The sequence below is a fragment of the Kitasatospora sp. GP30 genome, assembly GCF_029892145.1.
GTDB lineage: Bacteria > Actinomycetota > Actinomycetes > Streptomycetales > Streptomycetaceae > Kitasatospora > Kitasatospora acidiphila.
The window spans coordinates 1-86773 of sequence record NZ_JARZAH010000033.1; the positions used below are offsets into that span (position 1 = coordinate 1).

Sequence of the window (86773 nt, forward strand, 5' to 3'; positions counted from 1 at the left end):
GGGGGACCCTGTGGGAGAGTAGGACGCCGCCGAACAATTCTTCAGAAGAAGCCCCGACGGGCAACCGTCGGGGCTTCTTCGCGTTTCGGCCTCGCACGTTTCCGGTACCGCCCGGGTGGTATCAGGGCAGCGGCTCGAACTGCGGCTCGTCGCTCGGAAGGTCGTCGGGCAGGATGCGGGAGCGGATCTCGCCGGTGAGCAGGCCGAGCAGGATGCTGGTCGAGTCGCCCGGCAGCAGCTCCTGGTCGAGCTGGCCGGCCGCGACCAGCACGGTCGGCCACTGGTCCGGGGTGCCTATGGGGATCCAGAAGAACCGGTCCGCGTTGTGGGTGTGCGCCCAGCGGATGAGCTCCTCGGGCCGGCTGCCGTAGGCGGCCAACAGCTCTCGCAGCTCGGGGAGTTCGCGACCGGCCAGGCCCGCCGCCGACTCTGCGGCGCGGTGGCCGAGGTCGAGGTACTCGGGGGACCAGTTCGGTGCGTAGAGGACGATGAACTCGTCGAAGACGCCGGCCCCGTAACGGGCGATCAGCGCCTGGTGGTTGGGCGGCATCACTGGCGTGGGGCGCGCCGGGCGCTCAGTGGCAGGCACCCCGGCCGGCGGGGGCGGGCACCGGGCGACGAGTTGTTCGAGCGGGGTCATGGTCCTTCCGCTATCCGTTGGGGACCAGGGAGACCAGGAACATCAGGCAGACCAGAAAGCGCAGGGAGACCAGGAACCCCAGGCAGACCAGAAAGCGCGTCGATCCGGGCGAGCACATCCTCGGAGGCGGAGAACGTGACCAGCCGCTGGTCCGGCGAGTCCGCGAGTTGCAGGACGACGTGGGTCAGCGTGATCTCGCCCAGCGCGGGATGCCGCAGCCGCTTCACACCCGACGACAGCGGCACGACGTCGTGGCGCGGCCACCACGCCCGCACCTCGGGGCTCTCGGCCTGCAACCGGGTCAGCAGGGCGGCGAACGCTTCGTCGCCCGGATACCGCGCCCAGGTGCCGCGGAACCGGCCGAGCAGCGCAGCGGCCTCGCTCTCCCAGTCGACCAGGACATCGCGCGCCGCAGGGTCGGTGAACATCCACACCAGCATGTTGCGGTCCTCGGCCGGCCGGGCATGCCAGTCGGTCCACAGTGCGCGTGCGGCACGGTTCGCGGCCAGCACGTCCCAGTGACGGCCGGTCACATAGGTCGGGCAGGGGTGGAGTCGGTCGACCAGTGCGGTGACGGCGGGGCTCAGGGTCTCAGCGGCCGGGTCGGCTGCCGGTGCCGCCGGGATGCCGTGGACCAGCTCGTGCACATGGGTGCGTTCGGTCTCGTCGAGCCGCAGGGCCGTGCACAGCGCGTCGAGCACCTGGCGCGACGGCTGCACCTCGCGGCCCTGCTCCAGGAACGTGTAGTAGGTCGGTGAGATGGCCGCGAGCAGCGCGACCTCCTCCCGGCGCAGGCCCCGAGTGCGCCGACGGGCGCCCTCGGGAAGGCCGACGTCGGCGGGCCGCAGCCGTTCGCGGCGCGACCGCAGAAGATCGCCCAGTTCCTTGGCCCGAACGGCCGCTTCCGACATGGTTCCTGGTACTCCGCTTACTAGCAACAGCGAGCTGTGGTTACCACCTTAGACACTGCGTACGGTCAGGGGCATGAGCACAGGACTTCCGATCGCCCACCCCGTCCGCACCGAGCGCGTCGAGATTCCGGTGGGCGGTGACGGGGCGACCATGGGCGGATATCTCGCCCGTCCCGCCGTGGCCGGGGCGTTCCCCGGCGTCGTGGTGGGGATGGAGCTGTTCGGCGTCGACCAGCATGTGCGGGACGTGTGCGACCGCCTGGCCGGGCTGGGATTCGTCGCGCTCGCCCCGGACTTCCACCACCGCACCGCCCCCTGGGCCGAGCTGCCGCGCGACGATGCGGGCCGCACCCGGGGCTTCGAGCTGCTGCACCTCATGACACGTGACCAGGTCCTGGCCGACGTGGGCGCCGCCATCGGCCACCTGCGGGCCCAGGGCAGCGGACAGGTCGGGATGGTGGGCCTGAGCATGGGCGGCCACATCGCCTACCTCGCCGCGACCGCGTATGACCTCGACGCCGTGGTGGTGTTCTACGGGGGCTGGCTGACGACGACCGAAGTCCCGCTCAGCCGGCCGGAACCCACCCTGTCCCGCACCTCCGGCATCACCGCACGAGTGCTGTTCCTCGTCGGCGAGGACGACCACATCATCCCGCCGGAGGTGCGGCAGGAGATCCGCGACGCCCTGCACGAGGCGGGCGTGCCACACAAGTTGGTCGCCTACCCGGGCGTCGGGCACCGCTTCCTCGGCACCGACACCGCCGCCGACCGTGCCGCCGCCGCGGACGCTTGGCAGCGCGTGCCCGCCTTCCTCAACGGACGCTGACCACGCTGCGGGGCGGGTAAGAAACGGGGCGGCGCGCGCTCATGGCGGCTACCCCGCGTCAGCCGCCCCGGCCGCCGCGCTGCCGAACACCTCCTTGACGAGGCGCTGCGTCGCCTGCTGGAACGCCGCTGCCATGGAGAGCGTGGCGCCGTCGACATAGTTCAGCGCGGCGGTCAGGGTCCTGCTGCCGTCGGGCGTGCTGTACATCAGTGCCGCGTGGCCCGCCATGCCGCCGTTGTGGGTGATGACAGTGCCGCCGTTCTCGCCCGCGTCCTGCACGAACACCCCCAGGCCGTAGCCGACCTTGGGATGCGGCGTGCACATTTCGGCCAGCAGCGGGGCCGGCAGGAGCTTGCCGCTCATCAGGGCGGAGATGAAGGTGTGGAGGTCCTGGGTCGTCGAGATCATGTCTCCGCCGGTGGAGATCCAGGAGGGGTTCTGGCGGGTGACGTCGACCGTCTTCTGCCGGCCGGCCTCCTCGTACCGGTAGTAGGCGTGGGCGTGCGGCTCGGGGACCCCCGGACTGGTCTCGGGCACCACGGTGCCCGACAGTCCGAGCGGCCCCAGGATCAGCCGCTGCATCTCCTCGGGGAGCGAGTGGCCGGTGACCTTCTCGACCAGCAGCCTGGCCAGCACGTAGTTGGTGTTGGAGTAGCTCCAGTCCGTCCCCGGCTCAAAACGCGCCGGCTTGGACACCGCCAGCCGTACCAGCTCTTCCGGCCGGTAGGTCTTGAACCGGTTGTCCACCCACTCCTGGCCCGCGGTCGTGGCGGGGATCCCCGGCGCGAACGTCCCGTCGTCGTAGTACTCGCCGGTGAAGTTGAACACCCCGCTGGTGTGCTGCAGCAGCATCCGCACCGTGATCCTCGGGTCCAGCCCGAACTCGGGCAGGTAGTCGGCCACCGGGGCGTCCAGCCCGATCGTGCCCTCGGCCACCAGCTGCAGCACCACGGTCGCGGTGAAGGTCTTGGTGTTGCTGCCTATCCGGACGTGCCCGTTCGCCGGCGGCTTCGCGGGTTCGCCCAGCTTGCGCGCCCCGGCGCTGCCGACCCACTCGCCGCGCTCGTCGTTCACCCGCATCGTCACCCCGGTGAAGCCGGACTCGACCATCTCCTCGATGGCCTTCTGCAGCTCCGGGCGGTCCTGGTCGGTGAGAGTGACGGACATGGTGGTGTGCCCCCTTGAGAGGTGTGACGGAATCAATGGAGTCGACTGAACGGACGGGGCGGCCGCGCCTCAGGGCTGCCCCCTCCTGCCAGCCGCGGGTGTCTCACAGGCTGCGGGCGGTGATGTCGCCGTAGGCGGTGGTGGCGTGGAAGTTCAGGCCGGCGCTGCCGTTGGTGTTCTTGAGCGCGTTGTGGACCCGGCCGTAGGTGGTGCCGGCATCCAGCGAGGCGGAGACTCCGCGGGCGGCGCCGACCGAGATGTCGCCGGACTCGGTGCGCAGCGTGACCGTGCCGCGCACGGCCTCGGTGATGCGGAGGTCGCCCTTCTGGGTGCTGATCTGCGCGGGGCCGCCCAGGCGGCCGACCGAGATGTCGCCGGCCTGCAGGGTGAGGCGGGCGCCCGTGGTCTCGTCGAGCTTGATCGTGGCCTGCGCGCCCTCGATGGCGACGTCGCCGAGCCGTCCGACGCCCCGGAACTCGGCGAGGGCCGCCGTCGCCTCGACCCGGGAGCCGGCGGGCAGTTGGACGGTCACCTCGACGGATCCGGAAGGCCCGAAGACCCGGTTCTTCGCCTCCGGGGCGTCGATCCGCAGGACGCCGTCGCTGTAGGCGACCCGAGTCTGCTCCGCAGCCTTCACGTCACGGCTCTTGGACGCGTCGGCGGGCAAAATCTCGACGGTGGTGTCGGCTCGGTCGGCGGCGATGAACCGGATGCATCCGGCGGGGATGTCGAGGACGGCCGAGACCGGGGCGGGGGTGTCGAAGATGTGCATCGTGCGCTCCTTCATCTGCATCGCGGGCCCCTCCGGCCCGTCGTTTCTGACAACGGAAACGCTACGTTGCATTTGTAAGTTGGGCAACGAGTCTGTTGCGCACATGGGCCATAAGTGCAGGTAGAAGCAGGGATTTCATTGCAATGGTTCTGATTTCAATGCAACAGACTCAGCCTTGTTCGTTGCAACTGATCGAGAGTGAACGCTATGGTGGAGGCACTGCGGACCACGAAGGAGGCCAACGATGCCGGGAGGCAGACTCACCCAGCAGGAACGCCAGCAGATCGCGCTGGGACTGGCTGACAGCCTCGCCTACGCGGAGATCGCCAGGCGCCTCGACCGCCCGACCTCGACCGTCACGCGCGAGGTGATGCGCAACGGCGGCCCGACCGCCTACCGCGCCGACCTCGCCCACCGCGCCACCGAACGCCGCACCCACCGCCGCAGAAAGGCCGCGCCCGGGGACGCCAACACGCTCCCGCAGGCCCACGGCCGCGATGACGAAGCCGTCCGCGAGTACGAGGAGACGTTCACCAGCGTCTTCATGCAGTCGGGCCTGCCCAGGATGACGGCCAGGGTGTTGGCCGGCCTGTACGTCACCGACACCGCCAGCCTCACCGCCTCAGAACTCGCCGGGCGCCTCCAGGTCAGCCCGGCATCCGTCTCCAAGGCGGTCACGTTCCTCGAAAGCCAGGGCCTCATCCGCCGGGAGCGCGACGAACGCCGCCGCGAACGCTACGTCGTCGATGACGACGTCATGTATCAATCCACGATGGCCAGCGCCCGAGCAACTGCTCACCTCGGCGAGGTCGCCCGGCAGGGCGTGGGCATCCTCGGCCCCGACACCCCGGCCGCCGCCCGCCTGGAGAACATCGCCCGCTTCGTCGACTTCGTCTCCGAGAGCATCGCCCGCGCCGCGGACCAGGCCCGCGAGGTCCTCCACACGAAGCCCGAAGGGATGTCGGGAAGCGCTTCCTGAGCCACCTTGAACACCGCACCTCCGGGTGTGGTCCCGGACGAGTCCTCGTGCATCGTGGATCCGGGTGGCCGGGGGCCTCAGCGGTCCCCGGCCACCCGGCTGCGGTCACGGTCAGGCCCGGGCCACCGGTGCCTGGAGCTCCGTCACCCAATCGTCGCGGTTCTCCGGGCACTCCAGGGTGATCTCCCGGGGGTATCCGCCCGACTGGTAGCCGTTGCCGTCGATCCAGCGGGCCAGGGTCTGGGCCGTGGGCAGGACGGTGTCCATTGAGCCGCGATGCACGATGGTCGCCGCTTGGTCGACGGGCGGCAGGTCGAGCACCTGGAAGGCGCCGTCCTGGAGGGCGGCGGAGACCTGGACGGCGGCATGGACGCTGATCCGTCCGGCGCCCTCCGGGGCGTCCTCGTAGTAGGCGATACCGGGGCCCGTCGGAGTGATCCCGGCCGCCGCCAGTAGCTGGAACAGCTCCTCGTAGAGAGGCCCGATGACGGGGCTGATGTCGCCGGGCTCGAAGCTCGCGGCCGTCGCGGTCAGCTCCGCCACCCGCACGGCCGGGAGGCTCTTGATGATGACGTCGTTCGTGGGCATGCACCCCTCGCTCTCGATCGCTCGGAGTCTTGCCTCGACCTGCACCAGCCGCATGGCCGCCGCGGCCATGGCGGTCTCCAGCTCGGCCCGCCGCAGCCGCAGCATGCCACGCATCTCGTCCGTGGCGACCTTCTCCTCGACGATGTCCTGCACCTGCTGGAGAGTGAAGCCGAGATCCTTGAGCGCGATGACGCGGTTGAGCCGGGCGAGTTGGGCGGCGGCGTAGTAGCGGTAGCCGGTGGCAGGGTCGACATGGGCAGGGCGCAGCAGGCCGATCGCGTCATAGTGACGCAGCATCCGGACCGAGACACGGCCGTGCCGGGCGAAGTCTCCGATGGTGAACATGGTGGCTCCGAGTCCAGCGCCTGACACAGTGTGAGGGTCAAGAAGCTACTCGGCCGGCGGCGGTCTGGGCGAGGGTGTCGTGCTTGCGCGGGTACACCAGCGCGACCAGGGCTTGCTGCGTGGGCCTCAGCTTGCGGCACCGGTCATGCTCGCGGGTGACGATGAGCAGCGTGACCCACTCCGCCGACGCGTTCGGAGAGGGGCCTTCTCGCGGACGTGACAGCCTTGTGGCGAGGGCGGCCGGCGCCGCGCTCTGCGCACGCCTCTTGCTGGAGGATGACGGCGATCTCGTCGACGTCGTCGTTGACGTCGAAGAACCCCTGGATGTTCGGTGCCGCCGCGCCGTTGACGCCGACGAAGAAGGTGTAGAGGTGGCCGTCGTCCGCCTCGAGGTAGCCCGCGTAGGTCTGCGCGTTGATTGCGAACTGCTGGTTGAGCTGGTCGAAGCCGATGATGGTGCCGGGCTTGGCGAAGACCTTGCCCTTGGCCGGGCAGTTGGTGGTGCAGAAGAGGGCTCCCGTGCCGGACACACCGAGGATCGGCAGTGAGGTGCGGAACGCCTCCGCGTCGGGAGTGCGCAGCCAGTATGCGAGCAGCTGGTTGAGCCCGGTGGGCGTGACACGGTCGACCGGAACATCGCCGCGTCCGTCCGCCATCTGGAACTGAGTCGGGTCGACGTTCGCCGTCTGGGTGAGGAAGTCGTGGATGACCGGGAACCCGTCGAAGCAGTTCTTGCTGCCGCGGCTCACGGCCATGTTGCACAGGGCCAGGTTGGCGCCGAGGTTGTGGCTGACATTCAGGATCAACTTGGCGTACTCGTGGTACGGCGGCGAGACGAAGGCGGCCACCTGGGGAGTGCCGGTGTACGAGGCGGGCAGCGTGCCGTCCGGGTTGGGCCCGGTCGGCGGGGCGGTGACGGTGACGCCGGCGCGGCCCAGGGCCTCGATCAGGGCTGTGCGCCCGAATGCGTTGGGGTCCTGGATCTGGGAGATCTTCAGGGTGGGCTTGGCGTCGGCGGCGATCGTGCCGGAGAGCGTGATCCTCGTGCCGTCGGGGGACGCGGTGACCTGGATGTCGGTGGTGCCACCGGCCTCCACCGTCCGGACGTTGGAGGTGACCTGGTACGGCGCGACCTGCGGGCGCCAGCTCAGCTGGGCGGGCTGCCCGGGGGAGGCCGGCGTGGTCAGCAGGTCGATGACGTTGTCGTTGATGATGAGGGGTGTCGGCTGGGGGGCGAGCGCCGGGGGCGTGAACAGCCGCGGGTCGATGACGACATCGCCGTCGACCGTGGTGATGCCCGAGTCGCGGACCTGGTGGGCGATCTCGTCCAGGCCGGCGAGCGGGTCCTCCGGCGTGAGGGTGGCGCCCGGGATGTCGTTGGCGTAGGTGTGGTCGATGGGGGTGAAGTCGACCGACCCGTCCGGCTTTGTCCGGCCGCCCATGGTGAGGTCGCCCTGGGCGACGAGTGCCAGGTTCCCGGTGAGGGTCGATCCATTGCGGTGGCCGACCTCGTGCACCGGCGTGGTGAAGCGGTGATCCGGGTCGAGGGCGTGCCAGGCACTGGAGATGGTGATCAGCTTGATGGTCGAACCCGGCATGAAGAACTGGTCGGGGTACCTGGAGTGGATGACCCGCCCGCTCTCGGGATCGATCTCCAGCAGACCCCACTGCGCGTGCTCGTACGCGGGCTTGTTCATGATCGCCGTGATGTCGGGCCCGAGGTCGCGCTGAGAGTCCACCTCAGGTGCGGCGGCAGCTGTACCGGCCACGACCGCGAGCGTGACGCCGACGGTGGCCCAGGCCCTAAGCCGACCACGGATCTTTGATCTCATTCGCCCAGCCGTTTCTGGAGTCGGAAGCCCTGTTTGGCAGGGTGCTCACGGCGCATCACGGTAGGTGCGCGGATTCCCGAGGCGGGGCTGCGGCGCGGTGCGCTGACGACGTGTGGTGTGAAAATCATTCGATCGGTCGAAGGTGGGCGCCCCTCTGGGGTTCGGGGCGTCATGGCCGCCGCCCTACCCTGGAGGGGTGACCGAGCAGCCCACCACCCCCGACCAGTCGGCCGACGACAACGAGCAGGCCGCGGCCGAGAAGCCCGAGCCCGCTGCGGCGAAGATCGTTTTCGCGGACCCGTTCGACCGGCAGACCAGTGATGACACCGACGCCGCCTGGGGCGAGTCCTCCGGCGCGCGGGGCCTGGACTGGTACCAGAGCCAGCGCCCGCCGCACCACGGCGGCTGAGCGCGCCGCACAGCGCAGGGGTCACGGGGGTCGCGCGGGGCAGTCGGTGCGGACCGAGAAGTACTGCAGCTGGCGGGGTGCCAGCGCGCTCAGGGGCAGGGAGCCGGTGGCCAGGGCGGCCGTCGTGCAGACGACCAGGCCGGTGAGCATCGCGCCGGGGCGGTAGCAGGCAGTCTGGCGGAGGCGGTGGCGCCCGCCGCCGCCTCGGCGGATCGGGCGGAAGTCGGGCACCGGGCGGCGCGGCGGCAGCGGGGCGGGCTCGGGTGCGGGCGGCCGGTGGGTGCGGCGGTGGCGGGGAGTGGTCGATCCAGTCATGGGACCAGGGTTGCCGCGCACGGAGTCAGCCGGTAGCGCCACCCGGAAACCTGTGGATAACCCCGGGTCTGTGGACAACCACGACACCACCCGGGCTCACCCAGAGCACAACCCAGGCCCACCCGGAGCATGAAGAAGGCCTCCCGGGCAGTCCCGGGAGGCCTTCGGAAGCAGCGGCGTCAGCTCGCGGCGGAGGAGGTCGAAGAGGTCGACGTCGAGGACGAGCTGCTGGAGCTCGACGAGGACGCGGACGAGCTCGACGAGCCCGAGGAGCCGTTCGACGCCGACGAGCCGTTCGCCGACGAGCCCGACGACACCGAGCCGCTCGACGAGGACCGGCTGTCCGTCCGGTAGAAGCCCGAGCCCTTGAAGACCACGCCCACCGCCGAGAAGACCTTGCGCAGGCGGCCCTGGCAGTTCGGGCAGACGGTCAGAGCCTCGTCGGTGAACTTCTGCACCACCTCAAGGCCGTTGCCGCACTCGGTGCACTGGTACTGGTACGTGGGCACTGTGTCTTCCTCCTGGCACTCTCGCCTGATGAGTGCTAACGACGGTCCATGATGCGGCATTCCGCAGGATCAGTCCAGTGTGGCCGGCCCGGCGCGGCCTGCCACGTGCGTTCGAGCGCGGTCACCCGGCCGCCGGCTCCGCCACCGCGGGAGCCGCGTCCCCACCCCTGGCAACGGTACGGCTCGCTGCGCCCGGACCCGCCAGGAGTCGGCGCAACGTGACCAGCGCCACCAGCCCGGCGCCGGCCCCGGCCACCGGGACCAGGAAGCCCAGCGACGGCCCGCTCATGTCGATCAGCTGGCCGGCCACCGTGGAGCCGACCGCCAGGCCCAGGCCGATCGCCCCGGTCAGCCAGGTGAACGCCTCCGTCTTGGCACCGTCCGCGACCAGCGACTCCACCAGGGTGTAGCCGGTGATCAGGGTCGGCGCGATCGCCAGACCGCAGACCAGCCCGGCGATCGCCAGCGCGGTCAGGTCAGGCATCGCCCAGAGCGTGGAGCAGCCCAGCACCAGCAGGCCGTAGCTGGCCAGCATCCGCTGCTGCGGGGAGCGCCGCCAGGCGATCAGGCCGTAGAGCACCCCGGCCAGCATCGAGCCGCCGGCGAAGACGCCGTAGACGACGCCGCTGAGGTCGCCCTGCCCGGCGTGCTCGGCGAACGCGGTGACCGAGACCTGCATCGCGCCGAAGACCGAGCCGACGCCCAGGAAGGCGCCGACCAGCAGCCGCACGCCCGGCGAGGCCAGCGCGGAGGCCCGCTTCGCCCCGGGCTCGGGCAGGTGCCGGGCCGGCGCGGTGGCCCGCCGGCCGGCGAACAGCAGCCCGCCGAGCACGGTCAGCACGGCCTCCGTGATCAGCGCGGCGGCCGGGGCGACGGTGGTGGCGATGGCGCCGGCCAGCACCGGGCCGACCACGAACGTGAACTCGTCGGTCACCGACTCGAAGGCGAAGGCGGTGGTCAGGTGGGCCGGACGGTCGGCCAGTTTGGTCACCCAGCGGGCCCGGACCATCGCGCCGATCTGCGGCACCGAGGCACCGGCCGGCGCGGCGGCCAGGAAGAGCGTCCAGACCGGCGCGTGCCCCAGCGCCAGGGCGATCAGCGCACCGACGGAGACGGCGTGCACCAGCACCACCGGCACCAGTACGGCGGCCTGGCCGAGGCGGTCGGCGAGCCGGCCGGTCTGCGGGCCGACCAGCGCCTGCGCGGTGGCGGCGGTGGCCGCGACGGCGCCGGCGATGCCGTAGGAGCCGTTGGTGTCGAGCACCAGCAGCACGATGCCCAGGCTGAGCATCGCGTAGGGGAGCCGCGCGACGAACGCGGGGAGCAGGAACGTCAAGGCACCAGGGGTGCGCAGCAGTGCGGTGTAGCCCACGCGGGTGGGGGCTTCAGTGGGGTTGTCGACCGTTGGGCGGGCCGCCACGGTCGGTCCTTCCTGCTGCCTGGTAGCGACCGCCGGGGCAACGGAAAACCCCGACGGCGCCGAGAGTCGTCCTCTCGTGCGTCGACCGGGGTTGATACCGGGTCCGAGTCGCCGCCCCTGTCAACAGGGACCGTTGCCCCCTGTCAACAGGGGGAGCGCTGCCCCTGAGAAAGGGGGCCGCCGGACCGCGGCCGCCGAGCGGTCGCGCCAACTCTGCATCAGGCAGAAAGTTGCGGGTTGGATCTAGTACTACGTCTGGGCAATGGTACGGGAACGCGAAGAACTCCAGGTGTCAAGAGATCCAACAGTTCACTTGCCGTACAGCCACCCCGCCAGCTTGCCGCCCCGGTCCACGGCCCGCAGCCGCCGCTCGGTGGCCTCGCCCACCGCGTCGGTGGTGACCACCAGCAGCTCGTCACCGGAGCGCAGCACCGTGGTCCGGTCGGGCACGAAGCTCTTGTCGTCGCGGACCACCAGGGTGACCGCGGCGCCGGGCGGCAGCCGCAGTTCGCCGACCTCGACGCCGGATATTCGGGAGTCCGGCGCCAGCGCGACCGAGAGCAGCTGTCCGCGCAGCCGCTCCAGCGGTGCCGACTCGATCTCCAGGTCGTGGCCGAGCGCGCCGGCGGAGATCCGCAGCCGGCGGGCCAGCCAGGGCAGCGTGGGGCCCTGCACCAGGGTGAAGACCACCACCAGGACGAAGACGATGTTGAAGGCCTCCCGGGCGTCCGGCACCCCGCCCACCAGCGGGATGGTGGCCAGCACGATGGGCACCGCCCCGCGCAGCCCGGCCCAGCTGAGCAGCGCCTGCTCGCGCCAGGGGAGCCGGAACGGGGTGAGGGTGAGCAGCACCGAGAGCGGCCGGGCGAGCAGCACCAGCACCGCGCCGATGACCAGTGCGGGCAGCACCGCCGAGCCCATGGTGGCGGGCGTGCAGAGCAGGCCGAGCAGCACGAACATGCCGATCTGCCCGATCCAGGCCAGGCCGTCGGCGAAGCCGCGCACCGCCGGGCCGTGCGGCAGCTTGGCGTTGCCGAGCAGCACCGCGCTGACGTAGACGGCGAGGAAGCCGGAGCCGTGCAGCAGCGCGCCGGCCGCGTAGGCGAGCGAGGTGAGGGCGAGCACGGCGATGGGGTAGAGGCCGGAGGCGGGCAGGGCGATCTGCCGCAGCGCGTAGGCGCCGAGCTTGCCGACGGCCAGGCCGACGACGGCGCCGATCGCCAGCTCCATGAGGATGGTGCCGAGCAGCACGTACCAGGAGTCGAGCGGGCCGGTGGTGGCGAAGGCGACCACCAGGATGACCACGGGGGCGTCGTTGAAGCCGGACTCGGCCTCCAGCAGGCCGCTGAGCCGGGCCGGCAGTGGCACGGTGCGCAGCACCGAGAAGACGGCGGCGGCGTCGGTGGAGGAGACCACCGCGCCGAGCAGCAGCGACAGCCGCCAGTCGAGGCCGACCAGCAGGTGGGCGTCGGCGGCGGTGACGAAGACGCTGATCCCGACGCCGACGGTGGCCAGTGCGGTGGCCGCCGGCAGTACCGGTCTGATCTCGCGCCAGCTGGTCTTCAGGCCGCCCTCGGCCAGGATGACCACCAGGGCGGCGTAGCCCAGCACCTGGGTGAGTTCGGCGTTGTCAAAGGTGACGCCCAGTCCGTTCTGGCCGATGGCCATGCCGATGCCCAGGTAGAGCAGCAGGCTGGGTAGTCCGGATCTGCTGGCCAGGCGTACGGCGACTACGGCGATCAGCAGGATCGCGGAGCCTTCGAGCAGCAACTTGTTCAGATGGTCAACGGTCACGCAGGGGCACCTCGACGTCTCGGGCGTCCGTCAGGGGAGCTGCGGGCGGCAGCCGTGACGGACGGGGGCGGGGAGGGTCACTGTGGTGGGCGACGGGGTGAACGAGCCCGGTGGGGCTGTGGAGGGGCAGGGTGACACATGGTCAGCCGTGGGATCGTTACCCTGGCTAACATTTTACCCGATCTTTGCACTGGCTCTGACGGGGGGTCGGCGCGCGGCGGCGCACGGGCCAGCCCGGGCAGAGCGGCTCACCCACGCCGGGTAGGGTCCCTGTGGTTACGTTGCCCCGCTCCCTGCACCTAGGACCGAGATGCCCCGCTCGCGACGCTCCAAGAAGTTTCGGCGCGCCCGACTGCTAGTGCTATTGCTCGTCGTGCTGCTGGTGGCCGGTGTGTCGGCCGGCGGATGGTACGCGGTGGATACCGTGCGGGCCTCGTTCCCGCAGGTCAGCGGCACGGTCCAGGTGCCCGGTCTGAGCAGCTCGGTCCAGGTCAAGCGGGACGCCCAGGGGATCCCGCAGATCTACGCCGACACGTCCGAGGACCTGTTCAAGGCCCAGGGCTACGTCCAGGCCCAGGACCGGTTCTGGGAGATGGACGTGCGCCGGCACATCACGGCCGGTCGGCTCTCCGAGATGTTCGGCTCCAGCCAGGTCGACACCGACGCGTTCGTCCGCACCATGGGCTGGCGCGAGGTGGCGCAGAAGGAGTACGACACCGTCCTCACCCCGGACACCAAGAAGTACCTGCAGGCCTACTCGGACGGTGTGAACGACTGGCTGTCCAAGCACCCCGGCGGGGCCAGCGCCTCGCTGGAGTACGCGCTGCTCGGCACCGTCAACAGCGGCTACAAGCCGGAGCAGTGGACCCCGGTGGACTCGGTCTCCTGGCTGAAGGCGATGGCCTGGAACCTCTCGGGCAACGTGCAGGACGAGATCGACCGCTCGCTGCTGAGCCAGACCTTCACCCCGGACCAGATCAACCAGCTCTACCCGGACTACCCGTACGACCGGAACCCCACCATCACGCAGGGCGGCACGGTCAGCGCGGACGGCACCTACAAGCCGGCGACGGCCGCCGGCACCACCGGCGCGGTCCAGCAGAGCTCGGCGGTCACCAAGGGCCTGCAGGACGTCTCCGGCAAGATGGGCAAGCTGCCGCAGCTGCTCGGCCCGCAGGGGCAGGGCATCGGCTCCAACTCCTGGGTGATCTCCGGCAGCCACACCGTCAGCGGCAAGCCGCTGCTGGCCAACGACCCGCACCTGGGCCCCGGCCTGCCGAACGTCTGGTACCAGATGGGCCTGCACTGCCGGACCGTCAGCCCGAGCTGCCAGTACGACACGACGGGCTTCACGTTCGCCGGCATGCCGGGCGTGATCATCGGGCACAACCAGTCGATCAGCTGGGGCTTCACCAACATGGGCGCCGATGTGGCCGACCTCTACCTGGAGAAGATCACCGGTCCCGACACCTACCTGAAGGACAACCAGGACCAGAAGTTCGCCACCCGCCAGGAGACCATCAAGGTCGCCGGCGGGGCGGACCGCACCATCACCGTGCGCTCCACCAGCAACGGACTCGGCCAGTGCCCGCTGATCTCCGACCAGAGCACGGAGGAGCAGAACGTCGGCACCTACGCGCCGGTGGGCAACTCGGCGCCGGACCGCGGCACCACGGGCTACGGCGTGTCGCTGTGTTGGACGGCGCTGACGCCGGGCAAGACCATGGACGCGGTCTTCGAGTTCGACAAGGCCACCGACTTCACCTCGTTCCGCGCCGCGGCCAAGGACTTCGCCGTCCCCGCGCAGAACCTGATCTACGCCGACACCCAGAACCACATCGGCTACCAGGCGCCGGGCGTGATCCCGGTCCGCGGCAAGGGCGACGGCCGCTACCCGGCCCCGGGCTGGGACTCCAGCTACGACTGGAAGGGCTACCTGGACTTCAAGAGCCTGCCCTGGGTGGAGGACCCGCCGTCCGGCTACATCGTCACCGCCAACCAGCCGGTGGCCGACCAGAGCTACAAGCCGCTGATCACCAACGACTGGGAGTACGGCACCCGGGCCAAGGAGATCACCGACCAGATCCAGGCCCGGCTGGCCAACGGCGGCAAGATCTCGCCGGACGACATGCAGTCGATCCAGCTGGACAACGCCAGCGTGATGGCCAAGACCCTGGTCCCGCTGCTGCTCAAGGAGCAGATCACCGACCCGTACGTGCGCCAGGCCCAGGACCTGCTGAAGGACTGGAACTACAACCAGGACGCCGACTCGGCCGCCGCCGCCTACTACAACGGCGTCTGGCGCCAGCTGCTCACCCTGTCCTTCGGGCAGAAGTTCCCGGCCTCGGTGCGCGCCCAGGGCGACTGCCTGCTGGTCGCGCAGAAGGTGGACGCCAACCAGCCGGCCGGCTCGCTCGGCGGTGAAACCAAGATCGTCACCCAGTGCGGCACCCGCAAGCCCAGCCAGGCCCAGCCCGACGGCGGCGACCGCTGGATGGAGGTCGTCCGGCAGCAGCTGGCCAACCCCAACAGCCCGTGGTGGGACTACGTCGACTCCAACCACGTGCAGCAGCACGGCCTGGACAACCTGCTGAAGGAGGCGATGAAGGACGCCCGCCAGGACCTCACCGCCCACCTCGGCAAGGACATCTCCACATGGAGCTGGGGCCGGCTGCACCAGCTGAGCCTCAACGAGCAGACCCTGGGCACCGACAACTCCTCGATCGCCTCGGGCCTGGTGCACCGGCTGCTCAACCGCGGGCCGTTCCAGATGTCCGGCGGCTCGGCGGCGGTCGACGCCACCGGCTGGACCGCCGCGGCCGGCTACGACGTGGACTGGATCCCGTCGATGCGGATGGTGGTCGACCTGAACGACTTCAACGCCTCGCGCTGGATCAACGTGGGCGGCGAGTCGGGGCACGCCTTCAACGACAACTACGACGACCAGACCGGCCTGTGGGCCCAGGGCAAGATGCTGACTTGGGCGTACTCCGGCCAAGCGGTGGACCAGGCGACCAAGAACACCCTGACCCTGCAACCCTGATCGCCGGACCCCGGGCCCGCCCTGACGCACCGTCAGGGCGGGCCTTCGCTTTTGGGACCTTCGCTTTCAGAACCGGTGCACGCCCTCCGGGGTCACCACCGCGTGCACCGGCCGGTCGTGCGGCTCGGCGGGCACCCGGTCCAGCAACTCGTCCGGATAGAGCAGGGTGGCCAGCAGCGGGGTGGCGCCGGCGGCGGCCAGCCGGGCCAGCACCCGGTCGTAGGAGCCGCCGCCACGGCCCAGCCGCAGCCCGCGCCGGTCCACCGCCAGGCCGGGCAGCAGCACCACGCCGGCCCCGGTGACCGCGTCCTGGCCCAGCCGCTCGCCGGTCGGTTCCAGCAGGCCGCGCGCCGCCGGGGCGAGCCGGTCCGGGCCCTGGTAGGCGGCCCAGTCCAGGTCGTTGTCCGGCAGCAGCACCGGCAGCAGCACCCGGGTGCCGCGCTCGTGCAGCAGGTCGAGCAGCGGGCGGGTGCCGGGCTCCGCGCCCACCGAGACGTAGGCGGCCACCACGGCGTCCGCCGGCAGCAGGGTCAGCGCCCGCTCGGCGAGCGCCGCGGCGGCCGTCGACCGCCGTTCGGGGGGCAGAGCGCGCCGGGCGGCGAGCAGCCGTGACCGCAGCGCGGCCTTGTCGTTGTACAAGAGATCGTCGGACACGGCTCCGATCCTCCCCCAGCCCGCCCCCATGGAGTCCCATGTCCCCCATGTCCCTCCTGATGCCTGCGCTCGCCCTGCTCAGCGTGGTGTCCGCCGGGATCGGCGGGGTGCTGTGGGCCCGGCTGCGGCGGCTGCGGCAGGCCGCCGCCGGCGAGGCCTCGGGGCTGCGCCGGCGGTTGGCCGAACTCCAGGAGCGCTGCGACGAGCTGGCCCGGCTGGCGGCCCGCGACCCGGTCACCGGGGTGTGGAACCACCGCCATCTGCAGCAGACCCTGGAGCGCGAGGTGGAGCGCCGCGCCCGCCGCCAGAAGCCGGGGGAGCGGGTGCCGGAGCTGGCCGTGGTGCTGCTGGAGGTCGACGGGTTCGAGGCGGTCACCGCCGAGCACGGCCGGGACCGGGCCCGGGCGGTGCTGCGCGACCTGGCCCAGCGGCTCACCGTCGAGGTGCGGCGCTCCGATGTGCTCGGGCTGGTCGGCGGCACCGAGTTCCTGGTGGTGCTGCCGGACACCGGTGCGGCGGGGGCGGCCAAGGTGGCCGAGCGGCTCTGCTGGGCGGTGCGCCGGCACCGGCTGCTGGACTTCACGGTCGACCCGGTGGACCCCCAGGAGCGGCCGCGGCCCACCGCCAACGGGCTGCTGGCCACGGCCGGCATCGCGGTGCTGCCGGACGACGGCGGACATCCGGTGCCGCTGCTGCGAGCCGCCGACCGGGCGCTGGCGGCGGCCAAGCAGCAGGGGGCCGTGCAGAGGCGCGGAACGGGTTCAGGACGGCACGGTAGTGTGTCGCCCTGTGCCGCCCCGGGCCCCAGCGCCCAGTCCGGCCCTGCCCGCAGTGTCGCGGCCGTGGTCGTCCCCGGCGAGGTTCGTCGTTCATAGCCGACCGATCTCGCCGGCGGTCAGTACGGTCCTCCGCCTCAGTAAGGTCAACGCATGACGACGAACTCCCGTATGCCCGTCACCAAGGCGGTTGTGCCCGCAGCCGGCCTCGGAACCCGGTTCCTGCCGGCGACCAAGGCCACGCCGAAGGAGATGCTGCCGGTCGTCGACAAGCCCGCGATCCAGTACGTCGTCGAGGAGGCCGCCGCGGCCGGCCTCTCGGACATACTCATGGTCACCGGCCGCAACAAGCGCGCCCTGGAGGACCACTTCGACCGGGCCTACGAGCTGGAGGAGCTGCTCGCCCGCAAGGGCGACGAGGACAAGCTGCGCCGGGTCCAGGAGTCGGTCTCGCTGGCCAACATGCACTACGTCCGGCAGGGCGACCCCAAGGGCCTGGGCCACGCGGTGCTGGTGGCCGAGCAGCACGTGGCCGGCCAGCCGTTCGCGGTGCTGCTCGGTGACGACCTGATCGACCCGCGCGACCCGCTGCTCGCCCGCATGATCGAGGTCCAGCAGCAGCTGGGCGGCTCGGTGGTGGCGCTGATGGAGGTCGACCCGAAGCAGATCCACCTCTACGGCTGCGCGGCGGTCGAGACCAACGGCCTCGGCGACGACGTCTTCCACGTCACCGACCTGATCGAGAAGCCGGAGCCGGCCGACGCACCGTCGAACTACGCCGTGATCGGCCGCTACGTGCTCGACCCCGCCGTCTTCGAGGTGCTGAAGAAGACCGAGCCGGGCCGCGGCGGCGAGATCCAGCTCACCGACGCGCTGCGCACGCTGGCTACGCTGAGCGCCGAGGAGGGCGGCCAGGTGCACGGCGTGCTCTTCTCCGGCCGCCGCTACGACACCGGTGACCGGGCCGACTACCTGCGCGCGATCGTCCGGCTGGCCTGCGAGCGCGAGGACCTCGGGCCGGAGTTCCGCGGCTGGCTGAAGCAGTTCGTGGGGAGCGAGATGCAGGCCTGAGCGCCTGCCTCCAGCAACGTGCGGGCCTGAGCGCCCGCCGGAAGGCGGTAGCGGGATGACGACCGATCGGCACGGCCACCACCAGGACCACCAGGCGGACGCCTGCGCCACCGAGGCCCCGGGCCAGCGGTACTGGACGGTCGACGAGCACCTGGCGGACGTGCTGGCCGCCGTCACCCCGCTGCCGCCGATCGAGCTGCAGCTGCTGGACGCCCAGGGCTGCCGGCTGGCCGAGGACGTGCCGGCCGGCAGCGACCTGCCGCCGTTCGACAACAGCTCGATGGACGGCTACGCGGTGCGCACCGCCGACACTGTCAACGCCACCGAGCGGTACCCCTCGGTGCTGGCCGTGGTCGGCGAGGTGGCCGCCGGTGCCGGCGAGCTGCCCGCGGTCGGCCCCGGCCAGGCCGTGCGGATCATGACCGGCGCCCCGGTGCCGCCCGGCGCCGAGGCGGTGGTCCCGGTGGAGTGGACCGACGGCGGCACCGGCACCGGCGAGGCCGCCCGGGCCATGGCCCCGGCCCGGCCCGGCGAGGAGGTCCGGGTGCGCCAGGAGGCCCGCGAGGGCGCGCACATCCGCCGCCGGGGCAGCGACATCGCCGCCGGCAGCACGGTGCTCCCGGCCGGCACCCTGCTCGGCCCCACCCAGCTGGGCCTGCTGGCGGCGATCGGCCGCGCCAGCGTGACGGTGCGGCCGCGACCCCGGGTGGTGGTGCTCTCCACCGGCAGCGAGCTGGTGCCGCCCGGCGAGCCGGTCGGCCCCGGGCAGATCTGGGACTCCAACAGCTTCACCCTGACCGCCGCCGCCCAGCAGGCCGGCGCGATCGCCTACCGGGTCGGCGGGGTGCCGGACGACGCCGAGCGGCTGCGCGCGGTGCTGGACGACCAACTGGGCCGGGCCGATCTGATCGTCACCTCGGGCGGGGTCAGCGTCGGCGCCTACGACGTGGTCAAGGACGTCTTCGAGGACTACGCCGGGATGGACTTCCGCACCCTGCGGATGCAGCCCGGCAAGCCGCAGGGCTTCGGCCGGCTCGGCGGCCCGGGCGGCGTGCCGCTGCTGGCCCTGCCCGGCAACCCGGTGAGCGCCTACATCTCGTTCGAGCTGTTCGTCCGGCCGGTGATCCGCACCATGCTGGGCGCCGCGGACGTGCACCGGCCCCGGGTGCGGGCGGTCAGCACGGCCGCGCTGCGCTCCCCGGCCGGGCGGCGGCAGTTCCTGCGCGGCCGCTACCTGGCCGACCAGGGCGCGGTGGAGCCGGTCGGCGGCGCCTCCTCGCACCTGGTCGGGGCGCTGGCCCGGGCCGACTGCCTGATCGTGGTGCCGGAGCGGACCGAGGCGGTGGCGGCCGGCGAGGTGGTCGACGTGGTGCTGCTGCGCGACTGACGGCGCCCCGAGCGACCGGCGGCGCCCGCCGCGGCTGACGGCGCCTCAGCCCATCGGGTGGCGCCGAGCGCGGTGCGGTGAGCGGGGAGCGATACGGTAGCGCCCGGAATTCGCCCCGTCCTGCTGGAGAACTGACGTGACCACACCCCCCGGCGATCGCCTGACGCATGTGGACGAGACCGGCGCCGCCCGGATGGTCGACGTCTCCGAGAAGGAGACCACCGTGCGCACCGCGGTGGCGGCCGGCCGGGTGACCGTCTCGCCCCAGGTGGTCGAGCTGCTGCGCGGCGAGGGCCTGCCCAAGGGCGACGCACTGGCCACCGCCCGGATCGCCGGGATCATGGGCGCCAAGAAGACCCCCGAGCTGATCCCGCTCTGCCACCCGATCGCCATCTCCGGCGTCAAGGTCGACCTGGCGGTGACCGACGAGGCGGTGGAGATCACCGCGACGGTGCGCACAGCCGACCGGACCGGCGTGGAGATGGAGGCGCTGACCGCGGTGGCGGTGGCCGGGCTGACCCTGATCGACATGGTCAAGGCGGTGGACAAGGCCGCCGCCGTCCAGGACGTCCGGGTGCTCAGCAAGTCCGGTGGCAAGAGCGGCGAGTGGGTCCGCGGCGGTGCCGCATGAGAGCGCTGGCGATCACCGTCTCCAACCGCGCCTCGGCCGGGGTGTACCAGGACAAGGGCGGGCCGCTGCTGGTCGAGGGCCTGCGCGCGATGGGCTTCGAGGCGGACGGCCCGCAGCTGGTGCCGGACGGCGAGCCGGTGCTGGCGGCGCTGCGGGCGGCCGTCGCGGCCGGCTACGACGTGGTGCTGACCACCGGCGGCACCGGGATCTCCCCGATGGACCTGACGCCGGAGATGACCGCCCAGGTGATCGACCGTCAGATCCCGGGCATCGCCGAGGCGATCCGGGCGTACGGCCGGGAGAAGGTGCCCACCTCGGCGCTCTCCCGGGGGCTGGCCGGCCTGGCGGGCCGGACCGTGATCGTCAACCTGCCCGGCTCCACCGGCGGGGTCAAGGACGGCCTGGCGGTGCTGGCGCCGCTGCTGCCGCACGCCGTGGACCAACTGGCCGGCGGGGACCATCCGCGCCCGGCGGCCGGTGCCGAGGGGAGCACCAGCTGAGCGGCGGCTGGCCGGTGGAGCTGCGCGAGGGCGAGGTGGTGCTGCGGCCGATCCGGCTGCGGGACCAGCGGGCCTGGCAGGAGGCGAGCCGGCGGAACCGGGACTGGCTGCGGCGCTGGGAGGCCACCGTGCCGCCCACGCCGGCCGGGCGCACCACCGGGCCGCGGCCGACCTACCGCCAGATGGTGCGCTACCTGCGCAGCGAGGCGGCGGCGGGACGGATGCTGCCCTTCGTGCTGACCTACCAGGGGCGCCTGGTCGGCCAGTTGACGGTGGGCGGGATCACCTGGGGCTCGATGTGCTCGGCCAACATCGGCTACTGGATCGACGAGGCGGTGGCCGGGCGGGGCATCATGCCGACCGCCGTGGCGATGGCCGTCGACCACTGCTTCCAGGCGCTGGGTCTGCACCGGATCGAGGTGTGCATCCGGCCGGAGAACCGGCCCAGCCGCCGGGTGGTGGAGAAACTCGACTTCCGCTCCGAGGGAATGCGGCCGCGCTATCTGCACATCGACGGGGACTGGCGCGACCATCTGGTGTACGCGCTGACGGCGGAGGAGATCCCCGAAGGGCTGCTCCGGCGTTGGCGTTTGGGGTAATTGAATAAGTGTTCGAAATTGATATCGATATGGCATCGGCACGCGGTCAAGCGGTCACAAATACCGGCAAAATAGTCAGAGAATCAGTTTGGCAGGGCGACACGCCGCGCCAAATTGCTGACCGCCCTTACCCAACGCCCGTACGGTGTGAAACGTGAGCAGTAGCGGCCTCATCTACGCGGTCATCGTAGGGGCCTGGGCTGCCTATCTGGTGCCCATGTGGCTCCGCAGGCAGGACGAGCTCAACGAATCGCGCCCGACAGAACGTTTCAGCACCGCCATCCGCCTGCTGGCCGGGCGATCGGCACTGGAGCGGCGGGCGTCCCGGATCCTGGGCGACGACGACCCCACCGACTCCGCCGCCGACGGCGCGTCCGACGGCGGTGCCACCGGCGTGCCCGCCGAGCCCTCGTCGACGCTGCCCGGGGCCGAGCCGGTCCGGGCCGGACAGCCCGACCGCCGGGCCCGGCTGCTGGCCCGGCGGCGCCGGATGGTCACCCTGCTCTTCGGCGCCTTCGCGCTCGGCGCGGTGATCGCGGCGGTGGCCGGGGTCGCCTTCCTCTGGGTGCCGGCGCTGCCCGCGGTGCTGCTCACCCTCTACATCGGCCACCTGCGCCGACTGGAGCGCCAACGCTGCGAGGTCAAGCTCGACCGGGCCCGCGCCGCGGCCGCCGCCGTGGGAGTGCGCGAGCGCGAGCGCGCCAGGGCCGCCCGGCTCGCCGAGACGGCCCCGCTAGCGGTGCCCGAGGAGGCCACCGAGCCGATCGAGTCGGCGCAGGCGATCGCCGCCGCCGCGGCCGTCGCCGAGGCGGAGCGGCCCGAGCCGGCCGCCCGGCAGGACTTGGTGGAGGCGACCGACCACGAGGAGTGGGTCGACGGGCTGCGCGAGCGGGCCGCCGCCGGCCCTGACTCCTGGGAGCCGGTCCCGGTGCCGCTGCCCACCTATGTGACCGCCCCCGTGGCCCCCCGGGTCAACCGCGGCCTGGACCTCGCGGCCCCCGGCGCCTGGGCGGCACAGGCGGGCGGCCCCCGCACCGCGGAGGGCCCCCGCACCCCGCTGTTCGACCAGTACCAGGATCCGGCCGCGCACAGCCGCCCCCGCGCCGCCAACGAGTAGCGCGGAGGCGGCACCCGCCCCCAGCCTTCGGCCGGGGGACCCCCACCCCACCAGGGGGGTGGTCACGAGCCCCCTCGAAAAGGTGCTAAAGTTTCTTCTCGTTGGGGCTGTGGCGCAGTCCGGTAGCGCACCTCGTTCGCATCGAGGGGGTCAGGGGTTCGAATCCCCTCAGCTCCACCCAACGACTGCTGAAAAGCAGTCAAGAAGCCCCGCCTGATCCTGGATCAGGCGGGGCTTCCGCATTCCCCGGAGTCCTTGCCGGTGGTGCCCTGAAGGGGATCAGGGCACCATGGCGTGGATCACACGATGTTGGACTGGTAGGCGGTGGCGCCCTGCACGCTGGCGGCGATGGCCGTGTAGGCCTGGATGTTCGCCGCCCGCTCCAGCTCCGCGGCCCCCGGGACCAGCGACTGGTAGCGGCGGGCCTGGGCGTGGCCGGCCGCCAGGGCGGGCAGGGCGGCGGCGGCCCCGGAGTGCGGGACGCCGAGGGCGTCGGCGATCGCGTCGCCGTGGAAGTGGCGGGCCACGGCGTGCAGCAGGTCCCGCGCCGACTCCTTGGTGAAGGTCGACCGGGGAGCGTCGGCGAGGAAGTCGGCCGTGGCGTCGTAGAGGGCCTTGTTGAGCACCCGGCTGTTGTGGTCGGGCGCCTCGATCGTGGAGTCCAGCAGGTCCGCCAGCGCGGACGCTTCGGCGTGACTGCGCATGCCGAGGAAGAAACCCTCGTCCAGGCCCAGGAGATGGGCGACGTGCCACCAGTACTCGTAGAGGCTCCGCTGCTCCTCGTCGGTCAGCACGAAGCCCACGGCCGCCAGGAAGGAGTACGGCACCACGGTGAAGTCGAGCCAAGTGCGGGCGACGTCCACCTGGTTGATGGGCAGGCCCCAACGCTCGGTCTCCCAGCCGTGCTTGAGCGCCGTCGCCCGGACTCGGGCGTGCAGCAGCCGTACTTGGGCGGTCTGGAGGTAGCCGGCCGCACCACGGTGGAGTCCGCCGGGGAGGATGGCACTGATCTTCCACAGGCCGGTCTCGGCCAGCCGCCGGGCCGCCATCGTGTCCAACTTCCCCGTCTGGACGAGGAGTCGGGCGATGCTCGGCGAGCTGTAGGTGTGGGACAGCGAGCCGGCCGAGAAGGCGAGCGTGTTCCACAGCGGCGGCACCAGGTGCGCGACCCGGTCGCCGGCCGCCAGGGCGTCCGGGTCGGCCCAGTCGGGCAGCGTTTCGAGCCGGCGCAGCAGCGCCGCGATCGCCGGCGGCGGATCGCCCAGGCTGTCCAGGCCGTCGGCGAGCCCCTGGTTGAGGAGTCGGCGGCCGTCCTTGCCCAGGCTGTCCAGCTCGGCTATCACGGCGTCGGCGAGCGGGTCGCCCACGGCGAGCATGCGGACCATGTGCTCGGCCCGCTCACCGTGCTCGGCCTTCGCCGCCTCGAAGTTGACCAGCCGGCCGGGGAACGGGGCTGAACTGGGGGTCGTCGTCATCGTTGTCGTCCGGTTCGGTGAGTGTGTGTCAGGTTGGCCTGTCTGAGAGGCTACGGGCATGCGCTTCGATGCCGTTCCGATGCCACCCGCCGTCGCCGCCCGGCCGCGGGACGGGCGGGGCTATCCGGTGCCCGCCATCACGCCCTGGGTCGACGGGGAGCCGCAGTTCGCGCTCAGCGACTACGAGCGCACCGCCCGGTGCGCACGGCAGCGGGAGTGCTCGGTCTGCGGGGTGCTGATGGAGCGCGGGCCGGTGTGGCGGGTGGTCGGCGCCGCCGAGGCCGGGGCGATCGAGCAGGCGCTGGCCGCCGGTGCGCCCTACCGGAACCTGGCCCCGACGCTGGAGGCGCCGGGGCACCGCGCCTGCATGCTGTACGCGGCGATGGTCTGCCCGTACCTGGCCCGCCCCAACGCCCGGCGCTCACGGGACGTCGAGGGGGCGGACGAGGTGGTCGGGCAGCTGGAGCGCGGGACGGCCCGGGGTGCCACGGGGGCGGTGGTGGGCTTCGCCGACTACGAGTTCGCGATCACCGCCACCCAGGTGCTGTTCCGGTTCCTGGACGTGGTGGAGTTCCTGCCCCACCGGGAGGCGGCCGGCCAGCTGGCGGAGCTCCAGGCCGAGCTTCAGGGGCGGTAGGCGGGCAGGCCCGGCACGGTGTAGCCACCCGGGTGCGGGGTCAGCGAGCCGTCGGCGGGCATGGCGGCCGTGCCGTTCGGCGTGCGGACGGTGACCTCCTTGCCGTCCGGCGAGAATGCGGGCTCGGTGTAGTCGGTGGTCGCCTTCGGGGTGAGGTCCTGGGGGGTGATCGTGTTCTGGCCCAACTGCACCTCGAACAGGTGGTCGTGGCCGCCGACCGAGCGGACGAAGACCACCTCGTTGCCGTCCGGCGACAGCGCCGGCTCGGAGCCCTCGGTGAGCTTGTAGCCCTGCTGGCGCGTGTAGTCGTCGCGGATGTAGACCGAGCCGTCGGCGGTGTTCTCGTAGGCGATGCTGCCGTGGCTGCCACCCGCGTCCGCCCAGGTGTTGGCGGTCTGCGGCAGGGTGACGGGTCCGTTGTCGCCGGGGGCGCCGGCGCTGAGCGGCAGCGCGGCCGGGGTGCCGTTGGTGGTGTCGCCCCGCACCTGCATCAGCCTGGTGGTGCCGCCCTGGTCGGCGGTGAAGATGATGGTGTTCCGGTGCGGGAGGCCGACCTGGGGATCGGGCATGGTCATCACCCAGGTGGGGTGCGACCAGGTCTGGCCGCCCGGGTTCCTGGCGACCACGATCTGGCCGGTGCCGTCCGGCTTCGCGGTCACCAGGTCGCCGTTGCCGTTGATGAACACCGCCGCGCTGCCGTCCGGGGCCCAGGCGAGGTCGCGCACCTGGGTGTGGAAGTCGACGACGGCGTCGGGCATCTGCACCAGGTCGGTGCCGTTGCTGATGGTCAGGTGCGGGACGCCGGTGCCGCGGGTCGGGGCGGCGGGTCCGCTCGGGGTGGCGCTGCCGCCGGGGGCCGGGGTGCCCGAGCGGGCGGCGGACGGGCTGGGCGCGGTGCCCTTGCCGGTGGGCGCCGATGAGGCGGTGAGCGTCGCGGCGGGCGAGGAGGCGGCCGACGACGCGGTGTCGTCCGGCCCGCAGGCCGTCAGCAGCAGGGCGGAGCCGACGCTCAGGGCGGCGGTGAGGGCCAGGGCGGCGGTGGAACCGCGGCGACGGCGGACGGCCATGGGTGCTTCCCCCCGGAAGGTGCGTTGTTCAGCTGGTGAGGACACCAGCGTGGCGGCCGTAGGTACGGATCCGGTCGGACGCGTGTCACGGCCCTGCTACAGCAGCGACGAACCCGGCAGCTACAAACCCAGCGAACGGGCCCGCAGCGCCGCCTGCTCCAGCAGCCGGTGGATGTCGGCCTGCCGGGTGGTGGGCCGATCGTTGTACTCGTCCGGGGAGGTGACGGGGCGTCCGGTGGCGTGCAGCACCTCCATCACCTGCACCCGGGCGGTCTGCACGGTGGCGGGGCGGCCGTAGCCGTGCGCCAGCACGGCCGCCTGGGCGCCGAGCAGGCAGACCCGCCCGGTGGCGTCCCACAGGGCGCCCTGCAGCCAGCCGGCGGCCGTGAGGTAGCGGGAGGTCAGCTCCAGGTGCTGGGCGGCGCTGACCGGCACCGGCCGGGCCGGGCGGCGGGCCAGCCGGTCCAGCGGGGTGCGGCGGGGGAGCGGGTGGCCGGCGTACCAGGGCTGCACGGTGCGGCCCAGCGGGCAGACGTACGGCACCGGATGCCGGGCCGGGGTCGGCAGTGAGGCGAGATAGGCCTCGATCTCGGCGATGAGGCCGGAGGCGTCGACGGCGAGTTCGACGACGGGCGGGGCGGGCGGCAGCAGGGTCGGACGCACGGCAGGTCTCCTCTTGTCCGGATTTGTGCCGTTTCATCCTGCGGGCCCGGGGCCGTGCACGCACGCAAGCCCCGGGCCCGTGTCGCCCCGAGTGACCTCAGACGGCGGCGAAGGCCGCCAGTGCGGCGCGCAGCTCCGCAGCCGGGTCGCCCGCGTGGTAGCGGTACTCGCTCGGCTCGATGGCGTCCAGGAACTCCTGGTAGCGCACCGCATAGCCGAGGTGGCTGAACGGCGCGGCCAGCCGCAGCGCCCGCTCCGGGTCGCTGCCCGGCGCCACGGTCCGCCAGGCCTCGCACCAGGTGGCCGCCGCCTGGGCCCAGCGCTCCCCGGAGCAGAAGTCCTTCGGCCGCAGCCCGTCGAGCGCCGGGTGGCCGAAGCAGGCGTCGGCGAAGTCCACCAGCACCGCGGTCCCTCCCCCAGACCCCGGCCGGGCGGACCCCCCTGTCGAGCGCCAGTTGCCGGGGTGGAAGTCGCCGTGCAGCACCACATCGGGCAGTCCGCAGGAGGCCAACTGCTCCACCAGCTCCGGAAGCCGGTCGACCATGGCGCGGGCGCCGGCCAGCTCGTCGGCGGTCAGCTCGGCGGCGGCCGGGCCGTCGAGGAGCGCCTTGACGGCCGGGACCAGGGCGGCGGGGGTGCGGTCCCGCAGCCCGCCCGGGGCGCCGCCCGGGTAGCTGGCGGCCAGCGCGGCCTGGGCCCGGACCAGGCGCGGCACCGCGTCGGCGACCACCTCGGCGGACGGGCCCCAGCAGTCCTCGCCGGGCACGTGGTCGAGCAGCAGCAGCCGGTGGTCGGGATCGGCGGCCAGCACGGTCGGGGCCGACTCCGGGGCGACCGAGCGGAACAGGGCGATCACCGCGGCCTCGTCCACCGCGAAGTGCCGCCCGGTCTTCAGCCAGACCGGCCCGGCGGCGGTGGGCAGCCGGAACAGGCCGGCCAGGTTCCAGGTCTTCACCTGCTCCACCGGACCGGTGGTCGGGCGGCCGGCCGCCGCCAGCGCCTGCTCCGCCCAGTCCAGCGCGGCCCGCACCCCGTCGGCGGTGGCGTACTCGGCGCGGTGCGCCTGCGGACGCAGCGCGTCCGACTCGGCCGGAGTGGCGGGCCGCAGCGCCAGGCCGGCGGGCGGCTCGGCCAGCAGCTCGGCGTGGTAGCTCACCAGGCCGCCGAGCCCGCCGCCACCGCCCTGCACGTCCAGCAGCCGCAGCACCACGGCGGGCACGCCCAGCAGTTCGAGGAGGTGCTCGGTCACCGGCGTCACGTCATGCCACCGCGGCCGGTCCACCGGGAAGGGTCCGACCACCCCCAACTGCCGTTCGCGATAAGTCAGCAGGACGTTCACCGTACGATCGGTAGCACTGTTCACCGGGGCAGTCTGCTGGCTGACCCGCCGGCTGGCGACCGATTTTCGAACGGGGGCGCGGCGAGTGTCCGAGGTGCGGATCGCGGGAGTGGGCAAGCGCTACCAGCGCGGCGGGCCATGGGTGCTGCGCGATCTGGAGCTGGTGCTGCCGGCCGGTGCGCTGGTGCGGATCGACGGCACCAACGGCAGCGGCAAGTCCACCCTGCTCAAGCTGGTCGGCGGGATCGAGCCGCCGAGCCGGGGCCGGATCGAGCTGTCCGGGCGGCGGGCCTACGTGCCCGAACGGTTCCCGCCCGCGCTGCCGTTCGACGCCGCCGGCTACCTCTGCCGGGTGGGGCGGATCCACGGGCTGAGCGCCCGGGCGGCGGCCGAGCGGGCCGCCCACTGGCTGGAGCGGTTCGGGATCGCCGACCGGTCCGGCACCCCGCTCAACCGGCTCTCCAAGGGCAGCTGCCAGAAGGTGGCCGTCGCCCAGGCGCTGCTCGCCGAGGCCGACGTGCTGCTGCTGGACGAGGCCTGGACCGGGCTCGACCAGGGCGCCCGGACGGTGCTCGACGAGGCGGCGGCCGAACGCGCGGGGCAGGGCGGCACGGTGCTCTTCGTGGACCACGATCCGAACCGCCTCGCCGGGCTGACCACCGCCGCCTACCTGGTCCACGACGCGCGGGTGACGGAGCGTCAGGCCGCTGCCGCGCCAAGCACCGGCCCGGGAGTCCGCCCCCAGCCTGGCGGCCGGGAGGTGCCCCCACCGGCCGAAGGCCGGGGGAGGATGCAGCTGCTGGTCGCCGCCGCCGAACTGCCCGAACTGCTGCCTGGCGCCCCGGAGCGCAAGCCGCAGGCAGACGGCACGGTGCGGCTGCTGGTGGCCGCCGAGCACTCGGACGCGCTGCTGCGCCGGCTGCTCGGCGGATCCGCGCCGGCGCACATCCTGGAGGTCAAGCAGGTGGCGGCGCAGGCGAGTTCGACGATCCAGCAGCTGGAGGGGCGGGCATGACGGCGCTGACCCGCTATCAACTGGAGCTGCTGCTGCGCTCGCAGCGCTGGCTGCCGCCGTTCCTCGGCTATGCGCTGCTGCTGGCCGTCGGGGTGCAGACGGGCAGCCCGCTGCTGGACAGCCTGGGCGTGAACGCCGCCCTGCTGGTGCCCGTGACCGCCTGGTACGCCCGCAGCACGCTCACCGCCGACCCCCCGCCGGCCCGGGCGGTACTGGTGGCCGCGCGGGGCGCGGCCCGCGTCCAAGTGGCCGCGCTGCTCGCCGCGCTGCTGGCCGGCCTGCTGCTCGCGGTGCTCGGGACGGCGGCGGTCTGGGCACTCAGCGGGCCCACCGCCATCCCCCAGCCTTCGGCCGCGGGGACCCCGACGCCGGGCCACGAAGTGCCCGTGCCGGGGGCGCTGCTGGCGGGCCTGCTCGCCGCGGTGACCTGCGTGCTCACCGGGCTGGCGGTCGGGGCGCTGTGCCACCGGCCGGTGCTGCTGCGCACCGGCTACGGGATGCTGGGCGCGCTCGGGCTCTCGGTGCTGGTGCTGGTGCTGCCGGGCTCGCCGGCCAACCGGGCGATGCGGGCCCTGGTCACCGGCTCCCGGCTGGCCCGGCTGGAGCTGCCGCTGCTCGGGCTGGTCGCCGCCGCGGTGCTGGCCGCTCTGGTCGGGGCCGGCTCGGCGTGGCTGGCCGGGCGGCGGACCGAGTGATGTTTATCGTGACGTCATCCTGACCCGCCCCAGTCGACCCACCGCCGGAGGCCCGCATGGCCCTCCCCGCCGCCGTCGCGGCCGACCGGCCCGAACCGGCCGGACTGCGCCCGCACAGCGGCCGGAACGTCGAACTGGTCCTGGTGCTGGGCGCGGTGGCGATCGCGGTGTTCGGATACGTCGAGGTCGGCTCCAACCTGGACGGCCGTCCGCCCGCCGACGCGCTCCGCTACGGCGCGGCCCTGGGCGGCCTGGCCCTGCTGGCCCACCTGCTGGTGCGCTGGAGGGCGCGGTACGCCGACCCCCTGCTGCTGCCGATCGGGGTGCTGCTCAACGGGATCGGACTGGTCGTCATCTACCGGCTGGACCGGGTCACCCCGCACAGCTCGGCGGCGCCCACCCAACTGCTCTGGTCCACCCTCGGGGTGGGGCTCTTCGGGCTGGTGCTGGTGCTGCTGCGGGACCACCGGTGGCTGCGCCGCTACGCCTACAGCGGTGCGCTGGTCGCCCTGGTGCTGCTGATCCTGCCGATCTTCTTCCCCGCGGTCTACGGCTCGCGGATCTGGATCACCATCGGCTCGTTCTCCATCCAGCCGGGGGAGTTCGCCAAGATCCTGCTGGTGATCTTCTTCGCCGCCTACCTGGCGGTGCACCAGGACACCCTGGCACTGACCGGCCGCCAGGTCTGGCGGCTGCGGCTGCCGCCCGGGCGGGTGCTCGGGCCGGTGCTGCTGGTCTGGGCGGTGTTCATCGGGGTGCTGGTGCTGGAGACCGACCTCGGGATGTCGCTGCTCTACTTCGGCATCTTCGTGGTGATGCTCTACGTCGCCACCGCCCGGATCGGCTGGATCGTCATCGGCCTGGTGCTGGCCGCCGCCGGAGTGACGATGGTCGGCTGGCTCTCCCCGCACGTGCACGCCCGGGTCGAGCAGTGGCTGCACCCGCTGGCCTCGATCCAGGCCGGGCAGGGCGCCAACCAGATCGCCCAGTCGCTGTTCGCCTTCGCCTGGGGCGGGCTGCTCGGCACCGGCCTCGGCAAGGGGCACTCGATCCTGATCGGCTTCGCGGCCAAGTCCGACTTCATCCTGGCCACCATCGGCGAGGAGCTCGGACTGACCGGCCTGCTGGCGCTCTTCCTGCTCTACGCGCTGCTGGTTTCCCGGGGCTTCAGGACCGGGATCGAGCTGACCGATCCGTTCGGCCGGCTGCTGGCGATCGGGCTGGCCACCATCATCGGACTGCAGCTCTTCGTGGTGGCCGGCGGGGTGCTGGCGCTGATCCCGCTGACCGGGGCCACCCTGCCGTTCATCGCGCAGGGCGGGTCGTCGGTGGTGACCAACTGGATCATCGTGGCCCTGCTGGTGCGCCTCAGCGACCAGGCCCGCCGCACCCTGATCGAGGACGCATGACCATCGGCCCCACCGGACAGCGCCCCGGCATCCGGATCACCGCCCGCCGGGCCGGCACCTTCTGCCTGCTGCTGGTGCTGCTGCTCGCGGCCCAGGCCACCCGGGTGCAGTTCTTCCAGGCCAAGGGCTACAACGACAACGCGGCCAACCAGCGCAAGGCGATCCTGCGCTACGGCCAGCCGCGCGGCGCCATCCTGGTGGGCGGGCAGCCGATCACCGGCTCGGCGGCCACCGGCGGCCGCTACAACTACAAGCGCACCTACACCGACGGCCCCACATATGCCGCCGTCACCGGCTTCTCCTCGCAGATCTACGGCAACACCCAGCTGGAGGGCACCGAGGACGCGCTGCTCAGCGGCACCGACGACCGGCTGGACGGCTGGGCGGTCTGGGACGCCATCTCCCGTCAGCAGAACCCCGGCGGCTCCGTCCACACCACCATCGACGCCGCCGCCCAGCAGGCCGCGATGAGCGGGCTGGACGGCCAGAAGGGCGCGGTGGCCGCGATCGAGCCGGCCACCGGCCGGATCCTGGCGCTGGCCAGCACGCCCTCGTACGACCCGGGCAGCTTCGCCGGCTCGTCCAGCGCCGACCAGCAGGTCTGGACCAGGCTGCAGAGCGACAGCGACCAGCCGATGCTCAACCGGGCGCTGCGCGAGACCTACCCGCCCGGCTCGACCTTCAAGGTGGTCACCGCGGCCGCCGCCCTGACGGCCGGCGTGGTCACCGACATCAACGCCCCCACCGCCGCGCCCTACCCGTACATCCTGCCGGGCACCACCACCCCGCTGGTCAACGACACCACCTCCTGCAACACGGCCGGCCTCGACCTGGACACCGCGATGACGCTGTCCTGCAACAGCGTGCTCGGCTACCTCGGGGTGCAGACCGGACTGGACAAGATGGTCGCGATGGCGGAGAACTTCGGCTTCAACGACCCGAAGCTGGACATCCCGGTGCGGGCGGCCCGCAGCAACTTCGACACCACGATGGACCAGTCGCAGCTCGCGCTCTCCTCGATCGGCCAGTTCGACACCGCGGCCACCCCACTGGTGATGGCCATGGTCGCGGCCGGGGTCGCCGACAACGGCACCGTGATGTATCCCCAGCTTGTGGACAAGCTCACCAAGTCGGACGGCAGCACCGTGCAACTGATGCGGCCGCGCTCCTACAAGCAGGCGATGAGCCCGGCGGTGGCCGGGCAGGTCCAGCAGCTGATGACCGACGTGGTGGCCAACGGCACCGGCGGCCGGGCCGCGATCCCCGGCGCCACGGTCGGCGGCAAGACCGGCACCGCGCAGCACGGTGTGGCGAACAGCGGCGTGCCGTACGCCTGGTTCATCTCCTGGGCCAAGCCGGCCGGCTCCTCGGACGTCCCGCCGGTGGCCGTGGCGGTGGTGATCGCGGACAGCAGCGCCACCGATGTCACCGGCGGCTCGCTCGCCGCTCCGATCGCCAAGTCGGTGATGCAGGCGGTGCTGGCCCCGTAGGGCCCCGACCTCGGAGGACTTCGTGGGACTTATTCAGGCATGGGGTATATTTATACGGAAGTCGTCATAATTAAGATCCAGAAAGCGCAGCAACCGTGCCCAGTACCTCCCCCAGCCTCGGCCACAGCCTGCTGCGCCGTAAGCCCGTCGCCACCCTGATCGCCGAGAGCGCCGGCAAGGGCGGTGACGGACAGCTGCGCCGGTCGATCGGCCTCTGGCAGCTCTCCGCGATCGGCATCGGCGCCACCGTCGGCACCGGCATCTTCTTCGTGCTGAGCTCCGCCGTCCCCGAGGCCGGCCCGGCCGTGCTGCTCTCCTTCGTCCTCGCGGCGATCACCGCCGGCCTGACCGCGCTCTGCTACGCCGAGCTGGCCTCGGCGATCCCGGTCTCCGGCTCCTCCTACTCGTACGCCTACGCCACCCTCGGCGAGGCCACCGCCTACGGCGTCGGGATCTGCCTGCTGCTGGAGTACGGGGTGTCCGCCTCGGCCATCGCGGTCAGCTGGGGGCAGTACCTGAACAAGTTCTCCGAACTGGCCTTCGGCTTCCGGATCCCGGACTGGCTGGCCGCCCCGCCCGGCGACGGCGGCTACTTCAACCTGCCCGCCGTGGTGCTGGTCGCGATGGTCACCTTCCTGCTGGTGCGCGGGGTGAGCGAGTCCGCCCGGGTCAACGCGATCATGGTCGGCATCAAGATCGTGGTGCTGCTGGCCTTCGTCGCCATCGGCCTGACCGGCTACCACTCCGGCAACATGCACGACTTCATGCCGTTCGGCTGGTCCGGCGTCGGGGTCGCCGCCTCCAGCATCTTCTTCTCCTTCATCGGCCTGGACGCGGTCTCCACCGCCGGCGAGGAGGTGCGCAACCCGCGCCGCAACCTGCCGCTGGCCATCGTGATCTCGCTGGTCGTGGTCACCCTGCTGTACGTCGCGGTGGCGCTCGCCGCGATCGGCGCCCAGCCCTGGAAGAAGTTCGACGGGCAGGAAGCCGGCCTGGCGCAGATCCTGCAGGACATCACCGGGCAGAGCTGGCCGGCCCTGATGTTCGCGCTCGGCGCGATCGTCTCGATCTTCAGCGTCACCCTGGTGGTGATCTACGGCCAGACCCGGATCCTCTACTCGATGGGCCGCGACGGGCTGCTGCCGGCCAAGTTCGCCAAGGTCTCGCCGCGCACCGGCACCCCGGTCTGGAACACCCTCGTGGTCGGCACCGGCGTGGCCCTGCTGGCCGCCTTCGTGCCGCTGGACATCCTCACCGACCTGACCTCGATGGGCACCCTGGTCGCCTTCGCGGTGGTCAGCATCGGCGTCATCATCCTGCGGCGCACCAACCCCGGCCTGGAGCGCGGCTTCAAGGTGCCGGGCTACCCGGTGGTCCCGGTGCTCAGCGTCGGCTTCTGCGCCTACCTGGTCAAGGGGCTGCACCCGATCACCTTCGTGTTCTTCGGGGGCGCGCTGCTGGTCGCCGCCGCCGGCTACTTCGGCTACGGCATCCGGCACTCCCGGCTGGGCGCGGTCGCCGCCGAGCCGGAGCCGGTGGCGGTCGGCGCGGCCGAGTAGCGATCCCGGGGTGACGCGGCGTCCGGATGACGACGCGTCACCCGAGTGGCCGACGACGCCCGGCGGTGCGCCGCCCTACCCTGCCAACCATGGTGAGCGCCCGTTCCGCCGGAGCACCCGTCCTGCCGCACCCGAACCAGGGCCGGCGAAACCCCCGCCCGGCCCCCTGGCGGGGCCGGGCGGCCGCCACGGCCATCCGACTGGGCCGCCGCCGCTGGGTGCGACTGCTGCTCTGCCTGGTCGCGGCCGGCTGGGCGGCGACCTTCCCGCTGGTCTCCCGGCTGGCCAACCAGCGGCTCTGGGGCACCCTCGCCGCGCCCGCCTACCTGCTGGCCGGCGCGGCCGTGCTGCTGCTGCCGCGCCGGATCGCCGCCCGGGCGGCCGCCGCCGTGGCGCTGCTCGGCGCGGTGCTGCTGCCGCTGGCGGTGCTGGCGGTGCGCAGCCGGGCGCAGTCGGAGGTCGGGGTGGTCGAGCGCTCAGCCCGACTGCTGCTGCATACCGGCACCCCCTATCTGCCGCATCCGGCGGCCGTCACCGAGTTCGACCCCTACCTGCCCGGGATGGCGCTGTTCGGGCTGCCCCGGGCGCTGCTCGGGCGCAGCGGCCCGGCGGCCCTGCTGATCGGCGACGCCCGGGTCTGGTTCGCGCTCGCCTTCCTCGGCGGCCTGGCCGGCAGCTGGCGGCTGCTCGGGCACGGCCCGTGGCGCTCCGCCCTGCTACCGCTGCTGCTGCTCACCGGCTCTCCGGTGATCGCGCTCAGCCTGGCGGTGGGCGGGGTGGACCTGCCGCTGATCGGCGTCTGCTGCCTCGGCCTGGCGCTGGCCGCCCGGGGCCGGGCCACCGCGGCCGGCGTGGTGCTGGCGCTGGCCTGCGCCCTCAAGTGGACGGTCTGGCCGGCGTTACCCGTCGCCGTGCTGCTGCTGCGGCAGCGCGGCGGGTGGCGGCCGGCCGTGCGGGCGGCGGTGATCGCGGTGGCGGCCGTGCTGGCGGTGCTGCTGCCGTTCGCGCTGACCAGGCCGCAGGACCTGTGGCTGCAGGTGGTCCGCTACCCGCTGGGGCTGACGACCGTGCACACCCCGGCCGGCAGTCCGCTGCCCGGCAAGCTGCTCGCCGATCTGGGGCCGGCCGGGCGGATCGCCGCGCTGGTGCTGCTGCTGGCGGGCGGCCTGGCGGTGGCGGGCTGGGTGCTGCTGCGGCCGCCGACCGGCGCGGTGGCCGCGGCCGACCGGCTGGCGGCGGGGCTGACGGTGGCCTTCCTGATGGCGCCGGCCGCCCGGTTCGGCTATCTGGCGCTGCCGGCGGTGCTGGTCGGCTGGCCCCGGCTGGCCGGCCTCGGCCGGAACGGGCGGGGTGCGCGGCGGGCCCTTACGGTGGACCGGGAGAGCGGCACCGTCGGCGGCTGAACCGGGCTGACGGTCCGTTGCGCGATCACGGGGAACGGCGTCCGGCGGCCAGGCGTTCCCCGTGGTGTCGACCCGGCGTCAGCCCGCCCCAGCCCGAGGAGGACCCGCATGCCCGAGCAGCGTCCGGACGAGCAGCAGCCCGCCGGGCAGCGGCCGGCGCGGGAGCGCCCGCGGCCCGGGCGGCGGCGGTTCCTGGGGCTGGCCGGGGCAGCGGCGGCGGGGGCCGGGCTGGCGGCCTGCGGGTCGGGCGGGGCGGCCGGCTCCAAGGCCGGCCATGCGGCTCGGCCGGCCGCCGACGCACCGTCCGCCACCGCCGCCGCCCCGCGCAGCGCCGCCACCCCGCCCCAGCGGGAGAACGACCGGCCCGGCAACCCCGATTGGCGGATCGGCAACGCCGGTCCCGACCGGGCGATCGAGGGCTGGGCGGACCGGGTGAGCGTGCTGCCTGGAGAAACGTTTGGCCTGCACGTCTCGACCACCGCGCCCGGCTACCGGGTGACGGCCTATCGGATGGGCTACTACGGCGGTGCCCGCGGCCGCCAGGTCTGGCAGTCCGACCGGCTGCCCGGCAGCCGGCAGTCCGCCGCCTCGCCGGACCAGGCGACCCGGATGGTCGCCACCGACTGGGCGCGCAGCACCCAGGTCGACACCACCGGCTGGCCGGAGGGCAGCTACCTGCTGCGGCTGGACGCGGACGGCGGCGCCGGCCAGCGCTATGTGCCGATCACCGTCCGCTCCGCGAGCACCGCGGGCAAGCTGGTGGTGGTGAACGCGGTGGCCACCTGGCAGGCCTACAACGAGTGGGGCGGCTACAACCTCTACAACGGGTCGAATGGCGCCTACGCGACCCGCTCCCTGGTGGTCTCCTTCGACCGCCCGTACCAGTACGACAACGGGGCCGGGCTCTTCCTGGTGTACGAGGCGCCGCTGATCGCGCTGGCCGAGAAGCTCGGGCTGCCGCTCGCCTACACCACCTCCACCGACCTGGCCGGCACCCCCGACCTGCTCAAGGGCGCCCTGGCGGTGCTCTCGCTCGGACACGACGAGTACTGGTCGCCGGAGCAGCGCGCCCATGTCACCGCGGCCCGCGACGCCGGGACCAACGTGGCCGTACTGGGCGCCAACTGCTGCTTCCGGCGGGTCCGTTACGAGCCCTCGCCGACCGGCCCGGACCGGCAGGTGGTCTGCTACAAGACGGCCTACCAGGAGGACCCTGGCTTCACGGCGGGCAAGCCGCCGACCAACGACTACCGGGCGGAGCCCGGGGCCGACCCGGAGAGCTCGCTGCTCGGGGTGATCTACGACGGCTACCCGGTGGACGCGCCCTACGTGGTGACCAACCCCGGGCACTGGCTGCTGGAGGGCACCGGCACCAAGGACGGGGACAGCTTCGCCCACCTCGTCGGCGTGGAGTACGACCGGGTCAACCCGACCTTCACCACGCCCCGGCCGATCGAGATCCTGGCGCACTCACCGGTCGTCTGCGAGGGCCGCCACAGCTACAGCGACACCGCGTTCTACGCCGCGCCGGGCGGCGCCGGGGTCTTCGCCAGCGGGACCATGCGCTGGGTGGAGGCGCTGGACGCCACCGGTGACGGCAGTTCGGGGGCCGACCACTCGATGGACGCCAGGGCGGGGGCCTTCACCCAGCAGGTGACCACCAACCTGCTGAAGGCGTTCGCGGCCGGCCCGGCGGGCCAGGCCCATCCGCCGCAGGACAACGTGGCGGCGGTCTACGGCCCCAAGCACTGAGAAGCGCCGAGACGCGCGGGGAAGCGCCGGGAAGCACTGACGGCCGGTCGGCAGACCGGCCGTCAGTGCTTCCCAGTTCGGTTCGCCTTCGGTCAGCCGTTGTTGCCGACCTTGAGCACCTCGGCCACCGCCGGGGCCGCCGCGTCGGCGCCGAAGTTGCCCTGCAGCACCTCGGCGCTGACCGCCAGGTTGTCCCGGTAGCCGGTGAACCAGCTGTTCGGGGTGACGTTCGGCTGGGTCTCGGCGGTGCCGGTCTTGCCGCCGATCAGATTGCCGGTGATCCCCTGGAACGCCTGGACGCCGGTGCCCGACGGGTCGGTGACCACGCTCTTCATCAGCGCTCGCAGCTTGTTCAGCACGTCCGGCGGGAGCTGCTTGTTGGCCGGCTGCTGCTGCATGCCGTCCACCAGGATCGGCTGCTTGAAGGTTCCGCTCTCCACGGTGGCGGCGATCGAGGCCAGCGCCAGCGGGTTCATGGTGATCTTGCCCTGGCCCATGAACTCGCCGGCCGTCTCGTCCTTGCTCTGGCCCGGGCCCGGGATCTTGCCGTCGGCGTCGGTGATGCCGGTCTTCCAGTCCTGGCCGATGCCGTAGTAGTCCAGCGCCGTCTGGGCCAGGTCACCGGACTTCAGGGTGGCCAGGCCCTGCTTGATGAAGGCGGTGTTGCAGGAGACCGTGAAGTCCTGGGTGAAGGTGTACTCGTTGTGCGCGTCCGAGAAGTCGTTCTTGTACGTCTGCCCGGTGGTGATGCTCGACGGGCAGGGCATGTTGGCATTCGGGTCGATCCCGGCCTGCAGCAGCGCGGTGGCCGTGACGATCTTCATGGTGGAGCCCGGCGCGGTGACGCCCATGAAGGCCAGGTTCAGGCCGGTGGCCGGGGCGTTGGCCATTGCCAGCACATGGCCGGTGCTCGGCTCGATGGCCACCATGCCGGCGTTCGGGACCTTGCCCTGGCCCTTGGCGTACTGCTCGTCCACCGCCTTCTGGGCGGCAGCCTCCAGGCCGGCGTCGATGGTCAGCTTGATCGGCTTGCCCGGCTTGGGGTCGATGATGGTGAAGAGCGGCTCCGGCTTGTTCTTGCCGGCGTCGTCGGTGATCACCACACCGGTGCCGGCGTCGGCCGGGTCGCCCGTGGTGGTGCCGGACTGGAACTTCTGCACGACCTGGTTCAGCGACGGGAACTGGGCCAGCGACTGGCCGTTGCGGTCGGTCACCTTGGTCGGCGGGTTGAAGACCTGCTGGGTGGTGATCGTTTCACCCGAACCCAGGTGCGGGTGAATGACGGTGGGCGCCCAGTGCACGGCGGCCTTGCCGTCGCTCATCTTCACCATGCCGACGTAGCCGGTGTAGTCCCAGACGTTGGTGGTGTTGGCGAACTCCACCTTGGACTTGAAGTTCATCAGCACCTGGCTGGCGGGCGCGCCCGACGGGGAGGCCGAGGCGCCCGGCGAGCCCGCGGCGGAGGGCTTCGCGGACGGCGTGGCGTTGACCGAACCGGGCGGCGGCGCGGTCGCGGAGGCGAAGGCCGACGGCGTGGTCTGGGCGCCCGGCGTCAGGGTCAGCGCACTCGGCTTCAGGTTGTTCTGGAACGCCGTCATCGCGGTCAACGCGGTGGCCGGATCGTCGGTCAGCTTGCTGGCCGCGTCCAGGTTGCCGGAGGCCCAGGCGGTCAGGAAGTCCTTCTCGCCGCTCGCGGCGAGCTCGGGCGACGGCGGCTCGGCGACCACATGGCGGGGCGGCGCGGCCCCGCTGCCCTTGCTGCTGCCGGACCCGACCAGCGAGTACGCTCCATAGCCGCCGGCGGCCACGATGACGACCGCGACGGCGCTGATGACGGCGGCCTTGGCGCCCTGACGCATGGTGCTGCTCCCGGAGGACGAGTGATGGGACAGCACAGCCTAAGCACAGGATTTCGGTGCTTCCGCCGGAGGTGGTGGCTCGTGACACAGCTGGTACACACCTCTGACACTCCGTCGGTTTGAGAACGCGGACCGTTGCTAGATCCAGCTGGTGAACCACATCCGGGCCCGCCAGTCGTCCAGCGGGATCACCTGTCCGGTGTACAGCGGGTAGAAGTAGAGGAAGTTCCAGACGATCAGCAGCACCAGCACACCCGCCGCCGCGCCGCCCACCAGCCGCCGTTCGGGTGTCGCGCCGGCCGGTCCGATCAGCGCGCCGACCAGCATGGTCACCGCCAGCACGAGGAACGGCACGAAGGCCACCGCGTAGAACAGGAAGATGGTCCGGCTCTGGTACTCGAACCACGGCAGGTAGCCTGCGCCGAGCCCGCAGAGCACCGCTCCGGCCCGCCAGTCCCGGCGCAGCGCCCACCGGTACAGGCAGTAGGCCAGCGCCGCCACCCCCGCCCACCAGAGCAGCGGGGTGCCGATCGCCAGCACCTCGGAGGCGCACTTGCTCGCCGAGCAGCCGCTCTGCCCGGACGCGGGCGACTCGTAGTAGAAGGAGACCGGGCGGCCGAGCACCAGCCAGCTCCACGGGTTGGACTGGTACAGGTGCGGGCTGTGCAGGTTGACGTTGAAGTCGTACATCTGCGAGTGGTAGTGCCACAGCGACCGCAGGCTCTCCGGCACCCAGGTCATGTCCACCCGGAACGGCATCTTCACCTTGCCGGCCAGCGGCAGCGTGACGTACTCGGTGGACAGGCCGCGCCGGCCCACCGCCCAGTCCCGCCCGTAGCCGCCCTTGCCCGGAACCGGGCTGCTGGCCAGCCAGCCCGACCAGGAGGCCAGGTAGACGCCGGCCGAGACCACCACGATCGACACGAAGGCGGGCAGGCCGTCCCGGATCAGAGTGGTCCAGTACGGCCGCCGGGCACCGGCCAGCCTGCGCGCGCCCAGGTCCCAGAAGACGGTCAGCAGCCCGAAGAAGGCCGCCACGTACATCCCGCTCCACTTGGTCGAGCAGGCCAGCCCGACGCACACCCCGGCCGCCAGCCGGTACGGGCGCAAGCCCAGCCGCATCCGGTGGGCCAGCGCGGCATCCGGGCCCTCGCCCAGGCGGCGGGCGATCCTGGCCCGGGTGCGGTCCCGGTCCAGCAGCAGGAACCCGAAGGCCGCCAGGATCCAGAACATGACGATCAGGTCGAGCAGCGCGGTGCGGCTCATCACGAAGTGCAGCCCGTCCACCGAGAGCAGCAGCCCGGCCACGCAGCCCAGCAGGGTGGAGCGGAACAGCCGGCGGGCGATCCGGGCGATCATCAGGATCGACGCGGTGCCCAGCAGCGCCACCATGAACCGCCAGCCGAACGGATGCATCCCGAAGAAGTGCTCGCCCAGGCCGATGATCCACTTGCCGACCGGCGGATGGACGATGAACGCCGGGTCGGACTTGAACGGGATCACCTGCGGGTGGCCGACGATCTGGGCGTTGGCGTTGTCGGGCCAGTTGGTCTCGAAGCCGCCGTGCCAGAGCGCGTACGCGTCCTTGGCGTAGTAGGTCTCGTCGAAGATGACCCCGCCGGGGCTGCCCAGGTGCCAGAACCGCAGCAGGCCGCCGAACAGCGCCACCAGCAGCGGGCCCAGCCAGCCCGACCAGCGGCAGAGCCAGGACCACAGGCCGTCCGGCAGTCGGATCCCGGCCCGCAGCAGCAGCGGCGAGGGCGCCACCACCGCCGGGGTCACCCCGGGCCCGTCCGGCATCGGCGGCACCAGGCGCTCCGCCGGCGGGGCCGGCACGGGCGCCCGGTAGCCGAAGGCGGCCAGCCGGCGCACCCAGGGGGCGTGCGGCCCGCCCATCGCCGTCCGGGCTATAGCCGCGTCGCCGAGGTCCTGCTCGTCCACCGGGCCGGTCCCCGCAGCGGTCTCGACCACCGTCGCCTCGGCCCCCGTCTCGCCAGTCACCCGCCATATCGTAGGGGCGGGACCTGAAAGCCGAGGCCCCTTGCCGTCCGGCTGCCCGGAACGTCCCGATACGCGTTGGGCCGGCCGCGCCGGGCCTGACAGGATGGCCCTGTGACAGGAGTACTCGTTCTCGCAGGCACCCCCATCGGCGACGTCTCGGACGCCCCGCCCCGGCTGCTCACCGAGCTGGCCGAGGCCGACGTGATCGCCGCCGAGGACACCCGCCGCCTGCGCCGGCTCACCCAGGCGCTCGGGGTCGCCCCAGCCGGGCGGGTGCTCTCCTACTTCGAGGGCAACGAAGTCGGCCGCACCCCCGAGCTGGTCGAGGCGCTCACCGGCGGGGCCCGGGTGCTGCTGGTCACCGACGCCGGCATGCCCTCGGTCTCCGACCCCGGCTACCGACTGGTCGCCGCGGCGGTCGAGGCGGGCATCCGGGTGACCGCGGTGCCCGGGCCGTCCGCGGTGCTCACCGCCCTGGCGCTCTCCGCGCTGCCGGTGGACCGCTTCACCTTCGAGGGCTTCCTGCCGCGCAAGACCGGCGACCGGGCCCGGGCGCTGGCCGAGGTCGCGGCCGAACCGCGCACCATGGTCTTCTTCGAGGCCCCGCACCGGATCGCCGAGACCCTGGCCGCGATGGCCGAGGCGTTCGGCGCCGACCGCCCGGCCGCCGTCTGCCGGGAGCTGACCAAGACCTATGAGGAGGTCAAGCGCGGCCCGATCGGCGAGCTGGCCGCCTGGGCCGCCGACGGGGTGCGCGGCGAGATCACCGTGGTGGTCGGGGGCGCCCCGCCGGCCGCCCCGGCGCAGCTCACCGCCGCCGAGCTGGCCGACCGGGTGGCCGACCGGGAGGCGGCGGGGGAGCGCCGCAAGGAGGCGATCGCGGCGGTCGCCGCCGAGCTCGGGCTGCCCAAGCGGGAGGTCTTCGACGCCGTGGTGGCGGCCAAGCACAGCGGCTGAACACCGTCGGAACCGCTCGACGATCGCCCTCGCCCCACCCGGAACAGGCGCGTACGGTGGAGTGATGGATGTCTAAGGCGCCGGCACAAACCCGGCGCCAGGTAAAGCGGAGGCCTAAGAAACCCCGGCTGAGCTGCGGTTTCGTCGGCCATTCGTACAGGAATCCCCAACTCCCCGCCAATTCTCGGCAAGTCGGGCATCGCGACGGGCCGGTGGGGCATTCCATCGGTTGGAAAGACCCGTCCGGGCGACCGTCCGGCGGGCGCAGGGAGACCGCGATGAGCGACACAATCGGCAGCCCGCAGGGCGGCGGCACCCCGGCAACCGGCCCCACCACGCTGCAGGCCGACGCGGCCCGGGGACCCGTCCCCACCGTCCGTGAGGCGTACGCCTTCGTCTGCCTGAGCTGCGGATACGGCTGGGAGCAGGCGTACCAGATCGAGCACCACCAGGACCGCGACGGCCACCAGAAGGTCGTGTACCGCGCCAACGGGGTCCGGGTGCCCTCGCCGCTGCTCCAGCCGGTCTGCCCGGGCTGCGGCGGCCACACCGTGCGGATCATGCGGGAGGGGCGGGTGGCCAGCACCCGACGCTCCTCGAGGTACGCGGCGCCGGGGTACGCGTTCTACGCCGAGCCGCCGGACGCGCTCGTGTCCAACCCGTACGGGCAGTACGCCGGGCTGGCCGGACCCGCCGAGCCCGCCGTGCCCGAGCCCCGCCGGCTGCGGCAGCACTGGTACCAGTTCTGGCTGCCGCGCTCGTAGCGCCGCCCGTCGCCGAGCCGATCGGGCCCCGCCGCCGCGCGGGGCCCGACTAGGCTCTTGGACCATGGCTGCCAAGGACGACCGCTCCACCCCGCCCCCGCTGCCCGCCCCGCTCGCGGTGCCGGTGGCCGACTCCCACACCCACCTGGACATGCAGTCCGGGACTCCGGCCGAGGGGCTGGCCAAGGCGGCCTCGGTGGGCGTCACCACGGTGGTGCAGGTCGGCTGCGACCTGCCCGGCTCGCGCTGGGCCGCCGAGCTGGCCGCCGAGTTCGAGCAGGTGCACGCGGCCGTCGCGCTGCACCCCAACGAGGCACCGCGGATCGTGCTCGGGGACCCCGACGGCTGGTCCGGGCAGAAGCGCGAGCCGGGTGGTTCCACCGCGCTGGACGAGGCGCTGGCCGAGATCGACCGGCTCGCCGCCCTGCCGCAGGTGCGCGCGGTCGGCGAGACCGGCCTCGACTACTTCCGCACCGGCCCCGAGGGCGTGGAGATCCAGAAGGAGTCCTTCCGCCGCCACATCGAGATCGCCAAGCGGCACGGCAAGGCCCTGGTGATCCACGACCGGGACGCCCACGAGGACGTGATCGAGGTGCTGCTCGCCGAGGGCGCCCCCGAGCGGACCGTCTTCCACTGCTACTCCGGCGACGCCGCGATGGCCGAGCTCTGCGCCGAGCACCGCTGGTACCTGTCGTTCGCCGGCCCGGTCACCTTCAAGGCCAACCAGCCGCTGCGCGACGCCCTGGCCGCCACGCCGCTGGACCGGATCCTGGTCGAGACCGACGCCCCGTTCCTCACCCCGCACCCCTACCGCGGTCGGCCCAACGCGCCCTACCTGATCCCGGTCACGGTCCGCTCGATGGCCGAGACGCTGGGGCTCGGCGAGGACGAGCTGTGCACCGCGATCGCCGCCAACACCGCCCGTGCCTTCGGCTACTGAGCTCGTGCACCCACACGGCCGGTAGCCTTACCCGGTGAGCACCACTGATCCCTCCTCCTCCGACAGTCACCTGCTGGGCGCCGCCGACATCCGCGAACTGGCCGCCGCGTTCGGGGTCCGCCCCACCAAGCAGCGCGGCCAGAACTTCGTGATCGACGCCAACACCGTGCGCCGGATCGTCCGCGCCGCCGAGGTGACCCCCGAGGACGCCGTGGTCGAGGTCGGCCCCGGCCTCGGCTCGCTCACCCTGGCGCTGCTCGAGGTCGCCGCCCACGTCACCGCGGTCGAGATCGACCCGCTGCTGGCCCAGCACCTGCCGACCACCGTCGGCGCCCGGATGCCGGCCAAGGCCGACCACTTCGACCTGGTGCTCAGCGACGCCATGGAGGTCACCGAGCTCCCCGGGCCGCCCCCCACCGCGCTGGTCGCCAACCTGCCGTACAACGTCGCCGTCCCGGTGCTGCTGCACATGCTGGCCACCTTCCCCAGCATCGAGCGCACCCTGGTGATGGTGCAGTCCGAGGTGGCCGACCGCCTCGCCGCCAAGCCCGGCAACAAGGTCTACGGGGTGCCCTCGGTCAAGGCCAACTGGTACGCCGAGGTCAAGCGGGCCGGCGCGATCGGCCGCAACGTCTTCTGGCCCGCCCCCAACGTGGACTCCGGCCTGGTCTCGCTGGTCCGCCGGCAGCCGCCCGTCACCACCGCCAGCCGGACCGAGGTCTTCGCGGTGGTCGACGCCGCCTTCGCGCAGCGCCGCAAGACGCTGCGCGCCGCCCTGGCCGGCTGGGCCGGTTCGCCCGCCGCCGCCGAGCAGGCCATCGCCGCCGCCGGGATCGACCACACCCTGCGCGGTGAGATGCTGACCGTCGAGCAGTTCGCCGCCATCGCCGAGCACAAGCCTGAGGGATCGTCCAAGTGATCGCTGTCCGGGTGCCCGCCAAGGTCAACGTCCAGCTGGGAGTCGGGGGCCTGCGCGCCGACGGCTTCCACGACCTGGCCAACGTCTTCTTCGCGGTCGCACTCGGCGACGAGGTCACCGCCACCCTGGGCCGGGGCGTCACGCTCAGCTGCGCCGGACCGGACGCCGACCACGTGCCGCTCGACGACACCAACCTGGCCGCCCGCGCCGCCCGCCTGCTCGCCGCCCGCCACGGCATCGAGCCCGACGTGCACCTGCACATCGCCAAGGCCATCCCGGTGGCCGGCGGGATGGCCGGCGGCAGCGCCGACGGAGCCGCCGCCCTGGTCGCCTGCGACGCGCTCTGGCAGCTGGACACCCCGCTGCCGGTGCTGCTGGAGCTCGCCGCCGAACTCGGCTCCGACGTGCCGTTCGCGCTGCTCGGCGGTGTGGCCCTGGGCCGCGGCCGGGGCGAACTGCTGGAGGAGCTGCCGGTCGCCGGCACCTTCCACTGGGTCTTCGCGGTCGCCGACGGCGGCCTGTCCACCCCCGCGGTGTTCCGCGAGTGCGACCGGCTGCGGGAGGCGGCCGGCACCGGCTCCAGCGCCGCCGAGGTGCCCACCCCCGACCCGTCCGCCGAACTGCTCGCCGCCCTCGCCGCCGGCGACCCGGCCGCCCTGGCCGCCGCCCTCGGCAACGACCTGGAGGCTGCCGCCCTGTCGCTGCGCCCCGGCCTCGCCGACTGCCTGAAGGCCGGCCTGGACGCCGGCGCGCTCGCCGCCCTTGTCTCCGGCTCCGGCCCCACCTGCGCCTTCCTGGCCAAGGACGCCGCCGACGCGCAGGCCGTCGCCGACGCCCTGACCGCCTCCGGCACCTGCCGCGCCGCCCACGCCACCCACGGTCCGGTGCCGGGCGCCCGGGTGATCGCGGGGTAGTCAGGCCGGGCCGACTAGGCTGGGTAGCTCCATTGGTTTAACCCCAGGAGCGCACACACGTGGCCGTCAACCTCGCCACCATCGAGTCCGTCACGAAGGTCTACGGCACCCGAGCCCTTCTGGACGGGGTCACCCTCGGCGTCAGCGAGGGCGACCGGATCGGTGTGGTCGGCCGCAACGGCGACGGCAAGACCACCCTGATCCGGATGCTCGCCAAGCTGGAGGAGCCGGACAGCGGCCGGATCACCTGGAACGGCGGCCTGCGCCTGGCCGTCCTCACCCAGCACGACTCGCTCGACCCCGAGGCCACCATCCGGCACGAGGTGATCGCCGACCGCGCCGACCACGAGTGGCTCGGCGACGCCCGGATCCGCGACATCATCGAGGGCCTCTTCGGCGGCCTCGACCTGCCCGGCTTCAGCAACGGCCTGGACACCGTGATCGGTCCGCTCTCCGGTGGCGAGCGCCGCCGGATCGCCCTCGCCAAGCTGCTGCTCGGCGAGCCCGACCTGATCGTGCTCGACGAGCCCACCAACCACCTGGACGTCGAAGGCATCGCCTGGCTCGCCCGGCACCTGCAGAACCGCCGCTCCGCGCTGGTCTGCGTCACCCACGACCGCTGGTTCCTGGACCAGGTCTGCACCCGGATGTGGGACGTGCAGCGCGGCGAGGTCCGCGAGTACGAGGGCGGCTACTCCGACTACGTCTTCGCCCGCGCCGAGCGCACCCGGATCGAGGCCACCGAGGAGCAGAAGCGCCAGAACCTGGCCCGCAAGGAGCTCGCCTGGCTGCGCCGCGGCGCCCCCGCCCGCACCTCCAAGCCGCGCTACCGGATCGAGGCCGCCAACGCGCTGATCGCCGACGTCCCCGAGCCGCGCGACAAGAGCGAGCTGATGAAGTTCGCCAACGCCCGACTCGGCCGCACCGTCTTCGAGTTGGAGGACGTCACGGTGCGGGCAGGGGACAAGCTGCTGCTGGAGCGGCTCACCTGGAACCTCGGCCCCGGCGACCGGATCGGCCTGCTCGGCGTCAACGGCGCCGGCAAGACCTCGCTGCTGCGCGCCCTGCAGACCGCCTACGCCTCACAGGGTGACACGCAGCCCGCGTCCGGCGTCATCAAGGTCGGCAAGACCGTCCGACTCGCCTACCTCTCCCAGGAGATCGCCGAACTCGACCCCGCCACCCGAGTGCTGCAGGCCGTCGAGCAGATCCGCGGCCGGGTCGACCTGGGCAAGGGCCGCGAGATGACGGCCGGTCAGCTCTGCGAGCAGTTCGGCTTCAGCAAGGACAAGCAGTGGACGCCGGTCGGCGACCTGTCCGGTGGCGAGCGCCGCCGCCTCCAGCTGCTCCGACTGCTGATGGACGAGCCCAACGTGCTCTTCCTCGACGAGCCCACCAACGACCTCGACATCGAGACCCTCAACCAGCTGGAGGACCTGCTCGACGGCTGGCCCGGCTCGATGATCGTGATCAGCCACGACCGGTTCTTCATCGAGCGCACCACGGACGTGACCTACGCGCTGCTGGGTGACCGGCGGATGCGGATGCTGCCCGGCGGCGTCGACGAGTACCTGGAGCGGCGGGCCGCCGTCGCCGCCGCGGCGCCCGCCGCGGTTGCCGCGCCGGCGCCGACCGACGCCGCGCCCGCCAAGTCGGGGGCGGAGAGCCGGGCCGCGAAGAAGGAACTGCAGCGCATCGAGCGCCAGTTGGCCAAGCTGGAGCAGCAGGAGAGCAAGCTGCACGACCAACTGGCCCAGCATGCCGCCGACTTCTCCAAGGTCGCCGAGCTGGACGCGCAACTGCGCAAGGTGCGGGAGGAGAAGGAGGAGCTGGAGCTCAACTGGCTGGAGCTGGCGGATTCCTGACGTCTCCTTGTAGGAGTTGCTCCAGTTCGGCGGCGGCCTGGGCGAGGGCGCTGCGCTGCGGATTGTGCGGGCCCGGCGGGCGGGTGGCCACCCCTGCCGGCGGGCGGTGCCGGCGGGCCGCCGTCGCCAGCTGGTCCAGCGCGGCGAGCACCCGCGCCACCTCCGCCGGTTCGCTGAGCCGGCCGCCGTAGCGCAGCTGCGCCGCGTAGGCGGCCACCGCGCCGCTCAGCCGCTCCAGGGCTGCCGTGGCCGGCAGCCAGGCCTCGGCCCGCTGCCCGGCCGGCGGCGGCTCGGTCAGCCCGTGCTGCACCTCCTGCCGAGCGTCCGCCAGCGCCCGGTAGGCGGTGCGGCGTAGCCAGACCTGGGCGCGGGCATCCTCGGCGGGCGGCTCGGTGACCGAGGTGAGATAGGCGCGCAGCGTCTCGGTCGCCGTCACCAGGCGCGGCTCGATCCGGTGCGGAGCCCGCTCCGGCCACAGCAGATAGCCGAAGACCAGCACGATCACGCTGGCCAGCACGGTGTCCAGCACCCGCGGCCCGACCTCCGCCGACCCGCTGCCCCCGCCCAACTGCACCAGCACCAGGGCCAGCGGCGTCATCACCATCGTGTTCAGCCCGTAGTGGGCAGCCGCCGACCACGGCAGCAGCGCGACGCAGAGCGCCACCACGCCGACCAGCGCCCAGCGTTCGGTGGTCAGCGAGAGCAGCGCCGCCGTCAGCACCACCCCCAGCACCGTGCCCACCGCGCGACTGACCGCCCGCAGGAAGACCGAGCCCAGGTCCGGCTTGAGCACGAAGGCCACCGTCATCGGCACCCAGTAGCTGCGGTTCAGCGGCAGCGCGGCGGTCAGCACCTCGGCCACCCCGATGCACAGCGCCACCCGGGCGCCGTACCGCGCGGCACCCCGCGACAGCAGCCGCCCCCGCAGCCGCCACGGGTCAGGCGGCGGCACCGGAGCCGTCCGGACCACGGTCGCCGGGTCCGCCGGGCGGCCGGCCACGGCGTCGGCCGCCGTGCGCAGGGCGTCCGCGAGGGCCCGGCGAGCGGGGGTGTCGGGGTGCCAGGCGGGGAGCGGGGGCGGTGGTGCGTCCGCCGCCAGCGTCCGGGCCAGCTGTTCCGGGAGTGCGGCCACCTCCGGGGGCACCGGCCGGCGGGCCCAGAGCAGCCCGCTGGCCGCCTCGGTCGCGGCCAGCGCCCCCTCGTAGGCGCGGCGCAGGGCGGACAGCCGGGCGCTCTCGCGGGCACCGGGGCGCGGCGGCGGCAACTGGTCCTGCAACTGGTTCAGACGCCCAGTCAGCACCCGGCGGGCCGCCGGTCCCTGACTTGTGCCCAGCTCTTTCAGCAGCGTGCCGAGCGCCCGGTAGACCTCGGCCAGCTGCAACCGGCGCGGATCGCTGTGCGCGTGCGGCCGGTAGGGCAGCCCCAGCAGCACCACCAGGCCCGCCCCCGCCAGCATCATCGGCCCCGCCACCCACCACGGATGCGGCGGCGCCATCCCGTCGCCCAGCGCCGTCGACACCAGCAGCAGCAACCCCGCCGCCGAGCCGCGCGGTCCCGTCGCACTCAGCGCACCCGAGACGAAGGCCACCGCGGTCAGCACCAGCACCGCGACCGCGGTGGGCAGCTGCCAGTGCAGCACCGCCCCGCCGATCAGCATCCCGGTCGCCGATGCCGCCAGGGCGCCGCCGATCCGCAGCAGCCGCAGCCCGGCCGGCTCCACCCGGTCGTTCAGCGTCGCGTGCATCGCTCCGAGCCCCGCGAACACCCCGAGATCCAGCCGCCCCGCCGCCAACCCCGCGCACAGCGGCACCGCCATCCCCGCCGCCGCCCGGGGCGCCAGCACCCACGCCACCACCGGCCGGGCCGGCCGCACGGCCCGGGCCCACCAGGAGCGGGGGCGGGCGGGGGCGGGGGCCTCGTGGGTGGGGTTGCTGCTGGTCACGTTGATCAACGCTGCCACACGGTCGGGTTGCTTGTGGTTTCCGGACTTTGACGGCTCCGTTCCAGCCGCGATTCCTCGGAGGCCTGCCCCCGGGCCGTTGGTGGATCGTGACAACTCCGTACCGATAACGCCCGTGCGCCCCAATGGGTCTGCCGGACTGACATCGCCCCTCGCTAAGATGTGAAACAGCCGCTACAGCCTGTTCGTAAACGGGTGAGGCCGGCTCGATACGGGACTTCGAAGCTTGACGACGTGGTGCAGCACGGCGGCCGTGAGCCGGTCCGTGCACGGGGGAGGTGCAGTTCAGTGAACGCAGTGCCCGGTGAGTGGGCGGCTCTGGGGGCGAAGAACGCTTACCTGGACACAGCGCGCCAGCTGGAGGCGAGCGGTGTCTCGGCCGCGGACCTCAAGGTCGAGGTGGAGACGCTCAGCGAGTTCAAGAAGAAGGTCGACGCGATGCTCCAGTCGCTCGACGAGTCGGACGCGGCCGAGCCGAAGATCAGTCAGCAGAGCCTCGACCAGGGGCACGTGGGCACCGGCTTTCCGGATGCGACCAACCTGCTGCAGGCGTATAACGTGGTTCACCAGAACCTGCAGACGCTCTCGACGACGCTGTCCGACCAGATCCAGGCGATGAGCATCGCGCTCAACATCAACATGGTCGGCTACACGAACGTCGAAGACTCGCAGCGGCAGGCGCTCTGGAAGATCTACAACCAGACGGACGAGCAGTACAACTCCGGTGTCAGCCCGACGGGGATCGTGAAGCCGCTGGACCCGGACGCGCCGTCGACAGCGACCAGCACGGATTCGAGCCCTGCGACGCCGGCATCTTCCACTAACTCGACGCAGCCTACGACGGTGCTCTCGTGATGTGGATGGCTGGTCGTGAGCCCGGTACGGGGCAGCAGAGTGACACGGGGAGTATGTGATGCCTAATCCGCAGACTGATGATCTGTACAGCTACTTCCACAGCATGACGCATGAGCAGCTGGTAGCTATGGTGAGTAGTGCCCAGCCCAGCACGCTGTCGACGCGCAGCGGGAAGCTCTCCAGCGCGGCCGGCACGCTCAATGACATCGCCGGGCAGCTCTCGTACAACTCCCAGCACTTGGAGTGGCAGGGCAGCGCCGCCGACAGTTTCCGGGCCTGGGTCACGCAGGTCTCGACCGCTACCGAGCAGCTGAGCACCTATGCGAGCACCACCTCCGATCAGCTCTCGGCGGCTGGTACCGCTCTCGGCACCGCAAAGGCCATGCCGCCCGTGCCGGTGACCGAGACCAACACCATGAACCGGTACAAGGCGCAGAACTCCCAGTTCATCAGCGAGCAAGCGGACCAGGCGAAAGCCACGGCTGACCCCAACTGGGTCACCCGGCTCCAGGCAGGCCAGGCCCAGGACGCCCTCAACAAGGCGCACGACGACGCCGTGAGCCACATGGTTAGCCTGTCCCAGGCGTACCAGGCGTCGACGTCGGCCATCCAGCAGCAGACGCCGCCGCTGTTTCCGCCGAGCCCGAAGTCGGTGATGGGGCCGCCGCCCCAGAGCGTCTCCGATGGCGGCGACCAGTACTTCGGTGGTTCGGGTGGTTCGGGCGGCTCGTCAAGCCATGGTGGCGGCCGTCGCACGGGCACGGTGCCACCGCCTACGCGCACGGCACCGGTTAGCCCGACGCCGCCCCCGCCCGTACTGCAGCCGACTCCCCGCCCGGGGCCCCCGGCCCCGCACCCCGGACCGGGACCGGGGCCCACCCCGATCCCGCAGCCCCCGAGTAACCCGACTCCGCCTACGACCCCGACTCCGCCCACAGCCCCGACCCCGCCGCCCGGCACGGGCCTCGACAGTGCCCCGCCGCCCGCGCCGCCGCTGCCTGTCACCAACGGGCCGACCAGCACGCTGCCGGGTGGCCCGGGTAACCCCGGTCCGAATGGCACCGGTCCGGGCGGTCTTCCCGGCGGGTACCCGGGGGGATTCCCTGGGCCGATGGGTGGCAGCAGCCTCGGGAACCCGTCTGGTGGGAGTTCCTACGGGAATCCCTACGGCAAGTTGCCTGGCGGCGGCCGCCTCGGCGGCAGCCCGCCTCCCTTCGAGGAGGGCATCAGCGGCGGCGCCAGCCGTCCTGGCGCGGCGTCAGGCCGTGGCCAGATCGGTACCAACGCGATCGGTGCCCAGGAAGGGGAAGCCGGAGCAGCCGGCGGCCGGGCAGGTGGCGGCTACATGCCGGGCGGCGGCGGTGGCGGTATCGGCGCCGGTGGCCGTGGCATCGGTGGTGGCGCCGGCCGTGGCCGGGGTCTCGTGTCGACGCCCGGCGGCGAGGTCGGCGGCCGCCGTGGTCCCACGGCCGAGGGTGAGTTCACGCCCGGCGGCTCCGGGCTCGGCAAGGCCAGCAGCGAAGCCCGTGGCGCAGCAACCGAGGGCGAGGGTGGCTTCATGCCTGGTGGCGGCGCCGCCGGTGCGAGGAAGCGCAAGAAGGACCGCGGCCACCGCGCGGACTACCTCGTCGAGGACGAGGAGAGCTGGACCGGTGGAACCCCGGACAGCAATCCGGACGTGATTGAGTAGGACCGGATCTCCTGCCCGGTCACTGGGCCAGCCCCAGTGACCGGGCAGCTCTTTGTTCGGTCCGGCCGGTGACCCGGCAGAGATGGTGATGAGGAGAGCGTGATGCGGCGAACCGGCGCGAGGATGCGAGGGCTGAGTACAGCGGCCCTGCTGGCGCTGAGCCTGTCCCTGACCGGTGCCTTCGCCCCGGCAGCCCAGGCACTCGACAATCCCCGTCAGGGCGAGTGGTATCTGGATGTGCTGCACCTGCCCGATGTGTGGCAGACGGCCAATGGCAGCGGGGTTACCGTGGCGGTGATCGACACCGGGGTCAAGGCTGATCATCCGGACCTGGTGGGCCAGTTGCTCCCGGGGAAGGATCTAAGCGGCCTGCCAGGAGGGGTAGACGTTGACCCTGTCGGACACGGCACTGGCATGGCTAGCATCATCGCTGGATCAGGTAAGGGCTTCAACGGGAATGGCGTGATGGGGCTGGCCCCGGGAGCTCGCATTCTGCCGATCAAGATCAACGCCAACAGTGACGCCACAGCGGATATCGGTCGGCCAGCATCTCTCAAGCAGATCGCCCAGGGAATCACGTTTGCCGTTGATCAGGGTGCCAAGGTGATTAGCATCTCCCAGGCAATCCGGAGTGATGACATTGCGCCCAGCGACGTTGCAAATCTGCAAAGTGCCGTCAACTATGCGATCAGCCACGGCCGGTTGGTAGTGGCGGGTGCCGGAAACAGCGGGCAACAGGGCAACCCCATTATGTACCCGGCGGATTCCGCAGGCGTCGCCGCCATTGCCGCTGTCGACCATCAAGGTGCCAGCACGGCTGAGTCAGAGCAAGGCAAGTACGTTGCGCTAGCCGACCCAGGCGTCGATGTGATCAACGCATGCACTGGGCCAACTGGCTACTGCAATACCCACGGAACGTCGGACTCGACCGCCATGGTCTCCGGAATGGCTGCCATCCTGTTCTCGCAGCACCCCGACTGGACCGGCAATCAGGTTCTCCGAGTCCTGATCAACACGGCCAACAAGCCCAGCGACGGATCGACGCACAGCGACAACGTCGGCTTCGGTAGTGCCAGTGTCAGCAAGGCGATCAAGTACACCGGTGACCCGGGCCCGGCCGATGTCAACCCGCTGGTCCAGGCCGGCATCAGCGTCACGCCTCCGCCTAGCGCTTTCCTGCCCGGCACCGCCTCGTCCGGCTCGCCATCAGCAGCCGCGTCCGCGCAGCCAAGTGGCCCAGCCAGCGACGCCGCTCCCGTTGGCAACTCACCGGCCCCGACCACCTCGTCCGCCAAGTCCGCTGCGTCTTCGTCGTCCTCGGGTTCCTCCAACCTCCCCCTGATCATCGGTGGCGCGGTTGTTATTGTCCTGATCGTTGGGGGCGTCATCTTCATGGCCCGTCGCAAGCACTCCGCCGTCCCACTGGACGACACGCAACCCCCGTCCTACCCGATGCCCACGCAGCAGTCACTGTCCGGCCAGGGCACCCCGCCCCCGCCGCCCGGTTACACTCCGGGCACTCCGCCGCCTCCGGCCCAGAGCCCCTCGCCATACCAGACCCCACCCCCGCCGGCCGCCAACCCGTATCGCGATCCACAGAGCTGAGCCCAGCATGAACGCCCTGCCAGGCACCAACGTCTGCCAGGGCGTTCGTGCATCTCACCGGCCATGATTCGAGCAGATTGAACTGATCTGTGGCGCAGCTGCCTGGCTGGTCTCGCCCAGAGGCGCGACTGCGCAGCACCACGTCGTGGATTCGTCTTCTGCGCTGCAACCGGCGCGGTCCGCCCGGCGGACAGGCCGATGAGTTCCAGGATGCGATGAACCAAGGCTGTGCGAACGCCACCGCTGGGAGCCCAAACTCTGTGACTGGCATCCGGAGAAGAGACATGGCGGCTGGAGGTAGCCACCGCCAAGTAGGCAAAGGTGTACGAGCATGGGGCCGGGCAGCGCGCTGCCCGGCCCCAATCTGCATTCGAGCGCAGGCTACTCGGCGTGGATAAAGGTGCCCTTGATGGGGACCGTGATGACCAGGCCCTGATCACGAAGATCGCGGATGGCTCGCCGGATCGTGTTGACGGCTACCCCGTACTGCTCCGCGAGGTCCCGTTCTGCAGGAAGTCGAGCACCTGCGGGCAGGCGCCCCGCGTGGATCTCATTGGCGATGTGTTGCGCAACCTGGAGGTACACGTAGACGTGGCTCGTCAGGTCGGGTCTCCAGTCACGATCGTCAGCCATATCTGAACGCTAAGGCGTGCTGTAGCGGCTTACCACATGCGGGTGCGTCTGGATGCAACCCTATGCTTCCTATTGCGTCCTGATGCTTCCTAGTTCATGGTGGAGGCTAAGAGACCCCGGCGAGGTGGATCAGACCTCCCGGGGCATGGCCAACGCTGACAAGGAGCGTCGATATGGACGACCTTCCCGTCCCCTCCACGGCACTGCCGGATGGCTTCGCCTGACCTACGAGCGCCTGCGGCAGGCGCGGTGGCGGCTCGCATTGGTGCTCGCGACCGACTTCGGGAGCGATCTCGATTGCCAGCTGATCGGCGCGAGGAAGGTGGCTGCCTGATGTGCCGTGCAGCCGACTACGCCTCCGCCGTGCCCCGCCTGCTGCCGTGGCCGACCCCGGAGGGCAACCCCTGCTACCTCGTGTCGGGCGCCGCTGGTGGCGTGATCTCGCGCCTGGCCGACGACGTGGAGGCCGTGCAGCTGGAAGCGGGTGCAGAGGTGCTCGGTCATGCTCGCAGCGTGCTAGGGGATCTCGCGCCGCCGCCCAGCGAGGTGCGGTTCGCTGCCGTCCGGCTCGCTGAATGCCTGAGTGACGCGCTGAGGGTCGCGGAGTCCCGCGGTCTGCGCCTGCCCCTACCAGTGGCCGACGACATCGAGGCCCCACCGGCGGCCGTCGAATGACGCGCACTCGACCCTGAAACGGCGAGGAAAGGGTGCCGCTCCGACTCACGTCCCCGGAGCCAATTCTCTCCGCCGACCGTAGCTGACCTGACGGATTGTCAGCCGCGCGGTCTGTCCGACAATCCAGCGCTAGCTCCGCCACGAGCGGGCTCCCGGTGCCGCTTCACCGGTTGAGGCGGTGAAGCGGCACCGGATGCTGGGCATCCGGATCCCTCAGGACCCCGACGATGGCGTTGGCGCCGGCTGATCGCTCGACCAGAACGGGTCGTCGTACTTCGGGATGATGTCCGGGTTGCCGTTGGCCATGGTCGGCGCTGGGCTGGGCGGCGTTCCGAACGCGTCATAGGTACTGAGATTGGGGAGCGGGCTGACCACGGCCTCGAAAGTGATGTTGTCTGCCGCGCCGACGGTAACGCCGATGCCCATGGCGTCCGGTGTGTCAGCGAATATCTCGGACTGGGCGGGATGGAATGACGTGATGTTGTATCCCTTGGCCTTCCAACTGCGGTCCAGTAGCCCCAGGAGAGCATCGATCTTGGTCTTGGAGACCTTGGTCATGATGTACCGGTCCTGCGAGGCAGCCGCGTAGCTACCGTCCTGCCCGGAAATCCACGGCCAGTCGTCCCAGTACCGCAGTGGCGGTCCGATGTCGGACATCGAGTCGTCAAGCACGGCCTTGAGCTTCTGCCGGGCTTGGTCGGGAGTCATCTTCTGCGAGCGGTGGGATGCCTGGGAACCCCCGGTGCCGGAGGAGGAGCAGGAGCCGATGCCCAGGGACAGCGCGAGCACGGTGGCTGCGATGCCGAGGGACCGCATGGTTCGGTTCATCCGCCTCATCTGCCAGGTACTCGGGTCACTTTGTTGTATTGACCGGCCACAATGCGACCGATGTTCGCGATCGAGTCCTGGGAGTCCTGCTGCCTCTGGTTGGGGTCTGGTGGCGTATCCATGTAATGGAAGTGCGAGCTGCTGACATCGCCATCCGCCACCTGGAACCGCTGAGCGCCGAACTGTGCGCTCGCCGGATCGGTTCCGAAGTACAACTGGTTGGGGTCCACTTGGTTGTAGACCCAGTCGGCACCGCCGGGACCCAATACGGGTGACAGGGCGGCGTCGCCGGCCACCCTGGATGCCGAGGGCACCTTGCTGATCGGGTCGGTCCCCGCAGCGCCGACCCAGACATGGCCGGGGTCGATGTTGAGCTGCGAGGCCTTGTCCGCTCCGACACCGGGGCTGCCGACCAGAACGATGTCGCCTGCCCCGGTACCGCCTGGCCGCAGCCCAGCCCAGCCGATCACGGTAGTGCCGTAGCTGTGGCCGATCGCCGTGACATGAGCGGGAGCGCCCTGGTGAGTGGCACGAAGACCGCCGAGGAACTGGTCATAGGAAACCGCGCCTGAGCTCGCTTGGTCGGGGTACATCGCATTGAGCGCTGCGGGTTGGATGTCGCCAGGTGGGGGGTCGTAGCCGAGCCAGACGATGGAAGCGGTTGAGCTGGTCGGATCCGCATCTTTTGCGGCCTTCCATATGTTGAACGCGTGGGTGCCGTCCTTGCCCGCTACGTCGGAGATTTGGCCTCCGAGGCCAGGGACGAGGGCGCTGACGTTCTGTGCGGTATCCGGGTTTCCATAGGAGAGGATGGCGCGGCCCTGCCCCTCGTCGCCGATACCGAGCAGCAGCAGCGGCGGCACTTGGCCGGGTTGAGCCAACTTCTCCTTGATCTTGTTAAAGCCATCGAGCTTGTTCTGGTCCGCGGCAGACTTGTTCGGCTTGTTCTGGTACTCGTTGATCAGGTTGGTCAGGTTGATCTGGTTCGCCTGATCACGGGCGGGAGAGGGTATTCCGTCGCGGTTGCCGATCAGGTCCGGGTGGGCTTTGATCAGGCGCTGCTGCTCGTCTGGTGTGAGTCCGTTCCACCAGTCGCGAACCTGCGCAGGAGTGGTGCCCTTCGGCGGGAATCCCGCTGTCAGTAGGTCCGTTCCCGCTTGAGTGACCGTACCCAAGTCCTTCTGGGCCTGGGCGGTGTCGAGGCCGGAGCCGGTGCGTGCCCGCTGAGCCAGGTCGTCGAGCAGCTTGGCGATGCGTGCGTCAGCATCGCTCGCCTCGGTGACCGCGTCGCTGATCCGGGTCGCGATGTCCTTGCCCTTTTGTGGAGCGTCGTACTTCGGGTCGTTCCGCTCGGCTGCGGCTGGCGGAGGCCAGGAGACAGACCCGTCGCCTGCCACGGTGAAGCCCTCGCTCTGCGCTTCTTGCAGGGCTTCCTGGAGCTTGGACTGGGCCAGCCGGAAGCTGTCGGCTGCCTCGCGCAACAGGGATCCCATCGCCGACATCTCGGTGTGTGCCGCGTCGAGTCGATTGGTGGTGTTCTGCAACGAGGAGTTGGCGGCGCCGGCTGCTGTGCCGATCCACCGGTTGTCGAAGATGTGCTTGACCACCTGAGTGTTCAGCTGGTCGACGTGGCCCTGGAATGCTGCAGCGAGCTTGTCGTAGGCAGTGGCGACCTCGTCCAACGGGCCGAGGTCGGCTTCACGCAGTTCAGCGACACTGACCATCACTTACCGGCCCAGGGGAAGGAGTTCGCCGCGTTGGTGTCTGTATCGCGGTACGAGGCAGCAGTCTTGGTCAACTTGTCCCCAACGCCGTCGACTTCGGTGCCCAACGCACGAAGGCAGTCTTCCCAGGCGGATGTGCAACTGCTCAGCGAACCAGCGGTCTGCCAGCCGAGTAAGCCTCCGACGGCATCGTCGGACGGCTTCTGGATGGTCGTCAACTCAGCCGGGATCGCCCCGCCAGTGTCGTGGGCGACCTTCGCTGCTGCGTCCAGGTCACTCGGGTCTACTGCGAAGGCCGTCCCGCCTCCACCGACACTCGCACTAACCATGTTCCCCCCTGGAGGTCCGCGACTCTAGCCGACTGGTTACTCAGGGCCCCACATGCTGACGGTTCAGTACTGGCGTCTGAGTAGCGAGTATCCAACGTATCGTCACATGTGGGCGCTGTCAGTGAGTATCCGTACTCAGATTGCATCCGCCTTGATCGACTGAGGAGCAGGTGCTGTATCGACTGGATCGATCCAACAGCGTGTCGTTGGTGTTCGATCCGTCGTTATGCCATCAGGGCGGGCTGTCGTCGGTGGAGTCCGGCGCCCGCTGCTGAGGGCGGTGTTGATGGCCAGGCAGGCGCAGTGCGAGAGGTGCGGGGGTGAGGCGGTGGGCCGCTGGTGTGCGGGCTGCGCTGAGCTGACGGGATGCCAGTGGTGCGGGCGGGGCGGGGGTAGTTGGCACTGGGGGGCTCGGGCGGTGCTGTGTGGGTACTGTGTGCTGCTCGCGCCGGCGGCGGAGTGCGGTGGCCGGGAGCCGGTGCTGATCGGCGAGGTGATCCGGGCCGTGGGCAGCTATCTGACCGAGCGCGGGCAGGCGATGGCCGAGGCGGCAGCCGCGGACCGCAGGCCGACGGGCCGCTGCCGCTACTGCCAGCGTGAGGCGGCTTGGCACCCGACGGTTCGCGGGCGCTGGATCCTGCTCGACCTGGATGATCATCCCGCGCACTGTGTTCCCAACGGCCGTCGCTGGCAAGTGGATCCGCGTGGCACCGTCGCGACCGTGACCCCGTCCGCCGTCATCCGGATGTGCCGGATCGCCCACTGGGACGTCTGCCCGGGCCTGCCCGCACCGAGGGACGTGTACCTGGAGTCGGTGCGGCACCGGCTGATCACCGGTCAGAGCCGGAACAGGCCGCCGATGGACGGAAGGATCTTCCGGACGTCCGCGTCGCCGTGTTCGGACTCGAAGTAGGAGACCGCGGAGAGCACCAGCAGCCGGTCGATCCGCGGATCGTGTACTCGCACGTCGTAGCGTGAGTTGACGCCGGGGCGGCGGGTCAGCTCGAACCCCTCCGAGATGCTGCTTCGGTAGCGGAGACTGTGCGCCAGGACCACATTGGTCAGGTCGTGCTCGGGTGGCCATCATCGCGCAGGGGCAGCGGAGTTGCCGAGGGGGAAGCGGGCGGAGTCGGCGGGGATCAGTGCGACCAGAAGGGGTCGTCGACGCTGGGGAGGATGTCTGGGTTGCCGTTCGGGAGGGTGGGCTGCGGTGGTTCGGGACCGAATGGGCTCGTGGTCGCTCGGACGGGATTCACCACTGCTCCGATGGTGATGTTCCCTGGATAGCCGACTCGCAGATTGAGTGCGGAACCATCGCTTGCCCTGGCGAAGACGGCGGGCATGACGGGGTCGGCATTGACGCTTTCGATGACGTAGCCAAGGGATTTCCAGCGGCGCTCGACAAGGCCCAGCAGGGCTCCGTATTTCGCTGTGGACACCTTGGTCATGACATAGCGCTCGAGAGCGACGTTGGCTGTGCCGGCGGGTTGGTCGTTCTCGGTGACCCTGGGCCAGCCCTCCCGGTAGGTCACCACCGGTTTGATCGCCTCGAAGGTGCCGTCGAGGAGGGTGTGCAGTCTGTCTCTGGCCTGGTCAGGGCTCATCATCGCAGGTGCCTTGGAGGTAGGGGGAGTTGAGGGGACAGTCGATCGGCAGGCGACCAGGAGGCCAAGCGCGGCCAGAGCGGTGGAGACGCGCTGCCAGTGGGTCACCGCAGCGCCTGAGCCTTTGTGTTCTCGGGGTGTCCGGCGACGATCTGTCCGATGTTGTAGAGCGAATTTCCGCCGCTCGGATCCATGTAGTTGGAGTGAGAAGCAAAGCTGTCGGCAGGACCGTCCGCCACATCGAATCGCTGTGCGCCGAAATCCGCGCTGGCGGGGTCGGTGCCGAACCAGCGCTCATTGAAATGGCCCTGCAGATCTTCGACCGGACTGGGTGCGTAGGACACGGGATCGTTGTCTGCGGCTCCCACCCAGACGTGACCCGAGGCAACTCCCAGCTGCGAAGCGTGTTTTGCGCCGGTTCCCGGACTGCCGACCAGGATCATTTCGTCAGCCCCCGTGCCCTGGGGATTCTGCCCGGCCAGCCCGACGGTGAGTGAGCCGTAGCTGTGGCCGAGGGCGGTCAGATGGGCGGGCTGTCCTTGGTGGCCGGCACGCAGACCGGAGAGGAACCGGTCATAGCTGTCGGCACCCGCCTGGGCGCGATCCTTCTCCATGACGCTGAGGGTCTCCGGGTCGAACTTGTCGAGGCCGGGCGGCGGGTCGTAGCCCAGCCACACGATGGAGGCGGTGCTTCGAGCCGGATCGGCAGTGTGAGCGGCGCTCCAGACGTTGTAGGCCCGGTCCCCGTCCTTCCCGCCCACGTGCCTCAGTTCCGTCCCCAGCCCAGGCACGTACGCGGAGACGTTGGCCGCGGTGTCGGGATTGCCGAAGGACAGGATGCCGCGGCCCTGGCCCTGGTCCGAGACACCGAGCAGGAACAGCGGCGGCTGGGTGCTGCGGTCGCGGTCCAGGCGGTCCTGGATGGCGCGGAAGCCGGCGAGCTTGGCCTGGTCTTCGGCACCGAGGTGGGTGCGGTTGCCGTAGTCGGCGAGGTAGTTGCGCAGGAGGAGGCGGTTGGCCTGGTCGCGGGCGGTGGCGGGGAGGCCGTCGCGGTTGCCGATGAGGTCGGGGCGGGTGGCGATCAGGTGCTGCTGGGTGGCGGCGGGGAGGGTGCGCCACCAGGCGGCGACCTCGGCGGCGTTGGCGGTGGCGGGCGGGAAGGCGGCGGCGAGCAGGTCGGGTGCGGTGATGACGGGGGAGAGTGGATCGGGGCCGTAGCCGCGGTTGGTGAGGGCGGAGCCGTCCTGGGCGGAGCGGGTGAAGCCCTGCAACTGCTCGGCGAGCGCGCGGTCGGCGGCGTCCGCGTCGTGCAGGGCGGAGCTGATGCGCTGGGTGAGGTCGGAGCTCCGCTTCTGGGGGATGAGGGAGTCGGGGTCGTGGCGGTCGGCGGGGTTCGCGGCGGGGGCGCTGACGCGGCCGTCGGGGGTGATGGTGAGGCCGGCGGCGCGGGCCTCGTCGAGGGCTTCCAGCAGGCGGGCCTGGGCGAGTTGGAGCGCGTCGGCGCCGGAGTGCAGGACGGCGCCGATGCGCTCCAACTCGGCGTGGGCGGCGGCGAGGTGGTCCTCGGTCTGCTGGAGGCTGGCGCGGCAGCCGTCGGCGGCGCTGCCCTGCCAGCCGGAGTTCCGGGTGCGGTCGAGGACGGCGGAGCGCCACTCCTCGGCGCTGGTGCGCAGGGCGGCGCCGAGTTGGGCGTAGGCCTCGGTGCCGTCGGGGAGGGCGCGGGGGTCGGCGTCGCGGAGGGCGGTGAGGTCCATCAGGGGCCGACCGGGGTCGTGTACGGGGGCGCCTCCCGGCCGAATGCCGGGGGAGGGCCGAGGGCGTGCGGGTGGACTGCGGGGGCGAGGAAGGCGTCGGTGGCGGAGAGCTCGCCGGCCCGGTAGCGCTGCGCGGTGCTGTCGAGTTTGCGGCCCTGGTCGGCCAGTTCGGCGTTCAGCCGACCGAGCAGGGCGTGCCAGGCGTTGCCGCAGGAACGCAGGGCGGCGGCGGTGCGCCAGCCACTGAGGCCGTCGGCGCTGCGGTCGGTGGCGGCGGCGAGCAGGCGGCCCTGGTCCGGCAGCCGGGCGGCGGTGCCGTCGGCCGCGGTGGCTGCGGCCGAGAGCTCGTCGGGGTGCACTTGAAAGCCACTGCCTGGCAGGACCATTGGACCCTCCTCTCGGGTAACTGATCAGGCACGCACGGTAGTCAAGGATAGGCACAGCGGACCGCGCGTATGCAAATGAAGCGCCCCTGGAACCGCGCACCACCCCGGGGCGGGCACGAACCGTTCGCGCCCCCGTCACCCGCTTGGCGGCTGCGGGTGGCCGGTCCGTCCCGGCATCGTCGAAGCATGGCGATTGACACGGCGTCAGGAGTGCGCGGCCCGGGCCTCGGTGGGACCGAGGGGCTGGGGCGGGTGGCCGCTGCCGCCTTCGTGGGGACGGCGATCGAGTACTACGACTTCTTCCTGTACGGGATGGCCGCGGCCCTGGTCTTCGGGCGGGAGTACTTCCCGGCGCTCGGACCGGTCAATGCGCTGCTCGCCGCCTTCTCGGTCTACGCGGTGGCGTTCGTGGCCCGGCCGGTCGGCGCCGTGGTGTTCGGGCACTTCGGGGATCGGCTGGGGCGCAAGGCCGTTCTGGTGGTGTCGCTGCTGCTGATGGGGTTGTCGACGACGGCGGTCGGCCTGCTGCCGGGGTACGGGCGGTGGGGAGTCTGGGCGCCGCTGGCGCTGGTGGTGCTGAGGTTCTGTCAGGGGCTGGGGCTCGGCGGTGAGTGGGGCGGGGCGGCCCTGCTGGTCGCGGAGTACGCGCCGCCGGGCCGGCGCGGGCGGTATTCGGGGTATCTGCAGCTCGGTCCCTGCGCCGGCTCGACGCTGGCCACCGCGGTCTTCCTGGTCGTGTCGCTCAGCCTGCCGGCCAGGGAGTTCGCGAGCTGGGGGTGGCGGCTGCCGTTCCTCGGGTCGCTGCTGCTGGTGGGGGTGGGGCTGTTCGTCCGGCTGCGGATCGCCGAGACCCCGGTCTTCGCCGCGGCCGAGCAAGCTGCCGCAGCCGAGCGGGCCGCCACGGCCGCCGGAGAGTTCGGGGCCGACGGAGAGTTCGGGGCATCGGGCGGCGGCGGGCGGGCGCTGCCGATCCGGGCGGTGCTCCGTGAGCACTGGCGCACCGTGCTGCTGGGCAGTGGCGCGCTCTGCTTCGGCTATGCGCTCTACTACCTGGGCAGCACCTATGCCCTCGCCTATGTCACCGGTCAACTGGGCGTGCCGCAGACGGTGATGCTGGCTCTGCAGCTGCTGGCCGCACCGGCGGGCGCGTTGGCGGTCTGGTACAGCGCGGGGGCGTCGGATCGCTGGGGGCGCCGACGAACCGTGCTCCTCGGGACGGTGCTGGCCTCCGGCTGGTCGCTGCTGCTCTTCCCGGCGCTGGAGACGCTGCGGCCCGAGCTGATGCTGCTGGCACTGGCCGGTACGGGCCTGTTGCAGGGGGTGCTGCTGGGGCCGGTGGCGGCGTATCTGCCCGAGCTCTTTCCGACCAGGGTCCGCTACACGGGGGCGGCGCTCACCTACAACCTCGGTGGCGTGGTCGGCGGTGGGACGGCGCCGCTGCTGGCCACCAGGATGACGGCGGCCTACGGGACGGCGGCGCCGGTGGGCTGGTATCTGGCAGGGCTCGGCGTGGTGGCGGTGCTCTGCCTGCTCGCCCTGCCGGACCGGAGCGGGTGCGACCTGACGGTGGAGCACGGGTTGGGCGACGGCGGCCCGGCCGGTCGGGCCGCCGTGGCGAGCGGGGGTGCAGCGGTGTGACAGCACTGCGGGTCAAAACGCGAGGTGGGTGTGATGGTGTGAGGGCACTGCGGGTGGAAGTGCGAGGCGGGTGTGACGGTGTGACGGCACTGCGGGCCGGGGCGCGAGGTGGGCGCGGCGATGTGACGATGGTGCGGGCCGGGACGAGGCGCGTGCCACCCCCGGTGCGGTGCCGGCAGCGTGGGGATCGACAAGCGCGGCGGCTGCCACCCCCCGGCACGACACCGTCGCCCGCCCCCGCGCATCACCGCTGGTCCGCGCCCTGCGTCCGCCGCTGGCGCGCCCCGGTGCGCCGGGCGCCCGGCTGGGGCGAGGGCGTGCGCCCGGCGGAGGGCGCCGATTTCCCAATCCCCCCGATGACCATGTAATGTCTTCCTCGTTCGACCGGTTCGCCCCTATAGCTCAGTCGGTAGAGCGTCTCCATGGTAAGGAGAAGGTCTGCGGTTCGATTCCGCATGGGGGCTCCATCGGGAAAGGTCCCCGCCAATCTGGCGGGGACCTTTTCGTTATTCTCCTGGCACGGTTCGAACTCGCCGATCTCTAGCGGCACGAGTCCGTTTGCGCTGTGATGGTGCGTCAGCAGTGCTGTGGCGTACGGCCGGTACGCGTGATGCGGGGAGCTCTCCGCGGAGGGTACGGGGGAGGGCCCCTTGGGCGTACGGCTCGTCGTGGTCGACGATCACCGACTGCTGGCCGAGGCACTGGCGGCAGCGCTGCAGGTGCGCGGGCACCGGGTGCTGGCGGTCGGCAGTCCGGCGTCGGCCGGACCGGAGCTGGTGGCGCAGCGCCGCCCGGAGGTCTGCCTGCTCGGGGTGGCGCGACCCGGCGACCCCGGGGCGTTCGGCTCGGTGCGGCGAATGCGGCAGGAGCGGCCCGAGGTGGCCGTGGTGGTGCTCGGCCCGGTGGACGACCTGCGGGGAGTGGCCAACGCGTTCGCAGCCGGCGCGGCCGGCTACGTCCGCAGCGATGAGCGGATCGAGGTGGTGGACCGTTCGATCACCCGCGCGCGGGCCGGCGAGGCGGCCGTGGCCGTCGAGGTGCTGCAGGCGGCGTTCGAGCGGCTGCTGCATCCGGTGCGGGAGCCGGACGACGAGGCGCTGCGGCTGCTCGGTTCGCTGACCCGCCGTGAGATCCAGGTGCTGGCCAGGATCGCCGAGGGGCAGGACACCCAGGAGATCGCGCTCGGGATGGGCATCGCGCCCAGCACCGCGCGCACCCATGTCCAGCGGGTGCTGATGAAGCTGGGCGCGCGCACCCGACTTGAGGCGGCCGCGGTGGCCGACCGGACCGGCCTGCTCGCCCGGCTCGCTCGCGAGTAGCCGCACACCGCAACCAAGACAGCCCAAGCCACCCGAGCCGCCCGGCGCGGGTGCGGTTTCGCCATGCCCCGCGGTCCGCCAGGCCCCGCCGCGCCCGTGCTCCCCGCCGCACCACAGCCGCCCCGCGCCAGGGTCCGCCCCACGCCGGAGTCTTCTGTTGACTACTGATCACTATTGTTTGATTATGTGTGGCGATGCAGGTCGACGACTGGCAAGACCGAGGGCGGCAGACTGTGCGGAAGACCACGACCAAGCTGGCGGACGGCCGTGAGCTGATCTACTTCGACCGGGACGAAACCGCGTTCCGGGACGAGCCGGACCGGCGCCCACTGGAGCCGGTCGCCAACCTCTCCGAGGTGCGCCGCGACCCGGTGACCGGCGACTGGATCACCGTGGCCGCGCACCGCCAGGGCCGGATCTACCACCCGCCGACCGACCAGTGCCCGCTCTGCCCCAGCACCGCCGACCACCTCAGCGAGGTCCCGGCCGCCGACTACGACGTGGTGGTCTTCGAGAACCGCTTCCCGTCCCTGGCCGCCGACGCGGCCCCCGCCATCGACATCGCCCCCGAGACGGCCCCCGACACGGTCCCCGACGCCGTCCCCACCGCAGCGCACCCCGCCGCAACGGCCCCCGCCGCCCCCCTGCGCCAGGCCCGCCCGGGCGTCGGCCGCTGCGAGGTGGTCTGCTTCACCGCCGACCACGACGCCTCCTTCGCCGACCTCGACGAGTCCAAGGCCCGCCTGGTGCTGGACGTCTGGACCGACCGCACCGCCGCACTGAGCCGGCTGCCCGGCGTCGATCAGGTCTTCTGCTTCGAGAACCGCGGCGCCGAGATCGGCGTGACCCTGGCCCACCCGCACGGCCAGATCTACGCCTTCCCGTTCACCACCCCGCGCACCGCCAAGATGATCGCCGCCGCCGCCGACCACCGCGCCGGCACCGGCCGCAACCTCTTCGAGGACCTGCTGGCCGCCGAGCGGGCCGATCCCGTGCGGGTGGTCCTGAGCGGCGAGCACTGGACGGCCTTCGTGCCGTTCGCCGCCCGCTGGCCGTACGAGGTGCACCTCTACCCGCACCGCCGGGTAGCCGACCTGACCGAGCTGTCCGAGCCGGAGCGGGCCGAGTTCCCCGGGCTCTACCTCCAGCTGCTGCGCCGCTTCGACCAGCTGTTCGGCGAGGGGCTGCCGCCCACCCCGTACATCGCGGCCTGGCACCAGGCACCCCGCCGGGGCGGTGCCGAGCTGGCACTGCATCTGGAGCTGTTCACGATCCGTCGTACGGTAGGCAAGCTGAAGTACCTGGCCGGAGTCGAATCCGGCATGGACGCGTTTGTCAACGATGTGTCGCCAGAGGCGGCGGCACAGCGCCTGCGGGAGGTCGCACAATGAGCAAGTACCTGGTCACCGGCGGTGCCGGCTACGTCGGCAGCGTGGTCGCGGCCCACCTGCTGGAGGCGGGGCACCAGGTGGTTGTGCTGGACGACCTCTCCACCGGGTTCCTGGAGGGCGTGCCGGCCGGCGCCGAGTTCGTCCGCGGCCGGATCCAGGAGGCCGACCAGGTGCTGGACGGCTCCTTCGACGCGGTGCTGCACTTCGCCGCCTCCTCGCAGGTCGGCGAGTCGGTCGCGGACCCCGAGAAGTACTGGCGCAACAACGTGGCCGGCTCGCTGGAGCTGATCAGCGCGATGCGCAAGGCCGGCGTGCGCAAGCTGGTCTTCTCGTCCACCGCCGCCACCTACGGCGAGCCCGAGTCCAGCCCGATCGCCGAGACCGCCCGCACCTCGCCGACCAACGCGTACGGCGCCACCAAGCTGGCGGTGGACCACCTGATCACCAGCGAGGCGATCGCCCACGGCCTGGCCGCGGTCAGCCTGCGCTACTTCAACGTGGCCGGTGCCTACGGCGCCCACGGCGAGCGGCACGACCCCGAGTCGCACCTGATCCCGCTGGTGTTCCAGGCCGCACTGGGCCGGCGCCCGCACATCTCGGTGTTTGGCGACGACTACCCGACCCCGGACGGCACCTGCATCCGCGACTACATCCACGTCGCCGACCTGGCCGAGGCCCACCTGCTGGCGCTGGACGCGGCCAAGCCGGGCGAGCACCTGATCTGCAACCTGGGCAACGGCAGCGGCTTCTCGGTCCGCGAGGTGATCGAGTCGGTCAAGCGGGTCACCGGCCGGGAGATCCCGGTGGTCACCGCCGAGCGCCGCCCGGGCGACCCGGCGGTGCTGGTGGCCTCCGCCGAGCGGGCCCGGCAGGCGCTGGGCTGGGTCCCCAAGCGCCCCGAGCTGGACGCCATCGTGGCCGACGCCTGGGCCTTCACCCTCGACAAGTTCGACAAGAGCACCAACAACTGACGCGACGGCGGGAGAGCGTGACGTGAGGGACGAGTTCGAGCGGATCTTCGGTGCCACACCAGCCGGGGTGTGGGCGGCACCGGGCCGGGTCAATCTGATCGGCGAGCACACCGACTACAACGACGGGTTCGTGCTGCCGATCGCTCTCCCGCAGTCGGTCAAGGTAGCCGCCGCGCCGCGCGCCGACGGCCGCCTGCGGCTGTACAGCGCACAGGGCGACGGCCGGGTCACCGACCTGACGGTGGCCGAGCTGGAGCCCGGCGCGCTAGCCAGCTGGGCCGGCTACCCGGCGGGCGTGGTCTGGGCGCTGCGCGAGGCCGGGCACCACGTGGGTGGCGCCGACCTGTACTTCGACAGCGACGTGCCGACCGGTGCGGGCCTGTCGTCCTCCTCGGCGCTGGAGTGCGCCACCGCGGTGGCCTACCGCGACCTCTACCGGCTCGAGTTGCCCGCCCCGAAGCTGGCCGTGACGGCGCAGCGCGCGGAGAACCGGTTCATGGGAGTGCCGTGCGGCGTCATGGACCAGATGGCCGCCGCCTGCTGCACCGAGGGGGCCGCCCTCTTCCTGGACACCCGGGACCTGAGCCAGCGCCAGATCCCGTTCCGGCCGGCGGACCGGGGACTGGTCCTGCTGGTGATCGACAGCCGGGTCAAGCACGACATCGGCGACGGTGCCTATGCCAAGCTCCGCTCCGCCTGTGAGCGGGCCGCCGAACTGCTGGAACTGCCCGCGCTGCGCGACCTGGCCACCGAGGCACTGCCGGCCGCACTGGCCCAGCTGCCTGACGAGCTGGTTCCGCTGGTGCGCCATGTGGTCACCGAGGACGCGCGGGTCGCGCAGGCGGTCGAGGTGCTCGACCGGGGCGACTACGAGGCTCTGGGGCCGATCCTGACGGCCGGCCACGCTTCGTTGCGCGACGACTTCCAGGTCACCTGTCCGGAGACCGACCTGGCGGTGGCCGAGGCGCTCGCCGCCGGTGCACTGGGTGCCCGGCAGACCGGCGGCGGTTTCGGCGGCTCGGTGATCGCGCTGGTCGCGCGGGAGTCGGCGGGCGCTGTCGGCCAGGCGGTCACGGCGGCCTGTCGGGCGGCCGGCTACCTCGAACCGTCGATCTCCACCGCGACAACCGCCGAGGGCGCCCGCCGGCTCGCCTGAACCGCGAAGTGCCCCAATCCCCGACCGAACTTCACCATTGCGCCACCTGACGGCCGCTCAACCCGTACGCTGAGTGGGGATATCGGTGCGCGCCGTGGCTGGAGCAGGGGGGACACCGAGATGGGGCGGATCCGCGTCCTGGTGGTCGACGACCACCGGATCTTCGCCGAGGCGCTGGCCACCGCGCTGTCCGCCGAGCCTGAGATCGAGGTCGGCGCGGTCGGCAGTGCCGCGGCGGCCGAGCACGCCTTGGAGCGGGCGGCCGCCGAGGGGCGCCCGTTCGACATCTTGCTGGTCGACGCCGACCTGGGCAGCAGCCCGGCGGCGCTCGGCCCGCCGCCCGGCACCGGCCTGGGGGCCGCGTCCGGCCGTCCCGGGGCAGCGGGGAGCCCCGGCGCGCCGCAGCGGCGCCCGGTGAGCGGTGTGGTGCCCGCACCGCGCCGGGCCGGCAGCACCCTCGCCCCGCAGCGGCTCGCCGCACCCCCGGCGGCGCCCGCCAACCCGCCCGTGCGGCGGCCGGTGCCGCAGTCGGCCCCGCCGGTCCCGTCCGGCCGCCGCCCGGCCGACGGCATCACCCTGCTGGCCCGCTGCTGCCACGGCTACCCGGGGCTGCACGCCGTGGTGCTGGCCGCCGAGGAGGATCCGCACCGGGCCGTCCGGGCGCTCTACGCGGGCGCGGCCGGCTGGGTGGCCAAGGAGAGTTCGCTGACCCGGCTGCTGACCGTGCTGCGCGGGGTGCTGCGCGGTGAGACCCACCTGCCGCCGGCGCTGCTGACCGGCGTGGTCCGGGAGCTGACCACGGCCCGCCGGGACCGCACCGAGAGCGAGCGGCTGGTCGAGTCGCTGACTCCCCGGGAGAAGCAGGTGCTGCGCTGCATGGTGGCGGGCCTGGGGCGGCAGGCGGTGGCCGAGCGGCTCTATCTCTCCCCGCACACCGTGCGCACCCACATGCAGAACGTGCTGGGCAAGCTGGGCGTGCACTCGACGCTGGCGGCGGTGGCGCTGGCCCGGCGGGCCGGGGTGGGCCCGGCGGAGGCGGTGGGCTAGGCCGCCCCATGACTCCCCGTCGGAACTCCCTGACGGCCGGTGGGAGCGGGCTGAGGCCCGGTCAGCCCGGGATGTTGTCGAACGGCGCGACCAGCTGCCGCAGCAGCCCCGCCAGCTCGGACTGCTGACCGCCGGTGAGCTCGGCCAGCAGCTCGCGCTCGTGCGCCAGCAGCCCGGCCAGCGCCTCGTCGGCCTTCAGCTGCCCGGAGGCGGTCAGTCGGACCAGCACTCCGCGCCGGTCGTCCGGGTCGGGCAGGCGCTGCACCAGGCCCTTGCCGGCCAGCCGGTCGATCCGGTTGGTCATGGTGCCCGAGGTGACCAGCGTCTGGGTGAGCAGCTGGCCGGGGGAGAGCTGGTACGGGTGGCCGGCCCGGCGCAGTGCCGTCAGCACGTCGAACTCCCAGGGCTCGAGGCCGTGCTCGGCGAAGGCAGCCCGGCGGGCCCGGTCCAGGTGTCTGGCGAGCCGGCTGACCCGGCTGAGCACCTGCAGTGGTTGCACGTCGAGGTCGGGGCGCTCGCGGCGCCATGCTGCGACCAGGCGATCGACCTCGTCCTCCATGTGGATCAGTGTATCGGGGGTTCTGTCGATATGAAGCCTCTTGACATCAAGAGAGCCAAATCGTGAACTCCCGACGACCGGGACGACTCAGCCCTGCCGCTCGCCTACCAGCTTGGGGTGCCGCTCCATGCCCTCCAGGCCGTGCCAGGCGAGGTTGACCAGGTGCGCCGCCACCTCGGACTTCTGCGGCTTGCGCACTTCCAGCCACCACTGCCCGGTCAGCGCCACCATGCCGACCAGCATCTGCGAGTACATCGGGGCCAGCTTGGGGTCGAAGCCGCGGGCCTTGAACTCCAGCCCGAGGATGTCCTCGACCTGGGTGGCGATGTCGCTGATCAGCGAGGCGAAGCTGCCGGTGGACTGGGCGACCGGGGAGTCCCGGACCAGGATCTTGAAGCCGTCGGTGGAGGTGTCGATGTAGTCCATCAGGGCGAACGCGGCCTGCTCCAGCAGCTCCCGGGAGTGCCCGCCGGTGAGCGCACCGGTCACCATGTCGAGCAGCAGCTGCATCTCGCGGTCCACCACCACCGCGTAGAGGCCCTCCTTGCCGCCGAAGTGCTCGTAGACCACCGGCTTGGACACGCCGGCCCGTTCGGCGATCTCCTCCACCGAGGTGCCGTCGTAGCCGCGCTCGGCGAAGACGGAGCGCCCGATCTCCAGCAGCTGCTCCCGGCGCTGCTTGCCGGTCATCCGGACCCGGCCGCCGCGGGCCCGGGGGCCGGTGGCGGCCGCCCGATGGCCGTCGGCGCTGCCTGCTGGACTGGTCTCTGGGTTGCTCCCGTTCACCCCTCCATCATGCTGTAGCCGAGAGGTCATGCGGTGCGCCGGGCGGCGATGCGCGCCGCATCGGGCCAGCGCACCTCGCGCGCCCAGCCGGCCAGCTCGAACCAGCGGATGATGCGGGCGGAGGAGTCCACCTGGCCGCGAAGCACGCCGTGCCGGGCCGCGGTCGGGTCGGCGTGGTGCAGGTTGTGCCAGGACTCGCCGCAGGAGAGCACCGCCAGCCACCAGACGTTGCCGGACTTGTCGCGGCTGCGGAACGGCCGTGAGCCGACCGCGTGGCAGATCGAGTTGATCGACCAGGTGACGTGGTGCAGCAGCGCCACCCGGACCAGCGAGCCCCAGAAGAAGGCGGTCACCGCACCCTGCCAGGACCAGCTGAGCAGCCCGCCGGCCAGCGCGGGCAGCAGCAGCGACAGCGTGGTCCAGAGCCAGAACAGCCGGGAGATGGCCCGGAGGTCGCGGTCCTTCACCAGGTCGGGGGCGTAGATGTGCTGGGGCGTCTGCTCCGAGTCGAACATCCAGCCCATGTGCGCCCACCAGAGGCCCTTGAGCAGCGCCGGCACGCTCTCTCCGTAACGCCAGGGGGAGTGCGGGTCGCCGTCCCGGTCGGAGAACTTGTGGTGCTTGCGGTGGTCGGCCACCCAGCGGACCACCGGGCCCTCGACGGCCAGGCTGCCGACCACCGCCATGACGATCTTGAGCACCCGTCCGGTCTTGAAGGCACGGTGGGTGAAGTGCCGGTGGTAGCCGACCGTGATGCCGTGGCAGGTGAGGAAGTACATCGCCGTGCCGATCGCCAGGTCGCGCCAGCCGAGCCCCCAGCCCCAGGCGACCGGCGCGGCGGCCAGCAGGGCGAGGAACGGGATCGCGATGAACATCGCGAGCGCGATCCGCTCGGGCAGGCCCTGCTTCTCGCCGCCGAGGGTCGCGGAGACCTGGGAGTTGGGCTTGCCGTCCGGGCGGGAGCCCGCCAGTACCTCGTCGGCCTGGAGCGTCATCTCGGTCGTCCCCTCAAGGGAAGGCGGAGGGAGTGCCCGGTCGGGCGACCGGGCCCTGCGTCAGCGGGTCGGTCGGGGGACCGGACCCAACGCGTGCGGGCCCGGTCGGGGGACCGGACCCTACGTTTGCGTAACTTACGGCATCGTAAGTTGTGCGGCGAGTGAAGGGAAGCAGGGCACACCGGAGGTTCCGGATAGGTGGTGGAGGTCGGGCGCGGTAACCCTTAGGCTGTGCTTGGCTCCAGGGGGTGCGGTGGTACCGATGCCGTATGCCGGAGCGCGTTTGACGATCGATCCGCCGTGGTGTAATGGCAGCACGGGGCCCTTTGAAGGCCTTTGTCTAGGTTCGAGTCCTAGCGGCGGAGCTCGTCGGTCACGGTTGGTAGGTATCCTCGGTCCAGCTCGGCACTCCGTGCGGATGGGCCCTCGGCCCGGGAGTTCGCCGGCCCCCTCCCCCCTGTGAACCGATCGAGGAGCCTCCCGCGTGAGCGCTGCGACTGACAGCCCCCTTGCCGCCGTCCTGGTACTCGCCGCGGGGGAAGGCACCCGGATGCGGTCCAAGGCCCTGCCCAAGGTGCTGCACCCGATCTGCGGTCGCAGCCTGCTCGGCCATGTGGTCGCCGCGGTGGAGGAGTTGGCTCCCCGTGAGCTGGCCGTGGTCGTCGGCCACCGCCGGGAGCTGGTGGCCCAGCACCTGGGCGAGGCCCACCCGAGCGCCCGGGTGGTGGTCCAGGAGGCCCAGCTCGGCACCGGCAACGCGGCCAGGGTGGCGGTCGAGGCGCTGGCCGCCGACGGCATCGCGCTGGACGGCACCGTGATCGTCACCTACGGCGACACCCCGCTGCTCACCGCCGAGACCCTGCGGCTGCTCGCCGAGCAGCACGCCGGGCAGGGCAACGGCGTCACCGTGCTGACCGCCAACGTGCCCGACCCGACCGGCTACGGCCGGATCCTGCGGGCCGTGGACGGCTCGGTCACCGGGATCGTGGAGCACCGCGACGCCACCGAGGAGCAGCGCGCCATCCAGGAGATCAACTCCGGGGTCTACGCCTTCGAGGGCAAGCTGCTGGCCGACGCGCTGGCCCGGATCACCACCGACAACGCCCAGGGTGAGGAGTACCTGACCGACACCCTGGAGATCCTGCGCACCGCCGGCCACCGGGTCGGCGCCGTGGTCGCCGCCGACCACCGCGACATCCTGGGCATCAACGACCGGGTGCAGCTGGCCGAGGCCCGCCGGCTGCTCAACGACCGGCTGCTGGAGCGCGCCATGCGGGCCGGCGTCACCGTGGTCGACCCGGCCACCACCTGGCTGGACGTCCAGGTGGGCTACGAGCCGGACGCCGTGGTGCACCCCGGCACCCGGCTGCGCGGCACCACCCACCTGGCCGAGGGCTGCGAGGTCGGCCCGGACTGCACGCTGACCGACACCGCGGTCGGCGCGGGTGCCGTGGTCACCGCCACCACCGCCGAGCGGGCCGAGATCGGGGAGGGCTGCCAGGTCGGCCCGTACGCCTACCTGCGCCCGGGGGCCAGGCTGGCCCGCAAGGCCAAGGTCGGCACCTATGTGGAGATCAAGAACTCCGAGCTCGGCGAGGGCGCCAAGGTGCCGCACCTCTCCTACATCGGCGACGCCACCATCGGCGAGGGCACCAACGTCGGCGCGGCCTCGGTGACGGTGAACTACGACGGCGTGAACAAGCACCGCACGGTGATCGGGGCGCACTGCCGGACCGGCTCGGACAACATGTTCATCGCCCCGGTGACGGTCGGTGACGGCGCTTACACCGCCGCCGGCTCGGTCATCGACAAGGACGTGCCGCCCGGCGCGCTGGGCGTGGCCCGCGCGCGGCAGCGCAATGTGGAGGGCTGGGTGGCGCGCAAGCGCTCCGGCACCACGGCCGCCGAGGCCGCGGCGGCCGCGCAGGCCGAGGCCGAGGAGGCGTAGGCCACTTCGTGTGGCGACCGTCATGCCTCCCGGGGCGGGCGCTTCGCGACCGGGCGCGTAACCTGGTGTACATACGTGCGCCGTGGGGCTGTTGGCCCGGAGCGAGGCGTACCCCCCAATTCCCTGTCGCTCGTAGGCCCGGACGGTTGCTGCCGCCCGGGTCCGGTGCGGGCGGGGCCATACGGCAGTAACGCGAGGAGACGGTGCAGTGAGCAGCGGGATCACGACGTCGGGCGAGAAGAAGCTGAAGCTCTTCTCCGGGCGCGCCCACCCCGAGCTGGCGAAGGAGGTTGCCGCAGCCCTGGGCACCGAGCTGGTTCCGACCAAGGCCCTGGACTTCGCCAACGGCGAGATCTACGTGCGCTTCCTGGAGTCCGCGCGCGGCGCGGACTGCTTCGTGATGCAGAGCCACACCGCTCCCATCAACCAGTGGATCATGGAACAGCTGATCATGATCGACGCGTTGAAGCGGGCCTCGGCGCGCAGCATCACCGCGATCCTGCCGTTCTACGGCTACGCCCGGCAGGACAAGAAGCACCTCGGCCGCGAGCCGATCTCGGCCCGGCTGATCGCCGACCTGCTGGCCCAGGCCGGCGCCGACCGGCTGATGGCGGTGGACCTCCACACCGCCCAGATCCAGGGCTTCTTCAACGGCCCGGTGGACCACCTCTTCGCGCTGCCGATGCTCTGCGACTACATCGGCGAGAAGGTCGACCGCGCCAAGCTGACCGTGGTCTCGCCGGACGCCGGCCGGGTCAAGGTCGCCGACCAGTGGTGCGACCGGCTGGACGCCCCGCTGGCGATCATCCACAAGCGCCGCGACATGAGCCAGGCCAACACCATCCTCTCCGCCGAGGTGGTCGGTGACGTCAAGGACCGGGTCTGCGTGCTGGTCGACGACATGATCGACACCGCCGGCACCATCTGCGCCGCCGCCGACGCGCTGTTCGAGAACGGCGCCGCCGACGTGATCGTGGCCGCCACCCACGGTGTGCTGTCCGGCCCGGCCGCCGACCGGCTGAAGAACTCGCGGGTCAGCGAGTTCGTCTTCACCAACACCCTGCCGACCCCGGCCGCGCTGCAGATGGACAAGGTCACCACCCTCTCCATCGCCCCGTCGATCGCCGCCGCGATCCGCGAGGTCTTCGAGGAGGGCTCGGTCACCTCGCTCTTCCAGGGCGTGCACTGACACCTCCTCAGCATGAACCTCCTCAGCACGAATCCGGCCTGACCGGCTGATCGGCCCCCGCTGCGAAGCGGGGGCCGATTTCATGCTTGACCACTGCTGCGGTTAGACTCGTGAGACTGCTCGGCGAGGGATGCCTATTGCGCTCCGTGATCGACGCGCTGGATTGAGTCCGCCGAGCCGACCCGTATCTGTGAGGGTGTGGTCCCGGCGGCTTTTCGCTGTCTGCACCCCGTTTCGCCCCAGGAGTGCAGCATGTCCGAGATCCGTCTTGCCGCCGAGCCCCGCACCGAGTTCGGCAAGGGTGCCGCCCGTCGCGCCCGCCGCGCCGGCTTCGTCCCCGGTGTCGTCTACGGCCACGGCCACACCCCGGTTCACCTGAACCTGCCGAGCCACGACCTGATGATGGCCCTCAAGACCCCGAACGCCCTGCTGGTCGTGCCGATCGACGGCAAGGACGAGTTCGTGCTGCCGAAGGCCGTGCAGCGCGAGGCCATCAAGCGCAGCATCGAGCACGTCGACCTGCTGCTGGTGAAGCGCGGCGAGAAGGTCGCCGTCGAGATCCCGGTCCACGTCGAGGGCGAGCTGGCCCCCGGTGGCAACCTGGTCGAGCACGTGCTGAACGCGCTGCCGATCGAGGCCGAGGCCCTCCACCTGCCCGAGTCGGTCACCGTCTCGGTCGAGGGCCTGGAGGCCGGTGCCGCCATCACCGCCGGTGACATCAAGCTGCCCGTCAACGTGTCGCTGGCCGTCGAGGCCGACGCCGTGGTGCTGCAGATCATCGCCGCCCAGGCCGCCCCGGTCGAGGAGGAGGCCGAGGAGGCCGCCGAGGAGACCACCGAGGCCTGAGCCTGACGCGCTCGCCACTGCCCCGGCCCCCTGGTGGGAGCCGGGGCAGTGGCATGTCCGGGATGATGGCTACTGAGGAGGAAGAGGCGAGATGAGCGACGCGGAGTACACCGGCCCCCGTCTGGTGGTGGGGCTGGGCAACCCGGGTGAGGGCTACGCCCGCAACCGGCACAACATCGGTTTCATGGTGGTCGACCTGCTGGCCCAGCGGATCGGGGCGAAGTTCAAGGCGCACAAGAGCCGCGCCCAGGTGGCCGAGGGCCGCCTGTCCGGGCAGCGGGTGGTGCTGGCCAAGCCGATGACCTTCATGAACCTGTCCGGCGGCCCGACCACCGCGCTGCGCGACTTCTACAAGGCGCCCACCTCCGCGATCATCGCGGTCCACGACGAACTGGACGTCGACTACGCGGCGCTGCGGCTCAAGCTCGGCGGCGGCGACAACGGCCACAACGGCCTGAAGTCGATCACCAAGTCGCTCGGCCCGGAGTACTACCGGGTGCGCTGCGGGATCGGCCGGCCGCCGGGCCGGATGGAGGTCGCCGACTTCGTGCTCAAGGACTTCTCGTCCACTGAGCGCAAGGAGCTGGACTGGTTCGTCGACCGGGCCGCCGACGCGGTGGAGGCCCTGCTGTCGGAGGGCCTGGAGCGGGCCCAGAACACCTACCACTCCTGATGGCTTGATCAAGACCTTTTGAGTGGATCAACCTGCTGTAGTGTCAGGTCATTTCTGCTTGGAGGGTGATCGCTGCCCCGGGGGAGAGGCAGGCAGGGCCATGGCGGTAGTTCATGCAAGCACGAGAGACCACTGCCCGTGCCGGATCCACTCGCTTCCCGCGGTGGACACCAGCAGCCTGACGGCTCGTGAGAACGATGTCTTCGGGCTGCTCGGCATCGGGTTGTCGAACGGCGAGATCGCTCGGCAGCTGCACATCAGCGCGTCGACCGTCAAAGCTCATCTGGGGCGGGTACTGGCCAAGTTGGGGCTTCGCACCCGAACTTCGGCGGCGCTCGCCGCACAGCTGCACTTGTTGAGAATGTGTCCATCCGGCCAATGTTCGAGTCCGCACTGACGTGGTGTGATGACCAGCGGCCCACCGGGGCCCAACACAGTGTCGATGAGTGACCGACCAGGGGGTATCACCATGTTCGAGTCCCGTTCCCTCAAAGGCCTGACGGTGGCGGCTGCCGCCACCGTGGCATTGGCGCTCGGTACCGGAGTCGCGAGCGCCGGAACCTTCGCCAACGACTACTCCACCGCGGCCAACATCCGTTCGGGCCCGCACACCTCGGACGCCGTGCTCGGCACCGGCTATCCGGGGCAGGGCAACACGGACTACTGCTTCACCAACCAGGGCAGCGGCGTGAACGGCGACTACGCCTGGGACTACAACCGGGACTCCGCCACCGGCGTGACCGGCTACACCTCCGAGGTGTACCTGGTCAGCACGGCCCAGGAGACGAACTGCTAGTCGTTCCCGAAGCCGCATCGTGACGCTGGGGCGGTCGCCCGCCATCCGGGCAGCCGCCCCAGCGGCAACCCCGTCCGTCCGAGCAGCGAAGGGGCCACGGGCCATGGCTCGCCGACTCTCCACCGCGTTCCTGGCCGCCGCCGTCTGCGCCGCCGTCCTCACGGGTTGCTCGTCCAGCGGCACCCGGCACCCGGACACGGCGCAGGGCCAGGGGGAGCCGATCGTCTCCGCGACCCCCGTCCCGACGTCCGCGGCCGACATCCAGGCGCTGCCGCTGCGGGTGTTCGCTCCCACTGACCAGGAGGCGCAGACCATCAGCCGGGCGACCGTGCTGCTGGAGGCGGACTGCATGCACCGACTGGGCTTCGCCGACTGGAGCGCGCCTGCGGCCGGCCCGGGGGAGCAGACCGACCTGCCCACCGCGTTCGGTTTCCTCGACGATTCTCAGGCCGCGCAGTTCGGATTCCACAGTCCCGACAGCCTCAAGCCGAGGCCGGCGAGCACGCAGAAGATGGACCCCGCCGAATTCACCGCCGAGACCGGTCTCGCGTCGATGACCGCTCGGAAACCCGCCGGTGGAGCGATCCCCGACGGCGGTTGCGAGGGTGAGGCCCGTCGACAGATCGACGGCGGGGCCCAGCCGGCCAGGAGCACCGGGTACGAATCCCTCTCCGACCAATCCCTCAAACGCACCCAGGCGGACGACCGGGTGGCGGCCGGCATCAAGGACTGGAGCAGCTGCATGCGGCAGAAGGGTTTCGTGTACAGCAACCCGCAGAGCCTGGCCACCGAGTCATGGGGCAATTCGGTGACCCCGCGCGAGATCGACACCGCCCGCGCGGACGTCGCCTGCACCCGGCAGACCAACCTGCCCGGGATCGCCTTCGCCGTGCAGGGCGCGATCCAGCAGCAGCTGATCACCCAGTACCGGAACGAGTTGACCGCCGAACGAGCGGCCGTCGACGCCAGGATCGGCCGGGCCGCACAGGTGCTCAAGGAGCACGGCCAGTGAGAGTCCGCCCGCTCGGTGTGCTGGTCCTGGCCCTGCTCGCGGGCTGCTCGGCGGCCGTGCGGCCCGCCGCGGCCCCCTACGGCACCGGCCCCGACGGCGAGGCCCTCTCCGCCCCCAGCCCCGATGTCCAGCAGGCCTACCTCGCCTACTGGGACGACTGGTTGGCCGCGAACCGACCGGGCGGCATCGCGCCGGAGCAGCTCGCCCGGCACGCCGACGAGCCGAACCTGTCGATCCTGCGGGCCGCCCTCGCGGACGCGGCGAAGGCGGGCCACACCCACACCGGGCAGGTCGGTCACCACATCGAGGGCATGGTCGCGGACGGTGAGCTGCGCCGGATCTACGACTGCGTGGACGTCAGCCGATGGCTGATCACCGATGCGGCCACCGGCAAACCGGTCGACCAGTTCACCGGCCAGCCGCCGCAGCTGTCGGTCATGACGCTCCGGCAGATCGACGGGGCCTGGAAGGTGACGGACATCCAGAAGCCCATGGCCTGCTCGTCGGCGGCAGGCGGGTGAGTGGGGAACGAACCGCTACCCCCGTGACCGCCAGGGCAACAGTCGTACAACTCTTGTCCGCAGCACCCGATCTGGTGATCGAGCACCCCGGAACATCCGATACGGTCGACCCGGACTCGGGAAGGTGGGGCGCTGGTGGGCGCGGGGTTGGGGCCGACACGACTGGTCGGCACATGGGTACTGGCGATGACGGCACTGGCGGGTTCGGCCACCGCGGCGGCGGCCGAACCGGGCGGCTCGCCGTCGCCCTCGGCGGTCGGGGCCGCGTCGCCGACCGTCGGCGCACCGGGGGCACCGGCTCCCTCGGCGACGGCCTCGGGCACCGCGGATCCCGGCGCGAGCGGTGCGCCCGGCAGCGGTCAGGCCACCGCCACCGCCACCGCGAGCCCCACGGCCCAGCCCAGCTGCCCGGCCGGGGACACTGGCACGCCGAATGCCACACCGACCGCCGGCCCGAGCACCTCGGTCGCGCCGAGCGCCAGCCCCTCGCCGACCCCGGCGGCCCCCTCGGCCACCGCCCGCTCGGCCAACTGCCGTACCACGGCGCCGACTCCGCCCGCCGTGCCGGTGGCGAGCCGGGGCGCGGCGGCCCCGGCCGGCAGCGCACGCGGCCACGGGCGGCTGCGGCAGTCGGCGCCGGGCGGTGACGAGCCGACCGCGGTGGACGTCCAACTGGTCGACGGCGTCACGCCGCAGACCCCCGAGGCGACCGCCGCGCCCACGCCGGTGAACGGCCAGCTCGCCAGCACCTTCGTGACCTCGATCGGCGGCAACGCCGGGCTCACCGCGGTCGGCTTCGGCCTGCTGGTGGCGTCCGGCGGCGGCGCGCTCTGGCTCAAGCGCCGGATCGCCACCAAGCGGGATCCCGAGACTCCGTCCGCGAACTGACCATCCGTCGACAGCCCGACAGCCCGACAGCCCGACAGCCCGACAGCCCGAAGGCCGGGGCCCGCTCCAGCGAGCGGCCCCCGGCCTTCGTCATGTCCGGTCGGCTCAGCCGGTGTTGCGCAGGCCGGCGGCGATCCCGTTGACGGTCAGCAGCAGCGCCCGGGCGCGCAGCGGGTCCTCCTCGCGGCCGGACTCGACCTGCTCGCGCTGCCGGCGCAGCAGTGCCACCTGCAGGTAGGAGATCGGGTCCAGGTAGGCGTCGCGGACCGCGAAGGTCTGCTTGAGCACCGGGTTGTGCTCCAGCAGTTCGTCCTCCCCGGTGAGCCGCAGCACCTCGCGCATGGTCAGGTCGTGCTCGGCGCGGATCTCGTCGAAGACGTGCCGCAACTCGCCCGGGACCAGCTGCTCCACGTAGTGCTTGGCGATCCGCAGATCGGTCTTGGCCAGCGTCATCGCCACGTTGGAGAGGAAGTTGCGGAAGAAGTGCCACTTCTCGTACATCTCGGGCAGCACATCCCCCAGGCCGGCCGCGCGGGCCGCGGCCAGGCCGGAGCCGACGCCGTACCAGCCCGGCACGATCTGGCGGGACTGGGTCCAGCCGAACACCCACGGGATGGCCCGCAGCCCGTCCAGGCCGGCTCCCGAATCCGGTCGGCGGGACGGCCGGGAGCCCAGGTGCAGCGAGGCCAGCTGGTCCACCGGGGTCGAGGCGAAGAAGTACTTGGGCAGGTCGTCCTGCTCCACCAGGGCCCGGTAGGAGCGGTGCGCGGCTTCCGAGACCACGTCCATCGCGGCGTCCCAGCGGGCCAGTTCCTCGGGGGCCTGGCGGGGGCTGGTGTGCAGCGCGGAGGCGGCCAGCGTGGCGGAGAGGGTGAGCTCCAGGTTCTCCCGGGCCAGCGAGGGCAGCAGGTACTTGTCGGAGATCACCTCGCCCTGCTCGGTCACCTTGATCTCGCCCTCCAGGGTGCCCCACGGCTGGGCGAGGATCGCCTCGTGCGAGGGGCCGCCGCCGCGGCCGACGGTGCCGCCGCGGCCGTGGAACAGGCGCAGCCGGATGCCGTAGCGGTGGGCGACGTCGCGCAGCCGGCGCTGGGCCCGGTGGATCTCCCACTGCGAGGTGGTGATGCCGCCGAACTTGGAGGAGTCCGAGTAGCCGAGCATGACCTCCTGGACGTCCCCGCGCAGCGAGACCAGCAGGCGGTAGGAGGGGTCGGAGAGCATCTCCTCCAGGATCCGGTCGGCCTGCTGCAGCTCGTCGGTGGTCTCCAGCAGCGGCACGATGCCGATCCGGGCGATCCCGCCGTGCAGGTCGATCAGGCCGGCCTCGCGGGCCAGCACGGCGGCGGCGAAGACGTCGTCGGCGCCCTGGCACATCGAGATGATGTAGCTCTCGACGATCTCGTCGCCGAACCGCTCGAAGCCCTCCCGGATGGTGGTGAAGACGCCCAGCGTCTTGGTGCCGGCGGCGTCCAGCGGGGCCGGGGTGGGGGCCAGCGGTCGGCGCGAGCGCAGCTCCTTGGCGAGCAGCCGCTGCCGGTACTCGCGCGGCATGTCGGCGTAGCGCCAGGCCTCCTCGCCGAGCCGGTCGAAGAGCTGGCCGAGTGCGTGGTGGTGGGCCTCGGCGTGCTCGCGCACGTCCATGGTGGCCAGCTGCAGGCCGAACGCCTCGATGGTGTTGATCGCCCGGGCCAGTCGCCCGTCGGCGATCAGCTCGCCGCGGTGGCTCCGCAGCGACTCCTGGATCAGCCGCAGGTCGGCGACCAGCTCGCGGGTGCCCAGGTAGTCGCGGCCGGGCAGGTGCGGGGTGCCGGCGGCCAGCCGGTCGCGGGTGTTCTCCAGCTTGAGCCGTACGCAGGTGGCCTTGAGACGGTACGGCTCCTCGGCGTTCATCCGCTTGTAGCGGGGGCTCAACTCGGGCAGCAGCTTGAGGTCGGCGTCCAGCGAGGCCAGCAGCTCGGCGGAGGCGCCGGCCAGCCGCTCCGAGGTGGAGAGCGTGGCGCGCAGGTCGTCGATGGTGGCCAGGGCGTCCGTGATGCCGTACTCGTGCTGGAGGTTGAGCACCTCCCAGGTCACCTCGGGGGTGACGTTGGGGTTGCCGTCCCGGTCACCGCCGATCCAGGTGCCGAAGGTGAGCGGGCGCACCCCGTCGGGGAGGGCCAGGCCGACCCGGGCGAGCTCCTCGTGCAGCTCCTCCAGGACCACGGGGACGGCCTCGCGGTAGAGCTCGTCCAGGTAGTAGACGGCGTTGCGGGCCTCGTCGGTGGGCTCGGGGCGGGCGATCCGCAGCTCGTCGGTCTGCCAGAGCAGGTCGATCACCTCGGCGAGGCGGCGGTCGGCGCTGCGCTTCGCCGAGGTCTGCCGGGCCGCGTCGGTGACGTCCAGGCCGGCCGCCGCGTGCTCCCGGTGGATGCGTTCGAGCAGCTCGCCGATCCGCCGCAGCTTGTTCAGCACGCTGCGGCGGGCCGCCTCGGTCGGGTGGGCGGTGAAGACCGGGCGGACCGCCAGATGCGCCAGGGTGTCGGCCAGGTGCTTGGGGTCGGCCTCGGCGAGCTGGTCGGCGGTCTGCGCCAGCAGCGAGCCCTCGCGGGCCCGCCGGGCGGCGAACTCCCGGCCGCGGTGCACCTGTTCGGTGACGTTGGCGAGGTGGAAGTAGGTGGAGAAGGCGCGCACCAGCTTGGCGGCGGTGTCCAGGTCGATGTTGGCCAGCAGCTCTGCGGTGGCCTCGCCGTCGGTGCGGCTCAGCAGGCGGACCTGCTCGACCAGGCCCAGCACCTCCGCGCCTTCCTGCCGCACCAGCGTCTCGCCGAGCAGATCGCCGAGGCGGCGGATATCGGCCCGCAGGGCTGCGTTGTCTGCCTGATCTGCCTGGCCGGCGGCCGGCGCGCTGCCGGGCTGGGCGGCCGAGTTGGGGACCGAAGCGGTCACGGCTGGCTCCCTCGGGTGGTGGGTTCGGCAAGGGCGGACCGCGCTGTCCGACGGGCACCAGCATAGGTGGCACGGGGTGCCGGGCAGTGGGTGTGGCCGCATCGCGGACACAGGTTCCCAAGTCGTGTTTGACGCGCGTCCGCGGCCGGAACGCCGAGGCGTGTGCACGGCCGGAACTGGGTAGGGCGGGGCGGTGGGCCTCACATAGGCTGACATCCATGAGCATGTCCACTGGGGAGGGCGCGCGCGACCGCGGGTTGTGGTGGTGGCCACACCGGCGCAGCGCGGCGCTGGACGTGGGTTTGGCCGCGCTGGCCGCGGTGGAGGGCGCGGTCGGCGGCTGGACGCTGGCGGTCGGCCGGTTCCACCTGCACACGGGGCTGGCGCTGCTCTCGGCCCTGATCGGCGGGGCCGCCGGAGCCACCCTGCTGGTGCGGCGGCGCTGGCCGGCGCTGCCGGTGGTGGTCTCGATCGTGCTGGTGCCCGGGCTGTTCGGGATCGTGCTGCTGGAGGTCGCCCTCTACACCCTCGCCGTCACCTGGAGCTGGCCGTCCCGGCGGCGCACCGTGGTGACCCTGTCGTCGGTGGTCTTCCTGGAGACCACCGCGATGATGCTCCTGCTGCGCATCTTCTCCGCCAACGGCGCGCCGCCGAACGAGCCGCCCGTGCCCAGCTGGGTCCCGGTGCTGCTGGCGCTGCTGGTCTCGGTCGGGCTCACCGTCGCCCCGGTGGCCACCGGCCTCTACATCGGGGCCCGGCGGCGGCTGGTCGAGTCGCTGCAGGACCGAGCCCAGGGCCTGGAGGCCGAGCTCGACCTGCTGGCCGAGCGGGCCACCGAGCGGGCCCGCCGGGCCCGGCTGGAGGAGCGCACCCGGATCGCCCGGGAGATGCACGACGTGGTGGCGCACCGGGTCAGCCTGATGGTGGTGCACGCCGGGGCGCTGGAGCGGATCGCGGCCCGGGACCCGGAGAGGGCCGCCCAGAGCGCCAAGCTGATGGCCGATACCGGCCGGCAGGCGCTGAACGAGCTGCGCGAGATCCTCGGCGTGCTGCGGATGAACGAGGAGTCGGCCGAGCAGACCAAGGGGCTGGCCGAACTGCCCCGGCTGGTGGACCAGTCGAAGGCGGCCGGGATGCTGGTCACGCTCACCGTCAGCGGCGACCGCCAGGCGTACTCGGGCGACGCCGAGCGGACCGCCTACCGGGTGGTCCAGGAGGGGCTGACCAACGCCCACAAGCACGCCGGCGGCGCCCGGGTCTCGGTGCTGCTCGCCTACGTGCCCAACGGCGTCCGGGTCGCCGTGGTCAACGACAGCCCGGACGGCGGCGAGCAGGTGCGGCTGCCCAGCGGCGGCAACGGCCTGGTCGGCATGGAGGAGCGGGTCCGGGCGCTGGGCGGCAGCTTCACGGCGGGCCCGGAGTACGGCGGCGGCTTCCGGGTGGAGGCCACCCTGCCGTCCCGGCTGGCGACCCGGGCCGATCCGCTGCGCTGAGGCGGCGGCCGGCCCCGGTCAGTCGGCCGCGTCGGCGACGGTGCGCAGCCGGTGCGGGCGGGTGCCCAGGACCAGCGTGGAGACCGCCTGGTCAAGGTCCTGTCCGAGGAACCACTCTCCGGTGTGGTCCAGGCTGTAGACGCGGCCGGCCTCGTCGATCGCCAGCAGCGCCTGCCCGAACCGCTCCTCGCCCAGCGGGGCCACCCGGCTGTCCAGGGCCCGGCCCAGGTCGGCCAGGGTGCGCGGCTGGTGCAGGCCGCACCGCGGGTCCAGCAGGAACGGGGTGCGGGCCACCTCCCGGCCGGCCCCGGACAGGTCGAAGGAGAGGCCGCCGAACTCGGCCCAGGCCTCGATGGCGGCCGGGAAGACCGCGTGCGGCGCGTTCGGCGGGGTGGGATGGCCGAGCAGCTGGTCGGCCCACTCCTCGGCACGGCGGATCTCCCAGCGCCCCGGGTGCCAGCCGGCCTGCTTGAGCGCGGCGGCCACGTCGGCGGAGAACCGGGGCTGGGAGCGGACGGCGGTGGAGCCGGGGGCGGCGGGCGGGTTCAGGGGGCACTCCGGGGTCGGGGGACAGGGAACGGCGCAGGCAGTGGCGGCTGGCTGGGCCGGCGCGGTCGGGCCGTCAGGTCCGGGGGCCGACCGCGACGCTGAGCACGGTGAAATGCTCCAGCATCGGCGCGCAGGAGCGGCACGGCGGGGCGTGGGTGCCGTGCGCCGGGTCGTCCTGCTCGCGGATCCGTACCGTCGTCAGTTTGGCCCCCTTGAGCGCCTTGCGGGCCTCGTGCAGGCTCAGCGGCTTGCGGGCGGCGCGCTTGGAGCGGCCGGTGTCGACCGTGGTCAGGTACTGGGAGAGCAGCAGCGCCTCGGGGCAGCGGCCGGTGAACCGCTCCCGGTGGTCGATCGGCAGCGTGCCGAGGAAATCGGTGACCAGCGGGTGCAGCTCGGGCTCGGTGTCGGCCTTGCGCCCGGCGAGGGTGTGCACCTGGCCGCCGCGCAGCGAGAGTGCGGCGGCGACCGCCGGCAGCAGGCTGTCCCGGTGGTGGCGCAGCAGTGGCGCGCTGGGCGGGGGCGGTAGCTCCACGGCTGCTCCCTTGCTGGTCGTCGTTTCGTTGTCCGGGGGCCAGCCTGCCAAACGACCCGGACAGTCGACCACCCGGGGGGTCGACGGGTGTGCTGACGATTCGTCAGCAACCTTTTCCGGTGCTGGGAAACCGGTCCGGCCCCGGCGGTGCACGGGCCCAGTGCCGGACCAGGGGGACCGCTGAAAGGCCTGAGCACATACCCTGGTGCCCGGCAACAACGGCTTCAGCCAGTGGGGGAACCCAGATGACGACAGGTCGGCCCGGCACCGTCGCCGCGCCCAACGCGGCCTACGCGGGTCAGGTGGTCCACTTTCCCGACCCGGTGCGGGCGGCCAAGTACCCCGAGGGGGTGCCGGTGGACGCCCAGGGCTACCCCGACTTCAGCCGCTACGCCGCCGCGGTCGCCGAGGTGGCCGACCCGCCGGCGGGCTTCGGTGTGGACGAACTGCGGCTCACCGACTACGTGTCGGCCAATGCCGCGCAGTTCAGCCACGGCCACGAGCTCTGGGCCGACCACGAGTCGCCGGTGGCCACCCCGACCGGCTGGACCTGGCACCACGCGGTCGGCCCGGCCGCGACCGGCTGGCGCCGGATGGAGCTGGTCCCGGTCGAGGTCAAGGCGCTGCTGCGGCACCACGGCGGGCTGGCCCGGTCGTCCGCCGACCACGGCAAGCGCGGCACCCGGCCGCTGCAGGAGCACCGTCCGGCGCACTTCTCGCTCTCCAAGGAGGGCGCCGACCCGCTGTCGGTCCGCGAGGACCTGGTACAGACGGCGGAGGAGCGGCTCGGCTACCGGCTGCCCGGCCCGTACCGGGAGTTCCTCAAGCTGGCCGGCGGGCACGGCCCGGTCGGCGTGGCACTGGACAGCGAGTTCGGCATGCTGCTCGACCAGCCGTTCCTCACCCTCTCCGAGGAGTACGGCACCGCCGACCTCGTCTATGCCAACAAGTGCATGCGCGACCACCTGACCAAGGACTACCTGGGCATCGCCTATGCGCAGGGCGGGATCCTGGCGATCAAGGTGCGCGGCGAGCGGGCCGGCTCGGTCTGGTTCTGCGTCTATGACGACGCCCGCGACACCGGGGCCCCCGAGGACCCGGCCGCCCGGGTGGCGCGCCTGCTGCTGCCGTGCGGGGAGACGTTCGACGACTTCCTGCTCCGGCTGGCCGGCAGCCCGGCGGAGCTGGAGACGGTGGCGGGCCTGATGGTTGAGGGCGGATTCGCCCGCGCGGTGCCGATCGCGGCCGCGGGCTGAAGCGGGGGAACTGACGTGTCGACGGTGCAGGAGGTCCTGGGATGGTGACGTACGCGCAGGCGCAGGACCTGGCAGCGGAGTGGATCAACGGCGGGGTGCCGCCGTTCCAGCAGCGCGAGGTCCGGGTCCGGGAGTTCGACCTCGGCTTCGTCTGCTGGGCCGAGGACCGGGCCAACGGCCCCTCCTCGGACGGCGGAGCGGCCAAGCTGGTGATCGCCCGGGAGAGCGGGGCCAGCACGCTCTGGCCGCCGCTGCCGGTCAGCGAGGTGGTGCGGCGCTACGAGGAGGCGTACGGCCGGCCGGTCGGCTCGGCGCCCGCCGGGGTGGCCAAGCCGCTGCCCGGGCCGGTGGAGGCCACCTCCTTCCTGCTCAGCCCGCCGCAGTGGATGGAGGAGGCGGCGGCCGCGGCGATCGCCCGCGAGAACGAGAAGCTCGGCACGGCGCCCGCTGCCGCGCCGGCCGCCGGCGCCGTGCCGGGGGCCGACCCGCGGCCGCCCGCGCCGGCCGCTGCCGCACATGCTGCGCCCGCGCCCGTCGCTGCCGCGCACGCTGCGCCCGCACCCGCGCCCGCCGCTGTGCCGCCCGTTGCCGCGCATGCTGCGCCCGCGCCCGCCGCTGCTGCGCCGCCCGTTGCCGCGCCCGCTGCGCCCGCGCCCGCTGCGCCCGCGCCCGCGGCGCCGCCCGTTGCCGCGCAGGTGCCGGGCGCCCCGTCGGCCGACGCGCCGGCGGCCCGGCTGACCACGCCGCCGATCTCCGACCGCCCGGCCGGGGACGCGCCGACCCTGCTCGCCCCGCCGCCCAGCTGGGACGGGGACGAGCACGGCGACGAGGTGAAGCTGCCGACCACCCCGCCGGACGCCCGCACCGTGCGGATGCCCCCGCCGGTCGCCATGCCCGCGCAGGCCGTTCCGGCCGCGCAGCAGGAGCGGCCGGCCGCCCAGCCCACTCCGCCGGCACCGCCCGCACCGGTGGGCGGCTACGCCCCGACCGTGCTGGCCACCGACGGTCCGCCCGGGTTGATGGGTCTGCCCGGTGCGCCCGGCCCCGCCGCTCCGGCGCCCGGCGCGCAGCCGCCGGCGGGTGGCCCGGCGATCGAGTACGCGCCGACCATGATGGCCTCCGACGGTCCGCCCGGGCTGATGGGTCTGCCCGGTGCGCCCGGCCCCGCCGCTCCGGCGCCCGGCGCGCAGCCGCCGGCGGGTGGCCCGGCGATCGAGTACGCGCCGACCATG

The 86773-nt window shown here is 72.2% G+C and carries 80 protein-coding genes, 3 tRNA genes and 1 pseudogene; 52 read left to right on the top strand and 32 right to left on the bottom strand.

The genetic code is table 11. The annotated features are described in order from the left end of the window. Positions 1–121 precede the first annotated feature (121 nt). Both P3T35_RS31015 and P3T35_RS31020 read right to left on the bottom strand, forming a co-directional pair. Positions 122–640 carry a hypothetical protein gene (locus tag P3T35_RS31015; RefSeq protein WP_143676874.1) on the bottom strand — a complete coding sequence of 173 codons (519 nt, stop codon included), beginning with the start codon at positions 638–640 and terminating at the stop codon, positions 122–124. Then, positions 637–1551 carry a helix-turn-helix transcriptional regulator gene (locus P3T35_RS31020; RefSeq protein WP_180356554.1) on the bottom strand — a complete coding sequence of 305 codons (915 nt, stop codon included), beginning with the start codon at positions 1549–1551 and terminating at the stop codon, positions 637–639. Before P3T35_RS31020 ends, P3T35_RS31015 begins: the two co-directional genes overlap by 4 nt. A gap of 73 nt (positions 1552–1624) precedes the next feature. Here P3T35_RS31020 and P3T35_RS31025 point away from each other — a divergent pair, with 73 nt between their 5' ends. Then, positions 1625–2377: a dienelactone hydrolase family protein gene (locus tag P3T35_RS31025; RefSeq protein WP_101381884.1), complete on the top strand. Its 753-nt coding sequence runs from the start codon at positions 1625–1627 to the stop codon at positions 2375–2377. 48 nt (positions 2378–2425) lie between these two features. On the opposite strand, the gene P3T35_RS31030 is transcribed toward P3T35_RS31025, so the two are convergent. Together P3T35_RS31030 and P3T35_RS31035 are read right to left on the bottom strand one after the other, a co-directional pair. Beyond that, positions 2426–3544 (bottom strand): serine hydrolase domain-containing protein, encoded by a 1119-nt coding sequence (locus P3T35_RS31030; protein ID WP_101381885.1) that lies wholly within the window; start codon positions 3542–3544, stop codon positions 2426–2428. A gap of 103 nt (positions 3545–3647) precedes the next feature. Further along, the gene (locus tag P3T35_RS31035) at positions 3648–4316 is read right to left on the bottom strand and encodes a DUF4097 family beta strand repeat-containing protein (RefSeq protein WP_101385219.1); all 669 of its coding nucleotides are present in this window, start codon (positions 4314–4316) and stop codon (positions 3648–3650) included. Positions 4317–4560: 244 nt separating this feature from the next. Between P3T35_RS31035 and P3T35_RS31040 the strand changes: the two genes are divergently transcribed. Continuing rightward, the gene (locus P3T35_RS31040) at positions 4561–5295 is read left to right on the top strand and encodes a helix-turn-helix domain-containing protein (protein ID WP_101381886.1); all 735 of its coding nucleotides are present in this window, start codon (positions 4561–4563) and stop codon (positions 5293–5295) included. Positions 5296–5406: 111 nt separating this feature from the next. Here P3T35_RS31040 and P3T35_RS31045 read toward each other — a convergent pair whose 3' ends face one another. Beyond that, positions 5407–6228: a MerR family transcriptional regulator gene (locus tag P3T35_RS31045; protein WP_101381887.1), complete on the bottom strand. Its 822-nt coding sequence runs from the start codon at positions 6226–6228 to the stop codon at positions 5407–5409. A gap of 143 nt (positions 6229–6371) precedes the next feature. Further along, positions 6372–7997 (bottom strand): D-alanyl-D-alanine carboxypeptidase/D-alanyl-D-alanine-endopeptidase, encoded by a 1626-nt coding sequence (gene dacB, locus P3T35_RS31050; protein ID WP_280708669.1) that lies wholly within the window; start codon positions 7995–7997, stop codon positions 6372–6374. Positions 7998–8256: 259 nt separating this feature from the next. Between dacB and P3T35_RS31055 the strand changes: the two genes are divergently transcribed. Next, positions 8257–8469 (top strand): hypothetical protein, encoded by a 213-nt coding sequence (locus P3T35_RS31055; protein WP_101381889.1) that lies wholly within the window; start codon positions 8257–8259, stop codon positions 8467–8469. 21 nt (positions 8470–8490) lie between these two features. Here the strand turns inward: P3T35_RS31055 and P3T35_RS31060 are convergent, their stop codons facing one another. The 4 genes from P3T35_RS31060 to P3T35_RS31075 form a co-directional block, all read right to left on the bottom strand. Then, entirely contained in the window at positions 8491–8784 is a 294-nt protein-coding gene (locus tag P3T35_RS31060) for a hypothetical protein (RefSeq protein ID WP_101381890.1), read from the bottom strand. Between the two features lie 179 nt (positions 8785–8963). Further along, positions 8964–9293 carry an FmdB family zinc ribbon protein gene (locus P3T35_RS31065; RefSeq protein WP_101381891.1) on the bottom strand — a complete coding sequence of 110 codons (330 nt, stop codon included), beginning with the start codon at positions 9291–9293 and terminating at the stop codon, positions 8964–8966. Positions 9294–9414: 121 nt separating this feature from the next. Then, positions 9415–10713 (bottom strand): MFS transporter, encoded by a 1299-nt coding sequence (locus tag P3T35_RS31070; protein WP_101381892.1) that lies wholly within the window; start codon positions 10711–10713, stop codon positions 9415–9417. A 309-nt stretch (positions 10714–11022) separates the two neighbouring features. Next, entirely contained in the window at positions 11023–12507 is a 1485-nt protein-coding gene (locus P3T35_RS31075) for a potassium/proton antiporter (RefSeq protein WP_101381893.1), read from the bottom strand. 310 nt (positions 12508–12817) lie between these two features. Between P3T35_RS31075 and P3T35_RS31080 the strand changes: the two genes are divergently transcribed. Next, a complete protein-coding gene (locus P3T35_RS31080; protein WP_101381894.1) occupies positions 12818–15550 on the top strand; it encodes a penicillin acylase family protein in 2733 nt (910 codons plus the stop codon). Between the two features lie 66 nt (positions 15551–15616). On the opposite strand, the gene P3T35_RS31085 is transcribed toward P3T35_RS31080, so the two are convergent. After that, entirely contained in the window at positions 15617–16204 is a 588-nt protein-coding gene (locus P3T35_RS31085; RefSeq protein WP_101381895.1) for a 5-formyltetrahydrofolate cyclo-ligase, read from the bottom strand. Positions 16205–16251: 47 nt separating this feature from the next. On the opposite strand from P3T35_RS31085, the gene P3T35_RS31090 reads away from it, so the two are divergent. From P3T35_RS31090 to P3T35_RS31125, 8 genes are all read left to right on the top strand, one after another. Next, a complete protein-coding gene (locus P3T35_RS31090; RefSeq protein ID WP_180356556.1) occupies positions 16252–17079 on the top strand; it encodes a GGDEF domain-containing protein in 828 nt (275 codons plus the stop codon). Between the two features lie 54 nt (positions 17080–17133). Continuing rightward, the gene (gene galU / locus P3T35_RS31095; RefSeq protein WP_101381897.1) at positions 17134–18051 is read left to right on the top strand and encodes a UTP--glucose-1-phosphate uridylyltransferase GalU; all 918 of its coding nucleotides are present in this window, start codon (positions 17134–17136) and stop codon (positions 18049–18051) included. Positions 18052–18106: 55 nt separating this feature from the next. Next, complete coding sequence (glp, locus tag P3T35_RS31100; RefSeq protein WP_101381898.1) at positions 18107–19438, top strand: gephyrin-like molybdotransferase Glp; 1332 nt, start codon at positions 18107–18109, stop codon at positions 19436–19438. Positions 19439–19631: 193 nt separating this feature from the next. Continuing rightward, positions 19632–20069, top strand: a complete 438-nt coding sequence (moaC, locus tag P3T35_RS31105; protein WP_280708712.1) for a cyclic pyranopterin monophosphate synthase MoaC — start codon at positions 19632–19634, stop codon at positions 20067–20069. Further along, positions 20066–20569, top strand: coding sequence for a MogA/MoaB family molybdenum cofactor biosynthesis protein (locus P3T35_RS31110; RefSeq protein WP_101381900.1), 504 nt, complete (start codon positions 20066–20068; stop codon positions 20567–20569). The genes moaC and P3T35_RS31110 overlap by 4 nt, the downstream gene beginning before the upstream one ends. Positions 20570–20583: 14 nt before the next feature. Further along, positions 20584–21168 carry a GNAT family protein gene (locus tag P3T35_RS31115; RefSeq protein ID WP_280708680.1) on the top strand — a complete coding sequence of 195 codons (585 nt, stop codon included), beginning with the start codon at positions 20584–20586 and terminating at the stop codon, positions 21166–21168. A 154-nt stretch (positions 21169–21322) separates the two neighbouring features. After that, positions 21323–22285: a hypothetical protein gene (locus P3T35_RS31120; RefSeq protein ID WP_101381901.1), complete on the top strand. Its 963-nt coding sequence runs from the start codon at positions 21323–21325 to the stop codon at positions 22283–22285. A 103-nt stretch (positions 22286–22388) separates the two neighbouring features. After that, positions 22389–22462, top strand: a tRNA-Ala gene (locus tag P3T35_RS31125). Positions 22463–22584: 122 nt separating this feature from the next. On the opposite strand, the gene P3T35_RS31130 is transcribed toward P3T35_RS31125, so the two are convergent. Continuing rightward, the gene (locus P3T35_RS31130) at positions 22585–23760 is read right to left on the bottom strand and encodes an oxygenase MpaB family protein (RefSeq protein WP_143676875.1); all 1176 of its coding nucleotides are present in this window, start codon (positions 23758–23760) and stop codon (positions 22585–22587) included. Between the two features lie 58 nt (positions 23761–23818). Between P3T35_RS31130 and P3T35_RS31135 the strand changes: the two genes are divergently transcribed. Continuing rightward, positions 23819–24397 carry a hypothetical protein gene (locus P3T35_RS31135; RefSeq protein ID WP_180356557.1) on the top strand — a complete coding sequence of 193 codons (579 nt, stop codon included), beginning with the start codon at positions 23819–23821 and terminating at the stop codon, positions 24395–24397. Here P3T35_RS31135 and P3T35_RS31140 read toward each other — a convergent pair. From P3T35_RS31140 to P3T35_RS31150, 3 genes are all read right to left on the bottom strand, one after another. Next, positions 24385–25464, bottom strand: coding sequence for an LpqB family beta-propeller domain-containing protein (locus P3T35_RS31140; protein ID WP_101381903.1), 1080 nt, complete (start codon positions 25462–25464; stop codon positions 24385–24387). The two genes, P3T35_RS31135 and P3T35_RS31140, sit on opposite strands and share 13 nt — an antisense overlap. Before the next feature lie 120 nt (positions 25465–25584). Continuing rightward, positions 25585–26127 carry a hypothetical protein gene (locus P3T35_RS31145; protein WP_101381904.1) on the bottom strand — a complete coding sequence of 181 codons (543 nt, stop codon included), beginning with the start codon at positions 26125–26127 and terminating at the stop codon, positions 25585–25587. Between the two features lie 97 nt (positions 26128–26224). Further along, positions 26225–27466, bottom strand: a complete 1242-nt coding sequence (locus tag P3T35_RS31150; protein WP_101381905.1) for an aminoglycoside phosphotransferase family protein — start codon at positions 27464–27466, stop codon at positions 26225–26227. Between the two features lie 85 nt (positions 27467–27551). Here P3T35_RS31150 and P3T35_RS31155 point away from each other — a divergent pair, with 85 nt between their 5' ends. The 7 genes from P3T35_RS31155 (at position 27552) to P3T35_RS31185 (ending at position 36789) form a co-directional block, all read left to right on the top strand. Continuing rightward, positions 27552–28481, top strand: coding sequence for an ATP-binding cassette domain-containing protein (locus P3T35_RS31155; protein WP_280708685.1), 930 nt, complete (start codon positions 27552–27554; stop codon positions 28479–28481). Then, a complete protein-coding gene (locus tag P3T35_RS31160; protein WP_101381906.1) occupies positions 28478–29176 on the top strand; it encodes an ABC transporter in 699 nt (232 codons plus the stop codon). Before P3T35_RS31155 ends, P3T35_RS31160 begins: the two co-directional genes overlap by 4 nt. A 56-nt stretch (positions 29177–29232) precedes the next feature. Beyond that, complete coding sequence (locus tag P3T35_RS31165) at positions 29233–30585, top strand: FtsW/RodA/SpoVE family cell cycle protein (protein ID WP_101381907.1); 1353 nt, start codon at positions 29233–29235, stop codon at positions 30583–30585. After that, entirely contained in the window at positions 30582–32075 is a 1494-nt protein-coding gene (locus P3T35_RS31170) for a penicillin-binding transpeptidase domain-containing protein (RefSeq protein WP_101381908.1), read from the top strand. The genes P3T35_RS31165 and P3T35_RS31170 overlap by 4 nt, the downstream gene beginning before the upstream one ends. A 95-nt stretch (positions 32076–32170) precedes the next feature. Further along, the gene (locus P3T35_RS31175) at positions 32171–33634 is read left to right on the top strand and encodes an amino acid permease (protein WP_280708689.1); all 1464 of its coding nucleotides are present in this window, start codon (positions 32171–32173) and stop codon (positions 33632–33634) included. Positions 33635–33723: 89 nt separating this feature from the next. Continuing rightward, positions 33724–35037 (top strand): glycosyltransferase 87 family protein, encoded by a 1314-nt coding sequence (locus tag P3T35_RS31180; protein WP_101381909.1) that lies wholly within the window; start codon positions 33724–33726, stop codon positions 35035–35037. A 108-nt stretch (positions 35038–35145) separates the two neighbouring features. Continuing rightward, positions 35146–36789 carry a N,N-dimethylformamidase beta subunit family domain-containing protein gene (locus tag P3T35_RS31185; RefSeq protein ID WP_180356558.1) on the top strand — a complete coding sequence of 548 codons (1644 nt, stop codon included), beginning with the start codon at positions 35146–35148 and terminating at the stop codon, positions 36787–36789. Between the two features lie 92 nt (positions 36790–36881). On the opposite strand, the gene P3T35_RS31190 is transcribed toward P3T35_RS31185, so the two are convergent. Continuing rightward, on the bottom strand, positions 36882–38648 hold the full coding sequence (locus tag P3T35_RS31190; protein ID WP_101381910.1) for a penicillin-binding transpeptidase domain-containing protein: 1767 nt from the start codon (positions 38646–38648) through the stop codon (positions 36882–36884). Positions 38649–38786: 138 nt separating this feature from the next. Further along, on the bottom strand, positions 38787–40544 hold the full coding sequence (locus P3T35_RS31195; RefSeq protein ID WP_101385224.1) for a phospholipid carrier-dependent glycosyltransferase: 1758 nt from the start codon (positions 40542–40544) through the stop codon (positions 38787–38789). Between the two features lie 216 nt (positions 40545–40760). On the opposite strand from P3T35_RS31195, the gene rsmI reads away from it, so the two are divergent. The 6 genes from rsmI (at position 40761) to P3T35_RS31225 (ending at position 47008) form a co-directional block, all read left to right on the top strand. Further along, positions 40761–41606, top strand: coding sequence for a 16S rRNA (cytidine(1402)-2'-O)-methyltransferase (gene rsmI, locus P3T35_RS31200; RefSeq protein ID WP_101381911.1), 846 nt, complete (start codon positions 40761–40763; stop codon positions 41604–41606). Between the two features lie 278 nt (positions 41607–41884). Continuing rightward, positions 41885–42370, top strand: coding sequence for a hypothetical protein (locus tag P3T35_RS31205; RefSeq protein WP_280708693.1), 486 nt, complete (start codon positions 41885–41887; stop codon positions 42368–42370). Between the two features lie 64 nt (positions 42371–42434). After that, on the top strand, positions 42435–43310 hold the full coding sequence (locus P3T35_RS31210; RefSeq protein ID WP_101381912.1) for a TatD family hydrolase: 876 nt from the start codon (positions 42435–42437) through the stop codon (positions 43308–43310). A gap of 34 nt (positions 43311–43344) precedes the next feature. Beyond that, complete coding sequence (gene rsmA / locus P3T35_RS31215; protein ID WP_101381913.1) at positions 43345–44229, top strand: 16S rRNA (adenine(1518)-N(6)/adenine(1519)-N(6))-dimethyltransferase RsmA; 885 nt, start codon at positions 43345–43347, stop codon at positions 44227–44229. Beyond that, positions 44226–45143, top strand: coding sequence for a 4-(cytidine 5'-diphospho)-2-C-methyl-D-erythritol kinase (locus P3T35_RS31220; protein WP_101381914.1), 918 nt, complete (start codon positions 44226–44228; stop codon positions 45141–45143). Before rsmA ends, P3T35_RS31220 begins: the two co-directional genes overlap by 4 nt. A gap of 59 nt (positions 45144–45202) precedes the next feature. Beyond that, a complete protein-coding gene (locus tag P3T35_RS31225; RefSeq protein ID WP_101381915.1) occupies positions 45203–47008 on the top strand; it encodes an ABC-F family ATP-binding cassette domain-containing protein in 1806 nt (601 codons plus the stop codon). Here P3T35_RS31225 and P3T35_RS31230 read toward each other — a convergent pair. Next, positions 46980–48950: an FUSC family protein gene (locus tag P3T35_RS31230; RefSeq protein WP_143676876.1), complete on the bottom strand. Its 1971-nt coding sequence runs from the start codon at positions 48948–48950 to the stop codon at positions 46980–46982. The two genes, P3T35_RS31225 and P3T35_RS31230, sit on opposite strands and share 29 nt — an antisense overlap. Before the next feature lie 306 nt (positions 48951–49256). Here P3T35_RS31230 and P3T35_RS31235 point away from each other — a divergent pair, with 306 nt between their 5' ends. After that, positions 49257–49823: a hypothetical protein gene (locus P3T35_RS31235; RefSeq protein WP_143676877.1), complete on the top strand. Its 567-nt coding sequence runs from the start codon at positions 49257–49259 to the stop codon at positions 49821–49823. Between the two features lie 90 nt (positions 49824–49913). On the opposite strand, the gene P3T35_RS31240 is transcribed toward P3T35_RS31235, so the two are convergent. Further along, on the bottom strand, positions 49914–50141 hold the full coding sequence (locus P3T35_RS31240; protein ID WP_101381918.1) for a hypothetical protein: 228 nt from the start codon (positions 50139–50141) through the stop codon (positions 49914–49916). Positions 50142–50162: 21 nt separating this feature from the next. Next, on the bottom strand, positions 50163–50432 hold the full coding sequence (locus P3T35_RS31245; RefSeq protein ID WP_280708697.1) for a hypothetical protein: 270 nt from the start codon (positions 50430–50432) through the stop codon (positions 50163–50165). A gap of 502 nt (positions 50433–50934) precedes the next feature. Here P3T35_RS31245 and P3T35_RS31250 point away from each other — a divergent pair. Together P3T35_RS31250 and P3T35_RS31255 are read left to right on the top strand one after the other, a co-directional pair. Continuing rightward, positions 50935–51513, top strand: a complete 579-nt coding sequence (locus P3T35_RS31250; RefSeq protein WP_143676878.1) for a hypothetical protein — start codon at positions 50935–50937, stop codon at positions 51511–51513. A gap of 102 nt (positions 51514–51615) precedes the next feature. Beyond that, positions 51616–53118 carry a S8 family serine peptidase gene (locus tag P3T35_RS31255; RefSeq protein WP_101381920.1) on the top strand — a complete coding sequence of 501 codons (1503 nt, stop codon included), beginning with the start codon at positions 51616–51618 and terminating at the stop codon, positions 53116–53118. 381 nt (positions 53119–53499) lie between these two features. Here the strand turns inward: P3T35_RS31255 and P3T35_RS31260 are convergent, their stop codons facing one another. Next, a complete protein-coding gene (locus P3T35_RS31260) occupies positions 53500–53751 on the bottom strand; it encodes a winged helix-turn-helix domain-containing protein (RefSeq protein WP_180356560.1) in 252 nt (83 codons plus the stop codon). Between the two features lie 145 nt (positions 53752–53896). On the opposite strand from P3T35_RS31260, the gene P3T35_RS31265 reads away from it, so the two are divergent. Both P3T35_RS31265 and P3T35_RS31270 read left to right on the top strand, forming a co-directional pair. Then, the gene (locus P3T35_RS31265) at positions 53897–54085 is read left to right on the top strand and encodes a hypothetical protein (protein WP_143676879.1); all 189 of its coding nucleotides are present in this window, start codon (positions 53897–53899) and stop codon (positions 54083–54085) included. After that, positions 54085–54426 carry a hypothetical protein gene (locus P3T35_RS31270; protein WP_101381922.1) on the top strand — a complete coding sequence of 114 codons (342 nt, stop codon included), beginning with the start codon at positions 54085–54087 and terminating at the stop codon, positions 54424–54426. The genes P3T35_RS31265 and P3T35_RS31270 overlap by 1 nt, the downstream gene beginning before the upstream one ends. A gap of 213 nt (positions 54427–54639) precedes the next feature. Here P3T35_RS31270 and P3T35_RS31275 read toward each other — a convergent pair whose 3' ends face one another. Both P3T35_RS31275 and P3T35_RS31280 read right to left on the bottom strand, forming a co-directional pair. Continuing rightward, a complete protein-coding gene (locus P3T35_RS31275) occupies positions 54640–55242 on the bottom strand; it encodes a hypothetical protein (RefSeq protein WP_143676880.1) in 603 nt (200 codons plus the stop codon). A gap of 17 nt (positions 55243–55259) precedes the next feature. Then, entirely contained in the window at positions 55260–56978 is a 1719-nt protein-coding gene (locus P3T35_RS31280; RefSeq protein WP_101381924.1) for an alpha/beta hydrolase, read from the bottom strand. A 765-nt stretch (positions 56979–57743) separates the two neighbouring features. On the opposite strand from P3T35_RS31280, the gene P3T35_RS31285 reads away from it, so the two are divergent. Then, positions 57744–58220 (top strand): DUF6083 domain-containing protein, encoded by a 477-nt coding sequence (locus P3T35_RS31285; protein ID WP_143676881.1) that lies wholly within the window; start codon positions 57744–57746, stop codon positions 58218–58220. A gap of 226 nt (positions 58221–58446) precedes the next feature. Here P3T35_RS31285 and P3T35_RS31290 read toward each other — a convergent pair whose 3' ends face one another. The 3 genes from P3T35_RS31290 to P3T35_RS31300 form a co-directional block, all read right to left on the bottom strand. After that, positions 58447–58914, bottom strand: coding sequence for a hypothetical protein (locus P3T35_RS31290; protein WP_143676882.1), 468 nt, complete (start codon positions 58912–58914; stop codon positions 58447–58449). Between the two features lie 101 nt (positions 58915–59015). Next, positions 59016–60665 carry an alpha/beta hydrolase gene (locus P3T35_RS31295; protein ID WP_101381928.1) on the bottom strand — a complete coding sequence of 550 codons (1650 nt, stop codon included), beginning with the start codon at positions 60663–60665 and terminating at the stop codon, positions 59016–59018. After that, positions 60665–61051, bottom strand: coding sequence for a type VII secretion target (locus P3T35_RS31300; RefSeq protein ID WP_107503360.1), 387 nt, complete (start codon positions 61049–61051; stop codon positions 60665–60667). Before P3T35_RS31300 ends, P3T35_RS31295 begins: the two co-directional genes overlap by 1 nt. Before the next feature lie 186 nt (positions 61052–61237). On the opposite strand from P3T35_RS31300, the gene P3T35_RS31305 reads away from it, so the two are divergent. The 7 genes from P3T35_RS31305 to P3T35_RS31335 all read left to right on the top strand — a co-directional run bounded on the left by P3T35_RS31305 (position 61238) and on the right by P3T35_RS31335 (position 68573). Continuing rightward, positions 61238–62689: an MFS transporter gene (locus P3T35_RS31305; protein ID WP_101381930.1), complete on the top strand. Its 1452-nt coding sequence runs from the start codon at positions 61238–61240 to the stop codon at positions 62687–62689. 391 nt (positions 62690–63080) lie between these two features. Further along, a tRNA-Thr gene (locus P3T35_RS31310) sits at positions 63081–63156 on the top strand. A gap of 183 nt (positions 63157–63339) precedes the next feature. After that, positions 63340–64008 (top strand): response regulator transcription factor, encoded by a 669-nt coding sequence (locus P3T35_RS31315; RefSeq protein WP_101381931.1) that lies wholly within the window; start codon positions 63340–63342, stop codon positions 64006–64008. A gap of 233 nt (positions 64009–64241) precedes the next feature. Next, positions 64242–65399 carry a galactose-1-phosphate uridylyltransferase gene (gene galT, locus P3T35_RS31320; RefSeq protein WP_180356561.1) on the top strand — a complete coding sequence of 386 codons (1158 nt, stop codon included), beginning with the start codon at positions 64242–64244 and terminating at the stop codon, positions 65397–65399. Continuing rightward, complete coding sequence (gene galE, locus P3T35_RS31325) at positions 65396–66370, top strand: UDP-glucose 4-epimerase GalE (protein WP_101381933.1); 975 nt, start codon at positions 65396–65398, stop codon at positions 66368–66370. Before galT ends, galE begins: the two co-directional genes overlap by 4 nt. Before the next feature lie 22 nt (positions 66371–66392). After that, the gene (gene galK, locus P3T35_RS31330) at positions 66393–67526 is read left to right on the top strand and encodes a galactokinase (RefSeq protein ID WP_101381934.1); all 1134 of its coding nucleotides are present in this window, start codon (positions 66393–66395) and stop codon (positions 67524–67526) included. 120 nt (positions 67527–67646) lie between these two features. Then, a complete protein-coding gene (locus P3T35_RS31335) occupies positions 67647–68573 on the top strand; it encodes a response regulator transcription factor (protein ID WP_101381935.1) in 927 nt (308 codons plus the stop codon). Between the two features lie 61 nt (positions 68574–68634). On the opposite strand, the gene P3T35_RS31340 is transcribed toward P3T35_RS31335, so the two are convergent. The 3 genes from P3T35_RS31340 to P3T35_RS31350 all read right to left on the bottom strand — a co-directional run bounded on the left by P3T35_RS31340 (position 68635) and on the right by P3T35_RS31350 (position 70913). Beyond that, complete coding sequence (locus P3T35_RS31340) at positions 68635–69132, bottom strand: MarR family transcriptional regulator (RefSeq protein ID WP_101381936.1); 498 nt, start codon at positions 69130–69132, stop codon at positions 68635–68637. A gap of 87 nt (positions 69133–69219) precedes the next feature. Beyond that, positions 69220–69918, bottom strand: coding sequence for a TetR/AcrR family transcriptional regulator (locus tag P3T35_RS31345; RefSeq protein WP_101381937.1), 699 nt, complete (start codon positions 69916–69918; stop codon positions 69220–69222). A gap of 26 nt (positions 69919–69944) precedes the next feature. Continuing rightward, complete coding sequence (locus P3T35_RS31350; protein ID WP_101381938.1) at positions 69945–70913, bottom strand: acyl-CoA desaturase; 969 nt, start codon at positions 70911–70913, stop codon at positions 69945–69947. A gap of 294 nt (positions 70914–71207) precedes the next feature. Between P3T35_RS31350 and P3T35_RS31355 the strand changes: the two genes are divergently transcribed. The 10 genes from P3T35_RS31355 (at position 71208) to P3T35_RS31400 (ending at position 78786) form a co-directional block, all read left to right on the top strand. Then, a tRNA-Gln gene (locus P3T35_RS31355) sits at positions 71208–71278 on the top strand. Positions 71279–71397: 119 nt separating this feature from the next. Further along, complete coding sequence (glmU, locus tag P3T35_RS31360) at positions 71398–72861, top strand: bifunctional UDP-N-acetylglucosamine diphosphorylase/glucosamine-1-phosphate N-acetyltransferase GlmU (RefSeq protein WP_280708708.1); 1464 nt, start codon at positions 71398–71400, stop codon at positions 72859–72861. A gap of 208 nt (positions 72862–73069) precedes the next feature. Next, the gene (locus P3T35_RS31365) at positions 73070–74050 is read left to right on the top strand and encodes a ribose-phosphate diphosphokinase (RefSeq protein WP_101381940.1); all 981 of its coding nucleotides are present in this window, start codon (positions 73070–73072) and stop codon (positions 74048–74050) included. Between the two features lie 252 nt (positions 74051–74302). Next, positions 74303–74896: a 50S ribosomal protein L25/general stress protein Ctc gene (locus P3T35_RS31370; protein ID WP_101381941.1), complete on the top strand. Its 594-nt coding sequence runs from the start codon at positions 74303–74305 to the stop codon at positions 74894–74896. A gap of 91 nt (positions 74897–74987) precedes the next feature. Continuing rightward, positions 74988–75569, top strand: coding sequence for an aminoacyl-tRNA hydrolase (gene pth, locus P3T35_RS31375; protein WP_101381942.1), 582 nt, complete (start codon positions 74988–74990; stop codon positions 75567–75569). A gap of 163 nt (positions 75570–75732) precedes the next feature. After that, positions 75733–75966: a helix-turn-helix transcriptional regulator gene (locus P3T35_RS31380; RefSeq protein ID WP_280708710.1), complete on the top strand. Its 234-nt coding sequence runs from the start codon at positions 75733–75735 to the stop codon at positions 75964–75966. 72 nt (positions 75967–76038) lie between these two features. After that, a complete protein-coding gene (locus P3T35_RS31385) occupies positions 76039–76365 on the top strand; it encodes a hypothetical protein (RefSeq protein ID WP_101381944.1) in 327 nt (108 codons plus the stop codon). 103 nt (positions 76366–76468) lie between these two features. Continuing rightward, the gene (locus P3T35_RS31390) at positions 76469–77377 is read left to right on the top strand and encodes a hypothetical protein (protein WP_101381945.1); all 909 of its coding nucleotides are present in this window, start codon (positions 76469–76471) and stop codon (positions 77375–77377) included. Further along, positions 77374–77898, top strand: coding sequence for a hypothetical protein (locus P3T35_RS31395; RefSeq protein ID WP_101381946.1), 525 nt, complete (start codon positions 77374–77376; stop codon positions 77896–77898). The genes P3T35_RS31390 and P3T35_RS31395 overlap by 4 nt, the downstream gene beginning before the upstream one ends. Before the next feature lie 135 nt (positions 77899–78033). Beyond that, on the top strand, positions 78034–78786 hold the full coding sequence (locus tag P3T35_RS31400; protein ID WP_143676883.1) for a hypothetical protein: 753 nt from the start codon (positions 78034–78036) through the stop codon (positions 78784–78786). Positions 78787–78891: 105 nt separating this feature from the next. Here the strand turns inward: P3T35_RS31400 and ppc are convergent, their stop codons facing one another. Next, complete coding sequence (gene ppc, locus P3T35_RS31405; RefSeq protein WP_107503386.1) at positions 78892–81627, bottom strand: phosphoenolpyruvate carboxylase; 2736 nt, start codon at positions 81625–81627, stop codon at positions 78892–78894. 302 nt (positions 81628–81929) lie between these two features. Between ppc and P3T35_RS31410 the strand changes: the two genes are divergently transcribed. After that, complete coding sequence (locus P3T35_RS31410) at positions 81930–83204, top strand: histidine kinase (protein WP_280708711.1); 1275 nt, start codon at positions 81930–81932, stop codon at positions 83202–83204. 18 nt (positions 83205–83222) lie between these two features. Here the strand turns inward: P3T35_RS31410 and P3T35_RS31415 are convergent, their stop codons facing one another. Continuing rightward, positions 83223–83690, bottom strand: a complete 468-nt coding sequence (locus tag P3T35_RS31415; RefSeq protein WP_101381951.1) for an SUKH-3 domain-containing protein — start codon at positions 83688–83690, stop codon at positions 83223–83225. 136 nt (positions 83691–83826) lie between these two features. Continuing rightward, positions 83827–84285 carry a YwqJ-related putative deaminase gene (locus P3T35_RS31420; protein ID WP_101381952.1) on the bottom strand — a complete coding sequence of 153 codons (459 nt, stop codon included), beginning with the start codon at positions 84283–84285 and terminating at the stop codon, positions 83827–83829. 245 nt (positions 84286–84530) lie between these two features. Here P3T35_RS31420 and P3T35_RS31425 point away from each other — a divergent pair, with 245 nt between their 5' ends. Beyond that, entirely contained in the window at positions 84531–85541 is a 1011-nt protein-coding gene (locus P3T35_RS31425) for an SMI1/KNR4 family protein (protein ID WP_101381953.1), read from the top strand. A gap of 41 nt (positions 85542–85582) precedes the next feature. After that, positions 85583–86773, top strand: a pseudogene (locus P3T35_RS31430) (hypothetical protein); the annotation flags it as partial.

What these genes read in the sequence shown, in the direction of transcription:
- P3T35_RS31135 (WP_180356557.1), top strand. Translation starts at nt 23,819, where the DNA reads ATGCGCTTCGATGCCGTTCCGATGCCACCCGCCGTCGCCGCCCGGCCG.
- P3T35_RS31250 (WP_143676878.1), top strand. Translation starts at nt 50,935, where the DNA reads ATGGGTGGCAGCAGCCTCGGGAACCCGTCTGGTGGGAGTTCCTACGGG.
- galU (WP_101381897.1), top strand. Translation starts at nt 17,134, where the DNA reads ATGACGACGAACTCCCGTATGCCCGTCACCAAGGCGGTTGTGCCCGCA.
- P3T35_RS31245 (WP_280708697.1), bottom strand. Translation starts at nt 50,432, where the DNA reads ATGGCCGACGTCGACGCCTGGTACGCCTGGGACAGGCTAACCATGTGG.
- P3T35_RS31335 (WP_101381935.1), top strand. Translation starts at nt 67,647, where the DNA reads ATGGGGCGGATCCGCGTCCTGGTGGTCGACGACCACCGGATCTTCGCC.
- P3T35_RS31045 (WP_101381887.1), bottom strand. Translation starts at nt 6,228, where the DNA reads ATGTTCACCATCGGAGACTTCGCCCGGCACGGCCGTGTCTCGGTCCGG.
- P3T35_RS31130 (WP_143676875.1), bottom strand. Translation starts at nt 23,760, where the DNA reads ATGACGACGACCCCCAGTTCAGCCCCGTTCCCCGGCCGGCTGGTCAAC.
- P3T35_RS31110 (WP_101381900.1), top strand. Translation starts at nt 20,066, where the DNA reads ATGAGAGCGCTGGCGATCACCGTCTCCAACCGCGCCTCGGCCGGGGTG.
- P3T35_RS31025 (WP_101381884.1), top strand. Translation starts at nt 1,625, where the DNA reads ATGAGCACAGGACTTCCGATCGCCCACCCCGTCCGCACCGAGCGCGTC.
- P3T35_RS31170 (WP_101381908.1), top strand. Translation starts at nt 30,582, where the DNA reads ATGACCATCGGCCCCACCGGACAGCGCCCCGGCATCCGGATCACCGCC.
- P3T35_RS31030 (WP_101381885.1), bottom strand. Translation starts at nt 3,544, where the DNA reads ATGTCCGTCACTCTCACCGACCAGGACCGCCCGGAGCTGCAGAAGGCC.
- P3T35_RS31295 (WP_101381928.1), bottom strand. Translation starts at nt 60,665, where the DNA reads ATGGACCTCACCGCCCTCCGCGACGCCGACCCCCGCGCCCTCCCCGAC.
- P3T35_RS31255 (WP_101381920.1), top strand. Translation starts at nt 51,616, where the DNA reads ATGCGGCGAACCGGCGCGAGGATGCGAGGGCTGAGTACAGCGGCCCTG.
- moaC (WP_280708712.1), top strand. Translation starts at nt 19,632, where the DNA reads ATGGTCGACGTCTCCGAGAAGGAGACCACCGTGCGCACCGCGGTGGCG.
- P3T35_RS31015 (WP_143676874.1), bottom strand. Translation starts at nt 640, where the DNA reads ATGACCCCGCTCGAACAACTCGTCGCCCGGTGCCCGCCCCCGCCGGCC.
- galE (WP_101381933.1), top strand. Translation starts at nt 65,396, where the DNA reads ATGAGCAAGTACCTGGTCACCGGCGGTGCCGGCTACGTCGGCAGCGTG.
- P3T35_RS31020 (WP_180356554.1), bottom strand. Translation starts at nt 1,551, where the DNA reads ATGTCGGAAGCGGCCGTTCGGGCCAAGGAACTGGGCGATCTTCTGCGG.
- P3T35_RS31160 (WP_101381906.1), top strand. Translation starts at nt 28,478, where the DNA reads ATGACGGCGCTGACCCGCTATCAACTGGAGCTGCTGCTGCGCTCGCAG.
- P3T35_RS31270 (WP_101381922.1), top strand. Translation starts at nt 54,085, where the DNA reads ATGTGCCGTGCAGCCGACTACGCCTCCGCCGTGCCCCGCCTGCTGCCG.
- P3T35_RS31305 (WP_101381930.1), top strand. Translation starts at nt 61,238, where the DNA reads ATGGCGATTGACACGGCGTCAGGAGTGCGCGGCCCGGGCCTCGGTGGG.
- glp (WP_101381898.1), top strand. Translation starts at nt 18,107, where the DNA reads ATGACGACCGATCGGCACGGCCACCACCAGGACCACCAGGCGGACGCC.
- pth (WP_101381942.1), top strand. Translation starts at nt 74,988, where the DNA reads ATGAGCGACGCGGAGTACACCGGCCCCCGTCTGGTGGTGGGGCTGGGC.
- P3T35_RS31275 (WP_143676880.1), bottom strand. Translation starts at nt 55,242, where the DNA reads ATGCGGTCCCTCGGCATCGCAGCCACCGTGCTCGCGCTGTCCCTGGGC.
- P3T35_RS31265 (WP_143676879.1), top strand. Translation starts at nt 53,897, where the DNA reads ATGGCCAACGCTGACAAGGAGCGTCGATATGGACGACCTTCCCGTCCC.
- P3T35_RS31180 (WP_101381909.1), top strand. Translation starts at nt 33,724, where the DNA reads ATGGTGAGCGCCCGTTCCGCCGGAGCACCCGTCCTGCCGCACCCGAAC.
- P3T35_RS31340 (WP_101381936.1), bottom strand. Translation starts at nt 69,132, where the DNA reads ATGGAGGACGAGGTCGATCGCCTGGTCGCAGCATGGCGCCGCGAGCGC.
- P3T35_RS31140 (WP_101381903.1), bottom strand. Translation starts at nt 25,464, where the DNA reads ATGGCCGTCCGCCGTCGCCGCGGTTCCACCGCCGCCCTGGCCCTCACC.
- P3T35_RS31300 (WP_107503360.1), bottom strand. Translation starts at nt 61,051, where the DNA reads ATGGTCCTGCCAGGCAGTGGCTTTCAAGTGCACCCCGACGAGCTCTCG.
- P3T35_RS31390 (WP_101381945.1), top strand. Translation starts at nt 76,469, where the DNA reads ATGGCTCGCCGACTCTCCACCGCGTTCCTGGCCGCCGCCGTCTGCGCC.
- P3T35_RS31210 (WP_101381912.1), top strand. Translation starts at nt 42,435, where the DNA reads ATGGCTGCCAAGGACGACCGCTCCACCCCGCCCCCGCTGCCCGCCCCG.
- P3T35_RS31185 (WP_180356558.1), top strand. Translation starts at nt 35,146, where the DNA reads ATGCCCGAGCAGCGTCCGGACGAGCAGCAGCCCGCCGGGCAGCGGCCG.
- P3T35_RS31040 (WP_101381886.1), top strand. Translation starts at nt 4,561, where the DNA reads ATGCCGGGAGGCAGACTCACCCAGCAGGAACGCCAGCAGATCGCGCTG.
- P3T35_RS31165 (WP_101381907.1), top strand. Translation starts at nt 29,233, where the DNA reads ATGGCCCTCCCCGCCGCCGTCGCGGCCGACCGGCCCGAACCGGCCGGA.
- P3T35_RS31090 (WP_180356556.1), top strand. Translation starts at nt 16,252, where the DNA reads ATGTCCCTCCTGATGCCTGCGCTCGCCCTGCTCAGCGTGGTGTCCGCC.
- P3T35_RS31190 (WP_101381910.1), bottom strand. Translation starts at nt 38,648, where the DNA reads ATGCGTCAGGGCGCCAAGGCCGCCGTCATCAGCGCCGTCGCGGTCGTC.
- P3T35_RS31080 (WP_101381894.1), top strand. Translation starts at nt 12,818, where the DNA reads ATGCCCCGCTCGCGACGCTCCAAGAAGTTTCGGCGCGCCCGACTGCTA.
- P3T35_RS31060 (WP_101381890.1), bottom strand. Translation starts at nt 8,784, where the DNA reads ATGACTGGATCGACCACTCCCCGCCACCGCCGCACCCACCGGCCGCCC.
- P3T35_RS31350 (WP_101381938.1), bottom strand. Translation starts at nt 70,913, where the DNA reads ATGACGCTCCAGGCCGACGAGGTACTGGCGGGCTCCCGCCCGGACGGC.
- P3T35_RS31205 (WP_280708693.1), top strand. Translation starts at nt 41,885, where the DNA reads ATGAGCGACACAATCGGCAGCCCGCAGGGCGGCGGCACCCCGGCAACC.
- P3T35_RS31385 (WP_101381944.1), top strand. Translation starts at nt 76,039, where the DNA reads ATGTTCGAGTCCCGTTCCCTCAAAGGCCTGACGGTGGCGGCTGCCGCC.
- P3T35_RS31195 (WP_101385224.1), bottom strand. Translation starts at nt 40,544, where the DNA reads ATGGGCGGGCCGCACGCCCCCTGGGTGCGCCGGCTGGCCGCCTTCGGC.
- P3T35_RS31370 (WP_101381941.1), top strand. Translation starts at nt 74,303, where the DNA reads ATGTCCGAGATCCGTCTTGCCGCCGAGCCCCGCACCGAGTTCGGCAAG.
- P3T35_RS31260 (WP_180356560.1), bottom strand. Translation starts at nt 53,751, where the DNA reads ATGGCTGACGATCGTGACTGGAGACCCGACCTGACGAGCCACGTCTAC.
- P3T35_RS31425 (WP_101381953.1), top strand. Translation starts at nt 84,531, where the DNA reads ATGACGACAGGTCGGCCCGGCACCGTCGCCGCGCCCAACGCGGCCTAC.
- P3T35_RS31035 (WP_101385219.1), bottom strand. Translation starts at nt 4,316, where the DNA reads ATGCACATCTTCGACACCCCCGCCCCGGTCTCGGCCGTCCTCGACATC.
- P3T35_RS31410 (WP_280708711.1), top strand. Translation starts at nt 81,930, where the DNA reads ATGAGCATGTCCACTGGGGAGGGCGCGCGCGACCGCGGGTTGTGGTGG.
- P3T35_RS31280 (WP_101381924.1), bottom strand. Translation starts at nt 56,978, where the DNA reads ATGGTCAGTGTCGCTGAACTGCGTGAAGCCGACCTCGGCCCGTTGGAC.
- P3T35_RS31290 (WP_143676882.1), bottom strand. Translation starts at nt 58,914, where the DNA reads ATGATGAGCCCTGACCAGGCCAGAGACAGACTGCACACCCTCCTCGAC.